General features: G+C 39.0%; 104 protein-coding genes, 2 tRNA genes and 1 pseudogene (1 of these 107 running past the window's edge). 50 read left to right on the top strand and 57 right to left on the bottom strand.

Annotation, left to right across the window (positions count from 1 at the left end; translation table 11 throughout):
* Together ABS768_RS09285 and ABS768_RS09280 are read left to right on the top strand one after the other, a co-directional pair.
* Positions 1-404, top strand: the 3' portion of a protein-coding gene (locus ABS768_RS09285; RefSeq protein WP_408074696.1) for an RNA polymerase sigma factor. The gene continues 145 nt to the left of window position 1, outside the view; only the last 404 of its 549 coding nucleotides appear in the window; its start codon lies beyond the left edge, outside the window; the stop codon is at positions 402-404.
* The gene (locus ABS768_RS09280) at positions 401-2,203 is read left to right on the top strand and encodes a porin family protein (RefSeq protein ID WP_408074695.1); all 1,803 of its coding nucleotides are present in this window, start codon (positions 401-403) and stop codon (positions 2,201-2,203) included. Before ABS768_RS09285 ends, ABS768_RS09280 begins: the two co-directional genes overlap by 4 nt.
* Here the strand turns inward: ABS768_RS09280 and ABS768_RS09275 are convergent.
* Both ABS768_RS09275 and ABS768_RS09270 read right to left on the bottom strand, forming a co-directional pair.
* Positions 2,200-3,336: a lycopene cyclase family protein gene (locus tag ABS768_RS09275; RefSeq protein WP_408074694.1), complete on the bottom strand. Its 1,137-nt coding sequence runs from the start codon at positions 3,334-3,336 to the stop codon at positions 2,200-2,202. The genes ABS768_RS09280 and ABS768_RS09275 overlap by 4 nt on opposite strands.
* A gap of 64 nt (positions 3,337-3,400) precedes the next feature.
* Positions 3,401-5,755: a TonB-dependent receptor gene (locus ABS768_RS09270; protein ID WP_408074693.1), complete on the bottom strand. Its 2,355-nt coding sequence runs from the start codon at positions 5,753-5,755 to the stop codon at positions 3,401-3,403.
* A gap of 87 nt (positions 5,756-5,842) precedes the next feature.
* Here ABS768_RS09270 and ABS768_RS09265 point away from each other — a divergent pair, with 87 nt between their 5' ends.
* The 4 genes from ABS768_RS09265 to ABS768_RS09250 all read left to right on the top strand — a co-directional run bounded on the left by ABS768_RS09265 (position 5,843) and on the right by ABS768_RS09250 (position 10,761).
* Positions 5,843-6,496, top strand: coding sequence for a metal-dependent transcriptional regulator (locus ABS768_RS09265; protein WP_408074692.1), 654 nt, complete (start codon positions 5,843-5,845; stop codon positions 6,494-6,496).
* 1 nt (position 6,497) lies between these two features.
* Entirely contained in the window at positions 6,498-8,384 is a 1,887-nt protein-coding gene (locus tag ABS768_RS09260) for an Nramp family divalent metal transporter (protein ID WP_408074691.1), read from the top strand.
* A 106-nt stretch (positions 8,385-8,490) separates the two neighbouring features.
* Entirely contained in the window at positions 8,491-9,906 is a 1,416-nt protein-coding gene (locus ABS768_RS09255; protein ID WP_408074690.1) for an aldehyde dehydrogenase family protein, read from the top strand.
* A gap of 60 nt (positions 9,907-9,966) precedes the next feature.
* A complete protein-coding gene (locus tag ABS768_RS09250) occupies positions 9,967-10,761 on the top strand; it encodes a helix-turn-helix domain-containing protein (protein WP_408074689.1) in 795 nt (264 codons plus the stop codon).
* On the opposite strand, the gene ABS768_RS09245 is transcribed toward ABS768_RS09250, so the two are convergent.
* The 5 genes from ABS768_RS09245 to ABS768_RS09225 are packed head-to-tail and all read right to left on the bottom strand — an operon-like array spanning position 10,758 to position 14,820.
* A complete protein-coding gene (locus ABS768_RS09245; protein WP_330442432.1) occupies positions 10,758-10,886 on the bottom strand; it encodes a FeoB-associated Cys-rich membrane protein in 129 nt (42 codons plus the stop codon). The genes ABS768_RS09250 and ABS768_RS09245 overlap by 4 nt on opposite strands.
* A gap of 2 nt (positions 10,887-10,888) precedes the next feature.
* Positions 10,889-11,725: a hypothetical protein gene (locus ABS768_RS09240; protein WP_408074688.1), complete on the bottom strand. Its 837-nt coding sequence runs from the start codon at positions 11,723-11,725 to the stop codon at positions 10,889-10,891.
* Positions 11,726-11,727: 2 nt separating this feature from the next.
* Entirely contained in the window at positions 11,728-13,833 is a 2,106-nt protein-coding gene (gene feoB / locus ABS768_RS09235; RefSeq protein ID WP_408074687.1) for a ferrous iron transport protein B, read from the bottom strand.
* Positions 13,833-14,072 (bottom strand): FeoA family protein, encoded by a 240-nt coding sequence (locus ABS768_RS09230; protein ID WP_035131503.1) that lies wholly within the window; start codon positions 14,070-14,072, stop codon positions 13,833-13,835. The genes feoB and ABS768_RS09230 overlap by 1 nt, the downstream gene beginning before the upstream one ends.
* A gap of 55 nt (positions 14,073-14,127) precedes the next feature.
* Positions 14,128-14,820, bottom strand: a complete 693-nt coding sequence (locus ABS768_RS09225) for an SCO family protein (RefSeq protein ID WP_408074686.1) — start codon at positions 14,818-14,820, stop codon at positions 14,128-14,130.
* A gap of 165 nt (positions 14,821-14,985) precedes the next feature.
* Here ABS768_RS09225 and ABS768_RS09220 point away from each other — a divergent pair, with 165 nt between their 5' ends.
* Complete coding sequence (locus ABS768_RS09220) at positions 14,986-17,037, top strand: M13 family metallopeptidase (protein ID WP_408074850.1); 2,052 nt, start codon at positions 14,986-14,988, stop codon at positions 17,035-17,037.
* A gap of 163 nt (positions 17,038-17,200) precedes the next feature.
* Positions 17,201-17,863 carry a response regulator gene (locus ABS768_RS09215; protein WP_408074685.1) on the top strand — a complete coding sequence of 221 codons (663 nt, stop codon included), beginning with the start codon at positions 17,201-17,203 and terminating at the stop codon, positions 17,861-17,863.
* A 181-nt stretch (positions 17,864-18,044) separates the two neighbouring features.
* Here ABS768_RS09215 and ABS768_RS09210 read toward each other — a convergent pair whose 3' ends face one another.
* Genes ABS768_RS09210 through ABS768_RS09200 form a run of 3 tightly spaced genes read right to left on the bottom strand, consistent with a single transcriptional unit; the run spans position 18,045 to position 20,763 of the window.
* Positions 18,045-18,833 carry an SDR family oxidoreductase gene (locus tag ABS768_RS09210; RefSeq protein WP_408074684.1) on the bottom strand — a complete coding sequence of 263 codons (789 nt, stop codon included), beginning with the start codon at positions 18,831-18,833 and terminating at the stop codon, positions 18,045-18,047.
* Positions 18,833-19,189, bottom strand: a complete 357-nt coding sequence (locus ABS768_RS09205; RefSeq protein ID WP_408074683.1) for a hypothetical protein — start codon at positions 19,187-19,189, stop codon at positions 18,833-18,835. The genes ABS768_RS09210 and ABS768_RS09205 overlap by 1 nt, the downstream gene beginning before the upstream one ends.
* Positions 19,190-19,194: 5 nt before the next feature.
* Entirely contained in the window at positions 19,195-20,763 is a 1,569-nt protein-coding gene (locus tag ABS768_RS09200) for a GNAT family N-acetyltransferase (protein WP_408074682.1), read from the bottom strand.
* Between the two features lie 163 nt (positions 20,764-20,926).
* Between ABS768_RS09200 and ABS768_RS09195 the strand changes: the two genes are divergently transcribed.
* Together ABS768_RS09195 and ABS768_RS09190 are read left to right on the top strand one after the other, a co-directional pair.
* Positions 20,927-21,256, top strand: a complete 330-nt coding sequence (locus ABS768_RS09195) for a single-stranded DNA-binding protein (RefSeq protein WP_408074681.1) — start codon at positions 20,927-20,929, stop codon at positions 21,254-21,256.
* A gap of 107 nt (positions 21,257-21,363) precedes the next feature.
* Positions 21,364-21,972 carry a hypothetical protein gene (locus tag ABS768_RS09190; protein ID WP_408074680.1) on the top strand — a complete coding sequence of 203 codons (609 nt, stop codon included), beginning with the start codon at positions 21,364-21,366 and terminating at the stop codon, positions 21,970-21,972.
* A 38-nt stretch (positions 21,973-22,010) separates the two neighbouring features.
* Here the strand turns inward: ABS768_RS09190 and ABS768_RS09185 are convergent, their stop codons facing one another.
* Positions 22,011-22,757 carry a helix-turn-helix domain-containing protein gene (locus ABS768_RS09185; protein ID WP_408074679.1) on the bottom strand — a complete coding sequence of 249 codons (747 nt, stop codon included), beginning with the start codon at positions 22,755-22,757 and terminating at the stop codon, positions 22,011-22,013.
* 196 nt (positions 22,758-22,953) lie between these two features.
* Here ABS768_RS09185 and ABS768_RS09180 point away from each other — a divergent pair, with 196 nt between their 5' ends.
* From ABS768_RS09180 to ABS768_RS09160, 5 genes are all read left to right on the top strand, one after another.
* Positions 22,954-23,349 (top strand): YbjN domain-containing protein, encoded by a 396-nt coding sequence (locus tag ABS768_RS09180; RefSeq protein ID WP_330442423.1) that lies wholly within the window; start codon positions 22,954-22,956, stop codon positions 23,347-23,349.
* A 4-nt stretch (positions 23,350-23,353) separates the two neighbouring features.
* Positions 23,354-24,070 carry a PspA/IM30 family protein gene (locus ABS768_RS09175; protein WP_330442422.1) on the top strand — a complete coding sequence of 239 codons (717 nt, stop codon included), beginning with the start codon at positions 23,354-23,356 and terminating at the stop codon, positions 24,068-24,070.
* Between the two features lie 13 nt (positions 24,071-24,083).
* Positions 24,084-24,737, top strand: coding sequence for a hypothetical protein (locus ABS768_RS09170; RefSeq protein WP_408074678.1), 654 nt, complete (start codon positions 24,084-24,086; stop codon positions 24,735-24,737).
* Positions 24,738-24,880: 143 nt separating this feature from the next.
* The gene (locus ABS768_RS09165; RefSeq protein ID WP_408074849.1) at positions 24,881-26,914 is read left to right on the top strand and encodes a flotillin family protein; all 2,034 of its coding nucleotides are present in this window, start codon (positions 24,881-24,883) and stop codon (positions 26,912-26,914) included.
* A gap of 121 nt (positions 26,915-27,035) precedes the next feature.
* Complete coding sequence (locus ABS768_RS09160) at positions 27,036-31,889, top strand: DNA repair ATPase (protein ID WP_408074677.1); 4,854 nt, start codon at positions 27,036-27,038, stop codon at positions 31,887-31,889.
* Between the two features lie 36 nt (positions 31,890-31,925).
* Here ABS768_RS09160 and ABS768_RS09155 read toward each other — a convergent pair whose 3' ends face one another.
* Together ABS768_RS09155 and ABS768_RS09150 are read right to left on the bottom strand one after the other, a co-directional pair.
* Positions 31,926-32,828: a histone deacetylase family protein gene (locus tag ABS768_RS09155; protein WP_408074676.1), complete on the bottom strand. Its 903-nt coding sequence runs from the start codon at positions 32,826-32,828 to the stop codon at positions 31,926-31,928.
* Positions 32,828-33,145 (bottom strand): hypothetical protein, encoded by a 318-nt coding sequence (locus ABS768_RS09150; protein ID WP_408074675.1) that lies wholly within the window; start codon positions 33,143-33,145, stop codon positions 32,828-32,830. The genes ABS768_RS09155 and ABS768_RS09150 overlap by 1 nt, the downstream gene beginning before the upstream one ends.
* A 227-nt stretch (positions 33,146-33,372) precedes the next feature.
* Here ABS768_RS09150 and ABS768_RS09145 point away from each other — a divergent pair, with 227 nt between their 5' ends.
* On the top strand, positions 33,373-34,002 hold the full coding sequence (locus ABS768_RS09145; RefSeq protein WP_408074674.1) for a nitroreductase family protein: 630 nt from the start codon (positions 33,373-33,375) through the stop codon (positions 34,000-34,002).
* Between the two features lie 169 nt (positions 34,003-34,171).
* Here ABS768_RS09145 and metG read toward each other — a convergent pair whose 3' ends face one another.
* Positions 34,172-36,307 (bottom strand): methionine--tRNA ligase, encoded by a 2,136-nt coding sequence (gene metG / locus ABS768_RS09140; RefSeq protein WP_408074673.1) that lies wholly within the window; start codon positions 36,305-36,307, stop codon positions 34,172-34,174.
* A 163-nt stretch (positions 36,308-36,470) separates the two neighbouring features.
* Between metG and ABS768_RS09135 the strand changes: the two genes are divergently transcribed.
* The 5 genes from ABS768_RS09135 (at position 36,471) to ABS768_RS09115 (ending at position 40,408) form a co-directional block, all read left to right on the top strand.
* On the top strand, positions 36,471-37,451 hold the full coding sequence (locus ABS768_RS09135; protein WP_408074672.1) for a S66 peptidase family protein: 981 nt from the start codon (positions 36,471-36,473) through the stop codon (positions 37,449-37,451).
* Positions 37,451-37,810 carry a YraN family protein gene (locus tag ABS768_RS09130; protein ID WP_408074671.1) on the top strand — a complete coding sequence of 120 codons (360 nt, stop codon included), beginning with the start codon at positions 37,451-37,453 and terminating at the stop codon, positions 37,808-37,810. Before ABS768_RS09135 ends, ABS768_RS09130 begins: the two co-directional genes overlap by 1 nt.
* 77 nt (positions 37,811-37,887) lie before the next feature.
* Entirely contained in the window at positions 37,888-38,550 is a 663-nt protein-coding gene (locus ABS768_RS09125) for an aspartate kinase (RefSeq protein WP_157484627.1), read from the top strand.
* Positions 38,551-38,676: 126 nt separating this feature from the next.
* Positions 38,677-39,237 (top strand): TetR/AcrR family transcriptional regulator, encoded by a 561-nt coding sequence (locus tag ABS768_RS09120; protein WP_408074670.1) that lies wholly within the window; start codon positions 38,677-38,679, stop codon positions 39,235-39,237.
* Between the two features lie 79 nt (positions 39,238-39,316).
* Positions 39,317-40,408, top strand: coding sequence for an MBL fold metallo-hydrolase (locus ABS768_RS09115; RefSeq protein ID WP_408074669.1), 1,092 nt, complete (start codon positions 39,317-39,319; stop codon positions 40,406-40,408).
* A 35-nt stretch (positions 40,409-40,443) separates the two neighbouring features.
* On the opposite strand, the gene mfd is transcribed toward ABS768_RS09115, so the two are convergent.
* The gene (mfd, locus tag ABS768_RS09110; protein ID WP_408074848.1) at positions 40,444-43,677 is read right to left on the bottom strand and encodes a transcription-repair coupling factor; all 3,234 of its coding nucleotides are present in this window, start codon (positions 43,675-43,677) and stop codon (positions 40,444-40,446) included.
* A 122-nt stretch (positions 43,678-43,799) separates the two neighbouring features.
* Positions 43,800-44,489, bottom strand: a complete 690-nt coding sequence (locus ABS768_RS09105) for a hypothetical protein (protein WP_408074668.1) — start codon at positions 44,487-44,489, stop codon at positions 43,800-43,802.
* A gap of 219 nt (positions 44,490-44,708) precedes the next feature.
* Between ABS768_RS09105 and ABS768_RS09100 the strand changes: the two genes are divergently transcribed.
* On the top strand, positions 44,709-45,656 hold the full coding sequence (locus tag ABS768_RS09100; RefSeq protein ID WP_408074667.1) for an L-threonine 3-dehydrogenase: 948 nt from the start codon (positions 44,709-44,711) through the stop codon (positions 45,654-45,656).
* A 139-nt stretch (positions 45,657-45,795) separates the two neighbouring features.
* Here ABS768_RS09100 and ABS768_RS09095 read toward each other — a convergent pair whose 3' ends face one another.
* Positions 45,796-46,317, bottom strand: a complete 522-nt coding sequence (locus ABS768_RS09095) for a nuclear transport factor 2 family protein (RefSeq protein ID WP_408074666.1) — start codon at positions 46,315-46,317, stop codon at positions 45,796-45,798.
* 30 nt (positions 46,318-46,347) lie between these two features.
* Here ABS768_RS09095 and ABS768_RS09090 point away from each other — a divergent pair, with 30 nt between their 5' ends.
* Positions 46,348-47,277 (top strand): hypothetical protein, encoded by a 930-nt coding sequence (locus tag ABS768_RS09090; RefSeq protein WP_408074665.1) that lies wholly within the window; start codon positions 46,348-46,350, stop codon positions 47,275-47,277.
* Here the strand turns inward: ABS768_RS09090 and mgtE are convergent.
* From mgtE to serS, 5 genes are all read right to left on the bottom strand, one after another.
* Positions 47,274-48,626 carry a magnesium transporter gene (gene mgtE, locus ABS768_RS09085; protein ID WP_408074664.1) on the bottom strand — a complete coding sequence of 451 codons (1,353 nt, stop codon included), beginning with the start codon at positions 48,624-48,626 and terminating at the stop codon, positions 47,274-47,276. The two genes, ABS768_RS09090 and mgtE, sit on opposite strands and share 4 nt — an antisense overlap.
* On the bottom strand, positions 48,616-49,395 hold the full coding sequence (gene rsmA / locus ABS768_RS09080; RefSeq protein WP_408074663.1) for a 16S rRNA (adenine(1518)-N(6)/adenine(1519)-N(6))-dimethyltransferase RsmA: 780 nt from the start codon (positions 49,393-49,395) through the stop codon (positions 48,616-48,618). Before rsmA ends, mgtE begins: the two co-directional genes overlap by 11 nt.
* Before the next feature lie 55 nt (positions 49,396-49,450).
* Positions 49,451-49,768: a DUF4286 family protein gene (locus ABS768_RS09075; protein ID WP_408074662.1), complete on the bottom strand. Its 318-nt coding sequence runs from the start codon at positions 49,766-49,768 to the stop codon at positions 49,451-49,453.
* Between the two features lie 68 nt (positions 49,769-49,836).
* Positions 49,837-51,615 carry a tetratricopeptide repeat protein gene (locus ABS768_RS09070; protein ID WP_408074661.1) on the bottom strand — a complete coding sequence of 593 codons (1,779 nt, stop codon included), beginning with the start codon at positions 51,613-51,615 and terminating at the stop codon, positions 49,837-49,839.
* An 82-nt stretch (positions 51,616-51,697) separates the two neighbouring features.
* A complete protein-coding gene (gene serS / locus ABS768_RS09065) occupies positions 51,698-52,969 on the bottom strand; it encodes a serine--tRNA ligase (RefSeq protein WP_408074660.1) in 1,272 nt (423 codons plus the stop codon).
* A gap of 143 nt (positions 52,970-53,112) precedes the next feature.
* Between serS and ABS768_RS09060 the strand changes: the two genes are divergently transcribed.
* A complete protein-coding gene (locus tag ABS768_RS09060; RefSeq protein WP_408074659.1) occupies positions 53,113-55,026 on the top strand; it encodes a M1 family aminopeptidase in 1,914 nt (637 codons plus the stop codon).
* 132 nt (positions 55,027-55,158) lie between these two features.
* Here the strand turns inward: ABS768_RS09060 and ABS768_RS09055 are convergent, their stop codons facing one another.
* From ABS768_RS09055 to ABS768_RS09035, 5 genes are all read right to left on the bottom strand, one after another.
* Positions 55,159-56,154, bottom strand: coding sequence for an aldo/keto reductase (locus tag ABS768_RS09055; protein WP_408074658.1), 996 nt, complete (start codon positions 56,152-56,154; stop codon positions 55,159-55,161).
* Between the two features lie 49 nt (positions 56,155-56,203).
* Positions 56,204-57,409: an MFS transporter gene (locus ABS768_RS09050; protein WP_408074657.1), complete on the bottom strand. Its 1,206-nt coding sequence runs from the start codon at positions 57,407-57,409 to the stop codon at positions 56,204-56,206.
* Positions 57,410-57,552: 143 nt separating this feature from the next.
* The gene (locus tag ABS768_RS09045; RefSeq protein WP_408074656.1) at positions 57,553-58,506 is read right to left on the bottom strand and encodes an aldo/keto reductase; all 954 of its coding nucleotides are present in this window, start codon (positions 58,504-58,506) and stop codon (positions 57,553-57,555) included.
* Between the two features lie 6 nt (positions 58,507-58,512).
* Positions 58,513-59,556, bottom strand: coding sequence for a Gfo/Idh/MocA family oxidoreductase (locus ABS768_RS09040; RefSeq protein ID WP_408074655.1), 1,044 nt, complete (start codon positions 59,554-59,556; stop codon positions 58,513-58,515).
* Between the two features lie 129 nt (positions 59,557-59,685).
* Entirely contained in the window at positions 59,686-60,762 is a 1,077-nt protein-coding gene (locus tag ABS768_RS09035; protein ID WP_408074654.1) for an NADH:flavin oxidoreductase/NADH oxidase, read from the bottom strand.
* Between the two features lie 221 nt (positions 60,763-60,983).
* Here ABS768_RS09035 and rseP point away from each other — a divergent pair, with 221 nt between their 5' ends.
* Both rseP and ABS768_RS09025 read left to right on the top strand, forming a co-directional pair.
* Positions 60,984-62,327: an RIP metalloprotease RseP gene (rseP, locus tag ABS768_RS09030; RefSeq protein ID WP_408074653.1), complete on the top strand. Its 1,344-nt coding sequence runs from the start codon at positions 60,984-60,986 to the stop codon at positions 62,325-62,327.
* 162 nt (positions 62,328-62,489) lie between these two features.
* Positions 62,490-62,563: transfer RNA gene (locus ABS768_RS09025), tRNA-Asn, on the top strand.
* A gap of 57 nt (positions 62,564-62,620) precedes the next feature.
* On the opposite strand, the gene ABS768_RS09020 is transcribed toward ABS768_RS09025, so the two are convergent.
* Positions 62,621-63,202, bottom strand: coding sequence for a uracil-DNA glycosylase family protein (locus ABS768_RS09020; protein ID WP_408074652.1), 582 nt, complete (start codon positions 63,200-63,202; stop codon positions 62,621-62,623).
* A gap of 106 nt (positions 63,203-63,308) precedes the next feature.
* On the opposite strand from ABS768_RS09020, the gene ABS768_RS09015 reads away from it, so the two are divergent.
* From ABS768_RS09015 to ABS768_RS09000, 4 genes are all read left to right on the top strand, one after another.
* Positions 63,309-63,380, top strand: a tRNA-Arg gene (locus tag ABS768_RS09015).
* A 132-nt stretch (positions 63,381-63,512) separates the two neighbouring features.
* Positions 63,513-64,124 carry a hypothetical protein gene (locus ABS768_RS09010; RefSeq protein ID WP_408074651.1) on the top strand — a complete coding sequence of 204 codons (612 nt, stop codon included), beginning with the start codon at positions 63,513-63,515 and terminating at the stop codon, positions 64,122-64,124.
* A 24-nt stretch (positions 64,125-64,148) separates the two neighbouring features.
* Positions 64,149-64,613, top strand: a complete 465-nt coding sequence (locus tag ABS768_RS09005; protein WP_408074650.1) for a hypothetical protein — start codon at positions 64,149-64,151, stop codon at positions 64,611-64,613.
* A 6-nt stretch (positions 64,614-64,619) separates the two neighbouring features.
* Positions 64,620-65,657, top strand: a complete 1,038-nt coding sequence (locus ABS768_RS09000; protein WP_408074649.1) for a hypothetical protein — start codon at positions 64,620-64,622, stop codon at positions 65,655-65,657.
* A 13-nt stretch (positions 65,658-65,670) separates the two neighbouring features.
* Here ABS768_RS09000 and ABS768_RS08995 read toward each other — a convergent pair whose 3' ends face one another.
* From ABS768_RS08995 to ABS768_RS08985, 3 genes are all read right to left on the bottom strand, one after another.
* Positions 65,671-66,021, bottom strand: a complete 351-nt coding sequence (locus ABS768_RS08995) for a hypothetical protein (protein ID WP_408074648.1) — start codon at positions 66,019-66,021, stop codon at positions 65,671-65,673.
* A gap of 59 nt (positions 66,022-66,080) precedes the next feature.
* The gene (locus ABS768_RS08990; RefSeq protein WP_408074647.1) at positions 66,081-67,133 is read right to left on the bottom strand and encodes a glycosyltransferase family 9 protein; all 1,053 of its coding nucleotides are present in this window, start codon (positions 67,131-67,133) and stop codon (positions 66,081-66,083) included.
* Positions 67,134-67,544: 411 nt separating this feature from the next.
* The gene (locus ABS768_RS08985) at positions 67,545-68,036 is read right to left on the bottom strand and encodes a DinB family protein (protein ID WP_408074646.1); all 492 of its coding nucleotides are present in this window, start codon (positions 68,034-68,036) and stop codon (positions 67,545-67,547) included.
* A 95-nt stretch (positions 68,037-68,131) separates the two neighbouring features.
* Between ABS768_RS08985 and ABS768_RS08980 the strand changes: the two genes are divergently transcribed.
* Positions 68,132-68,596, top strand: a complete 465-nt coding sequence (locus ABS768_RS08980; protein ID WP_408074645.1) for an OsmC family protein — start codon at positions 68,132-68,134, stop codon at positions 68,594-68,596.
* 203 nt (positions 68,597-68,799) lie between these two features.
* Here the strand turns inward: ABS768_RS08980 and ABS768_RS08975 are convergent, their stop codons facing one another.
* From ABS768_RS08975 to ABS768_RS08960, 4 genes are all read right to left on the bottom strand, one after another.
* Complete coding sequence (locus ABS768_RS08975; protein ID WP_408074644.1) at positions 68,800-69,015, bottom strand: hypothetical protein; 216 nt, start codon at positions 69,013-69,015, stop codon at positions 68,800-68,802.
* Positions 69,016-69,173: 158 nt separating this feature from the next.
* The gene (locus ABS768_RS08970) at positions 69,174-69,461 is read right to left on the bottom strand and encodes a hypothetical protein (RefSeq protein ID WP_408074643.1); all 288 of its coding nucleotides are present in this window, start codon (positions 69,459-69,461) and stop codon (positions 69,174-69,176) included.
* Between the two features lie 98 nt (positions 69,462-69,559).
* The gene (locus ABS768_RS08965) at positions 69,560-70,153 is read right to left on the bottom strand and encodes a Crp/Fnr family transcriptional regulator (protein WP_408074642.1); all 594 of its coding nucleotides are present in this window, start codon (positions 70,151-70,153) and stop codon (positions 69,560-69,562) included.
* 62 nt (positions 70,154-70,215) lie between these two features.
* Entirely contained in the window at positions 70,216-71,628 is a 1,413-nt protein-coding gene (locus ABS768_RS08960) for a dicarboxylate/amino acid:cation symporter (protein ID WP_408074641.1), read from the bottom strand.
* A 616-nt stretch (positions 71,629-72,244) separates the two neighbouring features.
* Here ABS768_RS08960 and ABS768_RS08955 point away from each other — a divergent pair.
* Complete coding sequence (locus tag ABS768_RS08955) at positions 72,245-73,726, top strand: tetratricopeptide repeat protein (RefSeq protein WP_408074640.1); 1,482 nt, start codon at positions 72,245-72,247, stop codon at positions 73,724-73,726.
* On the opposite strand, the gene ABS768_RS08950 is transcribed toward ABS768_RS08955, so the two are convergent.
* Positions 73,723-73,941, bottom strand: coding sequence for a hypothetical protein (locus ABS768_RS08950; protein WP_408074639.1), 219 nt, complete (start codon positions 73,939-73,941; stop codon positions 73,723-73,725). The genes ABS768_RS08955 and ABS768_RS08950 overlap by 4 nt on opposite strands.
* A 176-nt stretch (positions 73,942-74,117) precedes the next feature.
* Between ABS768_RS08950 and ABS768_RS08945 the strand changes: the two genes are divergently transcribed.
* Entirely contained in the window at positions 74,118-74,528 is a 411-nt protein-coding gene (locus tag ABS768_RS08945) for a hypothetical protein (protein WP_408074637.1), read from the top strand.
* Between the two features lie 50 nt (positions 74,529-74,578).
* On the opposite strand, the gene ABS768_RS08940 is transcribed toward ABS768_RS08945, so the two are convergent.
* Complete coding sequence (locus tag ABS768_RS08940; RefSeq protein WP_408074635.1) at positions 74,579-76,561, bottom strand: DUF2075 domain-containing protein; 1,983 nt, start codon at positions 76,559-76,561, stop codon at positions 74,579-74,581.
* The gene (locus ABS768_RS08935) at positions 76,554-76,760 is read right to left on the bottom strand and encodes a helix-turn-helix domain-containing protein (protein ID WP_157483491.1); all 207 of its coding nucleotides are present in this window, start codon (positions 76,758-76,760) and stop codon (positions 76,554-76,556) included. Before ABS768_RS08935 ends, ABS768_RS08940 begins: the two co-directional genes overlap by 8 nt.
* An 84-nt stretch (positions 76,761-76,844) precedes the next feature.
* Between ABS768_RS08935 and ABS768_RS08930 the strand changes: the two genes are divergently transcribed.
* The 4 genes and pseudogenes from ABS768_RS08930 to ABS768_RS08915 all read left to right on the top strand — a co-directional run bounded on the left by ABS768_RS08930 (position 76,845) and on the right by ABS768_RS08915 (position 79,918).
* A complete protein-coding gene (locus tag ABS768_RS08930; RefSeq protein WP_408074633.1) occupies positions 76,845-77,054 on the top strand; it encodes a hypothetical protein in 210 nt (69 codons plus the stop codon).
* 104 nt (positions 77,055-77,158) lie between these two features.
* On the top strand, positions 77,159-78,508 hold the full coding sequence (locus ABS768_RS08925; RefSeq protein WP_408074847.1) for an ammonium transporter: 1,350 nt from the start codon (positions 77,159-77,161) through the stop codon (positions 78,506-78,508).
* A 45-nt stretch (positions 78,509-78,553) separates the two neighbouring features.
* Positions 78,554-79,522: pseudogene (locus ABS768_RS08920) on the top strand (2-hydroxyacid dehydrogenase); the annotation flags it as partial.
* Positions 79,502-79,918 (top strand): VOC family protein, encoded by a 417-nt coding sequence (locus tag ABS768_RS08915; protein WP_408074846.1) that lies wholly within the window; start codon positions 79,502-79,504, stop codon positions 79,916-79,918. The pseudogene ABS768_RS08920 and the gene ABS768_RS08915, both read left to right, overlap by 21 nt.
* Positions 79,919-79,947: 29 nt before the next feature.
* Here ABS768_RS08915 and ABS768_RS08910 read toward each other — a convergent pair whose 3' ends face one another.
* Positions 79,948-81,771: a GNAT family N-acyltransferase gene (locus ABS768_RS08910; protein WP_408074631.1), complete on the bottom strand. Its 1,824-nt coding sequence runs from the start codon at positions 81,769-81,771 to the stop codon at positions 79,948-79,950.
* Positions 81,772-81,962: 191 nt separating this feature from the next.
* On the opposite strand from ABS768_RS08910, the gene ABS768_RS08905 reads away from it, so the two are divergent.
* A complete protein-coding gene (locus ABS768_RS08905) occupies positions 81,963-82,724 on the top strand; it encodes an exodeoxyribonuclease III (RefSeq protein ID WP_035131374.1) in 762 nt (253 codons plus the stop codon).
* A 35-nt stretch (positions 82,725-82,759) separates the two neighbouring features.
* The gene (locus ABS768_RS08900; RefSeq protein ID WP_408074629.1) at positions 82,760-83,722 is read left to right on the top strand and encodes an OmpA family protein; all 963 of its coding nucleotides are present in this window, start codon (positions 82,760-82,762) and stop codon (positions 83,720-83,722) included.
* 75 nt (positions 83,723-83,797) lie between these two features.
* On the opposite strand, the gene ABS768_RS08895 is transcribed toward ABS768_RS08900, so the two are convergent.
* The 8 genes from ABS768_RS08895 to panC form a co-directional block, all read right to left on the bottom strand.
* Positions 83,798-85,168, bottom strand: coding sequence for a PQQ-dependent sugar dehydrogenase (locus ABS768_RS08895; RefSeq protein WP_408074628.1), 1,371 nt, complete (start codon positions 85,166-85,168; stop codon positions 83,798-83,800).
* A 71-nt stretch (positions 85,169-85,239) separates the two neighbouring features.
* A complete protein-coding gene (locus tag ABS768_RS08890) occupies positions 85,240-86,874 on the bottom strand; it encodes a DUF4139 domain-containing protein (RefSeq protein ID WP_408074626.1) in 1,635 nt (544 codons plus the stop codon).
* Positions 86,875-86,937: 63 nt separating this feature from the next.
* Positions 86,938-88,929, bottom strand: a complete 1,992-nt coding sequence (locus tag ABS768_RS08885) for a transglycosylase domain-containing protein (protein ID WP_408074625.1) — start codon at positions 88,927-88,929, stop codon at positions 86,938-86,940.
* A gap of 11 nt (positions 88,930-88,940) precedes the next feature.
* A complete protein-coding gene (radA, locus tag ABS768_RS08880) occupies positions 88,941-90,302 on the bottom strand; it encodes a DNA repair protein RadA (RefSeq protein ID WP_035131364.1) in 1,362 nt (453 codons plus the stop codon).
* A 5-nt stretch (positions 90,303-90,307) separates the two neighbouring features.
* Entirely contained in the window at positions 90,308-91,444 is a 1,137-nt protein-coding gene (locus ABS768_RS08875) for an alpha/beta hydrolase (RefSeq protein ID WP_408074623.1), read from the bottom strand.
* A 41-nt stretch (positions 91,445-91,485) separates the two neighbouring features.
* Entirely contained in the window at positions 91,486-92,445 is a 960-nt protein-coding gene (locus tag ABS768_RS08870; RefSeq protein ID WP_408074621.1) for a lysylphosphatidylglycerol synthase transmembrane domain-containing protein, read from the bottom strand.
* A 1-nt stretch (position 92,446) separates the two neighbouring features.
* Positions 92,447-92,797 carry an aspartate 1-decarboxylase gene (gene panD, locus ABS768_RS08865; RefSeq protein ID WP_035131358.1) on the bottom strand — a complete coding sequence of 117 codons (351 nt, stop codon included), beginning with the start codon at positions 92,795-92,797 and terminating at the stop codon, positions 92,447-92,449.
* A 13-nt stretch (positions 92,798-92,810) separates the two neighbouring features.
* On the bottom strand, positions 92,811-93,656 hold the full coding sequence (panC, locus tag ABS768_RS08860) for a pantoate--beta-alanine ligase (RefSeq protein ID WP_408074620.1): 846 nt from the start codon (positions 93,654-93,656) through the stop codon (positions 92,811-92,813).
* 109 nt (positions 93,657-93,765) lie between these two features.
* On the opposite strand from panC, the gene ABS768_RS08855 reads away from it, so the two are divergent.
* The 6 genes from ABS768_RS08855 to ABS768_RS08830 all read left to right on the top strand — a co-directional run bounded on the left by ABS768_RS08855 (position 93,766) and on the right by ABS768_RS08830 (position 100,930).
* A complete protein-coding gene (locus tag ABS768_RS08855; protein ID WP_408074618.1) occupies positions 93,766-94,572 on the top strand; it encodes a glycogen/starch synthase in 807 nt (268 codons plus the stop codon).
* Positions 94,573-94,594: 22 nt separating this feature from the next.
* Complete coding sequence (locus ABS768_RS08850; RefSeq protein WP_408074617.1) at positions 94,595-96,220, top strand: DUF4270 domain-containing protein; 1,626 nt, start codon at positions 94,595-94,597, stop codon at positions 96,218-96,220.
* Positions 96,221-96,237: 17 nt separating this feature from the next.
* A complete protein-coding gene (glmS, locus tag ABS768_RS08845; RefSeq protein ID WP_408074616.1) occupies positions 96,238-98,085 on the top strand; it encodes a glutamine--fructose-6-phosphate transaminase (isomerizing) in 1,848 nt (615 codons plus the stop codon).
* A gap of 339 nt (positions 98,086-98,424) precedes the next feature.
* A complete protein-coding gene (atpD, locus tag ABS768_RS08840) occupies positions 98,425-99,936 on the top strand; it encodes a F0F1 ATP synthase subunit beta (protein WP_408074614.1) in 1,512 nt (503 codons plus the stop codon).
* Positions 99,937-100,020: 84 nt separating this feature from the next.
* On the top strand, positions 100,021-100,305 hold the full coding sequence (locus ABS768_RS08835) for a F0F1 ATP synthase subunit epsilon (protein ID WP_035131348.1): 285 nt from the start codon (positions 100,021-100,023) through the stop codon (positions 100,303-100,305).
* Between the two features lie 70 nt (positions 100,306-100,375).
* Positions 100,376-100,930 (top strand): hypothetical protein, encoded by a 555-nt coding sequence (locus tag ABS768_RS08830; RefSeq protein ID WP_408074612.1) that lies wholly within the window; start codon positions 100,376-100,378, stop codon positions 100,928-100,930.
* A gap of 2 nt (positions 100,931-100,932) precedes the next feature.
* Here ABS768_RS08830 and ABS768_RS08825 read toward each other — a convergent pair whose 3' ends face one another.
* From ABS768_RS08825 to ABS768_RS08805, 5 genes are read right to left on the bottom strand one after another with little or no spacing between them, the layout of a single operon-like run.
* On the bottom strand, positions 100,933-101,253 hold the full coding sequence (locus ABS768_RS08825; protein WP_408074611.1) for a hypothetical protein: 321 nt from the start codon (positions 101,251-101,253) through the stop codon (positions 100,933-100,935).
* The gene (locus ABS768_RS08820; RefSeq protein WP_408074609.1) at positions 101,253-101,474 is read right to left on the bottom strand and encodes a helix-turn-helix domain-containing protein; all 222 of its coding nucleotides are present in this window, start codon (positions 101,472-101,474) and stop codon (positions 101,253-101,255) included. The genes ABS768_RS08825 and ABS768_RS08820 overlap by 1 nt, the downstream gene beginning before the upstream one ends.
* 4 nt (positions 101,475-101,478) lie before the next feature.
* Positions 101,479-102,021: a hypothetical protein gene (locus tag ABS768_RS08815; RefSeq protein ID WP_408074608.1), complete on the bottom strand. Its 543-nt coding sequence runs from the start codon at positions 102,019-102,021 to the stop codon at positions 101,479-101,481.
* A gap of 10 nt (positions 102,022-102,031) precedes the next feature.
* Positions 102,032-102,538, bottom strand: a complete 507-nt coding sequence (locus ABS768_RS08810; RefSeq protein WP_408074606.1) for a DUF2975 domain-containing protein — start codon at positions 102,536-102,538, stop codon at positions 102,032-102,034.
* A gap of 8 nt (positions 102,539-102,546) precedes the next feature.
* Entirely contained in the window at positions 102,547-103,047 is a 501-nt protein-coding gene (locus ABS768_RS08805; protein WP_408074605.1) for a DUF2975 domain-containing protein, read from the bottom strand.
* A 126-nt stretch (positions 103,048-103,173) separates the two neighbouring features.
* Here ABS768_RS08805 and ABS768_RS08800 point away from each other — a divergent pair, with 126 nt between their 5' ends.
* Positions 103,174-104,322 (top strand): aminotransferase class I/II-fold pyridoxal phosphate-dependent enzyme, encoded by a 1,149-nt coding sequence (locus ABS768_RS08800; RefSeq protein ID WP_408074604.1) that lies wholly within the window; start codon positions 103,174-103,176, stop codon positions 104,320-104,322.
* On the opposite strand, the gene ABS768_RS08795 is transcribed toward ABS768_RS08800, so the two are convergent.
* Positions 104,294-105,424 (bottom strand): AI-2E family transporter, encoded by a 1,131-nt coding sequence (locus ABS768_RS08795; protein WP_408074602.1) that lies wholly within the window; start codon positions 105,422-105,424, stop codon positions 104,294-104,296. The two genes, ABS768_RS08800 and ABS768_RS08795, sit on opposite strands and share 29 nt — an antisense overlap.
* A gap of 163 nt (positions 105,425-105,587) precedes the next feature.
* Here ABS768_RS08795 and ABS768_RS08790 point away from each other — a divergent pair, with 163 nt between their 5' ends.
* From ABS768_RS08790 to ABS768_RS08775, 4 genes are all read left to right on the top strand, one after another.
* On the top strand, positions 105,588-106,001 hold the full coding sequence (locus tag ABS768_RS08790) for a putative signal transducing protein (RefSeq protein WP_408074601.1): 414 nt from the start codon (positions 105,588-105,590) through the stop codon (positions 105,999-106,001).
* Complete coding sequence (gene bioD / locus ABS768_RS08785; protein WP_408074599.1) at positions 105,998-106,615, top strand: dethiobiotin synthase; 618 nt, start codon at positions 105,998-106,000, stop codon at positions 106,613-106,615. Before ABS768_RS08790 ends, bioD begins: the two co-directional genes overlap by 4 nt.
* Before the next feature lies 1 nt (position 106,616).
* Positions 106,617-107,909 carry an adenosylmethionine--8-amino-7-oxononanoate transaminase gene (gene bioA / locus ABS768_RS08780; protein WP_408074598.1) on the top strand — a complete coding sequence of 431 codons (1,293 nt, stop codon included), beginning with the start codon at positions 106,617-106,619 and terminating at the stop codon, positions 107,907-107,909.
* A 90-nt stretch (positions 107,910-107,999) separates the two neighbouring features.
* Complete coding sequence (locus tag ABS768_RS08775; protein ID WP_408074596.1) at positions 108,000-109,160, top strand: beta-ketoacyl synthase N-terminal-like domain-containing protein; 1,161 nt, start codon at positions 108,000-108,002, stop codon at positions 109,158-109,160.
* A gap of 804 nt (positions 109,161-109,964) precedes the next feature.
* On the opposite strand, the gene ABS768_RS08770 is transcribed toward ABS768_RS08775, so the two are convergent.
* From ABS768_RS08770 to ABS768_RS08755, 4 genes are all read right to left on the bottom strand, one after another.
* Positions 109,965-111,806, bottom strand: coding sequence for a tetratricopeptide repeat protein (locus tag ABS768_RS08770; RefSeq protein WP_408074595.1), 1,842 nt, complete (start codon positions 111,804-111,806; stop codon positions 109,965-109,967).
* A gap of 95 nt (positions 111,807-111,901) precedes the next feature.
* Positions 111,902-112,369 carry a regulatory protein RecX gene (locus tag ABS768_RS08765; RefSeq protein WP_408074594.1) on the bottom strand — a complete coding sequence of 156 codons (468 nt, stop codon included), beginning with the start codon at positions 112,367-112,369 and terminating at the stop codon, positions 111,902-111,904.
* A gap of 69 nt (positions 112,370-112,438) precedes the next feature.
* Complete coding sequence (locus tag ABS768_RS08760) at positions 112,439-113,311, bottom strand: cupin-like domain-containing protein (RefSeq protein WP_408074592.1); 873 nt, start codon at positions 113,309-113,311, stop codon at positions 112,439-112,441.
* A gap of 154 nt (positions 113,312-113,465) precedes the next feature.
* Positions 113,466-115,343: OmpA family protein (locus ABS768_RS08755; protein WP_408074590.1), on the bottom strand; the 1,878-nt coding region annotated here is incomplete at its 5' end.

Genomic DNA, 115,343 nt, shown 5'->3' with positions numbered 1-115,343 from the left:
ACGGGTTCCTGCTTATATTCAGAAAGATTGGCCAATACCGCTTTCAGGGCTCATTTGAGGGATGGGCAAAAAGGGTAATGGTAAACAACGTTCTTCAAAAATACAGGACAGAAGGTGTTGTAGAACTGGTTAACGAAAACATTCCTGACGAGGAAGACAGCCTGGAGATTGAAGATGATTCGGTATCCATGGATTTTCTCCTTTCAATTATACAGCAGCTGCCCGACAGGTACAGGATGGTTTTTAACCTATATGTGACAGACGGTTTTTCGCATAAGGAAATAGCAGAGATGCTCAGTATAACAGTGGGGACCTCTAAATCAAACCTTGCCAGGGCAAGAATAATATTGAAGGAAAAAATTGAAGCTCACAAGAGCGGGACTAAAGCACAGTCGGCAAAATGAGTGAAAAGAAACACATAGACAGATTATTTCAGGAGAAGTTTAAGGACTTTGAGGTAGCTCCGCCCGACGAGCTATGGGGAAAAATTGAAGCCGAACTTCAGCCTGAGAAAAAGAAAAGAAGAGTTATACCTATCTGGTTCAGGCTGGGCGGTGTTGCCGCAGCCTTAATAATAGGTATGCTGCTTACGCTTCCGTTATTTACCGGAGGGGATAAGGATGGTAATGGTATTGATACCAACACCAACAAGGTTGTATTGGATGGTGCCAAACAAAACAAACAGGATAAAAACGGTAACAGTATAATGCCTGCTACTGATGCCGAAAATGCCGTGGTTACCTCAAGTGATGATGCGCCAGATAATACTACTGTAAACCAGAGCGGGCAAAATGGTTTTAACTCTCAAAACGATACGGCTGCCGAGCAGCAGGGTGGTAACGTTTCAAATACTACCAATAATAACAATAGCCATAATAATGCTGTTGCCTATGATAATAACACAGTAAACAGGGCTGGTAATAAAACAGACTCTGAAGCAAATACGAATAATGTAGGGAATACTACTAAGAGAAATACGGTTATTGTAGAGAACGGTATGCCTGTTCAGCAGGAAGCTAACCGTGCCGTTGCACAACAAGACAATAGTAGTGGTGCAGGTAATATAGAAGGTATTTCTCCTTCAAATCAAGAGAGAAATAACAGTAACCAGGCCATTACTAGCGGAATTATTACTAAGGATAATGATACAGGAGTTGCCGCCAATAATCAGGAGCAAAATAAGCAAAGGGCAAAAGGTGCCGTATCGGGTAACGATGCTAACGGGAATACTATTGGCGAAGAAAATAATCTTATAAATACCCAACAGGGTGAAGATTTACTGAATAATCAGATAAATGCACAAAACAGCGAGTTGGCAGATGCTACTGATGAAACCGATACAACTGCAGTTGCTGCCGAAATGGAAAATGAACTGGATAAAATTCTTCGCGAACAACAGGAAGGTAAAGATGAGGATGAGGCTATAGCCGATGCCGTTAAAAACTACAAGTGGAATGTTAAACCGCAGGTAGCACCATTGTTCTATAACTCCATGTCTCAGGGTTCGCCTATCGATGCGCAGTTTGCCTCAAACAGTAAAAACTATGATGCCGATATGAGTTATGGTGTGGGTATTGACTATGCTATTACCGACAGGCTTTCGGTACGTTCGGGGATTAATACGGTAAACCTTAGCTATGCTACAAATGATGTAGCCTATTATGCTTCTATGGATGGAAGTACTAATAATATTGCTTCAGCAGGAAGGGCTGCTAACATTGTGGTACAAAGTCAAAATATAGCGCCTAATAACGGAGATGTACAGGGTGTTATTGCCAGTGGTCCGGGTGCGGGCACATCAATTACATTTGCATCTAATATTTTCTCTAACCAAAGTTTTGAAGGGCAAATGGTACAGAAAATGGGTTATATAGAGGTGCCGCTTGAAATGTCATACAAACTATTGAAAAGCAAGTTTGGGATTAACCTAATAGGCGGATTCAGTACGCTTTTTCTTAATGATAATAACGTGAGTGTTATATCCAATCAGGGATATAGTACCGAGGTGGGTGAGGCGAGTAACGTAAACAGTGTAAACTTTAGTACAAACTTAGGGGTAGGATTCAAGTATAATTTCTGGAATTCGTTTGAGGCCAGCTTTGAACCAACATTTAAATATCAGGTAAATACCTTTAGCGGAAGCTCGGGTAACTTCAAGCCTTATTTTATAGGGCTGTACTCGGGTATCAGCTTTAAATTTTAAAATATATTTCTCAGGAGAGCCTTTACAAAAAGGCTCTTCGGGCATGTAGCAATTACCTTTAGGTCTTCACTAAGGGAGGTTTCTTCATCCAGAAACTTAAATATAAGCGAGGCTTTTCCTTTTTTAAACATAGCCGAAAATATACTACTTCCTTTTTCATTGCTACGGTACAGTATATCCAGTAACAGTAAATCGTAAAACCAAAAGCGGTTCTTTTTATAGAATTTCCTGAAATCGGTTTCTTTTTCCAGAAAGGTAATTAGTTCCTCTGTTTTCTTATCGGTATTTTTAAAGGTATAGCCCGTACTGGCTTTGGTCCATCCTCCTGCACTGCCTATATTCAGTATGTTTTTAGTATTGTTTTTCCAAAACGGATAAGACGTCATAGGGATACAGCCTTTTTCGGTTTCGGTAATTTCATAATCTGTAATCCCAAGGTTGGTAAGGTATTCTTTTATAACACTGTCATATTCCTCCTCCGGTAAAAGATGTTCAGAGAACAGAGTATATTCCAGTAAAGCTGTGGTAGGGGAGTTAGGCAGTACATACATAAACCTGGTGTTACCCTTTTGCGGAATACTAAAATCCATAAACGTTGCTTTACTGTCGTCAAAAAAAGGAGTTTTGGTTTTTATAAACCAGCCTTTAAAATGTTGCTGTAAAACAGGATATTTTCCTTTTGCTGCGGTTTCAGGTCTGTAAATACTATTAAACAGTTTATTACAGGTGTAGTTTTCTGTTTCGGTATTTACCTGTACATGGCTATCGTGATCGGTAAAGTCAATAACCTTTTGCTGTACAATAGTTATGTTGTTGTGATTAGCTAGTTTAGAAAATATATGGCTGTAAAAGTCAATCCCTTTTACCATTTTGTATTTATAACTCCCGAAATCCAATTCCTTTTTAAAATCATTGCCATGAAACCAGGCACTGTCCCAATGCTTGCTTACAATGGTGTCCCACTTGCCGTTTCCGTTTTCCCAAAAGCACCAGGTGCGGTCGTTTTGCTGTTTGCTGCTACTGTCTAAAAGCAAAATGGGTTTATCGGTCAGCTTTCCTGCCTGTGCCATTTTATAAACAGTCATGAGGGCAGAAAGTCCGCTTCCGGTAAAAATGTAATGGTAATGTTTCATAAATAGGCTTATCAGGATAAAAGTATAAATTTATCCTGATAAGCCCTGAATGTTATTGGGGGAATTATAAAAGGTTAGTTCCTATTTTAAGGCCAACAAATATGGTTCTTGGTCTACCCGGACCATAAATGTAACTGGCATCACGGTTAGCGCCAAGATCAAAGTCCTTTTGGTAGGAATTAAATATGTTTTGTATACCTGCACTGGCCTGTAACTGGAAACCGTCCTGTAAATCAAACGTATAGGAGCTTTTCCAGCTTACCTCAAGGAACCCTTTTGATTTGTACAGTTCGTCATTGGCAATATATCCGGCATAGTGGGGTACATACATACTTCCGGTATATACAGTAGTAAGATTGTTTTGAAACTGTTTTACAGGGGCATAAGTGGCAATCATGTTACCGTAAAAGTTCGGTGAGCGGAAGAAGTTCTTATTGGTATTATTAGCCGTATCACTCCAGTCTACCGCTTTTTCATACATGGCCTTTTGAATAGTTGCTCCTGCCTGAAACTGCCATTGTTCATGCGAAGCCAATTTTCCTTCTAAATTAATACCATATACATTTGCGGCGGCACCATTTCGTTTTTCCCAAATGGTTTCCTCTATTTGTTCCAGTATAAAAGGATTGTTCAGTCGGGTATAGAATACCTCAAACGTGGCACCTGCTTCAAGATGTTCGGTAACTTTGCTCCAGTCAAGAGAGGTAAGGAAGCTGTGTGATGTTTCCGATTTTAGACCATCTGACAGTCGAATAAGGCTTACTTCACCTGCAGCGATACGGGCGTGAATGTCTTCTGAGAAAACCTGCGGAGCTCTGAAACCTTTTGCATAACTGGTACGCCATTGCAGATTCTTTTTAACATCATATAGTATGTTTACACGCGGATTTATAATCACATCTTCCTGAGCTGCATTATGAAAATCGGCACGCAAACCTCCCAGTAGCTTCAGTCTTTTGTTCACCTGCCATTCTTCCTGAGCATAAATACCAAGTATGTTTAACTGTTGGTCTACAAAAGCATTATATCCCGGTTTACGGTCGGTCATGTGTTCGCTTTTATATTCTGCGCCTGTGGTAAAAGTACCTCTTCCGCCTAAAAAGCCGGGTTGGGTATGTATCCACTGTCCTCCTGTGATATAAGTGGTTACCTGAGTATTTCCAAAACCACGAATACTTTCCTCATAATCGATATTCCCAAATGCATTGTCTACCCTTCCGCCATAAAAGTTTTCGTTTTTTGATTGCTGTGCATTCGCATACAGGGAAAAGCTATTGTCAAGGTTGTCGTTGGTAAACTCATAAGTTAACCCACCACCTGTCATTTTGGAACGTATCTGTTCTGTAATGTCCGACTGAAAAGGCTGCAGGTCTAACTCATTACCCCCGCGCCTAAACTCATTAATGGTATGGAAATCTATGGTAAGTTTACGGCGGTTTAGGTAACGGTGAAAGGCCTTAAAGCCGAAAGTTCGGTTTTCCATTCGGGTAATTTCGGTAAAGCCGTCATCGTTGGCATCATACGGGTTTCTGTCACGCATCATCCCGAAAAACTGAAGACCAAGCGTAAGGTCTTCATTAAGCACGGTTCCGTTAAGGGATAGTGCTTTGTCGGGTTCTTTACCGTCTATAAGTCCGAAGTGGCTGTTTACTTCAAAATTATTTTCTACAGGGTCTTTGGTTATAATGTTTATGGTACCTGCAATAGCGTTAGAGCCATATAGTGCCGAACCACCACCACGTACTACCTCAATACGTTCAATCATATTGGTAGGAATCTGGTCCAATCCATAAATACCGTTAAGTGCCGAAAATACAGGGCGGCTATCCAGTAATATCTGCGAATAGGCTCCGTCCAGTCCGTTCATTCGAACCTGGCTGAAACCACAGTTCTGGCAATTGGTTTCCATGCGTAGCCCCGGCTGGAAATTCAATCCTTCCGAAAGGCTTATTGATTCGGTTTTCTGAAGTATGGCCGAATTGGTAACCGTAACAATTACGGGAGCTTCCTGTCGTCTTTGCTGGGTACGGCTTGCGGTAATTACCACCTGATCAAGATTAAGGGACGAGTTTTCCATCTCCACATCAAGTACGGTGTCGCTATTGCTTTTTATACTAATGTTTCTTTCTTTGGTTTTATACCCTACAGATGATACTATAATGGTATAACTCCCCTGAGGCAGCTTTATGCTGTATTTTCCGTTCTCATCGGCAGAGATGCCATAGCCGGTTTCCTTTACATGTATACTGGCAAAAGGCAGGGGATTTCCTTTTTCTGTTACTTGTCCCTTAATGGTACCTGTTTGCTGTGTTCTTGCAATAGGAGTGTTAACCTTATCTTCAGGTAAAGCGCTGGCTTCTTCCTGAGCCCAGGAAAAAAAACAGGATAATATTAAAGAAGAGTAAATTATTTTTTTCATTTGACAAATTATATTTTTAGACAAAACTAAAAATGTTTTTCAACATAACAAATTAATTATTTATATTTGTTTAATAATTAACTTATAATGACATATTCTGAAGAAAACTACCTTAAGGTTATTTACCATTTATCTATTGGGAATAATAAGGGTATTACTACCAATGCTATAGCTAATGAAATGGAAAGTAAGCCGTCTTCTGTAACCGATATGGTGAAGAAGCTTGCCGAAAAAGAGCTGGTAGCCTATAAGAAGTACCAGGGTGTTTCGCTAACTGACAAGGGAAGGCAGCATGCCATGATGATTGTAAGAAAACACAGGCTATGGGAAGTGTTCCTAGTGGAGAAGCTTGACTTTTCGTGGGACGAAGTGCATGATGTGGCGGAACAGCTGGAGCACATAAAATCAGAGAAACTTATTGATAAGCTTGACGAATTTCTGGACTTCCCAACGGAAGATCCGCATGGTGACCCTATACCCGACCGTAATGGTAAGATTGCAAAAATGGAAAAACAGCTGTTAAGTGAAACCAACCTTAATACTAAAGTGATTTGTGTAGGGGTTAAAGACAGTTCTTCTTCTTTCCTTCAATATCTGGACAAGCAGCAAATAGCATTGGGATCGGCTATAGAGATTGTATCCCGCGAACATTTTGACCAGTCACTTAGCTTAAAAGTAGACGATAAACCGCTTAGTGTTTCTAATAAAATTGCGGCTAACCTGTTTGTAAAACCTTTGTAGTATGACAAAAAACAGCCATTCCCTTGAGGAAGTACATGAGTCGGTAAATATTGTACAGAATACTTCTGTTTGGAAAAAGATACTTGCCTTTTTTGGCCCGGCTTATATGATAAGTGTAGGATATATGGATCCGGGTAACTGGGCGACCGATATTGCCGGAGGTAGCCAGTTTGGTTACAAGCTGCTTTGGGTACTGCTTATGTCAAACATCATGGCACTGCTTTTACAAAGCCTTAGTGCCAGGCTGGGAATTGTTAGCCGTAGGGATTTGGCACAGGCATCAAGGGAAACCTATCCTAAAGGAGTCAATTATATATTATACGGACTTGCAGAAATTGCCATAGCCGCCTGTGACCTTGCCGAGGTGTTGGGTATGGCTATAGGTTTACAGCTATTGTTTGATATTCCGTTATTATGGGGGGTAAGCATCACTATGCTGGATACCTTTTTATTACTCTTCCTTTTAAATAAAGGAATCAAAAAAATGGAAGCGTTCATTATAGCACTTATAGGTATTATAGGTTTTTCTTTTTTAGCAGAGATGTTTTTTGCCAAGCCCGAAATGGGTGAGGTAGTGAAGGGGCTTGTGCCTTCCATTCCTAACAGTGCTGCATTGTATATTGCCATTGGTATTATAGGGGCAACGGTTATGCCACATAACCTGTATCTGCATTCGTCACTGGTACAAACCAGAAAGTTTGACCGGTCGTTTAAAGGGATAAAACAGGCGCTCCGTTATAATTTTGTTGACTCGCTTATAGCACTTAACCTGGCATTTTTTGTAAATGCTGCCATACTTATACTAGCCGCTGCCACCTTTTTTAATAGTGGAATGTATGAGGTAGCCGATATTCAGGATGCACACCAGTTGCTTGCCCCTTTACTGGGAACCGAATGGGCCTCGGTACTTTTTGCGCTGGCACTTATTGCTGCCGGTCAGAGTTCTACCATTACCGGTACACTTGCCGGACAGATTGTAATGGAAGGTTACCTGAGTTTAAGGATACAGCCATGGGTTAGGCGTATTGTTACCCGCCTGCTGGCTATAGTACCCGCTTTTATTGCCATAGTATATTTGGGAGAAGAGGCAACAGGAGAACTGCTATTGCTTAGTCAGGTAATATTAAGCCTCCAGCTTGGGTTTGCCGTTATACCGCTTATCCATTTTGTGAGTGATAAAAAGAAAATGAACGAGTTTGCCATAGGTACGCTTACCAAAATAGCTTCGTGGGTAATTGCTTTAGTAATTGTAGGGCTTAATGCAAAGCTGGTTTATGATGAGATAGGGTCTTGGGTACAGTCGTCAGAAAATCCTGTCTATATATGGTTATTTGTGGTGCCGCTTGCCGTAGGAGCTGCCATATTATTACTGTATATTATTTTCAGGCCTTTAATCCATAAAAAAGATAAGCACGAAAAACTGGTTCCGCATATTGATGAAATTATCGTTAATGATGAAAATGGAGTTAAGGAATATAAGAATATTGCACTGGCACTTGATTTCTCCAGAACCGATACCCGTGCCATATCCAGCGCACTGCAAATGGGCGGTAGGGATGCCGAATATACCCTTATACATATAGTGGAAACTGTTGGGGCTATGATGTATGGTGACCAAACACATGACTATGAAACTTCAAGCGATAAGGATTACCTTAAAGCCTACAAAAAAAGCCTTGAGGAAAAAGGCTATAAGGTTAAAACCGAACTGAGCTTTGGTAGCCCTAAACGACAAATACCGGCTATTATCAATATGGAAGGTGCGCATTATGACATTCTTATATTGGGAGCCCACGGGCACAACTGGCTTAAAGATATCATATTTGGTACTACTGTAGATGCTGTGAGGCATAAGGTTAAAATTCCGGTACTTATTATTAAAGACTAAAGAGCTTAGATTAAATTTTTCATGTGGACTTTTTAGCAAAGTTAACTTGGGCTTTTCAACAAAGTGAAAAGTTAAAAACCAATGCAACTTTGTAAAAAATTAAGACATGAAAACAATAGACACCATTTATGTAAACGGAGCGTTTGTAAAACCGCACGGTACAGAAGTTTTCGATTTAATTAACCCTACCGATAATCAACTTATCGGTAAAGTTACCTTAGGTAACGAGACAGATACCGATGCTGCCATTACCGCAGCTAAGGCAGCTTTTAAAACCTTTTCCCAAACTTCAAAAGAGCAGCGCATTGCTTACCTGCAACAACTGCATGATGTGGTAAAAAACCGTGAAGCAGAATTTATTGAGGTAATGGTTAAGGAGTATGGAGGCACACTTCATTTTTGTACCATGAGTGTACAAAATGCCCTTTCGGGATTTACCTCGGCTATTGAGGTGCTCAAAACGTTTGAGTTCCAAAAAATGGTAGGTAAATCAAAAGTAATGTTACAGCCGCTTGGTGTGGTGGGTATTATTACCCCGTGGAATGCCAGTAATGGTTTTATTTGCAGCAAGCTTGCCATGACTATTGCATCCGGGAGTACTGCGGTTATAAAACCGAGTGAGATGAGCGCACAGCAAACTCAGCTTTTATTAGAATGTTTTCATGAGGCAGGGCTGCCAAACGGAGTGTTCAATGTAGTGAATGGCCGTGGTGATGTGGTAGGTGCTACTATTGTAAATCATAGGGATGTAGCAAAAATATCTTTTACGGGATCTACAGCAGTGGGTAAATTTATTGCCCGTAGTGCGGTAGATACCATGAAGCGAGTTACGCTTGAACTGGGAGGAAAATCGCCTAATATCTTACTGGATGATGTCAATATGGACGATGCTATACCTATGGCTGTTTCGGCGGCCTATATGAACAGCGGTCAGGCATGTATAGCAGGAACCCGACTATTGGTGCCTGAAAGCAGACTGGAAGAAGTAAAAGAACTGCTTATAGAAACTGTTGAGCAGGTAAAGGTGGGTAATCCTGCCAGTTCCGATACGGTTGTGGGACCTATGGTTAGCCAAAAGCAGTATGAAAGAGTACAAAAATACATTGAACTTGGACTGGAGGAAGGTGCCGAATTACTTATAGGCGGCCCCGGAAAACCTGAAGGACTGGAAGCCGGTAACTTTGTAAAGCCGACTGTGTTTGTAAATGTAAACAACAACATGCGTATAGCAAGAGAAGAGATTTTTGGTCCGGTACTATCGGTAATAACCTATAAAACCGAGGAAGAGGCTATCGAAATCGCTAATGATACCGATTATGGACTGCAGGCGTATGTGAATTCTGCCAATGTGCTGAGGGCTAAAAAAGTGGCTTCTCAAATTGTGGCAGGAAGGGTACTGATAAACGGACTTTATCATGACCCGATGGCTCCGTTTGGCGGATTTAAACAATCAGGTATAGGAAGGGAAATGGGCGTTTACGGACTGGAAGAGTATGTAGAGCCAAAAACAATTTTAGTATAATATTTTAACCGCAAAAAGCAGTAGTTTTTTCACTGCTGCTTTTTGCGTATTTTTAATATCATGGAAAAAGAAGTATCACCATCCATAAAATTTTCCTGCTATTTTACCGAAAGCAGGCAGGGTGAGCATTTTATAGGGAATCATGCCCTTGGGTTTATAGTATCGGGTAATACCACGTTTAACGACGGTAATAATTCTGTTACACTGGGGCCGGGGCAATTGTATTTTTGCCGAAGAAACCATTTACTTAAATATGTAAAAATACCCGAAACAGGAGGTGTGTTCCGTTCCATATCGGTAATGTTCACTCAGGAAATGCTAAGGGAGTTTAGCCTTAAATACGGTTATGTGAGTGGGGGCAGGAGGCCCGAATCGCCATATCAGCTTTTACAAAGCGATTCCATGCTGGCCAACTATATGGTTTCTCTGTTGGAATATGAATCGGTTTTAACACAGCCGGGTTCGCCGCTGCTATCTGTAAAACAGGAAGAGGCTATCTTACTATTGCTTAAACTTAATCCCGAACTTAAGGATGTACTGTTTGATTTTTCTGATCCGGGAAAAATAGACCTTGGTGCATTTATGGAACAAAACTACCACTTCAATGTTGGGATTAACCGATTTGCCTATTTAACCGGGAGGAGCCTTTCGGGCTTTAAAAGGGATTTTGAAAAAACATTCAACGTCTCTCCGGGTAAATGGCTGTTGCAAAGAAGGCTCAAAGAGGCCTATTACCTGCTTACTGAGAAGAAAATGACAGTGTCTGATATATACCCTGAACTTGGGTTTGAAGATATGTCGCATTTTTCCTATGCCTTTAAAAAGAAGTACGGAATGGCTCCGTCTAAAATTTAATGGCAACCACAATCGTCACTGCCGCAGCTGCCTGATTTTTTTTTCTTTTTAAAAAAGAATTTCTTTACCAAAAAGGCTGCTGCCCCGGCAACGAGTATATATACTATTATATCCTGTATATTCATAACTACAAATAAATGCCCCCGCCTATGGTTGCAAAATTATAATTGGGTGAAGCAATATCAAGATGCTCAAAGCCTACGCTTATAAAGTAGTTTTTACGGTGAAACCGCCCTTCAATCTCGTAGGCGTGTACCGGCTTGTCGTTAATAAACGACCATTTGGCTCCTGCCAGGAAACTTACATTATTTTTACTGAAGTACTCGGCGTTGGCGCCAAATGAAAAACCGAACTTGTTTACATCATTGGCTATGTATGAGGCTCCTATTGTCCATCCTAAATTAAAACGTCTTAAACGTATCCTGTCATATCCCAAATTAAAATAGAACAGCGAAAGGTTGTCTGACGTGTTTTCCTGAAATTCAAACAACTGGTAATAGTCGGCTTTCATATAAAGGTACTGAAAAGGTCTCAATTTTGCCTCCAGATGATTGCCAAACAGGTTACCGTTGTTGTAAAGAAACTTGTCTTTAAGGTCGAACCTGAAATTATTTATGTTTCCGTTATCATGCACTTTGGCATTAAAATAGTTACCGTGTTCCGGCAGATAGTACGGATATTCTGTTTGTTCAAAGTGTAAATGATTTTCAATGCCATAATGCCCTATAACAGCTATACCTGCAGTGAAGGCAACAGCTTTTCCTATAAGCCCTAAAAACAGAAAACCAATTCCTTCGTCTCCTGAGGACGACGAAGAGGAGCTTGTTGTTTTTTGCTGCCCGGCACCGGTATTAGAATCTTTCTTTTCGTTTAATTCGCTCTTTGATTTGTTCAGTTTGTCTTGGGAGTATCCTCCCGAAACGATTAGTAAGGTGCAGCAAAATGCTAAGATTATTTTTTTCATCGTTATTTTAAAAGCTGGTAGGCTACTAACGATACTATATAGGCAAAGGTACTCATGCCAAACAGTTGTATTAGGGGCCATTTCCAGGAGTTGGTTTCTTTTTTTGTTATTGCCAGTGTACTGATGCACTGCATGGCAAAAGCATAGAACAATAGCAATGATACTCCTGTGGCAAAATTAAATACCTTATCCCCTGTTGCCGGATTAATCTCGGCATCCATTCGCTGCTTAATAGTAGCTTCATCATCACTGCTGCTTCCTATATTATATATGGTTGCAAGTGTGCCTACAAACACTTCTCTTGCAGCAAAAGATGATACAATAGCTATGCCAATTTTCCAATCGTAACCCAAAGGTCTTATAACAGGTTCAATAGTTTGACCTATTATACCTATATAAGAGTTTTCTAACTGATAAGCAGCGACTTCGTTATCAATCTCATCTTGGGAAAGATTCATGTATTGGGGCTGCTGTGTTATATGAGCTTCGGCATTTTTAAAGTTGTCGCCCGGTCCGTGTGAACCTAAAAACCATATTATTATAGATAGCGCAAGTATAATTTTACCGGCACCAAATACAAATGCTTTTGTTTTTTCTATAACGTTAATGGCAACATTTTTAAACAAAGGCATTTTATAGTTAGGCATTTCGGCAACAAAAAAGCTTTTATGTCTTGTTTTAAGTATTTTGTTAAGAAGATAGGCAGAAAGTATAGCTCCGCCAAAACCTAAAAGATATAACAGCATAAGGGTTAAGCCCTGTAGGTTAAAAAAGCCCATTGCCATACGATTAGGTATAATAAGCGAAATAAGTATAGTATATACAGGCAGCCTTGCCGAACAGGTGGTGAACGGAGTAACCAGTATGGTAATAAGCCTTTCGCGCCAGTTCTCTATATTTCTTGCTGCCATAATAGCCGGGATAGCACAGGCTGTACCCGATATTAACGGAACAATACTTTTTCCGCTAAGGCCAAAGCGTTTCATTATCTTATCCATAAGGAATACCACACGGCTCATGTAACCGCTTTCTTCCAGTAATGATATAAACAGGAACAGGAAAGCAATTTGCGGAATGAAAATTACCACACCGCCTATACCCGGTACAATACCGTTTGCAATAAGTTCTGTAAGCTTACCGGACGGTAACGATTTTGAAGCCCATGAGCTAAGTTTGGTAAAACTTTCATCAATAAAATCCATTGGGATGGCAGACCATGCGAAAATGGACTGGAATATAAGCATAAGGATACAGAAGAAAATAATATACCCAAATATTTTATGTGTAAGGAGCCTGTCCAGTTTTGCCCTAAGGTCTTTTGCCTTAGAGGAGTCAACTGTAAGTCCACTTTTTAGCACATCGTTTATAAACTGGTAGCGCTTAATGGTCTCCTTTTGCTGAAGCCTTTTAAGTTCTGACTTGGTTTTGGTAAACGAGCTGTTTTGTATTTCGTTTCTTTCCAGTGCGCCAAAGTTCACATCCTGCGTAATAACCAGCCATAGTTTGTACAGTAACTGGTTTGGGAAAGCATTCCTTAGTTTATTGAAATATTCAGGATCTATGCTCGATGCGTTAAGGCACGGTTCTGTAGAAAGGTTTTTATAGTCCAGTATGAGTTCCTTAAGTGCATCAATACCAATTCCTTTACGCGAACTAACGAGTGCTATTTTGGTGTTAAGATGCTCTTCAAGGTAGGTGATATCAATGCTAATTCCTTTGCGGTCCATCCTGTCGGCCATATTAACCACCAGTATGGTAGGGATTTCAAGGTCTTTAATTTGGGTAAACAGCAGCAGGTTACGTTTTAGGTTTTCCACATCGGTTACCACTACGGCTACATCGGGGAAATCCTTGTCGTTACGGTTAAGCAGCAGTTCTATAACAACATTCTCGTCTATAGAGCTTGCATTAAGGCTGTAAGTTCCGGGTAAATCTATAACGGTACCTTTAATGTTTCCGGGTAATTTTACATACCCCTGCTTTCGCTCAACAGTAATACCCGGGTAGTTACCTACCTGCTGGTTAAGTCCTGTGAGTTGATTGAAAACAGAAGTTTTTCCGGTATTGGGATTACCAATTAAAGCTATCTTTATAGAAGGGGCTGCCATTAAATAGTATCAGTTATTATTTCGACATCAATTTCTTCGGCAGTTTCCATGCGTATTGCCACATGGCTGTCGTTTACGTTGATGTAGATTGGATCGCCCAAAGGGGCAATTTGTAAAAGCTCTACAACATTGCCGGGAAGGCATCCCATTTCAAGTAACTTTAACGGGATGGCATCGATATTAAAATCGGTTATAATGGCCTTTTGTCCTTTTTTTAGCCCTGCAAGTGAAGTTTTCAAAGCTTATTTAGAATAAATTAAGACTGCAAAATTATGAATTAATATTCAAATAGCCTCACTTTTCGTGCTCACAAAGCCAATTAATATCTTCTAGCAGTTGTTTTACGTTTTTCTCACCCGGAACATCCTCATCCAGATTGGTTCCGTTATAAAATCCGCGAATCCGTCCTTCCTGGTCCACCAGTATGAAGTTTTCGGTATGCACCATATCATACAGTTCGCTGGAAGTAGTTGTTTTTACTGCTAAATACGATTTTCGGGCTATATAGTAAATATCTTTTTTATTACCCGTAACCAGGTTCCATTTGGCATCTATTACCCCTTTCTTTTCGGCATAGGCTTTAAGTACGGGTACGCTGTCTATATCAGGAGTTACCGAGTGTGACAGTAACATCACTTTTGGATTATCTTTAATTTTATCCTGAAGCCATACCATATTGTCTGTCATAATAGGGCAAATGGTAGGGCATGTGGTGAAAAAGAAATCGGCTACATATATTTTTCCCTTATAATCGTTTTTGGTTATGGTGTCGCCGTTTTGGTTTGCAAAGGCAAAATCGGCAATTTTATGATTACGAGCCACATACTGTATGGTGGTGTCTACCAGTTCGGGATTTACGTCAGACGGGCTGTAAACCTTTAATGTTTTTACAGGTTTTAGCGCACTGTAAAAAAGGGAAAGTATAATGGCGGAAAGTATGAAGAATACAATGAAAAAAATCCTGTATTTTTTAAAGAATGAAAGCATGTTTGGGTAATTTTTTTGCAAATTTACAAAACGGGGCGCGATTGTTGCCCTTTTATTAATAGTTATGCATTGTTAAAGTGTCGAAAACGATATATTTAACACGTTTATGCTATGCTATTTATGTTAACTTTATATTTTTGTAACCGAAGGTTTAAACTTTAAATGATGAAATTAAACAGAAATGTAAAAATCGCTACAGCAGCCCTATTTTTAGGAACAGCGGTTTGTAACGCTCAAAAATCAGACAGTCATGGTATTAACCTTTCTTATATGGATAAGAAAGTAAGTCCGGCAGATGATTTTTTCAGATATGTTAACGGAACCTGGATTGACCAGACCGAGATTCCCGGAAACAAAACCCGTTGGGGTAGTTTTGATGAGCTTAGGGAAAATACTAATAATGACGCTCTTGAGATTTTAAAGTCAGCGGCAGCAGACAGAAGCCTGAAGGCCGATACCGATGAAGGTAAAGCAGCACGACTTTACAGGACTATTATGGACACGGTTACCCGTAACAGAATGGGTACCGAGCCTTTAAAACCATACCTAAGAAGAATAGATCAGGTTAAAAATGTACACGATCTTCAGCAATTGCTTAGCGATATGGAGCCGGAAGGCGGAATGGGCTTTTTTGGTATAGGTGTAGGTGCCGATGCTAAAGACAGTAACAAGAATACACTTTACCTTGGTACAGGTTCACTTGGTTTACCGGACAGGGACTATTATGTGTCTGACGATGCCGATTCAAAAGAGAAAAGAGCCAAGTATGAGGAGCACATTGCCAGAATGCTTAAGTATATTGGCTACAACGATAAGCAGGCTAAAAAAGCAGCGGCTAATATTCTTGCCTTTGAAACTGCTATGGCAGAACCAAGACTGGACAGGGTTGAGCGCCGTGACAGCAGAAAGACCTACAACCCAATGGCAATTGAAGACCTGCAAAAGCTTACTCCAATAATCAGATGGGATAAATTCCTTAAAGATACTGGTATAGGTGATGTAGATACTATTGTAGTGTCTCAGCCAAGATATATGAAAGCTTTACAGACAATTTTAGCTAAAGGTGATGTGGATACATGGAAAGATTACCTGAAGTGGACGCTTCTAAACAAGTCTACTGGTTATCTTACTACAGAGATTGAAACTGCTAACTGGGAGTTTTACAGCAAAACATTAAGAGGTGCCCTTAAAGAGGAAACCCGCGATAAAAATGCACTTCAAACCATTAATGGTACAGTTGGTGAGGCTTTGGGTAAACTATATGTTGCTAAAAAGTTCCCTGCTGAGGCTAAGGAAAAAGCAGAGAGCATGATTAAAAATGTTATGCTTGCTTATGAGAACCGTATTAATAACCTTCCGTGGATGGCAAAAAGCACAAGGCAAAATGCCATTGAAAAACTAAGAAGGCTAAAAGTAAAAATTGGTTATCCGGATGAATGGAAAGACTACTCTGAACTTACCCTTAAAGGGCCGGAAGAGGGTGGTACTTTCTTCTCTAACATGAAGGCTGTTGCCCGTTGGAGATTTGAGCAGGATAAAAAAGACCTTAAGAGGCCGGTAGATAAAAATGAGTGGCACATGGCCCCTCAAATTGTAAATGCTTACTTTAACCCGGCATACAACGAGATTGTTTTCCCTGCGGGTATATTACAACCGCCGTTTTATGATTATAAAGCTGATGAGGCTGTTAACTATGGTGGTATTGGTGCCGTAATTGGTCACGAAATTTCTCATGGTTTTGATGATAGCGGTTCACGTTATAATGCAGACGGTAACCTTGTTAACTGGTGGAGCGATGAAGACCTTGAGAAATTTACAGGTCTTGGAGGTGCACTTGCCGATCAGTACAGTCAGCTACAACCACTACCGGGTATTTATGTAGACGGTAAATTTACCCTTGGTGAAAACATTGGTGACCTTGGAGGTGTAAATGCTGCTTACGATGGTTTACAGTTATACCTTAAAGAGCATGGTAACCCCGGTCTTATAGACGGATACACACCAGAACAGCGTTTCTTTATCTCATGGGCAACTATATGGAGAACAAAAATGAGAGATGAAGCGATTAAAAATCAGGTAAAAACCGATCCTCACTCTCCGGGTATGTACAGAGCTTATGTGCCATTGCAAAATATTGATGCTTTTTATAAAGCATTTGATATTAAGCCAGGCGACGGTATGTATGTTGAGCCGGATAAACGTGTTAAGATTTGGTAGTATAAAATCTACAAATTGCATATAAATAAAAACCCTACGGATTCCCGTAGGGTTTTGTTTTTCAGATAAAAACATAACTATGTGTTAATTGCGGGTTTCCCGTAACGCCGTTAGTTATTTAACATTTAATTTTGTTTGACCTGAAAATAAAGATATAGCCGTATTGAAAAATTCCTTACACGTTCTTGCTATTGATGATCATGTGGTAGTCCTGGAAGGGTACCTTTCCATATTTAAGAATCTTGAGATAGCGCAGCCCCACAGGTTGAAATTTACTAAAGCAACTGACTGTAAAACAGGATATGAAGCAATAGTAAACCAAACCGACCCCTTTGACGTCGCTGTTATTGATTACAGCATTCCTAATTTTCCCGATAAAAAACTTTTTTCGGGAGAGGATATTGCCATGCTTGTACGAAACCGGATGCCTAAGTGCAAAATAATTATGATGACCATGCATAAAGAAATGGATCTCATGGAAAGGATATTGCACAAAGTGAGGCCTGAAGGTTTTATAAATAAAAGCGATTGCAGTACTGATGAACTTATTGATGGTTTTAACAAGGTGATGAAAAACGAAATTTATCACTCAAAAACCGTTAGTGATCATATTAAACGCGTAGAAAAAGGCATAGTGTTTGATGCTACAGATCTGAAAATTATTCAGCTACTTTCTAAAGGGATTAAAAATAAAAACCTTGAGAAGTATATACCGCTATCTTCCAGTGCGATAGAGAAGAGAAAGTATAAGTTAAAGCGTGCCCTGGATATAAAGGGCGACGATGAAGATCTTATAAATACTGCGAGAAAACTAGGCTACATATAGGTAGGAGTAATTGCCATTTCTGATTTGTTATAAAAAGATTATTCCTGTTAAAATATGTTAAAATGAGGAAAACCTTACAATCGGATTTTCCTTAAGCCGTTTCTATATCTAAATTAACCATCACCTTACTTTAATTTATTAGTTCACCGCACAAACATGTAATTGTTTGTGCGGTTATTTTTTATAGGCTGTAGCCTAAAACCGTTTTTATTTTTTGTGACGATATTATTTTTCCTGCAGTATTATTGTCTTCCATAAATTCGGGCAAAGGGAGTTGCATTTCCTGCGCTTTTTGAGTGTAGTACTCCTTTCGTGTAGGGTGTTGGGATAAGGCTGCGTTGAAAACTTCTCCCCAGGCATTTTTGTTTATAACTGCCTCTATAACCCCTATACAGTTTTTGCGGTCTATTAAATTTATAGGCGCATTAGGCTGTTGTAGGTTTTGTTTACCGGCTAAATGGTATACTGGGTGTCTCTCTCCTCCATATAACCCTGCAAAACGTAATGAGGTTGTTTTAAACTTTGTGTTTGATGCAAGGATTTTTTCGGTCTCCAATAATTGTTTACCCGATTCGGTATCAGGAAACGGAGGCGTATTTTCGGTAACGATGCCGTCATTTTTTTGTCCGTAAACAGATATGGAGCTTACAAACAAAACTTTACTTACCACCGCCTGTTCTATATAAGGAATAAGCTGTTCTATTTTTTGGATAAAACTTTCGCTTTCTTCCTTTCTTAGTTTTGGCGGAATATCTATAATTAAAATATCACTTTTATTAAGGAATTGAGCGACTTCTCCATTTACCGACGTTGAGGTTAGAGAAATTAAATAAGGCTGTATCCCTTTACTTTTTAATAACTCCAGTTTTTCGGGCGATGTAACCGATCCTTTAACGGTAAATCCTTTTTCTATAAATGATTCGGCAAGTGGTAGCCCTAGCCACCCACAGCCTAATAATGAGATCTGCATTATTGTGAAATGTCTTTTTTAACCAGTATATAATAATCGTTTTCAAGCGGCATGTATCCCTGTTCGTAAACAAAATAATAGGTATTGCCGTTTTTGGTTTGCAGCAGGCTAGTAAAATAATCAAAGTCAAAGCCCTTTGATAAAAGCTTTGACTTTGTTGTTTTGGTTTTACCCTCTACATTAATACCTGCAAGTATACGGTAGTTTTTGCGCAAACGGTTATTAATGTTGCGCATATAATTATTGCTGTCTTTGTTTATTTTGTTATTGTAGGAATTACGGCAGGCATCGCTGCAAAACTTTTTATCTTCACGACCTACAATAATATCTCCGCACTCAGGACAGGTTCTGGACATTGCATTTATTTTTTGGTTGATGTGTTATCGGTAGGAGCCGGTTTGGTGATATTTACCTTCTTAATCTTATATAAATCATCTCTTCGGTCTTTTAAAATACGAACGCTACCATACTCGTGCAGCTCTTTTAAGAGGTTAAGGTCAACGTCTACGATAAGAGTCATCTCGGTATTTGGTGTTGTTTCGGCTTTTACCCCGTTTGAAGGAAAGGCAAAGTCAGATGGTGTAAACACAGCAGTTTGCGCATACTGAATATCCATATTATTTACACCCGGCAGGTTACCCACACATCCGGCAATAGCTACATAACATTCGTTTTCAATAGCCCTGGCCTGTGCACAGTGTTTTACTCTGGTGTAACCGTTTTGGGTATCGGTCAGGAAAGGCACAAACAGTATATCCATACCTTCGTCAGAAAGTAGTCGGGACAATTCGGGGAACTCCACATCATAGCATATCATTATGCCTATTTTACCACAATCGGTGTCAAAAGTTTTTATTTCGTTGCCGCCCTTCATACCCCAGTAATGTACTTCATTTGGCGTAATATGTATTTTGGCATACATCTCACTACTACCATCTCTTTTACAAAGGAAACCTACATTATACAGGTTACCATCCTCAAACATAGGCATGCTTCCGGTAATGATATTTATATTGTAAGAGATGGCCATTTCCTGAAAGCGTTTTTTGATAGGCTCACAATAGCGGGCAATTTCCCTAATAGCATCAGCTTCACTAAGGTGGTTAAAGTCAGCCATAAGCGGAGCAACAAACAGTTCGGGGAACAGGGCAAAATCACTACCGTAGCCCGATACTGCATCGATAAAAAACTCTGCCTGCTCAAACAGGGCTTCCAGATTAGCCAGAGGACGCATTTGCCATTGTACCAACCCAAGACGGATAACACTCTTTACGGTGTTAATAAGCTTAGGGCTTTTGTCGTAATAAATGTTGTTCCACTCCATTAGTACAGCATATTCCTGCGAACTCTTATCACCTTCCAGATAGTTGCGCATTACGCGAATAACGTGGAAGTCGTTACTCAGCTGAAAGGAAAGTACAGGGTCATGCAGTTCTTTCAGGCGTACCTTATCTATATATTCCTTGGGGGTAAGGTCTTTGGAGTGTTCGTTATAGTTTGGAATTCTTCCTGCAAATATTATCGATTTAAGGTTTAACTGTTCACACAGTTCCTTACGGGCATCATACAAACGCCTGCCTAATCGAAGTCCGCGATATTCAGGGTGTATAAATACATCTATACCATAAAGTACCTCTCCGTCATAGTCGTGTGTTTTGAACGACGAGTTGCCGGTAATCTTATCATAAGTATGTGTTGAGGTTGCCTTTTTATAATCGACAATAAGTGAAAGGGCCGATCCTACCACTTTGCCGTCTACCAAAATAACAAGTTGGCCTTCGGGGAAAATCTTTAATAGTTTTTCTATATCCTTTTCTGTCCAGTAAGGTTCTTCCATGTCGTTGTAGGCATGCTGCATGGAAATTTTTAACTGTTTGTAATCCTCAATCTTAAGGTTGCGCAATTCAACCTTATTTATCTCAATCTGCATAAATATTTGGTTTTAAGTAAATATACGACAAAAAGCCATTTACAAACGTTTACAAATAGTTATAACCGACAGTAAATAGTTAAAAACCGGTTAAAGTTTTAAGGCTGCCACATCTTTGCACTGTACAGTTAAAATAACAATAACATTAAAAACAGTAAACGCCATGAATGCATTAAAAAACAAAGTACAGCTAATAGGTAATGCAGGTAACGACCCTGAGATTAAAATTTTTGAAGCGGGTAAGAAGTTAGCACGGTTGATTATTGCTACAAACGAGACCTATTATAATGACAAAGGAGAAAAGAAAACCGATACTCAATGGCATACTGTAACTGCCTGGGGTAAGACCGCCGAGATTATAGAGAAATATGTAAAGAAAGGGAAAGAGGTAGCTATAGAAGGTAAACTCACGCATAGGAGTTATAATGACCGTAACGGGGATATAAGGTATATAACCGAGGTTATAGTAAGCGATGTGTTGTTTTTTAAATAGGTAAAAATACCAATTTATTGGTATTTGTTACTTTTTTAAAGCAGACTATTTTTGGTTAAAATGTTGTTTTTTAATGTTTTAACAAGTCTAACCAAAAAATTATTATTATGGCAAAATTAGAAATTGTTGTACCAAAAGTACACTGTATTAAAAGAACAGATCTTTTTTTTAAAGATGAGGTTTTTTTAGTAGTTATTGTAACTGCAGGAAACCGTCAGGATTTGACAAATGATGTAAGTGCTCCAAAAATAGTATTTACCGGTATTACTCCACTTCTTAAGTTAAAAAAGGGAGAAATGAAGGTTTTTGATTTGGGGGAAGAATGGAAGGCAGATTTAGGTGACGCTGAAGCGTATTCGGTTTTATTTGGGTTGTATGAACATGACGGAGGTGATTTATATGATGCTATGCAGACTGAAATTACGCAGATTACAGAACCTGAAGGATTTAATTTTAATGATTTGATTAAAGAAATCTGGGAGAAAATAAAGCAAAATCTTGAAGATGGTGTTTCTATGGGGGATTTTTTATCAGCTTTAGTTATTACGGCAAGAGGTGTTTTTAAACACATAATGAAAGATGACCTTATAGGTAGTGATATTTTCTCGGCTCATATTTCAGATGACGACGCAACTTTCATAAGAGATTTTAGAGATATGAGGGGTGGAGGCTCTAAATATGATATGCAGTTCCAGGTAAAACTTACCGAATTATAATTTTCAATAGAAGGCGCTTTGAATAAGCGCCTTTTTTATTACCAGGGTTTTTGTCTTAATGAGGCTATAGTGCTTTCTAACTGTTGCAGTCGCTGTTCCAGTGCATTGTCCCCGCTGTGCATGGTGTATCGGAAAACATGTACTACCCTCCAGGCAGCTTTAATATCTCCTGTACTTATTAGTGCAGGTTCAACACCGGGGTGGTTTGCAGTTAGCATTACCGTATTGTTATTGTAGGTAAGTTTCCTAAAGTAAATTTGGTTGTTAGCAATAATTACACTTAACTCACCTGCAAGGGTTGCTAATTCGGTTAGCGAAACAGTTACACCTATTATAGTATCTTTTGGAAAAAAACCATTAGATCCGCCGCTCATGGTAAGATCATCTATTACAAAAGCCATCTTATCCTTGCCCGAAACATGGGGTAGTTTTATAGTTGGTAATTCCTCATTGCTAATATTATTAGCAAAACTATCCAAAAAGTGCTGCTTTACATCTTCGGTTACACAAGGCACGCCATCAAATCCGTCATTACTGTAAGAAGATTCTGTTGTTATAGCCTCGTTAAAGCGTAATAAGCGGTTTACAGTTAGCTCTTTTGTTAGCAATTCATCTAACCCAATGCTAAAATAATTAGCAATTTTTACAGCTGTATCAATTTTAGGATTACTTCGTCCTTCTTCGTAAGCTCCAAGCGTAGCACGCTTTAAATCAAAGATATCCGCGAATTCCTGCTGACTCATATTCCTTACACTTCGTATCTTTTTTAGGTTCTTTCCAAACATACTAAAAATATTTTTGCTAATTTTATTTGCAAATTGTGTTAATTGTTGTAAATTTGTACTAACAATATTAGCAAATGTAATAAATAATGCTAATATGGTGAGCATGTTAAGTTAAAAAGTTGTAAAAAACATTTGCACTTAACTTGCTTAAAAAAGTAAAAACAACGAGTTTTATAAATTATTTAATACCTGTAAGATGAAAGATTATTTTGGAGTGGTAAAAAATTACCTGAATGAGCTTCAGCTGGAAATAAAATACGAGAATGCTAAAGATGGTGTTTTTGTAGTGAACAGCGAGCAGGATGGTATTGTTAACCTTATTATATGTGTAGCGCATCCTATCGTTATTTTTGAGCAGTTTTTGTTTGAGGTAAAGCCCGATGCTGTTAATGTATTTAAGGAGCTGCTTCAAAAAAACCGCGATATTATTCATGGGGCTTTTGTTCTTGATGATACAGGTCGAAAAGTAATTTTCAGAGACTCACTTCAGCTCGAGAATTTAGATCAAAATGAGTTTGAGGCAACATTAAATTCGCTCAGCCTGCTGTTGAGTGAGTATTCGGAACAGATTATAAACTTTTCAAAAAATTAAAGCTATGAAATTTCTAAGAAGATTATTTAAAATTGGGCAGGCCGAAGTGCATCACACGATTGACAATATGGAAGATCCTATAAAAATGACCGAGCAGGGAATCAGGGATATGAAAGAGGATCTTGATAAAAGTCTGGAAGCACTGGCTCAGGTTAAGGCTATGAGCATTCGTGCCAAAAATGAAGTGGAACAATACGGCAATACAGCCGAAGATTATACCGAGAAAGCCATGCTTATTTTAAAGAAGGCACAAAAAGGGGAAATGGATGCGACTGAGGCCGACAGGCTGGCTACCGAAGCGCTGGTTAAAAAAGAAGAGGCGCTGGGCCACCAGAAAAGAGCCGAAGGTGATAAGGAGAAGTTTGACCAGAATGTGGTGCAAATGGAGGGTAATGTGCAAACCATTAAGCACAATATAAGTAAGTGGGAAAACGAACTTAAAATATTGCGTTCAAGGGTTAAGGTGGCAGATGCTACTAAGAGCCTGAACAAGCAAATGGCAAAAATAGACAGCAACGGTACCATATCACTGCTGGAGCGTATGAAGGAAAAAGTGAATCAGGAAGAGGCACTTGCCGAAGCTTATGGTGATATTGCCAATGCATCTAAATCTGTAGACGATGAAATTAACAGGGCTGTTGATGTTAAAAAAACAAAAGCCACCAGTGAGCTCGAAAAGTTAAAAGAGCAGATGGGTTTAGGCAACAGTCCGCAAGAGTAGTAAATAAAAAACAATGAAGGAATTAATAGAAATTTCTTTTTCACCTGTCAATGCGTTTTTCTCCATTATGTCTATCGTAATGGTACTGTACTGGCTATTGGTTATCATAGCAGGACTGGATCCTGATTTGTTTAGCGTTGATTTTGACGCGGCAGATATTGATGCTGATTTTGACAGTGATGTTACCGGGAGTGAAAACGCGGCAGAAGGCAGCGGATTTATGAGGGTGCTGGAGTATTTTAATTTTGACGAACTCCCGCTCATGTTCATATTTACCATCATCTTTTTTTCCATGTGGTTTATAGGGGTTAACGTTACCTATTATCTTGGAGTAGAAAGTATATGGCTGGGAGTACTGCTGCTTATCCCAAATTTTATACTCAGCCTTTTTATTGTGAAAATTTTAAGCAAGCCCCTTGGCTACCTATACAAGCAGGTAAACCATAAAGGTGAGCCCGAGATAGATTTTTTAGGGAGAAGATGCAGTGTTGTATCTGCCATAGCACACGATAAAATAGGCCAGGTGGAACTGACGGTAAACGGAGATCCCATAAAAATTTATGCTAAAAGCAATACTGAAGAAAAACTAATAGCAGGACAGCAGGCGGTTATAGTGGGAGAAAGTGAAGACAGGAAATTTTACCTCGTTGAAAAATTCGAATATTAAAAACTAACCAACCATGTTATCAGTTATCTTTCAATTTATTGCGGCCGTTACGGCTGTGATACGAACCATTATTGAATATATTTTTTAACCAATTATTATAACCAATTAAAATTAAAATGGCAGGAAATGCATTACTCATTGGTATGATTGCCGGAATCATAGTATTCATCGGCGCTTTAGTATGGATAATATCCATGTATAAAAAAATCATACAGGGCAAGGTACTGGTACGAACCGGTGCCGGAGGAACTAAAGTATTCTACAATGCCGGACTGGTAGTTCCGGTACTTCACAAAATGGAGATTATGGATATCTCCGTTAAAAAGCTTGATGTGGAACGTACAGGAGCAAACGGGCTTATTTGTAAAGATAATGTGCGTGCAGACATTAAAGTTACATTCTTTATAAAAATCAACAAATCTACTGCCGATATTATTAATGTGGCACAAACCATTGGTTGTGAAAGAGCGTCAGAGATTGATGTACTTAGAAACCTGTTTGATGCCAAGTTTTCGGAAGCATTAAAAACTGTAGGTAAGAAATTTGATTTTGTTGAACTGTATGAGGCGCGAAGTGAATTCCGTGAGGAGATTATCTCTATTATCGGTACCGACCTTAACGGATACATACTTGATGACTGTGCTATTGATGATTTGGAACAAACACCAATAAGCCATCTTAAAGCAGATAACATCCTTGATTCTGAAGGTATTAAGAAAATTACAGAGCTTACTGCGGCACAAAATATTAAGTCAAACCTTATCAGAAGGGATGAGGAAAAAACTATCCGTAAGCAGGACGTAGAAGCGCGTGAGGCTATCCTTGCGTTAGATCGTCAGCTGGCAGAGAAGGAAGAGCAGCAAAAACGTGAAATTGCAAACATCAAAGCCCGTGAAGAGGCAGAGATTGCTAAAGTAGCCGAAGAAGAAAAACTTAAGTCTGAAACAGCAAGAATTGCTACTGCCGAAAAAGTTCAGGTGGCTGAAGAAAACAAAGACAGGCTTGTAATTGTAGCAGCTAAAAACAAAGAGCGTACTGCGGCTGTAGAAACCGAAAGGGTTGAAAAAGACCGTGCGCTGGAGCAAACCGAAAGGGAACGTATCGTTACGCTTGCTCAAATTGAGAAAGACAAAGCAGTTGAGGTAGAGCGTAAAAACATACAAAATGTTATCCGCGACAGGGTTGTACTTGAAAAAGGTGTGGTTCAGGAACAGGAAAACATGAAGGATATCGAAGCTTTCAAAGAGGCAGACAGAAGGAAAAAAGTGGCTGTTACTCTTGCTGAGAAAGAGAGTGAAGAGATGTATATTAAACGTCTTAAAGCTGCAGAGGCAGAGAAAGAGGCTGCTAAACAAAAAGCAGAAGAGATTAATATCGAAGCTGCTGCTAAAATGGCTGCCAGTGAGAAAGAGGCTGAGGCAAGAAAAATACTGGCAGATGCTAAAGCTAAGGAAGATGCTACTTTAGGATTGTCTGAAGCTCAGGTAATGCATGCTAAGGCTGACGCTAGTGAAAGACAGGGTATTGTTGATGCGGTTATTATCGAGAAAAAAGCCCTTGCTGAAGCTGCCGGTATTAAAGCGAAAGCTGAAGCCGAAAAACAACTTGGTGTTGCTGAGGCTGATGTAATTAAAGAGAAAGCTCTTGCAGAAGCAAGCGGTATTGAAGAGAAAGCAGAAGCGATGAAGAAACTTGACGGTGTAGGTAAAGAGCACGAAGAGTTCAAACTACGCCTTAACAAAGAACTTCAGGTAGACCTGGCTCATATAAACATCCAGAAAGATATTGCCGATGCACAGGCTAATGTGATTGGTGAAGCGCTTAAGGCTGCTAAAATTGATATTGTGGGTGGTGAGACTATGTTCTTCGAGCAAATTGTTGGACAAATCACTAAGGCTAAAGGATTTGACAGGCTTGTAAACCACTCTGAAAACATTACCGAGATTAAAGATGCGGTACTGGGCGAAGGAGGCGAAGGCAGTGAGAATCTTTTAGAGAGAATAAAAGGTTTTGCAGATAAATACGGAATCACGTCTGAGGATATTAAAAACCTTACCGTAGCCGGATTACTTATGGAACTGCAAAAACGCAGTAACGACGAAGGTGAGCAGGGCTTGTTCTCTAAGCTTATGGATATGGCTAAAAATCTTGGCCTGTCTAACAAAAAACTAGAATAAGTTTTATTTGATTTTTTATATTTTTTTCCCGCACAGCTTGCCACTGTGCGGGGATTAACCCTTCTTTTTCAAAGGCATTGCGCCCCGGCGCAGTACTTAACTTATTAAAACTAAACCAACCATGAGTACACTGGAAGGCGGTACATATGAAATTATACGCAGCCGTCTTGAAACCCAAAAAAACGACCTTTTGGGCAGGCTGCACAAACTTAATGAGGCACGAAAAGAGGTTTTTGGCAGCATAGAAACCAAACTTATAGCCAACAACAGGATTATTACCGATAACAGCTGTATCCCCAGTGATATAGTGACCATAGGTGATAAATGTATTTTTGGCTACAATGTGCACTTTGGGCTGCGCACTGATATTAAGACCGAAGATGTATTCAGTATCTATTCTTATCAGGATGGGGAATTTGTTAAGCAGGGGCTTGACCTTATTGCAGACGAGACTTTCCTTACCGATTTTTTTAACCTGTACAAATACTACAGGGATACTGAGTTCCGTAAGTTCTTTATAACAGGAAACTACCTGCACATGGTTTTCCAGATAAGTGACAGGATAAGTGATGTAAAAACTTTTAAATGGCTAATTAAAGACAATAGCCTGGTCTATCAGGATAACAGGAGCGATCATGAGTATCGTTTTCCAAGGCAGCACGATTTTAACTGGCAGGAAACCACCCGCGATATGCATAGATACGGCAAGCACCCGCACGTGTCCATACTGGACAGGATGTTTGTGGAAACTGTGGGCGGAACGCTAACCATAAAAATTGAAGATAATACTGCTACGGGTAAAGGGATTTATGACGAAGAAGTTATCCATCCTGACCAAACATTAGACGACGGAATCTACAAGTTTGCCGATTTGGGTAATCTTGTCACCTTACAGATTAAGCCGTTTCAGGAGGAGGCCAGGTTTTTTATCTATAATCATAAACTGCAGGAGGTTAGAAAGGTAGATAGCCTCGCTACATCGGCAATACTTTTGCCCGATGAGCACGGTGTCATTTTCTCTAACGGATATTACCTGCAAACAGGCGAGTATAAAATTTTTGAGAACAGTTTGGAAAACCTGCTGTTTCAGGAAAGGATAGCCTCGCCAAACGGAGAAGATTTCCTGTATGTGTTTTATGAGGAGAAATACGGGCAGTATGTATTAATGTCCTATAACCTAATTACACAACAGGTAAACACCCCTATAATATGCAACGGTTTTACGCTGTTGGAAAATGGGGAGCTGTGCTACTTTAAGGCTTCGGAAGAGCAAACCAAAAACCACCTTATACAAATTTGGCAAACGCCTTTTGTAAAGGGAGATATTATGCCTTCCCAGCACAAGGACAGTTATATATACAAAATAGGAAATAAGGATATCGTTAAGGCAATGGCCGACTGCCAGTCTATTATCACCCTGCTTAATAAGGATGATGATTATGACGGGTTGTATGCCGACCTTACCAGGCTTTCGCGAAACATTCTGGATACCTATTACTGGATTACATCAAAAGAGACCTTTGAGCTAAACCTGCCGCTTAACGAAATACGCAATACGGCAAATGCAGCGATAGACGAGTTTGAAAAGGTAGTCCAGCTAAGGCAAAATGCGCAAAAGCTTACAGATGAGCTGAAGCAGAAAGCACAAACGTTATTTGAAAAAATAAAGAGTTCGCCGCTTGATGACATAGATGTTTTTGTGGAAGATCTTGCCGGGTTACGCACCCTTCGTGGGGAGGTAATAAGCCTGAGGGAAGTGCGCTATACCGATGCCGACTTTATAACTAAGCTGGAAGAGGAGATAGTAGAGCAAACCGAGGTGATTTCGCAAAACTGTGTACAGTTCCTAATGGATGAGAAAGCGCTTGTACCTTACCACAAGCGTGTAGAGGAAAGACAGGGAGAACTGGAAGGCATCGCTACGGTTATCGAAGCGCGAAAACTGGAAGATGAGGTAAACGGTATTACTGCCGATTTGGAAATGCTCATAGACATAGTGTCTAACCTAAAAATTGAGGATACCTCTCAGTCAACCCAGATTATTAATACCATATCCCTGATTTTTGCCACTCTTAACAGGTTAAAGGCAGAGATAAAGAACAAGATATCTTCTTTGGGAGGCAAGGAGGCTAAGGCCGATTTTGCTGCCCAGATTAAACTGATTGACCAGAGTATTGTTAATGCACTGGACAGGGCAGATACTCCGGAGAAAACAGAGGAACTGCTTAATAAGATATCGGTTCAGCTGGAGGATTTGGAAGCACGTTTTGCCGATTATGAGGAGTTTACCGAATCGATAATCGAAAAAAGAGAAGAGGTTTATGCTGCTTTTGAAGCCAAAAAGAACGGCCTTACCGAGGCCCGAAATAAAAAGGCTGTTGCAATAGAGAATGCTTCACAGCGTATTCTTAAAAATGTGGCAGCAAAGGCACTTACGTTTAATTCGGTTGAGGACATAAACGGGTATTTTGCTTCCGACCTGATGATTGCCAAACTTCGTGATTTGGTAAAACAACTGGTGGAACTGGAAGATACAGGGAAGGCCGAGGCGATTGAAACCGAGCTGAAGTCGGCTCGTGAGGACGCTCTTCGCAAGCTTAAGGACAGACAGGAACTGTATGAGGACGGAGATAATATTATCCGTTTCGGTAACCACAGGTTTGCGGTAAATAAACAACCTCTGGATCTTACCATAGTTTACAGGAACGGCAGGCTGAATTATCACCTAACGGGAACCGATTTCTATCAGGAACTGAAAAGCGAGAGCCTGCTTTCATCACAAAAATACTGGGATCAGGAACTGGTTTCAGAGAACGATAATATTTACAGAGGTGCTTACCTGGCGTATAAAATATTCAGGAATTATAATCCTGAAAAGCTAAACGACTTTACCGATGAGCAACTGGCAAAACTGGTTAGTGATGAAACCTCTAAAAACTATACCGAAGGTTATGTAAAAGGGGTTCACGATGCCGATGCCACTAAGCTTTTAAAGGTACTGGTAACTAAGCACCATACATTGGGACTGTTACGTTACAGCCCGGTGGTTAGGGCTTATACACAATTCTTCTGGTACAGTTTGCCCGAAGAGCAACGCAATAAGCTAAACAGTAAAATAAAGGCTGCGGGAGGGGTTTTAAGTATTTTCCCAAACAGTACAGAGTTTGATTATATAGTTGAAGAACTTACGCAGGAAATAGAAAAATTCCTCGCTAAGGGAACCTTAAACAATGCCGGCAGTACAGATGCATATACCATTGCCGGTTACCTGTTTGAGGAACTTAAAAATGATGATGCCTTCAGTATAAGTCATAAAGCTTCGCAACTGGCTGATAGCTTTATAAAAATGCTGGAAAATAAGGGTGCCGCTGTGGCTTTTCGACATAATATTGAAAATGCCCCCGATACCGAAGCCGCTATACAGTTGGCAACCCAATGGGTGTCGTCGTTCCTGAGTCAGACAGGACAGCAGGACAGTAACGAATACATTTTTGAGGTAGCAGCATTACTGTTATACAGGCATGAACTTGCTGAGAAAAAGGTGAGCATTGAGCCCGATGAGAATATTACAGGCTTTGCAGGTTCTCATAATACGATAACCGATGGGGTTTACAAATTTCATTACCATCGTTTTACCGAACTTATGGAAAGGCATTTTACTGTTGATGTCCCTGCATTTGAGGCTTTCAGGGCAGAACGACATAGGCTTACCCAGCAGCTTAAAACCGATTTGAGGCTTAATGAGTTTATGCCAAAAGTATTGACCTCGTTTGTACGTAACAAACTTATCGATCAGGTGTATCTTCCGCTATTTGGTGATAACCTTGCCAAGCAGTTGGGTAGTGCAGGTGAGAACCGCCGTACCGATCGTTCGGGTATGCTTTTGCTGGTATCACCGCCGGGGTATGGTAAAACAACCCTTATGGAATACCTGGCAAACAGGCTGGGGCTGGTATTTATGAAAATAAACGGACCTGCCATAGGTCATGAGGTAACATCGGTAGACCCTTCGTCGGCAAATAATGCCGCAGCGAGGGAAGAGCTTAAAAAACTGAACCTTGCTTTGGAAATGGGGAATAACGTGATGCTATATCTGGACGATATTCAGCATTGCAGTCCTGAGTTCCTGCAAAAGTTTATTTCGCTTGCCGATAGTACCCGTAAGATTGAAGGTGTGTATAACGGACAGCCTAAAACGTATGACATGAAGGCCAAGAAATTCTGTGTGGTAATGGCGGGTAACCCGTATACCGAAACAGGAGAGAAGTTCCGCATACCGGATATGCTTGCTAACCGTGCCGATATTTACAACTTGGGTGATGTAATTGGCAATACAGCCCAACTGTTTGAGATGAGCCTTATAGAAAATGCGCTTACCTCAAACCCTGTACTGGCACAACTGGCCTCAAAAAATATGGACGACCTGTATCCGCTTATCACAATGGCCGAAACCGGTCAGCGTGACGGCTTGGAGCTAAAGGGTAACCATACTAAGCAGGATATTGAGACTTACATCTCATTGTTGGATAAAGTGATTAAGGTACGCAGGGTAGTGCTTAAGGCTAATTCGGCCTATATAGCATCGGCGGCGATGGAAGATGCCTACCGAACCGAACCGCCTTTCAGGTTACAGGGATCGTACCGTGATATGAACAAACTGGTAGGGAAAATTGTGCCTGTAATGAATGATGCCGAGATAGATACTTTACTTTTATCGCATTATCAAAACGAAACACAAACACTTACCAGTGCAGCAGAGGCAAACCTGTTAAAGTTTAAGGAAATGACAGGTATGTTGAACGAAGAAGATAAAGAGCGATGGGCTTCCATTAAGGAAACCTTCGTTAAAAATAACAAGCTGAAAGGCTTTGGTGACAAGAATGAGATGGCGCAGATGCTTTCGCAGGTAATGGAATTTACCGAGCATATAGAAGGTATAAAAGAAATACTGCGCCAGGGGCTGAGGGAGAAATAGCTATGAAAGAAGAAGCGGGGCAATTGCCCCGCTTTTTTATACATATATATGCCTTGCTGTTCTGTAGGTATTGGCATGTGCCTCAATAATAATTTTAATATCGGGGCTGTAACCGCCACCCATACTGCATTGTACAGGTATATTCAGTTTGTGGCACAGTGAAAGTACATACTCATCACGTTGCCTGCATCCGTCAATGGTACAACCTAATTTTCCCAACTTGTCCGAAGCCAATATATCTACCCCACTCAGGTAAAAAATAAAATCGGGCTTTTCGGTATCAATCAATTTCGGGAGTGTTTCCTCAAGTATAGAAAGGTATTTGCTATCTCCTGTATTATCTGGTAAGGCAATGTCAAGATCTGACGTTTCCTTTTTAAACGGATAGTTGCTTTTGCCATGTACGGAGAAGGTAAATATATCACTGTTACTTTCAAATATCTCGGCAGTACCGTTACCCTGATGCACATCCAGATCTACTATCAGTACCTTTTTTGCCAGTTTGTTATTAATGAGGTATTGTGCACCTATCGCCTGGTCGTTAAGCAAACAAAAAGCTTCACCCCTGTCGCTGTAGGCGTGGTGTGTGCCTCCGGCAATATTAAAGGCAATACCGTGTTCCATAGCCCTGTGGCAACCCCAAATAGTACCTTCGGCAATGCGTAGTTCCCTTTCTACCAGTTCTGCCGAAAGCGGAAAACCTATCTTTCTAACCGCACGGGGGTCGAGTGTAAGGTTTACCAGCTCGTCCACATATTCCTTTTTATGTACGGCAAGTATGTGTTGCATATCCGGCAGGGAAGGCGAATAGAAATCACTTTGTACAGCCGTACCTTCATGCAAAAGCTGTTGTGGCAGCAGTTCATACTTTATCATGGGAAAGCGGTGGCCTTCCGGTAACGGGTGTTTGTAAATAGGGTGGTAAGCTATGGGTAACATTAATAAAAAGAGAACATTTTCCAGAGTAAAAAAATAGCCAGCAGCGCCGCAAAGGTTGCCCCAATTATTTTAGCAAAATTGGTTCTGGCCGAACGAATAAAATAAAGTGAGGCAAAAATAAGCAATATCATTGGGAATAGTACAAGTCCCTGAGTGTTTCTGATAGTGTCAGGATAATACCTCATGTAAGCCGAACACATTTCGGGTTCGGTTTCATAGGTGTTGGCTACATTAACCCATAAAAAGATGTCTGCCAAAACGAAGATAATACAAAGCAGTGCGATAAAGGTTAGGAATTTTTTGGTGTTACTGCTCATAACGGTTTGAATTTAAATAATCTGCCTATATAAAGTTAGGTAATTTATTTTGCTTTAGGAGTTTATTTGTTGTGGTTTTGCCGTAATAATCAGTCGGTTGGTTAAATAAAGCTAACTTTATGGCACATTCCTATATATCGTTGTATTTTTGCAGGGAAAATGAGAAGACAGGCGTTTGTGTTTTACAACTGTAAAAAAGAGCCCTGCACTCGCAAAAACAATATATTATGGAATTTTTAGAACATTTAAACTGGAGATATGCTACCAAAGCCATGAGTGGCGAAAAAATAGCAGATGACAAAATAGAAAGGATTTTAGAAGCGGTAAGGCTTGCACCAACTTCCAGCGGACTGCAGCCTTTTGAGGTACTTGTGGTAAAGGGCGAAGAGCTTAAAAACAAGATCATGCCTGTAGCCAATAATCAAACCGTAATAAGAGACTGCTCGCACCTTTTGATATTTGCAGCATGGGATAATTATACCGAAGAACGCATTACAGAAACCTTTAAGAGTATGTATGCTGTGCGTGGTTTTAGCGAAAAATGGGATGAGTACCGTCAGTTTTTAATCAAGTCGTATGTAAACCGTCCGGCTGAGGTTAATTTTAACCATGCGGCACACCAGGCATATATCGCTTTTAGTTTTGCTATTGCAGCGGCGGCTACCGAAAAGGTGGATGCGACCCCTATTGAAGGTTTTAATCCTGAAGCGTTAGACGAACTTTTAGGTTTAGATAAGCAGGGCTTTAAAAGCGTACTGTTACTGCCTTTAGGTTACCGTGATGAGGAAAAAGACTGGTTGCTTACCATGAAAAAAGCCAGAAAGAGTAAAGAAGAACTGATTAAGGAATTAGATTAATCATAAAAGTAAAGGCTCCCGATTGGGAGCCTTTTTATTTTGTTGTCATTCTTACGGATGGAGGAATCTATTTAGAGATTTGCTTTGCCAGTCCGGCTTTTTTGCATCGTGTTTCGACTCCACTTCGTTACGTTCAAAACGACAGGATATTATAGTTTTTCAGTACAGATTAACTAATCATTTCACCATTGTTTACACCATCGGCATCCGGGTTAATGAAAACCAGTTTGCCATCTGTGTTTTCAGTCATTAGTATCATGCCCTGGCTCTCCACACCACGCAGTTTACGAGGAGCAAGGTTAACAAGTACGCTAACACGTTTACCGATAACATCTTCCGGTTTAAAGCTTTCGGCAATACCCGAAACAATAGTACGTACATCAATACCCGTATCAACCTTTAATACTAAAAGCTTATTGGCTTTCGGCATTTTTTTGGCTTCAAGAATAGTACCCGTACGGATGTCCATTTTGGCGAAATCTTCAAAGGTGATAGTTTCCTTTTGAGGCTCGGCTTTTTTATTAGCAGCATTGTTAGCTGTTTTTGTAGCCTCAAGTTTATCTACCTGTTTTTGTATTTCTTCATCTTCAATTTTAGCGAACAACAGTTCTGCCTGTCCTATCTGGTGGTTAGCAGGGATAAGCTCATGCTTGACAGCGATGTCATTCCATGAAAGTTTATGAGACGATCTTTCAGCATCATTAAAGCTCAGGGTTTCGTCAACAATTCCCATAGTCTGTACAGCATGAGGAACGTCATCTAACTTAAGGATGTCTTTAAGTTTAGCTGCTGTAAACGGCAGGAACGGCTCAGAAAGTACCGATAGGGCTGCGGCGATTTGCAGTGCCACATACATTTGTGTTTTTACTCTTTCCGGATTTTCCTTAACCATTTTCCAAGGTTCCTCATCGGCCAGATATTTGTTACCAAGGCGGGCAAGGTTCATCAGTTCGCCAAGGGCTTCCCTAAAGCGGTAGCGCTCTATAGAGCTTGCTATAACTGCAGGGTAGGCACGCATTTCGGTAAGTGTCGCCTCATCTACATCGGTAAACTCGTTTGGAGTAGGTATAACCCCGTTGTAATACTTGTTGGTAAGTACAACTACACGGTTAATAAAGTTACCAAAAATGGCAACCAGCTCATTATTGTTTCTTGCCTGGAAATCTTTCCAGGTAAAGTCGTTGTCTTTTGTCTCAGGAGCGTTAGATGTGAGTGCATAGCGTAGTACATCCTGCTTGCCCGGGAAATCTTCAAGGTACTCATGTAGCCATACTGCCCAGTTTTTAGAAGTAGACAGTTTGTTGCCCTCAAGGTTAAGGAACTCGTTTGCCGGTACGTTGTCAGGCAGTATGTACGATCCTTCAGCTTTAAGCATAGCAGGGAAAATCACACAGTGGAAAACAATATTATCCTTTCCTATAAAGTGTACCAGTTTAGTATCGTTACTTTTCCAGTAAGGTTGCCAGTCTTTACCTTCACGCTGAGCCCACTCTTTTGTAGAAGAGATATAACCAATAGGCGCATCAAACCAAACGTAAAGTACTTTACCTTCGGCACCTTCTACAGGTACAGGGATACCCCAGTCAAGATCACGGGTTACCGCACGTGGTTTAAGTCCGTCATCCAGCCATGATTTTACCTGACCGAATACATTAGGTTTCCAGTCGTTTTTATGACCTTCCAGTATCCACTCCCTTAAAAAGGCATCATACTGATCCAGCGGAAGGAACCAGTGTTTGGTTTCTTTTAAAACCGGTTTAGATCCGGTTATGGTCGATTTTGGGTTAATAAGATCGGTAGCGTTAAGTGACGAACCACATTTTTCGCACTGGTCACCATAAGCCTCCTCGTTGCCACATTTAGGACAGGTACCCGTTACAAAACGGTCGGCCAGGAACTGGTGTGCTTCCTCATCATAAAGCTGCTCGGTCACTTCCTCAATAAATTTACCCTCATCATACAGCTTTTTGAAAAATTCACTGGCTGTTTCATGGTGTACTTTTGCAGAGGTACGCGAATAGTTGTCAAAAGAGATTCCAAAATCCTCAAAAGACTGTTTGATAATATTATGGTACTTATCAATTACCTGCTGTGGGGTAATGCCTTCTTTTTTAGCTTTCATAGATATGGCTACACCATGCTCATCACTTCCGCATATAAAAGCCACGTCTTTACCCTGTAACCTCAGGAAACGCGAATAAATATCAGAAGGAACATAAACACCCGCCAGGTGGCCTATGTGTATAGGACCATTGGTATAAGGCAATGCTGCCGTAACAGTATATCTTTTTGGATCTTGTAACATCTCGAAAATTTAAATTGAAACGCAAAAGTACGAATAATTAGCGTTATTTTTTCTACCTTATTATAGTAATGCTGCCCTGCTTAATTTTGTATAATTGTTAAGAATTGAGATCGGGCTTAGTCCATATTTTTCGTTAAGTTTGTTTAACTGAAAAAATAAACGAATGCAAAGGAGAATCACGTTTTTAAAAGCCGTTTTAGTTTTAACAGTAATACAGTTCACATCCCAAATACAAGCACAAAACCTTATGAAAATTCCGCCATATCTTACTAAACGAGATACTGTGGCTATTGTTGCCACTGCCCGTAAAATTGAAGCACAGCACCTACAACCGGCCATAGATTTGCTTAAAAGCTGGGGGCTTAACGTGGTGCTGGGTAAAACCATTGGTAAGGAAAACAATCAGTTAGCCGGGGCCGACTGGCAACGTGCAACCGATTTTCAGGAGATGATAGATAACCCGTCCATAAAAGCGGTATGGTGTGCTAAAGGAGGTTACGGTACCGTGAGGATGATAGACAGGGTAAAATTTGACAACTTCAAAAAACACCCTAAATGGATTATAGGGTTTAGTGATGCTACCGTACTGCATAGCCACATCAATACTATGGATATAGCTACCATACACGGTATTATGTGTGTAAGTACACTATATGCTACCAGTGAGGCTAAGGAAACCCTTCGCAAAGCATTGTTTGGAGAAAAGCTGGAATATAATATTGAGCCGCATGAGTTCAACAAACCGGGCAAAGCTACAGGAGAGCTCGTTGGGGGGAATCTATCGGTGCTGTATAGTATTGTGGGATCAGAATCGGAAGTGGATTATAAAGGTAAGATTCTTTTTATTGAAGACCTTGATGAATACCTGTACCATATAGACCGAATGATGATGAATCTGAAACGTAACGGTTATTTTAAAAATGTAAAAGGGATTATTATAGGTGGTATGACCAAAATGAATGATAACGACATCCCGTGGGGGCATGATGCTCTCGAAATTATTAGGGATATTACTAAAGACTACGATATTCCTATCTGTTTCAATTTCCCTGCCGGGCATATGAAAGATAACAGGGCGCTTGTTATGGGTAAGGAAATTACCCTTGAGGTAACTGCCAAAGGCACTAAAGTGGTGTTTGAATAATGGCTGAGCATAACGACCTTGGCAAACAGGGAGAAGAGCTTGCAGCCGACTTTTTACGGAAAAACGGCTATGATATACTGGAAACCAACTGGGTGTATCAAAAGGCCGAAATTGATATTATTGCCCGTAAAGCCGATACCCTGGCTGTTGTGGAAGTAAAAACAAGATCGAGCCTCGATTTTGGGCTTCCGCAGGATTTTGTGACCCCAAAAAAGATAAAATTACTAGTAAAAGCTGTAGATGAATATGTTACGGTTAACGACCTTGATGTAGAGATACGTTTTGATATAATATCGATTTATAACAAAAATGGAGATTTTGTTATAGAACATATAGTTGACGCTTTTTTTTATTTTTAGTTGTTAAATATTTAACAATTATTTTTATTTTTTATATTTGTTACGGGAAAAGACTTTACGTAACAACCATTTAAGCTATGAAAACTATTTCTTCTGTAGTGGAACACTACATCAAGACCAAGCCCTTTTTATTAAGTGCTTTGTCACAAGGGATTATTAACCTTACTTCCCTTGCAAGAACCATGATGCCGGAACTTGAACAGGAGATAGGGAAAGATGTAAAACAGGGAGCCGTTGTAATGTCCCTTAAACGACTTTCTGAAGACCTTGATTTCAGGGTGAATCACAAAATTGTAAAAGTACTGCGATCTATTGGCGAGATTACGGTAAGATCATCTCTGACTGATTATACTTTTGCTATTTCCGACACGATTTTAAACAAACAGGCCGATTTGATTTCAAATATCAATTCGTTCCCTGAGGTTTTCTATACCTCTTCAAGAGGTGTAAACGAAACTAATATCGTGGTAAGTTCATCCATCAATCACATCGTCGAGAAACTTTTTGTCGACGAAAAACAAATTGAACGTACCGATAACCTGGCCTCTATTACTGTAAAACTTCCAAAGGATAATATTTCTACTCCGGGGGTTTATTACTACATTTTCCAGAGACTGGCGTGGGAGGGTATTATCATTAACGAGGTAATTTCAACTTCTTATGAGTTTACCATACTGGTAAGCGAGCAGGAGGTAGATGTTGCTTTTAAGGTTATTAAAGACCTAAAGAATCTAAGCTAATCAAAGTAAAAACGATTATTGCAAAATATTACTTTCAATAAACCCTTTCTTTTTTAGAAGGGGTTTATTGTTTTATTGAAAAATTAGATATACTTTTGTAGAGTGATTAGTCGGTCAGTGTAAAAAATGGATAAACAGGAAATCATATTAACTACAGCTTTAAGGCTTTTTGTGCAAAACGGGTTCCATGCAACCCCTACCAGCAAAATAGCTAAGGAGGCCGGTGTGGCAAATGGTACGCTGTTTCATTATTATAAGACCAAAGAAGATCTTATCGTTTCGCTTTATCTCTATATAAAATCGAAGATGGGGGCTTATATAGAAGAGCATGTTAAGCCCGATACTGATGCCAAAACCTATTTTAAAGGACAGTTTAAAGCTGTACTGGAGTGGTCTATGGAAAACAGGGATGAGTTTTATTACACTCAGTTGTTTACCAATTCGCCGTTTGCAGCATTATTGTCGCCCGAAGAGGTAAAGAAGTCATTAAAAAAGAGTTGCGACCAGATACAGGAGGCTATTGATGCCGGAGTGATAAAGGCGCGTGATGTCGACTTTATCTACACTATTATGGGGAGTCATATTTTCGGGCTGTATACCTACCTTATCAAAAATAATTTCAGCAAAGCAAAACAACAACAGGTAATACAGGAGAGTTTGGATATGCTTTGGGGTATGTTGGCGTAAAAAAAATTTGAATATAAATTAGAGTGAGTAGTCAATCTATATAATGAGAAGAATTAAAAAAATAATTAAAAGAATATTTATGTCAATACTAATTGTCATAGCGTTGCTGGTAGTGGCAACAGCTATTTTTATGCAGCAGCCACAGTTTGGTAAACAGCCGGCAGGGGCAAGGCTGGAAAGGATTAAACAGTCACCCAATTATAGGGACGGCAAATTCCAGAATCTTAGCCATACACCTGATTTGGCCGAAGGTACCAGCTATTACACTGTATTTAAGGAATTTTTCTTTGGGAAAAAGGAACGTAATAAACCAAAGGACAGCATCCCTACCAAGAAAGAAGACCTGTTGTATTTAGATCCTAAGGAAAATGTACTGGTGTGGTTTGGACATTCATCCTACTTTATGCAGGCAGACGGTAAGACCATATTGGTAGACCCTGTATTTAGCGGAAGTGTATCACCGGTTAGTTTTACTAATAAGGCATACCCTGGGAGTGATGCCTATACGGTAGATGACCTGCCCGAAATAGATGTGCTTTTTATAAGTCATGATCATTGGGATCATCTGGATTATGAAACCATTTTACAACTGAAACCTAAAGTGAAAAAAGTGGTAACGGGATTAGGAACGGCACAGCATCTTGAATACTGGGGGTATGATACTGCCATTATTGAGGAAAAGGATTGGGGTGAGCATGTGGATTTAGGAGATGGGTTTACGGTAGATGTTACTCCGGCAAGACATTTTTCGGGTAGAGGCTTTGGCAGGAATAAGGCACTTTGGGTTTCGTTTGTATTTAAAACGCCAACCATGAAACTGTTTTTGGGAGGTGATTCGGGATACGACTATTTCTTTAAGGAGATAGGTGATAAGTATGGGCCTTTTGATCTTGCCATACTGGAATGTGGGCAATACAACGAATACTGGAAATACATACACATGATGCCCGAGCAGGTAGCACAGGCAGCAATCGATTTGAAGACTGAAAGGTTAATGCCGGTACACTGGTCAAAATTCTCGCTGGCGCTGCATGCCTGGGACGAATCTATTAAAACGGTAACCGAAGCTGCAGCAGAAAAGAACCTGCCGTTACTAACACCTATGATTGGTGAAAAGGTAAATATTATAGGGGAACCTGTTAAAGAAGAATGGTGGAATACTATAGAGTAATAAAAAAGCACTGATACAATCAGTGCTTTTTTATTTTATTCAAAAACCATATCAAGAAGCTCCTTGGCTTTCTTCACTGATTTTACATTATCAAAAGTAATAAGTAGTCGCAGTCCGTTTTTGGTTTGTTTTTCCTTCATACGGATAAGCGACGGATTTTTTTGTACAAACTGAAGTACCTTATGGAAATTGCCCGACTGGTAAAAAGCCGATTGTTGATCTGATACGAAGTAACCAAGCATTTTCCCCTGTTTAAGTAACAGTTTTTCAATACCCATTTTTGTAGCGACCCATTTAATACGCATACTGGTAAGCAGTGCCTCTGCCTGTTTTGGCAATGCCCCGAAACGGTCAATTAACTTCTGTTCAAAAGCTACCAGTTCTTCCTCATTTTTAATATTACCCAGTTCGTTATAAAGGTTAAGCCTTTCGGTAATGTTATTTACATACTCGTCAGGGAACAGCAGTTCGAAGTCGGTATCAATCTGTATGTCTTTTACATATTCTTTTTCGGTAGTGCCTTCCACTTCCTCATACAGGTCCTTAAACTCATTTTCTTTAAGTTCCTCTATGGCTTCGTTCATAATTTTCTGGTAGGTTTCAAAACCTATCTCGTTTATAAATCCGCTTTGCTCACCACCCAGTAGGTCTCCCGCGCCACGAATCTCAAGGTCTTTCATGGCAATGTTAAACCCACTGCCTAAATCGCTAAACTGTTCCAGCGCCTGTATACGCTTACGGGCATCTTCAGTCATGGCAGAATAAGGAGGCGTGATAAAGTAGCAAAATGCCTTTTTATTACTTCGCCCTACACGCCCGCGCATTTGGTGCAGATCGGAAAGTCCGAAGTTATTCGCATTGTTTATAAAAATGGTATTGGCATTAGGTACGTCAAGTCCGCTCTCAATAATGGTAGTAGCTACCAGTACATCAAAATCACCATCCATAAAGGCAAGCATAAGCTCTTCCAGTTTTTTACCTTCCATTTGGCCATGGCCTACACCTACTTTGGCTCCCGGTACAAGACGTTGTATCATTCCGGCAACCTCCTTAATATTCTCAATACGGTTGTTTATAAAGTATACCTGTCCGCCACGCTGTATCTCATACGAAATAGCATCGCGTATAATTTCCTCATTAAAACCTACCACCTGTGTTTCTATAGGGTAACGGTTAGGAGGGGGCGTAGTGATTACAGATAAGTCCCTTGCTGCCATCAGTGAGAACTGAAGCGTTCTTGGAATAGGGGTAGCTGTTAGGGTTAGGGTATCTACGTTTTGGGCAATAGTTTTAAGCTTGTCCTTAACATTAACACCAAATTTTTGTTCCTCATCTACGATTAAAAGCCCAAGGTTTTTAAATACCACATTTTTATTGGTAAGCTGATGCGTTCCTATAATAATGTCCAGTTTGCCGTCGGCAAGGTCTTTAAGCGTTTCGCTTTTTTGTTTTGCTGTACGGAAACGGTTAATGTAGTTTATGGAAACAGGCATGTCCTTTAAACGTTCGCGAAATGTTTTATAATGCTGAAAAGCCAGTATGGTAGTAGGTACCAGTATGGCAACCTGCTTACCGTTGTCTACCGCCTTAAAAGCTGCACGTATGGCAACCTCTGTTTTACCAAAGCCCACATCACCACACACAAGGCGGTCCATTGGGCGTTCACTTTCCATATCGGCTTTTACATCACGGGTTGCCGTAATTTGATCGGGAGTATCCTCATAAATGAAAGATGATTCCAGTTCGGCCTGCAGGTAACTGTCGGGAGCATATTGGAAACCTTTTTCCAGTCTGCGCTTTGCATACAGTTTTATAAGATTAAAGGCAATATGCTTAACCCTGGCTTTGGTTTTTTGTTTAAGGGTTTTCCATGCGCTCGATCCCAGTTTGTAAATTTTGGGAGGTGTACCGTCTTTTCCGTTGTACTTGGATATTTTGTGCAGCGAGTGGATGCTTACATATACTATGTCGTTATCGGCATATACCAGCTTGATGGCTTCCTGTGTTTTGCCCTCTACCTGTATTTTCTGTAATCCGCCAAACTTACCAATACCGTGGTCAATATGGGTAACATAATCACCTACTGATAATGAGTTAAGCTCTTTAAGCGTAATAGTTTGTTTTTTGGAATACCCGTTCTTGATATTGAACTTATGGTAACGTTCAAATATCTGGTGATCGGTATAACAAACCAGTTGGTTTTCCTCGTCTATAAACCCTTCGTAAATAGGGAATACAATGGTTTTATATTGCTTACGGATATCTTCATGATTTGCTTCGTCAAGGCTTTCAAAAATATCATGAAAACGTTTGGCCTGCGATTCGCTTGAGCAAAACAGGTAGTTTTTATATCCGTTAGTATGATTGTCGTTAAGGTTGTTAAGCAGTAGGTCAAACTGTTTGTTAAACGACGGCTGTGGCTGAATGTAAAACTCAAAGGTTTTTTGGGTTTTAAATATCGGTTTGGAGCCCATCTCGGCAACCGTAAAATCCAAAGCCTTTTTTATGAACGACTGCTGGTTAAGGAAAAGTTCTTCGGGTGAAGCGTGCTTAATATCCTTGCTTAGTTTTTCGAAGGCATCGCCCGCCTTGTTGAACAGGTTGTCCAGCTGGCTTAAAAGTCCTTCGGTATTTTGTATAAAGAGTACGGTTTTTTCGTTTATGTAGTCTAAAAAGCTTTCGCGGCTTTCCTGCATAAACTTGTTTTCCATGTTAGGGATAACCGTTATTTTTTTCTGCTTTTCGAGAGACAGCTGCGTTTCCACATCAAAGGTACGTATACTGTCTACCTCATTACCAAAGAATTCTATACGGTAAGGGTTATCGTTAGAGAACGAGAACACGTCTACAATACCACCACGAACGGAGAATTCTCCAGGTTCGGTTACAAAATCCACACGGCGAAACTCATATTCAAACAATACCTCATTTATAAAATCTATAGATACCTGATCGCCCACAGCCACCTTAAGGGTATTCTTATCTAAGTCCTTACGGGTAACTACCTTTTCAAAAAGTGCTTCTGAGTACGAAACAATAACAGCCGGTTTTTTACGTGAGTTGATTCGGTTAAGTACCTCGGCCCTTAGCAGTACATTGGCATTATCAGTTTCTTCTATCTGGTATGGCCTGCGATAGGAACCCGGGTAAAACAACACATCATCTGTACCTATAAGCTGTTCCAGATCGTTAAGGTAATAGGCAGCCTCTTCCTTATCTTTTAGTATAAGCAGGAACGGAAGCTGGGTTTGCCTGAATAATGGGGCCATAACAAATGACAGGGACGAACCCACAAGCCCTTTTATATGCAGTTTGTTTTCACGCTGCTGCAGGCTTTCACTAATTTGTTTTACTTTGGCCGACTGGCTGTATTTTTCTAAAATTTCCGGTTTCAATTTTCTGATTTCGGTTTTAGGTCTCTTTTAATGGGAGATACGGGTTTTAAAAACTGTGGGTTTTGAGGTTTTATCTGTAGTTTTTGTTTGGCGTCTTTTCCGTCGGGTATCATATCCGGATTCGCCATACGAATGGTATCTAAAGCTTTAAGTAAATCTTCTTCGCCTTTCTCTTTCGGGATTTCACTTAGTTTTACCAGTTCATCCAGCTGATTTTGCAGAGAGATGGTTTCTTTAGTAATCTCACTAATAGCACTAATAATTTTATCCTTTTGTACCACATCAAGATTAATGTAAGTGTAAAGGGTTCTTATTTTGGTTACCACTACCATAATACGGCTTCTTACCTGTGGCTTGTCAAAAAATGCAGGTATGTTCTTGTTTAAGTCATCAGCTTTTTCGGCTATGGTTTTTACCTTATTTCGGTATGCGGTTAGCGAACCTGTAGGTTTATCGGCAAGTTCACTTTTAAAACTGTGCCACTCGTTCCAGCCTTCCAGTTTGGCTTTTACACGTGGTGTTACTTTTGGGACATCAAACTTCCAGTTTTCACTTATAACCTTTAAAATGGCTTCACTCTGTTCTTTAGCCCTTAGTGCTTCGGCTTCCCTTATTTTTTCGTCGTCTTTGCAGGACAATACTAGGGAAGTAAAGCAAAATAATATAATAAGTTTTAAATACTTCATAGCGTTTTTATTGCAAAGCAAATTTACAAATGTTAGGCCAATATGCCTGCGTGCCCATAAAATAATTAGTATGAAATAAAAACAGGCTTCATTTTAAGGATATGGCAATAAGGTTAATAAGTAAATCACAATCTTTAAAAAAATTGTTTTATATAGCAGGTAAATAAATGGATTTGATAATGCTAAAACGTTATCTTTGCAGCCACTAAACTTAAAATTATGGGTGCTATTCTAATTATTGGAGCCTGTGGGCAAATTGGGACAGAATTAACCAAAAAGCTAAGAAGTATTTACGGTACAGATAATGTAATCGCTTCAGATGTAAGAAAAACAGATCCTGAGTTTGTTGAATCAGGGCCGTTTGAAGTAGTAAATGCCTTGGATTTTAATCAGATTGAAGAGGTTATTGAGAAATACAATGTGACTGATGTTTACCTGATGGCTGCACTACTATCGGCTACTGCCGAGAAAAACCCTGCCTTTGCATGGGATTTGAACATGAACTCACTTTTCCACGTGCTTAACTTAGCCAAAGCCGGGAAAATCGAAAAAATATTCTGGCCTTCAAGTATCGCTGTGTTCGGGCCTACAACGCCTAAACAAAATACACCACAGTATACTGTAATGGAGCCTTCTACCGTATATGGTATCTCTAAACAATCAGGTGAAAGGTGGTGCGAGTACTACCACAACTTATATGGTGTGGATGTGAGAAGCATCCGTTACCCGGGGCTTATAAGCTGGTCTACATTACCTGGTGGCGGTACTACTGATTATGCGGTTGATATTTACCACAAGGCACTGGAAAACGGCACATACAACTGTTTTCTTAGTGAGGAAACAAGACTGCCAATGATGTATATGGATGATGCTATTCGTGCTACTGTAGAGATTATGCAGGCACCTGCCGAGAATATCAAAATACGTTCTTCATACAACCTTTCGGCAATGGATTTCACCCCGAAAGAGATTACAGAATCGATTAAGAAACACATGCCGGATTTCACCATCTCTTATGAACCTGACTTCCGCCAGAAGATAGCCGACAGCTGGCCGCAAAGTATTGACGACAGCAGTGCAAGAGAGGACTGGAACTGGAAACATGAGTTTGACCTTGATGCTATGACAACAGATATGTTAGAGCATTTAAGTGCCAAAGCAGAATAATAAAAGAAGCCCCAATAATTCGGGGCTTTTTTATTTCCATGTCGACTGAAATGTAGTGAAATGGACAAATCTGGTTATAAATAGCTGATATTTCTCACTTCGCTATACTGCGTATCGAAATGACAGAATATTGGAGTAGTTACTTTTTCTCTTTCAGTTTCTGGATATAAGCATCTTCATATTTTGCCTTTAAAGGGATTACTTCACTGGTAACTTCGTTAGGTATGGTCATGGAAAGTACATAGTGTTTTATTTTCCATTCACCTCCCTGTTTTTCCAGTACACCCGATCCCCGGCAGCCTTTCATCCAGGTGTCAAGCAGTTCATCAAACCAAGCAGTTTTACCATTTTTACTGAAATAAATATTTCGTTCAAGAGCTTTAAAGTCCCAGGCACGTCCTTTGTCAAAGTAAGGTTTAGAAAAAGCGGCAAAGGCTTTTTTGTCCCAGTTTTCGGTAGCATCGGTACCTATGTATATGCCATCGTCGGCTATCTTGTCAAAGTATCCGTTATAGTCGGCTTCAGCAGCTGCAGCATGCCAGTCGTTTAGTAATTGGTTAATAACAGCTTTTTCCTTTTTAGGGTTTATGGAGGTATGTTTGGGTATAAGTAGTGTTGTTCCTATGGATAATACAGAAAGCAACAGAAATAATTTTTTCATAAATACGTTTTAAGTAAAAATAGTAATTAAATGAGACACCTTTACCTTTTACTGCTTTTTAGTTATGCAGCCTGTTTTTCTCAAAAGGCAAAAATTATTGCTTACAGGCTTCTTGTCGAAGATGATGATGGACCCTGCTCAGTAAAGATATATGTAGAGGAATACAGGAAGTTAGGTTTTAAAGGGTTTTCATGGTATGTAATGGCGGAATCTGATGATGAAAAACTTGCAGAAAGATTACTTTCATTAAAAAAGGAAGCTAAGGAGTGGAGTGGAGTGCCACATGGTTGTGGCAATAACTATGGCGTTATAGGAGCAGGGGGTATGATCCATAATATGATTGTGGTAGAGAAGGAAGAGTTTAGGGATACTCTTTTTACAACAGCTGATAATAATCGTATTGTTTTTCCTGAAATGACAAAAGCTTATATAGATGAAAAAGGAGTGTTTAAAGAATCACTTACAGGAATTATAAAAGAATTTTTTGAATTTGATTTTACCAAGGATATTGAAGGGATGAGGATGATTGATTTTCCAAGTGAGAACCCTGACATAGTTTTGTTTAAAAGTAAAAACCTCAAAGGTTTTACTAAAGATAAATTTGAAAAACAATTTGGAAAACTAACCCTTGTTGATAAAGTGAATAACTATGGCAGGAAGGAGTTTGTGTACAGCTTAAACGGAGACATCTATACTTTTGAAGATGATGTTAGGCTGATTAGTGTTGAGGTAAATAACCCTGATTCAGGATGGGGAATAGATGGCTTATCCATAGGCAGTAAACAGGAGCTTTTTTTAGAAAAGTACCCTGAATCAATGTCGTTTAATGTTATTAGTTCAAAGAAATTTGAAGACTACAAAAAGGAACAGTTACACTGGCTTCGTTTTAACGAGAGCGAAGGTTCTATAGGTTACTGGATTAAAGATGGTGTACTAAATCGATTTGTAATACACTATTAAAACCCTAATATCAGTTTGGCAATGGTAAAGTAAATAAGGATACCGCAAATATCGTTACTGGTGGTAATAAACGGACCCGTAGCCAAAGCAGGGTCAATACCTACTCTGTTAAGGAAAATAGGTATAAAGGTGCCTATAAGTGAAGCAATGATAATAACCGAAACCAACGATACACTTACCGTTAGTCCAAGTTCGTAGCTAACACCTAAAATGATATGGCTCCCGGCAATAAGGATAATAGCCAGTAACGAACCGTTTAAAAGGCTTAAAAGGATTTCTTTAATAAGCCTTCTCCACAATGATCCGCTAATACTGTTGTTTGCTAAACCCTGTACAATAATCGCAGAGGATTGTACGCCAACATTACCTGCCATTGCGGCAATAAGCGGGGTGAAAAAGAAAAGTTCCCTATGGTTGTCCATAGCGCCACTAAAAGTGTTTAGCAGTCTTACACTAATAAAACCACCCAAAAGAGCTAAAACAAGCCATGGCAGTCTCGCGCGGGTAAGTTCGATTATGCTGTCATCGGCCTCTACGTCTTGCGAGATACCTGCTGCCAGCTGATAATCCTTGTCGGCCTCTTCCTTAATAACGTCTACGATGTCATCAATGGTAATGCGGCCCACGAGCCTGCCAAGCTCATCTACAACCGGAATCGCTTCCAGGTCATATTTTTGCATTATACGTGCTACCTCCACATCTGGGGTATCCACTTTTACAAAATCCACTTTAGGGATATATACTTCTCTAATAGGGGTTTTGGTAGAGGTGGTAAGCAGGTCTTTAAGAGATAATCGCCCTTTTAGTCTGTTCTCATCGTCTACCACATAAATGGAGTGTACACGCTGTACATTTACAGCCTGTTCTCTCATTTCCTTTACACAGGTAAGTACGTTCCAGTTTTCATTAACCTTTACAAGCTCCTTACCCATCAAACCACCGGCACTGTCTTCATCATAGCGCAAAAGGTCAACAATGTCTTTTGCGTGCTCTACGTCTACAAGTTCAGAGATTACCTCTTCCTTACGGTCCTGAGGCAGTTCGGCAATAATATCGGCAGCGTCATCGGTACTAAGTTCGTCAAGCTCTTCGGCAATTTCTTTTGACGAAAGCTCACGAAGGATTTTCTCCCTTACTTCCTCATCAATTTCCAGAAGTATCTCGGCCGTCTTTTCGCTGTCAAGTATGTGGAAAATATAAATAGCGCCGGAGTCGTCCAGCTCGCCCATAATTTCGGCGATATCAGCATAGTGAATATCCTCAAGGAGATCCTGTAATTCCTTTTCACGGTTTTCACTTATTAATTGCTCTATCTGAGCAATAAAATCCCTGCTGATTTTAAACTCCATTAGCCGCTATTTTTTTTGTTAGTTCAATAAAGTCCTCCGTAGACAGTTGCTCCGGACGAAGGCCAAAGATACTATCTTCCTTTAAATTATCAGAAAGATTGAATGTTTTTAAACTGTTACGAAGTGTTTTTCTGCGCTGGTTAAAGGCGGTTTTCACTACATTAAAAAACAATTTCTCGTTTACAGGCAGTTTATAATTTTCCTTTCTCTTTAAACGCAGTACCCCTGACTTTACCTTTGGAGGTGGGCTAAATACGTTTTCAGATACGGTGAACAGGTATTCGGCCTCATAAAAAGCTTGTGTTAGCACCGATAGGATTCCGTAGGTCTTGCTGCCTTTTTTCTCACAAACACGCTCGGCAACCTCCTTTTGGAACATCCCTGCAAACTCAGGAATACGGTCGCGCATTTCAAGTGCACGGAAAACAATTTGAGACGAAATGTTATACGGGAAATTCCCTATTATGGCAAAAGGTTCATCGCCAAAAACCTTGGTAATGTCATACCTTAAAAAATCTTCAGATATGATTTTGCCATGTAGCTTAAAGTAATGTGCATTAAGATATTCAACCGATTCATTATCAATCTCAATAACATAGGTGTCTATGGGTTTTTCCAAAAGGTATTTGGTAAGTACCCCCATACCGGGACCTATTTCCAGTATTTTTTTATACCCTTCCAGTGTTAGGGCATCGGCTATGTTCTTAGCAATATTTTCGTCTGTAAGGAAATGCTGCCCAAGGTGTTTTTTGGCTCTAACTTTATCCATCTTCATTTATATATGAGCCTGCAAGCTGTACAGGCTACAGGCAGCGGGTTGTTTATTAACGTTTAAACTCGTGCAGTAATTCAAGTTCGGTTCTAAAGGCAAGCATTTTGTCGCCAAAAAGTCTCATACCTTCTTCCCTAAACTTAGGTGCATCTTCCTGATAGTATCTTTCCAGCATTTCTTTACTCTCTGTAAAGTACTGTATGGAGTAGGTAGTACCACCCATTTCCTCAACAATCATTACCCTTACCATTTTAGCTTCGGTAAACTTTCCGGTAGCCAGTATTTCAGGAATGTGCTTGTCCTTCATCCAGTTAACCCACTGGTCGTGAACAGAGTCGTCTATATTTATTGTTACGTTGTATATTATCATGAAATGTAAGTTTGGTGATTTATTATTCCCGTTATTAGGGATAATCAATGCAAAGGTACAATTATTAACTAACTATTTGCATCACCGCGAAGGAGCCTGTATTGTTTACGGGCCTCAACAAAGTGAATACTGTCTTCGTGATTAAAAATGACCTTTTCATACAAAGGCATTGCTTTTTCGGGGTCTTCCAGTATTTTGTTGTATATCTCAGCCGAATAGAACAGGGCTTCGTCAATATAAATTCCTTCGGCATAATTGTCTATTATCTGTTTGTAGTACTGCAGGGCAAGGTCATACTGTTTTAAATCTTCATACATACGGCCTATACGCAAAAGGGTAACATCCTGTATACTTTCGGTTTTATCGTTTGCCAGTATATCTTTAAATCCGTCAAGGGCTTCCTGTTTTTTATTTTGGTACAGCTTATAGTCGGCCTTTGCAAATTTCTTTAAAGCCGTTTGGGTACTGTCTTCAACTGTATTGTCTATAATCAGCAGGTAAAGCTCAAGCGCATCGTTTGCAATAAGCTGTGATGACGAAGATTTTAAAACTTTAAGCTGTTTTTGAGCCCATTCAAAATCTCCTTTAAAATAACTGGCTTTTGCAACCTTAAGGCTCGCTTCGTGTGCTACCTCATCGTTTTTAAGTTCGTCTTCAATCTGGGCATAATAAATAATTGCCTGGTTAAATTTCTCATCCAGCAATAGTATATCAGCCAGTTTCATTTTTACTTCAGCCTTTTGATAACGGTTAAGCCCTATTTCCAGTGCCTGATTAAGCGTTGCTATACCGGTATTACTTTCTTTAAGGTAGAAAGCCTCAAAGTCAGCTTTGAGTATTTGCAGGTCAATGGTGTTTGGACCGCTGCCATATTGTTCCAACAGATCGTTTATACGTTGTTTAATAGCTGTAAAATCACTTTCGTTAGCGTCTTTAATATCAGCAGATATCAGGTATTGATGTGCATAGAGCTGCACCGAAGCAACATCACTGTTTTCAAGAATGTAAGTGAAAATTTCCCTCGCTGTTTCCGTTTCGTTTTCTTCGGCAGCAAGCCTTGCCAGTGTAATAATGCTACTAAAGGTGTTTGGATCACGCCTGTAAATGGCTTTTTGCTGAATGAATGCTTTGCCATAATCTTTTTGCTGAACATAGTACCAGCTTAGAAATTCGTTCCAGAAAATATCCTGATTTTTTTGTGTATTTACCAACAGTGCTTTGCGAAGCGCATCGTTAAAAGACTCCTGAGCATCCTGTATCATGAACCTTGAAAGCTGATTTTTTACAATAGGCAGGTTATGCGGATTGTTATAGGCGAAACTAAGCAGTTTTTCGATCATCAAATCCATATTGCCCAGTTGTCCCTGTAATACTGCCGTTTGGTAATCAAAGTTCATGCTTTTGTTTATGGCTGTAGCAGTTTCATAAGCCTTAATAGCCTTTTCAGGCAAAATTTTCTGCTCAAAGTTTTGGGCTACTGCATATACGTTTGTGGCATTTTCATTGATTGAATTAATCGCTTTTTCGTAATTACTTTCGGCTTTTTCAGTGTTGCCCTGTAACTGATAGTTATACCCCAGCTCTACATACAAAAATGGTCTTTTTGTTTTTTCCAGCCTTTCGATAATCAGTTCCTCAGCCTTATTATATTGTTGCATTTGCTGATAGCAGGCTACGGTTTTTTGAAGAAAAAAGGTATTACCCGGATGTGAAGCCTCCAAATCCTGGTATATAAGCAGGGCTTTTTCAAACTCGCCTCTCTCAAAATAGTTTTGAGCCAGCTGTTCGTTTTGGGCAAATACCGCAACCGACCATATAAGGACTATAAAGGCAAATACTTTTTTCATAAGCCAATTTGTTTTTTATTACAAAAAACGCGGGTAATACCTGTTTTAGCATTACCCGCGTTTTGGTATAGTAACAAATTTACTAATTAATTATATCAAAACCGGTGTACGGACGTAAAACTTCCGGTACTACAATACCTTCCGGAGTCTGGTAGTTTTCAAGTATACCAGCCAGTACCCTTGGTAATGCCAGTGAGCTTCCGTTTAAGGTGTGTGCCAGTTGGTTTTTACCGTCTTTATCACGGAAACGAAGCTTAAGCCTGTTTGCCTGGAAGGTCTCGAAGTTAGAAACCGAACTGATTTCCAACCAGCGGTCCTGTGCAGTTGAGAACACCTCAAAGTCATAAGTAAGTGCTGCAGTGAAGCCCATATCGCCACCGCATAGGCGTAATATTCTGTATGGAAGTTTTAGTTCCTGTAAAAGCATTTTTACGTGTTCTACCATTCCGTCAAGAGCAGCATAACTGTTATCAGGGTGTTCTACCCTTACAATTTCTACCTTGTCAAACTGGTGTAAACGGTTAAGTCCGCGCACGTGTGCACCATACGATCCTGCTTCTCTCCTAAAACACGGAGTGTAAGCCGTACAAAGCACAGGCAGTTCATTTTCCTGAACAATAACATCTCTAAAGAAGTTGGTTACAGGAACCTCAGCCGTAGGGATAAGGTACATATCGTCCATACCTACATGGTACATTTGCCCTTCTTTATCCGGTAGCTGCCCAGTACCATAACCCGAAGCCTCGTTAACAAGGTGAGGCACCTGGTATTCTTTATAGCCTGCTTCTGTATTTTTGTCTAAGAAATAGGTAATAAGCGCACGCTGTAGCCTTGCACCCTTGCCTTTGTATACAGGGAAACCTGCCCCGGCAATTTTAGTACCCAGTTCAAAATCAATAATGTCATATTTTTTTGCCAGTTCCCAGTGTGGTAATGCACCTTCAAAAAGGGCAGGGATATCACCTTCACTGTAAACCTCTTCGTTATCATCGGCTGTTTTTCCTGCCGGAACAATATCTGCCGGAATATTAGGTATTTTGTAAAGCAGTTGCTGTAACTCTTCAGACACTCTGTTAAGTTCGTCACCAAGATCTTTACTCTGCTCCTTTAACTGCCCCGTTTTTTCTTTTAAAAGCATGGCTTTTTCCTTTTCGCCTGCTTTCATCAGTCCACCAATATCTTTTGACAGCTTATTGGATTCGGATAAAACAGTGTCAAGCTCCACCTGTGTGGATCTTCTTTTCTCGTCAAGGGCAATTACTTCGTCTACCATTTCGGTAGCATCTAAACCTCTTTTGCCCAAAGCCTCAATTACTTTCTCTCTGTTTTCTCTAATAAATACTGTCTGTAACATGGATATGGTTTTTAATAAAGTGAGCAAATTTAATGAATTGTTTTAATTATTGCTTGTGGTTTACTAAAGTTTAAAAGTTTACTTTTTATTATTAACGCTTTAGAAAACAGCAATTTCTGTTTACTTTTGGAAAAATTGCCGTAATGAAACAAAATATACTTGCCCTTTTGTGTGCTTTTGCGCTTTATACAGGCTATGCACAGGAGACCGATATACAAACACAGCAGATAGCTGAAGCCGAAATGAAATCGGCCTTTCAGCTTAAGGATCTTACCACAAATCCCAATACTGCCAATTATGATATTACTTACCATATGCTGCAATTTGAGGTAGATCCTGCCGAGTTTTATATCTCGGGGGTTGTTACTACAAATTATACCGCCCTGGAAGATATGACCTCCATAACGTTTGATCTTACCAGTCAGCTAAACGTAACATCGGTAACAAGCGGAGAGGATAATCTCACGTATACCCAAAGCGGTAACGAACTGGTAATAACACTGGCGCAACAGTTAAATCAGGGGGAAGAGGGTATGGTTACCGTAACCTATTCGGGAACACCGTCTACACAGGAACAGGCTTTTAACCTGGCTACACACAACGGTATTCCTGTTATGAGTACGCTTTCCGAGCCTTATGGAGCGAAAGACTGGTGGCCATGCAAGCAGGATTTAAATGATAAGATAGACAGCATTGATGTTTATATAACTTCACCACAGGAATACACCAGTGTGTCTAACGGGGTAGAGCAGTCACAGGAACTGGACGGCGAAGGCAATAAAACAACCCATTTTAAACATGAGTATCCTATACCGGCTTACCTTATAGCCATAGCGGTTACCGAATATAGTGTATACACGCAACAGGCAGGTACGGCTCCTAATACGTTCCCTATAGTAAATTATATTTACCCTGAAAATTATGAAGCTTCACTGGATCCGCTGGCAGCAACCCTGCCTATAATGGATTTGTATGAAAGCCTTTTTGGGACTTATCCTTTCGCTAACGAAAAGTACGGGCATGCCCAGTGTAATATAAACGGAGGGATGGAGCATACAACGGTTTCTTTTATGGGGAATTTTGACAGGAATCTTGTAGCGCACGAACTGGGACATCAGTGGTTTGGTGATAAGGTAACCTGCGGTACATGGAGTGATATATGGCTTAACGAAGGTTTTGCAACCTACCTTTCGGGTTTGGTAATAGAAAATCTTGACGGTAATTATAATTTTATAAACTGGAAGGCCCAAAGGATTATCAGTATCACATCAGCGCCCGATGGGACTGTTTACGTTCCGGAAGCGGAGTTGAATAGTGTAGGACGTATTTTTAGCAGCAGGCTTAGCTATAATAAAGGGGCCATGGTAGTGCATATGCTTCGCTACATTATGGGTGATGAAGATTTTTATCAGGGACTACGAAACTATCTTAACGATGAAAACCTGGCTTTTGGATATGCTACTACTCCCGATTTACAGGCGCACCTTGAAGCGGTATCGGGGATGGATCTTACAGGGTTTTTTAACGATTGGATATACAGTCAGGGATACCCTATTTATGATGTAACTACTCAGGATATAGGAGGTGGACAGGTACAGATTACCATTAATCAGGATCAAACCGGATCGATGGTAGATTTCTTTGAAATGCCTGTAAAAATAAGATTGCTTAGTGCCGATGGTGAAACATTTGATGTAAAACTGAATCATACCTTTAGCGGACAACAGTTTGTGGTAGATGCTCCTTTTACAGTGGCAGGATTTGAGTTTGACCCGGAGAGGGATATTATTTGTTCTAATAGTACCAGCCTTGCCACAGCTCAGTTTAAACTTTCTCAGGTAAAGCTGTTCCCTAATCCGGTTAAGGAGGAGCTACAGATTACACTGCCTCAAAACGCCATAGTGCAAAAAGCAGTGTTTTATAATGCTTTAGGACAAAAGGAGTTTGAAACAGGGCCGCAAACAAAATGGAATGTGTCTCAGTTACCATCGGGTATTCATTTTATTAGCCTGATTACAAACGGGGGTAAAACAACCCTTAAATTCATAAAGGAATAAAAAGATGAGACATAACTGTCATTCTGAACGTAACGTAGCGAAGTGAAGAATCTCTTACAGTTATTACCGGAGATTCTCTCAGTCGTCAAAATGACCAGGAGGTATAAAAAAAGAGGCTCAAGGCCTCTTTTTTTATTTTATCAGTTCAAGCTTGTTAAGCTCGGTCTTAATAAAGTCTATTTCTTCTTTTGAAAGTTTTACATTAATCGCTTTTGCATTTTGAACCGATTGCTCTGCATTCCTAGCTCCTGCAAGAGCGATGGTTATGCCCGGCTGTTGTATAGTCCAGCGAAGTACCAGTTGCGATAGTGTTGCATTTTTATCTCTGGCTAAAGGTCGTAGCTTGTCTAAAAATTCGGCAGTACGCTTGAGGTTTTCATCTTTAAAAAAATACAGGTTGGCACGGTGGTCGCCTTCCTCAAATTTATGTCCCGGTTGCATTTTTCCGGTTAGGAGTCCGCGTTCCAACGGGCTGTATGCTATTATAGATTTACCCGACTCAATGGTGTAAGGGATAAGCTCTCTTTCAATGTCACGTTTTACCATGCTGTATGGTACCTGGTCTGATACTATGTTTACATACTTATCAGCCTCCTGTACCTGTGCTGCATTGTAATTGCATACTCCGGCATAGCGTACTTTACCTTCTTTAGTGAGTTGTGCCACGGCCTCCATACTTTCCTGAATAGGAGTAGTGCTGTCCGGCCAGTGTATCTGGTACAGGTCAATATAGTCGGTTTTTAATCGTTTAAGGCTGTCTTCGCATTCTTTAATGATACTTTCTTTACCTGCATATTTGTATATATCGATATCCTGACCCATGTTGTTTTTGCTTTTCATGGCAAAATCACCTTTCGCAAGGTCCCAGCGCATACCGTATTTTGTAATGATCTCTACTTTATCGCGTGAAATGGCCTGAATAGCTTCGGCAACAATCTCTTCGCTGTCGCCCTGCCCGTAAATGGGTGCAGTATCTATAGAGGTTACACCTTCATTATATGAAGCCTGAATTGCGTGGATGGCATCTTTACGTTCGGTGCCACCCCACATCCATCCTCCGGCAGCCCATGCCCCAAAGGTTATTGCAGATAGTTTTAAGTCTGTATTTCCTATTTTTCTGTATTCCATTTTAGCTGAATGTTTTTAATTGTTATGTAAACAGTAAACCGATAGTGCTTTATCGAATAAACAAATCACTTACCGATTTGATGCGGCTTACCATTATGGTAATGATAAACCCAAAGATACCAATTATCGCAAAAGATAATTTAAGCCCCCATGCCTCGGCTATATAACCAATAACCGGAGGCCCAAGCATAAAGCCTAAAAAGCTGATGCTCGAAACCATTGTAAGTGCTATACTGGGGGCGATACCCTCAGTTCTTCCCGCCAGGCTATACACACTTGGTACTACTGTAGATACACCAATACCTACAAGCATAAAGGCAAGTGCGGCAGTTACGACATAGGGTAGCATCACGGCACTAAATAACCCAAGAGATATAAGGCATCCGCTAACCTGTAAAACTTTTTTGCGCCCGAATTTTTGTACCACCCAGTCGCCCAAAAAGCGTCCGCTTGCCATCATAAGCATAAATGAGGTGTAGCCCAGTACCACCAGTTTTTCGGGAGCTTTAACCACATCTTTAAAATATACACCGCTCCAGTCAAACATTATACCCTCACTAAGCATGCAGCAAAAACCAATAATTCCCAGCCATAACAGGGCAGGGTTTATTTTGGGTAGTCCTTTTTTCTTTTTCTCTGCGGTTGGTTTGTTTTTTACCCTCACTAAGTATTTATAGTTCGTCGCTATTACAACCAGCAGTAGTGCCGAAACTATAGCAAAGTGCAGTAGCGGACTCAAATTAAGGGCTGTCATACCAAGGCTGATAACCGCTCCGGTAAATCCTGCAATACTCCACGCTCCGTGAAACGACGACATAATAGCACGTTTGTACAGGCTTTCGGCATAAATACCCTGAGTGTTTATGGAAATATTGGTAAGGTTACTAAATACCCCAAAGAAGAAAAGTGCCAGTAGCAAGTGGTCACGCTGAGTTGCAAGCCCTAGAGTAACAAGGCTTATAACATAAAGGCTAAGCCCCGCAACAGAGGTTTTATGACTACCGTATTTTGTTGCCAGAGTCCCCGAAAAAGGCATGATGAATAACTGCCCGAAAGGGATGGCAAATAGTACCGTACCCAAATCGCCCTCGGAAAGGTTGAGCATACTTTTAATATCGGGAATACGGCTTGCCCATGTGGCAAAACACAATCCCATGGCAAAATAGTATAATGATACGGCCCACCTAACCCTGTTGAGGTAATAGAACTTTATATCACTGTAGTGCTTTTTGTATTGCAGTGCACCTGTTGCCATAGTATTGCGACTTTACTTTAGGTTGTGAATGAATTGTATATAAGGGGAATAGCCTGTTTTTGTAACGGACTTTTTTTACAGGTTAAAAGTAAAAACTTACTTTGGTTTTTAATTATACAATTTTATCATAATGTTGTGGCATATTAATGCCATGCACTTTCCTGAGTAAGGAAATCCAATTGCTCTTGCGTTATGGACAAATCAGGAGCCTTGGTAATGCTTTCCAACTGCTTTAGGCTTGTAGCACTAACAATAGGGGCGGTTACCGAGGGACGATGGATAAGCCATGCCAGAGCTACGGTTGCCTGAGAGGTGTTAAGTTCGGCAGCAACCTTGTCCAGAGCGGCAAGTATTTTCTGTCCTCTTGCATCAAGGTATTTTGCTACGCCGCTTCCACGCTGACTTTTACTCAAGTCGGCTTCGCTACGGTATTTTCCGGTAAGGAAGCCACTGGCCAGCGAATAATAGTTTATTACTCCAAGATTGTGCTGTAAGCATACCTCTTCCAGACTTTCCTCAAAAACTTCGCGTTCATAAAGGTTGTAATGCGGCTGAAAGGTTATGTAGGCAGGTAATTTCTGTTCAAAGGAAATACGCATGGAAGCCTGTAATCTTTCGGTTGAAAGATTTGATGCTCCTATAAAACGAACTTTGCCTTCTTTTATAAGTTGGTCGTAAGCCTCAAGGGTTTCCTCAATTGGCGTAGTAGGGTCGTCCCAATGGGTTTGGTATAGGTCTATATAATCAGTTTGTAATCTTTTAAGGGAATCTTCGGCAGCCTTTATGATATATTTTTTAGAAAGGTCCTTTTTACCGCTGCCCATATCGCTACCTACTTTTGTAGCAATGATTACCTTATTGCGGTTGTTGTTCTTTTTAAGCCAGTTGCCTATTATTGTCTCCGATTCCCCTCCCTGGTTCCCTTCGGCCCAGCGTGAATAGACATCGGCAGTATCTATAAAATTGAACCCCGATCCTATAAAGGCATCAAGTATCTCAAACGAAGTTTTTTCATCTATAGTCCATCCAAACACGTTTCCACCAAATGTTATGGGGTAAACCTGCAGGTCAGACTTTCCTAATTGTCTTTTTTGCATTGTTATTTATTTTAGTTGGATTACTTTTTTCTCTTTACTACTTAATATGGCGGCATCAATAATTTTCATTACCCGGAGAGCCTCATCGGCGGTAACCGGTTCGGGCTTATCTTCGGTAATAGAGTGGTAAAGCGCATCAAACAGCCCGTAGTAATTACCGGGGCGAGTAGGGATGTGTCCGCGGAATACTTCGCCGTTCTTTTCGGTATGCAGTATTCCTGCCTTTTCTTCGGGTTCTATGCCCCAGCCTTCCAGTGTTGGTTTTTGGCCTGTTCGTAATACATCTTCCTGTATGTCGCCACGGCTTTTCAAGAAAGAACCTTTAGTACCATGAACTGCGTAAGACGGAACGGCTTCCCTAAAAAAGAATCCGGCTCTTATTTTTACTCTTTTGTCAGGATAATATAACAGGATGTCTATGAGGTCGTCAACAAGCGAATTCTCTCTGGTTGTTCGTATATCGGCAAAAACTGAATCGGGATAACCGAAAAGGTGTACTGCCTGATCGATAATGTGAGGTCCAAGATCTTTAAGCACACCGGCACCTGCATTTTGGGTTTCCTTATGGGTTTTAGGACTAAGGTTAGGATTGTAACGGTCAAAACGAAATTCGGCTTCCACAATATCCCCTAACAGGTTTTCGTCTACCACTTCCTTTACAGTTTTAAAATCACTGTCCCAGCGTCGGTTTTGGTATACGCAAAGTTTCAGTCCTTTTGCTTTTGCAAGGTCACGAAGTGCTTCGGCTTCGGCAGCGTTTGTGGTAAATGCTTTTTCCACAAGGGCGTGTTTGCCGGCTTCCAGTACTTTTTTGGTATACTCGTAATGGGTCTCCACCGGGGTATTAACCACTACTAAATCGACATCATCCTTTAAAAGCTCCTCCAGAGAGGCATAGCTTTTTACATTAGGGTAATCCTGTTGTATAAGTTTTTTGCTGCGTTCCCATGATCCGGTAAGTTCAAAGCGCGGATGCAGCTCCAAAAAAGGAGCATGGAACACTTTGCCCGACAATCCATAGGAAAGTAGGGCAGCTTTTATTTTTTGCATAATAATTATTAATAGATGTTGCTTTCATATTGTTCTTTTCTCCTGAAACAAAAGAACCAAAAAATTAATGCGGAAAACTTTATTGGTATGCATGAGAAACACGTAACAACAAGGAAGATAAACTAAAAGTTAATCTTCCAGTTGTGCTCTTTCATATTGTTTAGGCCATATAATATCGGCCTTTAGTTCATGTGCAAAATTAAGACCTATGTTTGGGTCTCTAAGTGATTCTCTGGCAAAAAACACCAGATCGGCCTGTTCTTTATACAATACTTCTTCTGCCTGATGTGCATTAGTAATAAGCCCTACTGCTCCTGTAAGTATACCTACCTCTTTTTTAATCCTTTCGGCTATTGGGACCTGGTATCCCGGTGTTACGGGAATTTTTTGATGATGTACCGCTCCGCCTGAAGAACAATCTACAACATCAATGCCTTTTTCCTTTAGGATTTTAGCCAGTGTGACCGATTCGTCTATGTCCCAGCCACCCGGAGCCCAGTCGGTCCCTGAAATTCTTACAAATAAAGGCAGATCGTTAGGCCATTCGGTTTTAACAGCTTCCAGTATCTCCAGTAGCAGGCGTATGCGGTTTTCAAAGCTTCCGCCATATTCATCAGTCCTGTTATTGCAAAGCGGCGAAAGGAACTGATGGATAAGATAACCGTGTGCTGCATGTATTTCGAGAACTTTATAGCAGGCCTTATGTGCACGGCGTGCGGCATCCTTAAAATCCTGAACCACCTTTTGTATATCTTGTTTTGTCATTTCTTTTGGCGGATGCGGATTGTTGTCGTAATAAGGGATAGCACTTGGAGCAAGGGTTTGCCATCCGTTTTCGGCTTCGGTAAGCATTCGCCTTTCCTGCCATGGTGGGGAGGTGCTTGCTTTCCTTCCGGCATGTGCGAGCTGTATGCCCGGCACAGCGTTTTCGGTTAGGATGAACGATGTGATTTGTTTTAATTTTTCGATATGTTCGTCACTCCATATACCTAAATCCTCGGGTGTAATACGTCCTTCGGGCGAAACAGCTGTGGCTTCCTGTATTATAAGCCCTGCACCGCCTATGGCACGTGAGCCAAGGTGTACAAGATGCCAGTCGTTTGCAAAACCGTTATGGGCCGAATACTGGCACATGGGCGAAATTACAATTCGGTTTTTTAGTATAATGCTTTTTATCTGTAGTAACGAAAACAGTTTTGAGGTCATAGTAATATGGTTTTAAAATGAACAAAAAAGGTGTTTTTTGCATTCATCCGGAGGTGTCGGATTTTATATTATCTGTAAAGTTACCTTACAAAAACCGAAGTTAAAACAGTATTTGGCATTATTAACAAACATTTAAATGGTTTATACAATAAAATTAAATGACCGATAGTAATCAGAAAACACTATTTTTGTGCGTTAACAGAGTTATCTAAAATTAAGAAATGGAAGTAGTAATAAAACTCTCTCAGTTTTTATTGAGTTTATCGTTATTAATTGTATTGCATGAGCTAGGGCACTTTATCCCTGCTAAATTGTTTAAGACCAAAGTTGAAAAGTTCTATCTTTTCTTTGATATAAAATATTCGCTATTCAAAAAGAAAATAGGGGAGACAGTTTACGGTATCGGGTGGCTGCCTTTAGGCGGTTATGTGAAAATTGCCGGAATGATAGATGAGACCATGGATAAAGAGCAGATGGCTGAACCGCCAAAGCCATGGGAGTTTCGTTCAAAGCCGGCATGGCAACGCCTTATTATTATGCTTGGGGGTGTAACGGTAAACTTTATTCTTGCCATCATTATATACATAGGTATGGCTTATGTATATGGTGAAACTTATATTGCTAACAGCGAGGTAAAAGACGGGGTTGCCGTTGTAAATCCGGTTGCGGAAGATTTAGGTTTTAAAGACGGAGATAAAATACTTAAACTTGACGGGAAAGAGGTTGAGAAGTTTAATGATGTTGCTTATGACGTGCTTTTTGCCAAAACAGTTACTATTGAGAGAAACGGTAATGTTCAGGATATTAATTTGCCAATTGACCTTATTGATAAACTGATGGATGGAGAAAAAGCTCCGTTAGTATCATTAAGATACCCGTTTGTTGTGGCTAAGCTTGATGATTCTTCTGTTAATAAGGATGTTTTAAAGAAAGGAGATGTTATTCTTTCTATTAACGGACAGGAAACAAAATATGCAGATGAGGTAGTTGCTATTGCAGAAAGCAATAAAGGAAAAACATTTGATGCGGTTGTTTTTAGGGATGAAAAAGAAGTACCGGTGAAAATAGGCTTTAATGAAGAAGGTAAACTTGGTGTCTTGAGGAGTTCTTTAAGCCTTAGTAACCTTGAAAAACTGGGGTATTATAAAATAAGTCAGGAAAAGTATGGTTTCTTTGAGTCGGTTCCTGCCGGTTTGAAAAGAAGCAAAGATGAGCTTAGTAAATACTTTACCCAACTTAAGGCTATATTTACGCCAAGCACGGGGGCTTACAAGGGTGTAGGAGGGTTTTATGCCATATTTGATATTTTTCCTAATACATGGAGCTGGGAAGCATTTTGGACTATTACCGCATTGTTATCAATTATGCTTGGGGTAATGAATTTATTACCTATCCCGGCACTTGATGGTGGGCATGTAATGTTTTTATTATATGAAATGATTACGGGCCGTAAACCGGGGGATAAATTCATGGAATATGCCCAAATTACTGGCTTTGTTATACTTATATCGCTTGTGTTACTGGTAAACGGTAATGATATTTTTAAGCTGATAATGGGCAAGTAAAATTTTTCAAATTTTTTTCATGAATTTGTTTGCGAAAATTAAAAATGGTTATATATTTGCACCGCAATAAAGGCAACAATATTAGCAAACACAAGTTCTTAGAAAGATTAAGTAATAGCTGAAGAAATTGAAAATACAGCACTACTTTTAAAATATACAGTTTCCTCCTTAGCTCAGTTGGTTAGAGCATCTGACTGTTAATCAGAGGGTCCTTGGTTCGAGCCCAAGAGGGGGAGCTACAAAAGCCAGTCATTAAGACTGGCTTTTTTGTTTTATAGCGGTTTCTATTTTCATTAATCGCTGCGTTGTATAACCTTTTGGGCTATTATTTGTAACTGCGGTACAATTTCCTGCTCAAACCAAGGGTTTTTCTTTTGCCATATCTTGTTTCTGGGTGAAGGATGTACCAAGGGTAGGTAATGTGGTAAAAACTCGCTGTAAGCCTTTACAGTATTGGTAAGAGTAGGCTTTATTTTATTGCCTAAATAGTACTTTTGGGCATATTGTCCTATTAGTAATATAAGCTTCGGGTTTTTTATTGCTTCCAGTAGTTTTTTATGCCACAACGGGGCACATTCGGGTCTTGGAGGTAAATCACCCGATTTTCCTTTGCCTGGATAGCAAAATCCCATTGGGATGAGGGCAAACAGCTCCGGATTGTAAAATTGTTCCTTAGTAACATTCAGCCATCTTCGCAATTCATTTCCACTTTGATCGTCCCATGGTATGCCTGAGTTTTGAACTTTAAGCCCCGGTGCCTGTCCAATAATAATTATTTTAGAATCAGCATGAGCCTGTACAATCGGTTTTGGCGGAAAGGGCAGGTGCTCTTTACATTGTGTGCAATGTTGTATTTGGGACAAAAGTTCGTTCATAGTTAATGGCTTTTAGCATAAAGTTAAAAAAATAACTATTGTATGCACGGGATGAATTTGTTTGGCTAACAACTAAAAACTTTCTATTTTTGCACCTCTAATATCAGGCCTCGTAGTTCAACGGATAGAATGGGAGTTTCCTAAACTTTTGATACAGGTTCGATTCCTGTCGAGGCTACAAAACCCGCTTATGTAAATAAGCGGGTTTTTTGTTTATATTAGTTGTTTTGCAAGGTAAATGTAACATACAGTATGTTCTTCGCTGTTGGAGAACTATATAAATCAATCAAAATTTTAAAATGAGATTATCATGAAAGCTATATGGTTTGTTCTTATTTTTATGCTATGCGGAAATTGCTATGCGCAGGAAGTTAATAAAGTAAGTGTTGATACTGTGAAGGTAAAAGGATATGTCGTTATTTACACTAATGAGAAAAATGATATGGGAGATACTTCATTTTGGTATTTTTTCGTAAAATTAAATGATATGGAAGAAGGCTTTAATACAGCCTTTAATAGAGGAAAAGAATTAGTGAGTTCGGGAGAATTTTTTTTTATTTCCCCACTAATCTCTGATGATATTAATAACTCCTTACTTAATAATATTATAAAGAACGATTTAAAAATTGATAATTTAAAATTACAGGACCCAAAAATTAATCCCAGAAAGTTTTATAATGATAATAATGTTGTTTATAATTTTAAGGGAACTAATAGATATTTTAAACTCTATTATGTAGATGGAATTTTTATAAAGATCAACTCTCCAAGAAAATTTAGGTTAATGTTTTCTACTCATTTTCAATTGAGGTATATGAGTGATTTAGTAGATTATTATAATCTTTATTTCCTCATTGATACAAGGGTTGTAGGTTATGATATTCATTGTAATGATCCTGATTTAATTTTACATAAAGGGTAACTATACAAACGAAATACAATTAAAATGGGAATATTCAACAAGTTATTAGGAGGTAAAAAGAAAAACAATTCTTTAAACACAAATCATCAGGAGCTTAGGCAAGAGTATAATGTAATGACGAATATTTCGTTATATACATCTCCCAAATATGAAAATAAGAAAATATATGAGTTTGTGGAAAACGGAATTTATCTCGATATGAATGATGAAGATGATACCGTTTACCGCATGTGTATTTCTTATAAATTGGAAGATACCGCCGATAATAATAACCAATATCCGTTAGAAGATATATTAGATAAGTATAGTTTATATGTGTCTGATTTTTTGGAGTCGGAAAACGATTTAAACTCTGTTGTCTTTAAGTTGGAGTTAGGTGGCGAGCTTGACGATATTAAAAAAGCTCAGGAGATATTGGGTAAAAAGGTCTATAATCAGGATGTTTTAGATAACGAAGGAGAAATAAGGGTTACTTTGGTAATTAAATAAACCGCTATGCACAAAACACAGTTATACCTATTCCTGTTTTTTACGCTGTTATCCTGTAAAGAGGAAAAAGAGTTACCCTGTAAAGAAGAGAAAGGGTTTACAATAAAAAGTGATACTATTGAACTGAATATAAAAGGGAGATCTATATATCCATTAAAATATAAGGGTATTTATTATTCTGATTTTATAGAGGTTAAAGATGAACCAACTTTTATCCCCAAAGGAACCTTTTGTGTTTTTAATAAAAAAGGTAAAATACTTAGTAAGGCTAAGCTTATTGGTTATGGCACATGGAACACCGGAATTTATGTTCAAAACGACAGTATAGTGTTTAAAGAAAAACCCCTTATGCCAGATGCTGTTTCATATTATTGGGATAAGAGTAAAGAGGCCTGGTTAAAAACCAAAGTTACAGATGACGGTGTTTTTGAGGATGATAACTTCTATGTGTATGCCTTGGATTATGGTGAGTGGGGTGCCGCAACCATATTTAAGGATAAAAAAACCGGAATTGAATATGATGCCAATATATTGCTTCCAAGAGTTTATAATGTAAACGGAGCGTACTATTTAGTAACCTATACTCAGGTTGTAAAAGTGACCGACCCCCGTAAGTTAAATAAAGTAAAAGAAGGTTTTTATTATAACAAAATAAAAAAAGACGGACTCAGGGTGTTTGACAATGGAGAGCTGGGAAGGTCATTGAAGGGAGTGGAAACCGTTTATAAATCAGGGGAAGAGGCTTATTATTATAATGATTTTCCTGAAGAGTATATTGCTCATGCTTTTGTTTACCATGATGAACTTTTCCTGATAATGGTAAAAGGTAATACAATGTATATAGCGAGGATAAATAATGGTACTTTAGAAAAGGTTAAGGAGTTTAAAGAAGGGATTGTTATTGGTCATAATAACCCATACAGAAACGCTTACCTTAATGAAGGGGTGGGGTTTTATTTAAAAGAAGGTGAAAATTTTAAAACAGGTATACTGGAAATTAAATGCAATACAATATATCTTCATTATATAAAAACGAAAGAATAGATATAAACAAATTCTACCATTCTCTCCATTCTTCCGTGATGTCTTCATCACGGGTATTATAGCCTTTTAAATGTCCGGCTATAATAATAATTTCAGCAATTTGTTCTCTCTCTTCGGTTTCAATAAGTTCTTCGTCACAGCTTGTGTTCAGCTTATTGAGTTTTAATACAACATTTTTTACAATAGTAATACCTTGATCCCTGTTCTCTGATTGAGATAAGTCGGCTAAAAAACTATTAAGTAATGTAATACAATTACTTACATCTTTCTTAGTATAACCAGTTTCTCCAGGTTCAATGAATGTTATCATTCCGGTTTCCAGACTCTCTAATAATGCCTTGATTTCTGGATTTCTGTTAAGCATATTGACTGTATTGTTTTTATTACTGCCGAAGCCGAATAGTTTACGTAGAAACATAAAAATTATGCTTTTAAGGCTTTATTTATACTTTCTATCCAGCTGTCCATAGTTGTATCGTTGGTATTTATGGATTCGCTGCCTTTATTGTAAGGCCCGTATGTAGCAGGGTTAGTATAGGAAAACAGCCCTATCGTTGGGACAAGCGAAGCCGCTGCCAAGTGCATCATGCCACTATCGGCACCTATAAACACCTCACAGGTTGCCATTACACCGCCTATTTCCCTTATTTCCTTACTGTAGTAGGTTGGGGCTTTAAAATCAATTTGCGATACATTCTCTACTGGCAGTATCTCAATAATATTGTAGTCATTGGCATATTCGGACTGCAGTCTCTCATAAAACGGATTCCACCATTCCGGTTTGTAGCATTTGTCTCCGGTGGCAAAAGTAAATATGGCAATGGTTTTTTTATCGTTCTTTACAATGTCTTTCACAATTTGCTTACCCTGTTCAAGCTCCTTGTCGCTTAGTCTAAGGTTTAACGGCGGTACTGGCTTATCGTTTTTCTCATAGCCCAGTTTGCTTAAAAAGTACCTAAAGTTATAAACCGGATACTTTGCCATATGGTTACTGTCAAGATACATTTCCTTTATCTTGTCACTAACATCTCCAAAGTGCTTGAACTTAGCAGTGGCAAATTTGGTAGACAGCCTTCCTGATGAAGAGGAGTTAACCACATTTATCACCATGTCATAGCGTTTCTTTTTAACCGAAAGCCATGCAAGCGAATAGTTAATGAGCTCCTTAAAAGGTTTGCCCGGCAGTTTTATAATACGGTCTACGTTACTGTAGTTTTCAAAAAGTATAGGTGCAAGTCCGCCTCTTACAAAAATATCAATCTTACAATCCGGAAAGGCCTCGTTTACTTCCTGTAAAAGCGGAGTTATAAGCAATAGGTTACCCAGTCTTTTGTTTGGACGTATAATCAGTATCCGTCTAATTTCAGGTTTTTCCTTTAGCTTAAAATCCTTCTCCAGATTTGTAACACCAATATTACGAGTAAGGCTACGCATTATATTTCTCCTTACAACATTTACTTTTTTTAGGCCACCCATGGTTATTCTAAGATTATATTCATTTGGTAAGGGCATAAATAGTTAAAAAAAATGAGAATACGTACACATTTATTTAATATTTATCCATTCTTAAGGATTGCATTATTAAAACACTATTTGATTAATGTTATAGACACTTAATAATAACAGGTTAAATTTAAAACAATCCGTTATAAAATTTCCTTATGATGCCATAAAGGGAATCACTGAAAAGCTATGTATAGCAGTGGTGTATACATTTATTTTTGTTGCATAAAATATTGACAAAATATATTAGTGTTATAAGGAAGCAAAGATATCATTGTCTTATTAAAAAGATGATGTTTAAATTGGGTATTTAAAACGAAAAGGGACACCATGTGGTATCCCTTTTTCTTTGTTGATTGATTTGATGATGATTGTACTCCGATATTAGAAACGTTCCCAAAAGAACGGAGGTGTAATGCCTAAGGCTCTTAAATAAACATATCCCTGTCCCCTGTGGTGTACTTCGTTGTCTATCCAGTAAAGCATTGAGGAGTAGATGGTGTTTTCATAAGTTCCGAATGATTTAATAGGCTGTTCAAAGTCCAGGCTAAGTAATTTTTCCCACTCCTGATCAATGTAAGCTGTGGTTTTATCCCAAAATTCCAATAACTGCTGTTTGGTGGTTATCGTTTTTTCGGTGGTGAAGTAAGGAAGCTCCTCTATGTTTCTCCATGTTCCTGTGGTTACCCCTTCCACACCATAATAGGCAATACTCACTACTTCAAGCATTATTTCGCCAAAAGTCCTCATGCCTCCTATACTGTAACTAAAAAGCTCTTCTTCCGGGAAAGCTTCAATAGCTTTTCTGGTAAGACTGCGGTGTCCTTTCCAGTGATTTAAAAACTGTTCTGCTGTTAGTACTGATACTGTTGTCATAACTGATGATTTTTTGATTATGAAGCAAAATTATTATGGGTTAGTGACAACCCTATGTCAGTAGTGAATTGAAAATTTAGTTTTAATTTAGGAGTATGAAAACACATCATTATTCTACACAATTGCGATGGACGGGAAACAAGGGGTTGGGTACAAAAAGTTACACTTCCTATACCCGTGATTATGCTATACAAACAGAAGGAAAACCGGTTATTTCAGGTTCGTCAGATCCGGCTTTTAGAGGAGACAGGTCCAGATATAACCCTGAGGAAATGCTTTTGGCTTCCCTTTCATCCTGCCATATGTTATGGTACCTGCACCTTTGTTCGGAAGCCGGAGTTATAGTAACAGATTATTATGACACTGCCAGTGGGGAAATGGAGGAAACCCCAAACGGATCGGGTAGATTTACAAAGGTTATATTGAGTCCCGTGGTTACGGTACAGGAAGCGAGTATGCTGGATAAGGCAAACGAGCTACATCAAAAAGCTAATGAGATGTGTTTTATTGCCAACTCCTGTAACTTCCCGGTGTTGCATGAGCCGGAAAGTAGAGTATAATGCTGTCTCAAAAATGTCATTCTGAATGTAACGTAGTGAAATGAAGAATCTCAAACAGAGTTGACACAGATTTTCCTTTCGTTAAAATGACAAAAAATAACTGGTAATCATTTTTGAGACAGCCTTGTTATTTTAAATAATAAAAAGATTAAGCAGCGCTATAGCGGTACTTACAGTTATAGTAGCAATAAGCATATTAAATACTACTTTAGGCTTTTGCTGAGCCAGTACGCTACCGTTAAACCCCATACAGAAAATGTTATAAAGAATAGCTGTACCATTTGTGCCAAACTGGTACCGTTTTGCAATACCAGCATCGCTGCTGCCGATCCCAAACAACTTTGAAATAGTATACCAAGGGTATTAAAACCGATGAATCCCCTTTTATAGTTTTCCAGATATTTTTGATATGTTTTCATGACTAAAACCTTTTAACGTTTGTTATACCAAAATTACTTTTGGAGTTGCTTTCGGTTTTATGACCTGAATCATAATCAAAAAATAAAGGGCTGCCTTTTTACAGGCAACCCTCTAACATTAAAACAAACGTTGTGTTAGGTTTTAGTATGGAAATTGATTAGAGTATAAAAACGTTTAGTAAGATGAGGGCAAGGTTTAGTATTACAGTAGTGATAAGCAGGTTAAACACTACTTTAGGTTTTTGCTGGGCCAAAACGCTTCCGTTAAATCCGGAACAGAATATGGTTATAAAAAACAGCTGAATCATTTGTGCCGGTGTATTACCGTTTTGAAGTACAAACATAGCAGCGATACCACCTAAACAGCTTTGGGCTAAAATGGCCAAAGTATTAAAGCCCATAAATCCTTTTGTGTAATTGTCTAGAAATTTATCATAAGTGTTCATACCAGTAATGTTTTAAATTTATAGTACAAATTTAAGGTGCTGATATCCTTTGTTTTATGATAAATATCATGTTCGGTAAATTATTATTACCGTATACTTTATCTAAATATTTTTCGCTCGTTAATATTTAACTCGCCCTGCTTTTCAAGTGATTTTATGGCTCTTATAACCGTTTCAACCCTTAGCCCGGTAAGGTCGGCTATCTGTTGGCGTGTTAGGGTAACTTTATATTGCCCTTCTTCGTTCTCATGAATAACGTTTTTGAAATAGTCTATAAGGGTTATTATACGGTGTTCTGCATCCTGAGAGGATATCTCTGAAGCCATTACGGCCTTATAGTACAGTCTTTGTGCAAAGTTAACCGTCATTGCTACATTGGTTTCGGGACGGGAGTGCAATAGTTTAAGAAAAGTTTCTTTAGGCAGCGCATAAAGGGAAGTATCGCTTGTGGCTACTGCTCCTGCGGGATAAGGCCTGTCTAGAAAAAGCGGAGGTTCCCCAAAACAGTTTCCGTCATTAAACAGTCCCTGTATGAATTCCTTACCTTCCTCATTATAGTTATTCATTTTAATTTCCCCGTTTATAATCTGGTAATAGTACTTAGGGAGATCCCCCTGACTAAAAATAGCTTCCCCTTTTTTAAAGCGCAGCTTACGGGCGCCAAACTCCAGTAGTATATCTTCTTCTATCATAGAATAGGTAGTAAGTATATAAATGTAATAAATAAAAAGCCGCACATTGTGCGGCTTTTTATTTATTTGTTATCGTCGTTATGACTTTCGTAAAGTTCGGTTTTAAATACCTCCTGAGCTTCAAGGGTAGGGTCAAACTCACCTTCCCATTTGGCAATTACTGCCGAAGCCAAACAGTTACCCACCACATTTATAGAAGTACGTGCCATATCCATAAGCTCATCAATACCCAGTATAATGAATATAGGCCATACAGGCAGGTTAAACGATGCTGCTGTACCCATAAGTATTACCAGTGATGCCCTAGGTATACCCGCAACACCTTTACTGGTTACCATTAGGGTAAATACCATAATAAGCTGTTCGCCAAAACTAAGGCCTATACCTGCAGCCTGTGCTACAAATATACTGGCCAGGGAGAGGTAAAGGGTTGTTCCGTCAAGGTTAAAACTGTAACCCATAGGCATTACAAACGAAACAATTTTACGCGGAACTCCTATGCTTTCCATCGCCTCCATTGCGCGTGGTAAAGCAGCCTCAGAACTTGTTGTGGCAAATGCGATGGAAACCGGCTCGCCAATTGCTTTTATAAATTGTTTAAGCGGTAATTTTATTATAAGTGCTATAGGTACAAATACAATTAGTACAAATACCAGTAGGGCTCCATATAGGGTTAACAAGAGTTTTAGTAGCGGAATAAGTACGCTGAGTCCCATGTGACCTACAGTGTATGCCATAGCTGCACCTACACCTATAGGCGCAAAGTACATTACTATATTGGTGAATTTAAACATTACCTCACTAAGGCTTTGGGTAAAGTCAACCATTACTTTGCGTTTCTTTTCCGGAACCATAATCAGGGCAATACCAAAAATCACACTAAATACCACTATTTGAAGTACTTCACCTTCGGCCATTGATTTTGCTATGTTTTCAGGAAAAATATGTAGTATTATTTCCTGCCATCCTTTAGGTTCGGCTGCCTGAATGGTTTCTGTTACGTCGGTTGGCTGAATAATACCTTCCCCGGCTTTAGTTATGTTTATTGCTGCTAAGCCTATAAATAGGGCTAATGTTGTAACAATTTCAAAGTACAGGAGTGATTTCCAGCCCATACGGCCTACCTGTTTTATATTACTGTGCCCCGCAATACCATAAACAAGGGTAGCAAAAATAAGCGGACCAACAATTGTTTTGATAAGCTTCAGGAAAATCTTGCTTAAAACCTGTAGTCCCTGTCCGGCTTCAGGCCATTGGTGTCCAACTGCTGCACCTATAACAAGACATACCAGTATCCATGTAGTAAGACTACGCTTTTTAATAGCAAAAAGTGTAAGTCCGAAAACCGATGCCCATATAAAGAATTGTGTAACCGCATGAGGTATTGCATCCGTAAAAAAATAGTTCACGGCAAACACAATTGAGGTTAGTGAAATTATAATAAAGGCAAAATAATTAATGTACTTTGAATTCATATGATGATTTTGTGCTGTAACGTTCTCTTAAATAGATAAAAAATTACATAATGATTATTAATGCGCGGTAAAAATAACTGAAAAATAACTTTTTTGCCTAATAAACCTCATTCTTTTCAATAAAAGAAACCATGAGGATGTTGTCAACACCTATGTCAACATAATTTTTTGTCACTTATATGGTACTTATTGTTACATTTGCATACCCAAAATTTACAACCAATCCCTATAGGATTTTTTGCGCTATTTTTTTAAGGATGAACTAGCTAAACTCGCACTTTCATAGTGGTAGTGATTACAGTGCGATGTTTTTTCAGACCTTACGGCTTGCCGTAAGGTCTTTTTATTTCCTATTTTTTCAAAGCCTTACTGATTTTGTTTTTATTTCTATTTCTAGATGTGTGAAGTATTCGTTTTTTGCTGCTTTTCTATACCCGAAAAAGTGTGACATTTTAAATAATCTGTTACTTACAAAGATGTAAAGTACTTTCGTCAGTAGATTTCATGGGTTTATGGTAAAAGAGACCAAAAAGCTCATTAGCAAATTGTTGACTTTTGATTTGATTAGTCGGTAATAAGATTTACATTTGACCCCAGCTATTAAAGAAAAGCATTTATGAAAAATTACGTTAGGGGAATACTACTCCTGATGCTCTTTTTTATTTCATGTAAACCAGACACCAGCAAAACCCCTGATTTACCCGACGAAGTTGTCAATAAAAGCATATCGTTAACCGATTTGGGTAACGATCAGTGGCGCATGGGTAATTATGAAGAAGCCCTGAAGTATTTTACCGAAGCCTATCAGCATGTTAAACAAACCGGCGATGAAGCACATATGGCCAACCTGCTTAATAGTTTAGGGTTAATATACTGGCGCCTTGAAAACAATGAGGCTGCAATGGAATGTTATAACGAGTCGGCACAACTGGCAAAAAAGCTTAATTTGCCTCAGCTGCTGGGTTTAACCTATACTAACAGGGCACTTATCTTAAAGGAGAAACGTATTTTTAATGAGGCGTTTGAGTTTAATAATAAGGCAATAGATATATTTAAGGAGCTAGATGATCATAGGGACTTAGCTCTAGCCTACAATAATCAGGGGCAGATATACCGCTACGGAGATCAGCTTGAAGCAGCCTTAAAATACTACAACATATCACTGCAAGAATGTCTTGATAATCATTACACCGAAGGTACGGCCACGGCTTACCAAAACATGGGAGTAGTATATGCCTTAAAAGGGAACAAAGCAAAAGCGTTTGAAAATGCCCGAAAATGCCTTAAGCTCAGCTTAGAGCTTAACAGCAAGGTACGTATAAGCGAAGCCTATATGGAACTATCCCGTAATCACGAACGTTTTAACAGGCCCGATTCGGCTTTGTATTATTACAAGAAATATTATGAAGGGCAGCGTGAAATACTGGAGTCCAATCAAAAGGAACAGTTGTTACGCTATCAGGCAGGGCTGGGGGTTGAGGTTAAAAACCTGAGAATTCAAAACCTGCAAAATGAAAAGAAAATTGCCAGAAACCGACTGTATTTTATAGGGTTTGGTGTATTTATAGTATTATTGCTTATCGCCTTTTTCGTTTACAGATACCTGTCCCAAATACGCTTTAAAAAGAGTCAGCTGGAATTGGATTTGTACAATTCCCAACGGATGATAGATGTAAAGGAAAGGGAGCTTAAAACCTATATACTGGACCTTTCTAAAAAGAATGCCATTATAAATGAATTGAAGGAAGAGAAAGAAAATGAGATTCTGATTGTTAACGAAGAGGTAAGCGAGGAGGAGGTAGCCCAACTGCTGGAACAAAAAATACTTACCGATGACGACTGGGATAAATTCAGGCTGCGTTTCAATTCCATTTACCCTGATTTCTTTTCTAGGATAAAAGACAGCCGGATAAATCTTACCGAAGCCGAGATACGCATTATGGTATTAATGCGCCTGGAGCTAAACGGAAAAGACATGGCAAGTATACTGGGCATTTCGCCACAAAGTGTGAGGGTGTGCAAAATGCGCCTTAAAAAGAAACTGCTCAGGGAAAATTATAAATCGGTTGAAGACTTCCTGCTGTACCTTATTAACTAACCCTCCAGTTCGGGGTGTTCCATAAGATAGTCCTGCAACATGGTTTCCAGTGTTTGGTAATATTTGGAAAGGCTGTTTGAGTCTACCTCGGGGTGTTCCAGTGCCGGAAGCGTTTCCTGTACCTCTCCCAAATAGTTTGACAACTGCGGATATTTCTCCTGAATGAGCACCGTTATCTTAAAAATTTTCTCGGTTATTTCTTTTTTTGTTTCCATAAGCGAGGGATTAAACTATAAAATTACTAAAAAATAAAGTCTTGTTTTTCAGTGTTTTGCAAAATTTTTTAAATAAAAATTATATGCACGCCTACTTTTAGGCACGGTTGTTGGCTTTGCAGTTACAAAACCGCGCTGTTTTTTTGTTTTGAGAAACAGCCCTAAACTCAATAATTATGAAGACACTTAGAATTTTACTCGTTGGACTATTTTTGATGATAGGAGCACTTGCAAAAGCCCAGGTATCTGTAAGTGTAAACATGAACATTGGTACTCCGACACCAGCGCCTGCAGTATGGGTACCGGCTACACATGTGGAAGCAAGGTATTATTATATGCCCGAAATTAATGTGTATTATGACATAAATGCAAGAAATTATCTATATGTAAGAAACGGGGCTTGGGTACGCACGGCTTATGTACCGGTAGCTTACAGAAACTATGATTTTCACCGTTGCCAGAAAGTGGTGGTAAAGAATTACTACGGAAGAACTCCTTACAATTACTATAAACCTTATAAAGTTAAAAAGGTTAAACATGCAAAACACTACCATAAACACCCTCGCAGAAGAGTAGCCAGATACTAATACATACACTACATACTTTATAAAATGAGAACCGGCATAAGCCGGTTTTTTTATATTTCTTCTATACCTATGCTCTTAAAGAAGTCGTAAGTCCCGTCGTACATATAGCAAGGGCGTGTATTATCCTCTCTATTTCCATAAGGAATATATATAATCATGCCTTGTCTAGCACGTGTCAATAATACCCTATATGAATTGATTAGGTAATTTATATTTGTTGGATCTATTATATTTTGCCACTTAGAGCCTTTAAAATTTCTATAGTTCCACTTATTATTCTTATAGTAAAAGTTTCCATCCCAAGCTAAACAAGTCCAGTCAAGTTCAAGCCCTTGAATGTCAAATTGAGTAGCTACTTCTTCTAGGAAGTGTGAGGAGCGAATATCATTTTCATCATTAAGAAACCAAATAGGCGCATCAATCTTAGCTTTAACATTTAAGCCAAAAGGGCGAAGTCTAATTGCACCAGATGAAGCTATTATGCCAATTCTCTCTGAACCGTTTGCTTGACTCTTTAACCATTTCTTCGCGGTTTTTAAATCACGTGTAATTTTAATTGGATAATGTTCTTTTATTGAGGTTGTGTATATATCTTTTGCTTTTGAAGTGTTATTATCAATTATCTCATGTATAAAACTGGATAATTGAGCACTTCTAAAGGATCTAAGAGATACTGAAAGATGCAATTCATCTTTTTTAATAGCATCTCTTTTGTTTAGAATATTTAATATGGAAAAATCTTTTATATAATCTTTGTCTTCAATTATTTTAGAAGAATAAAATATTTTCCATTCAGGGAAAAAGTCAGAGAAAGGTCTAATCCATTCTTCAAGACCAGCTTCTCCAGTATTTATTTCTTGTCCTCCACCAATTAGACAAACTATAGTGCACCAATCTTCATGTCTATCCATAACTTCAATAAGAAACTCTGGTTCTGATTTTTCAAAATCATCTCTTCCCTTATTTCTTTTCATGAATTTTGAAGCTTGTTCTTTTGTCCATGCTCTCTGCGCCTCATCAAATATTGTTACTTTTTCTATAGGAGCTTTTTCATCTTTTAGCGAAGCATCTCTAAAATGATGAATGTTTTGGATAAATGATTTAACCTGAGATGTGGCTTGTCCTTTAGTTATAGGTTTATTATTTTCTTTTGCTGTTTTAACTTTGTCTCTAGCTAAAGCTTCTCGAAGCACATCTACTAGCGGGCCATTGCCAGATAAAAAAACAGCATGTTCTTCTTCTTCGTAATTAGACCTTAAGTTGGCTATATTTAATCCAGCTAAAGTTTTACCTGCGCCAGGCACGCCGGTTACAAAGCAGATAGATTTTTGATTATTCTTTTTTGAATAATCAATTATGTTAGAAATACATTTAGAGGTTAATGTTAGATTTTCCTCTTGAGCACCGCTTCGAGATATTTCCTTTACACTATGGTTTTTATATAAAGCTGTTGCTGCTTCAATTATTGTAGGTGTAGGTTTGTAGCTTGAATTTTCCCATTTTAATATGTCTATTTTTTCAGAAGCATTATTGAAATGTTTTAATGTAAGCTCTATTGTTTCTTTTAAATCTTCTGTGTTAGAAAATATTACATCATATAGATTATCAGTTTTTCTTATAAATGAATTTTGATAAGATATAGCATTGTCAGCAACTAAAAGAGGTATAATTATTTTATTGTGGCTTCCTTCATGAAAATGATTCATGTCCAGGGCATAATCAAATGCTTGGTCTTTGGCGTATTTATCGAAATTATATGCTCCTATTTTAAATTCAATAATAAAAATGCAGTTATCAATAATAACTATATTGTCAACTCTTTTACCCATTCTTGGAATTGAGAACTCAAAATAAATTTGTCCAGTAAGATTTTGAAGAGTGTTTTTAAGAATTAGGATTTGCTTTTTCCAAGCATTTTTTTGTTGGATTTCCTGTCTGTTCAAGTCATATTGATCGACTATTTTGCCTAAAATACTTTCTGAGCTTTCTTGAAGAAAATTTGAAATTGAAGATTTATAATATGCTCTATTCATCAAATAAATCTTTAATTTTTACATTAAGGGCATTTGCCAGTCTTTCCACAATTTCAATAGAAACATTTCTTTCGCCTTTTTCTATTGAGGGTAAATATGTTCTATCAATCTCGGCAAGGTGGGCGAGTTTTTCTTGAGATAAGCCTCTTTCTTTTCTTAACTCTTTAATTTTTAAACCAAACTTTTTCTTAATGTCCATATTAACAAAAGTTGGAAAATGTAGACTTTAAAACAACGGAGTATTGTCGGGGTTTTCTATCTTTAATAAAATTTAAATTATACTATGGACTGGAATTTTATTGAAGAAAACTATCCAAATTACTATTCATGTGATTTGATTTTGTTGTCTGATATTTTGAGAAGAAAAGTAGAAGGCGAACAAATATCCAACACTAACAAAAAACTAATTTCCGATTGGGACGTTAAAAAAGTACTGACTAATTTAGAAGAAGAAATCTTTTTGAAAGCATTATTTAGTAAATCAAAAAAATAAAGGATAAAACTTAAGCTGTTTTTGAAATACCCTCAAAAATATAAACTGTAATGATTAAAAAACTATATTTTTATATCTTTAACCCTGTAATTTTAAGGGGTGTTATGGAGAAAAAATTAGAAAAACGCTGGATTGTTGCTTTTTTTATTACTGCTGCGGTTGCTATAACCGGATTGTTTTGGGAGCATGCCTCTCCTACCGAAACAACTTCACAATTTAACAGTACCGATACCATAGTACCTGCCGATGTGGCTTGGTTGCTTACGGCTTCGTGCCTTGTATTGCTTATGACACCGGGGTTAGCCTTCTTTTACGGGGGGATGGTAGGGAAAAAGAATGTAATCTCTACTATGCTTAAAAGCTTTATCTGTCTTGGGGTAATAAGTCTGTTATGGGTAGCGGTAGGATTCAGCCTTTCTTTTGGAGAGTCTATAGGTATAACTATCAACGGAGTGAAATATGGTATTATAGGTAACCCAACCGATTTTGCCTTTTTTGATTTTGTAGACGAACACCCGCATGCGCAAATGGCATCAACCATTCCGTTTATCCTGTTTGCCCTTTTTCAAATGAAATTTGCCGTTATCACTCCGGCAATCATTACGGGGTCGTTGGCAGAGCGTATCCGTTTTATATCATTCCTTTTATTTATATGTCTTTTCTGCCTGTTTATCTATACACCGTTGTGCCACATGGTTTGGCATCCTAACGGACTCTTGGGGGCTTACTTTGGCGTGAAAGATTTTGCCGGAGGTACCGTGGTACACATGAGTGCCGGTTTTGCTGCCATAGCAGGGGTACTGGTATTGGGTAAACGTAAAAATGTAGAACACATACCTACTAATATACCTTTTGTACTTCTTGGCACAGGGATGCTTTGGTTTGGCTGGTTCGGTTTTAATGCCGGGTCGGCACTGGCAGCAAATCATACTGCAGCCATGGCATTTGCTACTACAACCATTGCTTCGGCTTCGGCTATGCTTACCTGGGCCTTTTTTGACAGGCTTAACGGAAGGAAGGTTTCGGCACTGGGGTGTTGTATAGGCGCCGTTGTAGGGCTTGTAGCTATTACACCTGCTGCGGGCTTTGTGTCTATTCCTAAAAGTATATTCTTCGGTTTTGCTGCTGCTATAGTGTCTAACATAATGGTACACTGGAAACAGCTAAAAAAAATAGACGATACCCTTGATGTTTTTGCCTGCCACGGTGTGGGCGGTATTATGGGTATGATACTTACGGCTATTTTTGCCGAGGGTGAAAACGCAAGCTTACTTCATGGCGGATGGGGTGTTTTTGCGCACCACATGATAGCCTTAGTGCTTGTAGCCCTTTTCTCTTTCTTTGGGGCATTGCTGTTATATAAATTCACCAACCTGTTTATTCCGCTTCGTGTTTCGGAAGAATCAGAACAATTGGGTCTGGATCTTTCGCAGCATAACGAAACGCTTTCATAAATATGTAATAAACTTTGGTAACTTTGTGTCACAAATACAAGTGACATGACTTTAAATGCCAAAAACGTAAAGGTTTTACATATAGACAGCAACAATCCTGTTTTATGGGATCAGTTGGAACAGTCAGGATTTGAAAATCACGCCGACTACAAATCGACCAAAGAGGAAATAGAGGCTAAAATCCATGAATATAACGGTATTGTTATACGTAGCCGTTTTGATATCGACAAGACTTTTCTTGATAAGGCAACAAACCTTCAGTTCATAGCCCGTGTGGGGGCAGGGCTGGAGAGTATTGACTGTGACTATGCTGAGGCTAAAGGTGTAAATCTTATTGCTGCTCCCGAAGGGAACCGTAACGCAGTAGGGGAGCAGGCTCTGGGTATGCTGTTGTCGTTATTCAATAACCTTAACCGTGCCGATAGGGAAATACGTTCGGGTAAATGGATAAGGGAAGGTAACCGTGGTCAAGAGCTTGACGGGAAAACGGTAGGTATTATCGGTTATGGTAATATGGGTAAATCGTTTGCCAAAAAACTACGTGGTTTTGATGTTGAGGTATTGTGCTACGATATAAAACCAATGGTGGGCGATGCGAATGCTAAACAGGTTTCGCTACAAGAGTTACAGGAGAAAGCAGATGTACTTAGCCTGCACACGCCCTGGACTCCCGAAACTAACAAAATGGTGAATGCCGACTTTATTAATGCTTTTGCCAAGCCATTTTGGCTAATAAACACAGCGCGTGGAAAAAGTGTTGTGACTAACGATTTAGCCGATGCCATAGAGAGCGGAAAAATTTCAGGTGCTGCACTGGATGTACTGGAATACGAAAAATCTTCATTTGAACATTTATTTACAGATGATAATATATCTGAAGCTTTTCAGTATCTGTTGAATTCAGACAGAGTGCTGTTATCTCCGCATATTGCCGGATGGACTTTTGAAAGCCACGAACGACTGGCGCAGGTTATTGTAGATAAGATTAAAGCGCTGTATTTCGGGGAAACAGAAGCCAATGAGCCGGAGAAACGTGTTACAGGAGTAGGAGGGTTTTTCTTTAAAAGTGAAGATCCGTCTAAGCTTAAAGACTGGTATAAAAAACACTTAGGACTTAATACAGATGACTATGGTTGTACTTTTTGGTGGATGGACGACAAGGGAAATAAGGCATCTACACAATGGTCGCCTTTTGCAGCCGACACCAAATACTTTGAGCCTTCGCAAAAACAGTTTATGCAAAACTTTAGAGTGCATAATCTGGATGGTTTGCTGGTTAAACTAAAAGAGGAAGGTGTAGCCCTTGTTGGAGAACCCGAGGCGTATGATTATGGCAAGTTTGCCTGGATATTAGACCCTGAAGGGAATAAAATTGAATTATGGGAACCTGTAGATAAGGCATTCCTGTAATAAAAAAGCCTTCCAAACGGAAGGCTTTTTTATTGTTCTTCTTTTTCGGAAAGTTTACGTTCCAGTTCGGCCTGAAACTCTTCCATTACCGGTTTTACGGTACTTTCCGGCAAATCGGCTATCCTTATGTACATTAATCCGTCAATAGCGTTATTAAACAACGGATCTACGTTAAAGGCAATAACCTTAGCGTTTTGCTTAATGTATTTTTTAATAAGAACCGGAAGCCTAAGGTTGTTAGGTTCCACTTCTTCTATAATCTTGTCAAACTTATTAAGGTCTGATTCGGTTTCGTTGAAAACAAAATCCTTATCGGCATCCTTAAGTTTTACTTTGTATTCTTTTTTCGGGTGGATGTATTGGGCAATGTATGGATCGTAATAGTGCGACTTCATAAACTCAATCATCAGTGATTTTGAGAACTCAGAGAACTGGTTACTAATACTTACCCCACCTATAAGGTACTTGTGTTCAGGGTATCTTAATGTGGTGTGTACAATACCTTTCCATAACAGGAATAAAGGCATTGGTTTTTGCTGGTATTCCTTAATGATAAATGCCCTGCCCATTTCAATGGATTTTGACATCATATCATACAGTTCCGGTTCAAAACGGAAAAGATCGTGCAGATAAAAACCATCTATACCGTATTTGGTATAAATCTCGGTACCCAGCCCCATACGGTAAGCCCCGGCAATGCATTTGGCGTCCTCGTCCCAAAGGAACATATGGTGGTAATACTTATCATATTTGTCAAGGTCAAGCGATTCGTTAGTCCCTTCGCCTACTTCCCTAAATGTAATTTCCCTAAGTCGGCCTATTTCATGCAGTATGTTCGGGATTTTATCTGCCGAAACAAAAAACACTTCATAGTTTTTGCTTTGTAAAAGGCGATAATCCCCTTTTCTTAAAAGCTTTATTTCCGAAAGTATTTGGGAATGGTTAGCCGGACCTGCAATTTCTTTAGGGCTTCTTGGTATTTTAATATTAAGGCTCGAAGTAAGGTTGGAAGCATCTATAAGCTTAGTGCCTTTTTCAAATGGGTTTGCAAGCATATAGGTTTTTCGTCTTAAAAATTCTGAGTAAGCCTCAACAGTTTCATGTTCCTTTTGTTCGGCAACCGATATAGGTTTACCTATTCTTACTTTTATAACTCTGTCTTTTTGTGTAAGCAGTTCGCTTGGCAGTTTTGCCGTACGCATGGTATCGCTTATTTTAGACAGCCAGTAAAACAGCCTGCTATTTTTAGCATGGAAGTAAATAGGTATAACCGGAACCTGTGCCTTTTTAATAAGCTTAATGGCTCCTTCTTCCCATGGTTTGTCTACAAGAAGTCTTCCGTCTTTGTAGGTAGAAACCTCCCCGGCAGGGAAAATTCCCAAGGGCATTTCATCGCTTAAATGTCTTAAGGCATCTTTAATTCCTGCAACGCTCGATTTTGCATCCTTATGGTTTTCAAAAGGATTAACCGGCATTACAAACGGCTTTAGTGGCTCAATGCGGTGAAGCAAAAAGTTAGCAATAATTTTAAAGTTAGGGTCTTTTTCAACCATAAGCTTTAAAAGAAGTATGCCATCTATACCTCCCAGCGGATGATTTGATATGGTTATGTAAGGTCCCTGTTTAGGGATACGTTTTAAGTCTTCTTCAGGAATTTCAAACTTAATCTGGAATTCGTTTAATATAGAGTTAAGGAACTCAACACCCTCAAGATGTTTGTTCCTATCGTATATTTTGTTTAGGGTTGATATCTTTAGAACTTTCATTAGCAACCAGCCTGAAAAGGTTCCAAAAACCCCGTATTTATCGGCTTTAATTGCTTTTGCAACTTCTTTAGAGGTAACTAAGCTCATTTACATTAGTGTTACTGCAAGAAACAAAGATAACAATTCTGAACAAACGGTGGGGGCGATTATTGTTTTTAAGGCAGTAAAAGGTGAGTTTTTTTGTAGTTTTCTGAAAACAAGTCGGTTATAATGTATTGTTGCACAAATTGTTATATTCATCCTTTTTTGGTTATTTTTGAACCAAATAAAAAGGGAAAATGAGGATTATTTCATACAACGTAAATGGTATCAGGGCAGCATTTACAAAAGGGTTTATGGAGTGGTTAACACAGGCCAACCCCGATATTATATGCCTGCAGGAAACAAAAGCAACTCACGATCAGGTAGACGTACAGCAAATTGAAGCTGCCGGATATCCTTATCACTATTGGTTTTCGGCTCAGAAAAAAGGATATAGCGGAGTAGCAATATTCTCCAAGCACAAGCCAAATAACGTGGTTTATGGTACGGGAATTGATTATATGGATTTTGAAGGGCGTAATATAAGACTTGATTTTGATACGTTCTCGGTAATGAGCCTTTACCTGCCATCCGGAACTAATATTGACAGGCTGGAGCACAAGTTCCAATACATGAGGGATTTTCACGATTATGTGGATAACCTGAAAAAAGAAATCCCTAACCTTATTATATGTGGTGATTATAATATATGTCACGAAGCGATAGATATTCACGATCCGGTGCGAAATGCAAAAGTATCGGGTTTCCTTCCGGAGGAAAGAGCCTGGCTGGATGCCTTTATCAAAAATGGGTTTATAGATACGTTCCGTCATTTTAATAAGGAACCACACAATTACAGTTGGTGGAGCTACAGGGCTAATGCCCGTAACAACAACAAAGGGTGGCGTATAGATTATGCCATGGCTACCGAACCAATGCGTGAAAGGCTTACAAGGGCTGTTATTTTGCCCGAGGCTAAACACAGCGACCACTGCCCTATAGTAGTGGAATTTGAATAAGAACCTAATTAATTACTAAATACACGAATACACAAATGGTAAAGCAAATTACTGCAGGTATACTTTTAATGGCACTTACTACATCGTGTGTGTCATCAAAGGTTTATAAGGATCTGGAAAATAAATATGCCGATCTTAAAAAAGAAAACCGTGCCCTGGCCGATGAAAATTCAACACTGGCTCAGGAGAAAAACAACCTTGATCTTCAGTCGAAAGATTTACAGTCTCAACTGGATAAGGCTAAAGAGGAAAGAGATAAACTTGCTGCCGATTATGCTGCAACAAAAAACAGCCTTGACAACCTTAAGGCATCATACAGTGCATTAGAGAAAAACAGTAGTGCTGCGCTTGACAGTAATATGAAAAAGAACAGGGAGCTTTTAGCCGAACTTGAGGCTAAGGAAAAAGCCCTCGCTGCCGAGCAGGAAAGATTAAACAAACTGAAAAGCGACCTACAGGAACGTTCACAACGTGTAGACGAGCTTGAAGGTATGATTGCTGCTCAGGAAGAAGGTTTAAGAGCGCTTAAAGAAACCCTTTCAAGAGCACTTAATGGTTTTGAAGGTAAAGGTCTTACTGTAGAGCACAAAAACGGAAAGGTATATGTGTCTATGGAGAATAAACTGTTATTCAATTCAGGTAGCTGGACAGTAGGTACTGAAGGAAAAAGGGCAGTAACCGAAGTGGCTAAAGTACTGGCTGCTAACCCGGATATTACCGTACTTATTGAAGGGCATACTGATAATGTTCCTTATAACGGATCAGGACAGATTGCCAATAACTGGGATCTTTCTACCAAACGTGCTACAGCTATTGTAAACATTATTCGTGAGAATAAAAGTGTAGACCCTAAAAACCTAACTGCAGCCGGTAGGGGAGAATTTGCTCCTGTTGCTGATAACGATTCGGCAGAAGGAAGATCTAAAAACAGGAGGATAGAAATTATCCTTACGCCAAAACTGGATGAAATTTCAAAAATGCTTAACGATATAGAGTAAGCAGTTTTTATACAGAAACAAAAAGCCCGGAAGCAAATACTTCCGGGCTTTTTTAATCAAGGTTAGTCGTGTACTTTATTTTACTGCCAGCTTATAGTTGTATTTTGAACCGTTAGCATCAGTAAGGGCTAAAATGTATAAGCCGTTTGAAAGTCCTGAAATATCAAGACTGTTCAGTTCAGTATTTTCCAGCGGTTTGTTTAAAAGCACTTTTCCGCTTGTATCATATATGTGAGCTCTTTGTAAAGGGGTATTCACAGTATTGTTTTTTATAAACAGGTTTTGTGAAGCCGGGTTAGGGTAAACGGCAAACAGATTGCTGTTAACATCTTCCAGCCCAAGGTTGGCATCTTTTATATGGTATATAATACCGCTCATCCCTGTAATGTATAGCTCACCGTTTGCATCTTCGCCAAATGTGGTAAAGTTGCTTCCGCCTACGGTTTGAACCTCTTCTATGTTTGCTTCGGTATCTATAGAGCTTACCACGTTAGAACAGTAGTCGGCATAGAAATACATTCCCTGCATACCCGGATACATAGTCCCCCTATATACATATCCCCCTGTTATGGAACAGCCTCCTGTTTCATTGTGGGTATATTGGGCATAAGGCATAACGGTTCCGGTAATTCCGCCACATTCACTCATGTCATATTCGTCACTGCCTTCATAACAACGCCATCCGTAGTTAAGCCCTGCCGAAGTCCCGTCAACTTTGTTTATTTCCTCAATCGCATTTTGACCCACATCGGCAATCCATAAATCACCAGTAGCCGAGTCAAACGAAAATTTCCACGGGTTACGTAATCCGTAAGCCCAAATCTCCTCTACATTGCTTGTTCCTGCAAAAGGATTATCTCCCGGTATGTCGTACGAACCGTCGTCCTGAACATCTATACGAAGCAGTTTCCCTAAATAACTTTCCAGGTTTTGGGCATTGTTATTAGGGTCACCACCGCTACCGCCATCACCCATAGCAATGTACAGGTAACCATCCGGGCCAAATTGTAGGCAACCACCATTATGGTTACTAAACGGCTGTGGTACATTTATCATCATTATTTCACTATCCGGGTCGGCAGCATTCTCGTCGGTATCGCTTACAGTAAAGCGGGAAATAACCGTTGTACCGTCGCCATTGGTATAGTTTACATAAAAATACCCGTTAGTGGCATAATCAGGGTGAAAAGCCAGCCCTAATAGTCCGCGCTCCCCTCCGGTAGAGATAAGGTCACTTATATCCAGAAAGGTAGTAGCATCGGGACTTGTATCGTCAATGAAACGGATAAGCCCTCCCTGTTCGACTATAAAGATGCGGTCGTCTCCGGCATTGGTTATTACTACCGGCGAACTAAACCCTGTGGCATACATTTCCAGTTCGGGTTGCGCCTGTGCAAAGGCAGCACCTGTACAGAGGCAAACAACAAAAGTAAATAGTGTTTTCATAGCTAAATTGTATTGGTTGTTTTTTAAAAGTAATAATAAATTAACAATACAACAAGCTGGTTAACATAACCTTATAGGTTATAAATGGGTTTGTCTTTCGGGTAGCGTACTTTATAGCTTATACGAAGTTTCTTACTCTCTCCCGGTTTTAACTTCAGTTCCCAGGTTAAAACTCCGGTTTCCTTATTTATTTTGGCACCATCACTTTCCAGTAATTCTACCTGAATATCTTTATCGGTACTAATAGGGTATTGGTCCTTTAGCATAAGTGATACAGTTTCTTTTTTGTTATTTTTTACGGTTAGGTCGTAAGTAAAGGTTTGCTCTTTGTAAGATGACAGGAATTTAGATCCCGACTTATCGGCCACTTTTTCTCTTTTAACCGATACCTTTTTGTCACGACCCATGCTTAATCTTAGAGTGTCACTGGTACTGTTTGGGTCTATGTATGTTTTTCCGGCATACATACCTTCAAAAATAATATTGGCTTCACCGCTTAATAGGTTGTATTTGGAATAGTCTTCTATTTCGGCAAGCAGGAAAGCTTCTTTCTCCAGTTTTGGAACCGAATAATGCCTGTATGAAGCAGGTAGTTTTATTTCCTTAAGGGTTACACTGTGCTTTTTACCGTTGCTTAAAATATCATAAGGCACATCAATATCAAACGAAACCGTAAGCTGGTTTTCTGTTATGGCTACATATTCATCTAGTGAAGATTCTCTTTTGTATATACTATCAGCAGCTCCCGGAGCACCTCTACCCGATGAAATTTGTAACTCCTCTACCTGTCCCTGTAAGCTATTCATTACAGAAACATCCCCGCTACGGTAATTACGAAGATCATTAAATCTAAGAAACCACGCGCTTAGTATAGGGGCCTCATTGTTTTGGTTAGGCTGTCCGCTTGATAAGGTAAGTTTTATTTTTTTCCAGTCAACTCCGGTTTGTTGTGTTACCTGTGCCTTATACATCATGTTAATAGGTTCAGATATACTTTCGGTTCTAAGGTCATAAAAGGGAGACCATGTGGCACTTGGTGTAAGGTAGCTTATGGAAAGAGGAACGTTACCTGCCGTTTCATTCATTACCTGTAGTACCAGTTTACCCTGCGAATCATTTTCTGTTTTACTGGTATTTACCTCCAGTTTTCGGTTAAGGCGGGTAATGTTTTCAGCGATTTTTTTCTCCTGTGTCAATAATGTATTTATGGTATTGGCAGTTTCGGTTCTTTTGGCTTTATAATAGTCTACCATTTTCATAAGCTCGGCTACACTTAGTCCTGAATCCTGACCGTATACCTGATTGTTCTTGTCCAGTAATTCCAGTATCTTTTCTTCAGATGTTTTGGCATTTATGATCCTTCTAAATTCTTGAGTTAAAAGGGTAATACTGTCGCGCACCTGTTTTACCTGCGGAGAGGTTTCATCTGGGGTGTACTCTGAAATATAATTTCGGGTAAACTGTACCGAAAGTACCGTAAGGGTAGATGGTGCGCCAATTTGAACCGTACTCTCATTAAGGTAATCGGCTACGTTTTTAATAACTATCTCACTTGTACCTGCCGGAAGTTTTACGTTTGCTGTATGGGTAAGTTCGGCGCCGTTAAAATATACGGTAGCCGATTTTGCTTCGGCATTCGTAAATACAGGTTTTTGTGCCAGCATTACATTGCCGGCCAATAATAAAATAATCAGAAGTGCTCTCATAACAATTTAATTTGCATTTATTGTTATAGAGCATAAAAACGGGCCTAAGGTTGGGAGAGTGTATTAATTATCTCCTCCAAATAGTTTTTTAAAGAATCCTTTTGTCTCGGTAGTGTCAATTTCCGGTACTGCTTCCTCCCTAATTTTAAGCCACTCCCTTGCAGGGCCGTTAACATCTATCTGTCCGGTTTGACCTATGGTATCATTCGCCTGAATCACACCACGGTTTACCATTAGTTTCTTGATGTAGTTGTCATGAGTTACGGCAAAATCCCTTAGTTCGCCCCTGTCGTTAAAGCGCCACATGAACTTTTTAGGCCTCGGGATTATACTTGCCAGATAAACCGATTCGTCCAGTGACAGGGCCAGTGGTGGCTTTTGGAAATAGTATTGTGCTGCTTCGCCTACGCCATATACATTAGGGCCCCATTCAATAATGTTGAGGTATACCTCAAACATCCTTTCTTTACTGGCAATGCGATTGTTTTCCAGTATATATACCAGCAGGATTTCTTCCAGTTTTCGTGAAAGTGTCTTTTCGCGGGTAAGGAAAACGTTTTTAACCAACTGCATGCTTATGGTACTGGCACCACGGGCAAATTTTTTGGTTTGTATGTTTTTTACAATACTTTGTTTAAACGCCTCATTAATAAAGCCTCTGTGATGGAAAAACGAAGGATCTTCGCTTGTCAATACAGCATTTTTAAGGAAACCTGGGATATGTTCATACGGTGTATAGTTAGGGTTATCGGGACCCACAACTATAGGACGTTGTTTAACACCGTTATCTACTGCCCTGTATACAAAAGAGGTGTTTAGTTTACCCAAATCGGCCTCCCCGTATTTTTTGATTTTAAAGCCTTCTTTTTTCAGGCTGCTGTCAAAAACTATATCATCGGGTTTATTTTTGTTATACATAAAGTGGAGCTGATAGCTGAAGTTACCATCGGCTTCCATGCCTTCAAAATGGGTAAACAGTCCGTTAGGAAGGGAGTTGATAAACTCCTGTGCTTTCATGTTAGGAATTGTTGCCTTTAACTGGTAAACGGTATCTTTCTTTATGCTGTAACGAACAAACGGCTGTATTTTTATTTTGTTGAGCTGCATGGCAGAGGTGCTGTCCAGTTCTATAAAATCAGGTCCGAAAAGAAAATGGTAGTCAAAACGGGCACTGTTTATTACTACATCTTTTTTGGAAATTTTGGGATGATTTACCATAAAATTGCCAATAGAAGCAAAACCGTCTACCCTGAACTCGTCACCGCTAAGGTTTATATTCTCTACATTTACCCTGATGGAATCAAAGCCTGATTTAAGTCCGAAACGCTCGTCAAGGTAAGGGACAATAATCCTGCCTTTGTCTGAGTTGTAAAATTTCAGGTCGGCCTGCCTGTTCCTTGGATCGGCAAAACCTTTTACTTCCCAGTTTTGCGAAAGGCTGTCGGTCTCCACTGCCATAAACGATTCCAGCTGCTCGTTAGCTAATCTGAGTTGTTTCAGGTTGAGGTTTACCCTGCGTCCGTTGTCATTAACGGTAAGAGTAAGGTTTTCCAGCTGCATATCGGTAGGGATAAGGTTTAGTAGCTTATGTAACAGTTTGTATGCTTTACGGGCATAATCAGGGCCTTCACTTTTAATTTTTGATACCGCTCCCTTTTTGCGGTGCAGGAACGATTCAAAGTTTTTCCCTTTTTCGTTTTGGATTAGCTGGATGTAACCGTTTTTCATTTCAAGCATGCCTAGTTGTACTTCGCCTGCTAAAAGACGGGACAGGTTAATGCTTGTTTTTACGGTTTCTATTTTCAGTAGTGTATCACCCTGTTTGGGTTTTAATGATACATTACTGACTTCAATACCCGACAGCCCTTTAAAAGAGGCATTGCCAACAGTAAACGTGCTGTTGTATTCGGTATTCATTTTGGCTATGGTCTTATCTATAGCCTTATTTAAAAATGTATTGCGAAAGGCAAAAAAGCCTATAATTAAAAGTACCAGAAGTGCGGCAACTATTTTAAGGGTGAGTATAGCTGCTTTTTTAGGATTGATTTTTTGCATAGTGTATCCTGTTACCCGAATAAATGGCCTGCTACATCTTCTATCTTAGAGACCAGTTTTATTTCTATAAGGGTGTTTTTAAGTGAAATCTTATTGTACTTAGATACAAAAATAGTGGAAAATCCTAATTTTTCTGCTTCTAAAATGCGCTGTTCCACACGGTTAACAGGGCGTATTTCTCCCGAAAGTCCTATTTCTCCCGCAAAACAAAAGTCTTTTCCTACAGGTATATCTTCGTTAGAAGATAGTATGGCTGCTACTACGGCAAGGTCAATAGCAGGGTCGTCTACATTAATGCCACCGGTAATGTTTAGGAAAACATCTTTTGCTGCCAGCCTGAATCCGGCTCTTTTTTCCAGTACGGCGAGAACCATGTTAAGCCTTTTGGCATTATATCCTGTAGTGCTTCGTTGCGGAGTACCATATACGGCAGAACTTACCAGTGCCTGTATCTCTACCATAAGTGGGCGCATGCCTTCCATAGTGGTGGCTATTGCCGTGCCACTAAGCTCTTCTTCCTTGTGGGATATTAATATTTCCGATGGGTTTGCGACTTCTCTAAGTCCTGTTCCAAGCATCTCGTAAATACCCAGTTCGGCTGTAGAACCAAATCGGTTTTTAAGGGAGCGCAGTATACGGTATACATGGTTACGGTCGCCTTCAAACTGAAGTACGGTATCTACCATGTGTTCCAGTATTTTTGGTCCGGCAATACTACCATCTTTGGTAATGTGTCCTATAAGTATAACCGGTACATTTGTCTCTTTGGCAAACTTAATAAGTTCGGCAGTAGTTTCCCTTATCTGTGAGATACTTCCGGCTGATGATTCTATGAAATCAGTATGCAGTGTCTGGATAGAGTCGATTATAACCACCTCGGGTTCAATAGCTGCTATCTGTTTGAAAATGTTCTGGGTTTTGGTTTCGGTAAGGATAAAACAATTGTCTGCCGAGGGGGTAATCCTTTCGGCACGCATTTTTATCTGTTTCTGACTTTCCTCACCCGATACGTAAAGTGTTTTGTAGGGAAGGCGAAGCGATATCTGTAAAAGCAGCGTACTTTTACCTATGCCGGGTTCACCGCCTAAAAGGGTAAGTGAACCGGGTACCAGGCCACCGCCCAGTACACGGTTCAATTCTCCGTCGCCCGTATTAAGGCGAATTTCCTGAGAAGAGTCTATTTCATTTATGCGTAATGGCTTTGCAGCTCTTTTAACTTCGGGAGACGATGGTTTCCATGCCTGTTTTTCCTCCTTCTGGATTACTTCTTCAACAATGGTGTTCCATTCCCTGCACGAATTGCACTGTCCCTGCCATTTAGAGTACTGGGTGCCGCAATTCTGACAAAAAAAAGCTGTTTTTAACTTAGCCATAAATATTACATCTCACTTTTTAAACTCTCTGCTTTTTCAAGCATATAATCTTTTGTTATTCCGCCTATTTCCTCAAAGTTAAAACTGTTATTGTATACTTTGATGGCTTTTTTAATGTTGCCTGTATATTCGTAATACAATGCTTCATAATATTCGCCTATTATGGTTTTAGGGTAGTTTTTTCTTGCTACGTTTGCCAGATCTTTAAATTCTCCAAAGGCGCCATTTTTCATAATAGCCGCTTCAATGGCTTTAAAGTCGTTAAGGCGTACGGTCATTTTTACACCAAGATCCCTTTCAATCATCTCATACTTGTCTTCAAGGTACTCAACATAACCGGAAGTTTGTGCGGCCAGTTTTTGGAACTCATCTGAAGTGATAGGCTGGTATGAAGAGAAAATATGATACAATGCACTTGGAATGGCATTTGGTACTAATGAGTAATGAGATTCACCAATGAACTCGTCAAAAAGGTAACGGAACTTGGTTTCGGTTACTGCCTTAATGTTTTCGTCCATTGCTTTTATTTTATTTTTCAGTCGGCCTACATCGCCATCGGCTGTAGCCAGATAGTAAAAAATAGGTTTGTCTATAGCCTTGAATCTTGCAGGTATACGGGTTTCCATTTCTGCAGGCAGTACCGGGCTCATCATGATATAGGCATTAAAAAGCGGATTATCCTTATACAGGAAGAAGTTGGCAAATCCGGCAGTAACGTCGTGACCAGCTATAATTTTAAACGGAGATACTCTGTATTTTTTTTCCATCATAGGTACAACTTCACGTCCTATAAAATCAAAGAATTTTTCTCCTTTTTCCTGCGGTAGTCCACTCTCGCTTTCCCATTCGCAGTCCCTATCTCTGTCGGGTTGGCTAATGCCTACTATTATAACTTCAGGAAGGTCATCCCAGTAGGAAGTATACGATAGTACTCCGGCAAAAGGATCTAAAAGGTAGTCGCCATCGAGTAATACAAGTAATGGGTATTTTTTGTCTTTGTTGCTTTCGTACGAGTTTGGTAGTTTTATGGTTACCAGTCTGTTTTCGTTTAAAGCTTCAGATGTGATTTCTTCAGTGGTAAGCTGCTGTGCGTAGGTATTGCAAAAAGCAAAAATCAGCAACAGTAAGGTAATTTTTTTCATTGCTTTTGGTCGGTTTTTAGTTGAAGGTGGAAAGATAGCGATTATTTGCTTTTTTGAAGTAAAGGCAATAATAAAAATGACAGGCCGCCAAGTAAAATAATAAGGCCTGTTTGCGATCCCCAAACAATCCAACCAAAGGCAGTTCCGGCAGTAAAAGGTATGCCGTAAACGGTAAGTGTTTTGCCTATAACAACCGGGAACCAGCCTGTTCCGCCGTTAGTGAAAGTAATAACCAGGCTGCCTACTACAAAGGCAGTAGCTACCGACCCGAAAGAAAGATTTGCCGTTTCCGGAAGGGCATAAATGGTTATGTAAAACATAAGCACATAAGAGAACCATATGTAAACCGAAAGTAACAGAAAGGGCCATTTGTTAGGCATCTTAAAAACGCTGAGAGCCCCTTCAATAAGTCCTGATACTTTTGTTTTGAGTTTTTGTACCCAGCTTAGTTTTGAGTATATGAAAAACAGGATGGAGCCTAAAAACAATGCTCCGGCTATAATCCCGTAAATAAGTAATTTTTTAAAAGGTACATCGGCAAGATGTTCTTTTACAACATCAAACTGTAAAAATGCAGTGGCGCTTAGTACTATAATAAGCAGGAAAAGGTCTATTATCCTTTCCGAGATTATGGTGCCCAGGCCTTTGTCAAAAGGTACATCGGCATATCGTTTTAAAACAATAGCGCGACTTACTTCTCCGCTGCGCGGAACAATCATGTTCATGAGGTAGGTAATACTAACAGCACCAAATTTTACAGGAAAAGGCGCGGTGTAGCCTATATGTGCCAGGGTGTATTTCCAGCGGTAGGCCCTGGCCCAAAATCCGGTCAAGCCCACAAGGAGTGATATACCCACATACAGGTAATTGGCTGTTTTAAAGCTGTTTTTTACATCTTCTACCTCCTGTGGGGTAAACTGCCTGAATGTGTATATAACTAAAAAAACTCCCAACAAAAGTGGGAGTAGTATACTTAATATTCTGCTTAACTTTTTTTTCAAATTATGTTAGCGAGTTGTCTGTCTCATTCGGAAAAACAATAGAAGGCTTAAATGTTTTAGCCTCTTCAAACTCAAAGATACCATAAGAGATAATTATGATAATATCTCCCTTTTGTACTTTTCTGGCAGCCGGACCGTTGAGTGTTATTTCTCCGCTGTTCCTGTTTCCTTTTATCACATAAGTTTCAAGTCTTTCACCATTGTTAATGTTAACTATAGAAACTTTTTCACCTTCAATAATGTTTGCAGCTTCCATTAACGCTTCGTCAATGGTTATACTGCCTATGTAATTTAAATCGGCTCCAGTCACCGTAACGCGGTGAATCTTGGATTTTACAACTTGAATTTGCATGGCGCAAAGGTAATCAATTTAATGAAATATTGTCTATTAGGCGAATATTACTTAAAAAAACAGCAATAAAGGCACGGTATTTTTTGTTTTCCTTAATGGTAGCAGGTAGCAGAGTATCTTCTTCTGCTACTTCAAAATACTCCATTTCAAACTCAGGGTGTGCCTTGAAAATGTTATTTACATATTCGGTAATGTACTCAACGGGATGATTATCAAATAATTGCCTTGCCTCGGTTAAGGTTTTGTAAATTAATGCTGCCTTGGTTTTATCTTCATCGCTAAGTCGCTGGTTGCGTGAGCTCATTGCCAGTCCGTTTTCTTCCCTTAGTATAGGGCATCCTACAACATTTACCGGCATATTATTTTTTTCTACCATCTTCTTAACGATTTGAAGCTGCTGGAAATCCTTTTCGCCAAAGTAGGCATTATCCGGCTCTACTATTTCAAACAGTTTTTTTACTATGGTACCCACGCCGTCAAAATGACCCGGCCTGAAACGTCCTTCCATTTGATTTTCCAGTCCGTCGAAAGAAAAGTTTGCCGATGTTATGTTGTCATCATACATTTCCTTAACGCTGGGTGCAAAAACAATAATATTCTCATTTACCGTTTTAATCTTATCGACATCTGTTTCCAGGGTACGCGGATATTTTTCCAGATCTTCGGGATTATTAAACTGGGTTGGGTTAACAAAAATACTGATAACAGTATGGCTGTTATGCTTTACAGATTCCTTTAAAAGGGAGAGGTGGCCGTTGTGCAGGGCTCCCATGGTAGGTACAAAACCAACGCCCGAGTTAGTTTCCCTAAGCTTGGCTAACTGTGCTTTTAAATCGGTTTTGTTGTTGAAAATGAGCATTAATTTGTAATTAAAATTGGAGGCAAAATTAATATTTTAGTGATAAAATGCATAAAATTGTTTAATTTTGCGTGTTTTTTATACCCAATTCTAAAATCTAATATTTACAATGGAGGATAAGAGGATATTATATGTATCATCTGAAGTAGTACCTTATTTGGCTGAAAATGAAGTTTCTTTAATGTCGTATGATGTGCCAAAAATGATAAACGACCAAGGCGGGCAAATCAGAATTTTTATGCCTCGTTACGGTAATATAAACGAAAGAAGGCATCAGTTACATGAGGTTATTCGCCTGTCAGGTATGAACCTGGTGGTGAATGATATGGATATGCCGCTTATCATTAAGGTCGCTTCAATACCAAAAGAGAGGATTCAGGTTTATTTCATTGATAACGACGAGTACTTTAAAAGAAAAGCAACTTTTGCCGATGAAGACGGAACACTTTATCCGGATAACGACGAAAGGTCTATTTTCTTTGCAAAAGGAGTGGTGGAAACAGTTAAGAAATTAAACTGGGTTCCTGATATTATTCATGTTCATGGCTGGATGGCTGCTATGTTGCCTATCTATATGAAACATTTTTACAAAGATGAAGCACTTTTTGCTGATACAAAAATCGTTACTTCGGTATATGGGCAGTCTTTTGATGGTACGCTGGATAACGAAATGATTAAAAAGGTAGTCTTTGATGATGTTCCTGAAAGTGACATAAAGCATCTTGCCGAACCAAGTTATGAAAATATACTTAAAGCATCCATAGCGCATTCTGACGCCGTTATCATAGCTTCAGAAAATGTTTCTGATGATATGGTTAAGTTTGTAGAGGCTTCAGGAAAACCTTTCCTGCCGTATGTTCCTAAAGATAAATTTGCAGAGGAGTATACTAATTTCTATAAAAATCAGGTTTTATAGAAAAACATTTTAAAAAAATTCTATGAAAAGCCGAATACTAAATAAACTTGCTGTTGCTTTGGGTACTGTTGCTCTTGTAAGCGTAATAGCTTGTGATTATGAATATAACGAGGTAGGTTCTGATATCATTCAGGATGACGTACATCACAATGGTATTGAAAAGTATGTTGCTAATGCTGTCGCTTTTGATAAGCCTACAGGATCAGTGCAAACTAATAATATGCCTATAAATTCGCTGGGGGTATATGATAGTCCTGTGTTTGGTAAAACCATCTCCCGTTTTGTGACTCAGGTTGCACTTGCCAGTGAAAACCCAACGCTAACCAATCCGGTAATAGATACAGTGTACTTGTATGTGCCATATTTCAGTAATCTTGAAAGTACAGATACTGATGGTGAGAGCACTTATACTCTGGATTCGATTTTCGGTGGTGAAAATAGCAAGATAAAACTGAATATTTTTGAAAACGGATATTACCTTAGAAGTACTGATCCGGGATCTGAAGACGGAATTCAGAAATATTACTCAGATGACCGTTCACTTATCGATGCTTATAAGGGTTCTGTTCTGTTGAACAATAGTGCAAATACTGATGAGAACGATCAGTTCTTCTTCAATGATGCTGAAATTGACAGAAAAGTAACGCTTGAAGACGGAAGTGAGAAACTTGTTGAACGATTTAAACCGGGTATGTATCTTCAGCTTAATAAGGATTTCTTTACTGAGAAGATGTTTAATGCTCCAGAAGGAAGCCTTGTTAATAACAATGTTTTTAAGGATTATTTTAGGGGACTCTATTTTGATGTGGAGCAGGTAGGTGATGACAGTGCAATGGGTATGATGGATTTTACAGATGGTAAAATAGTTATACTTTATACCGATACAAAGCTTGATACTAACGGAGATCCTGTTCTTGATGACGAGGGTAATGTGGAAACTACAAGCAAAACTATTACTCTTAACTTAACTGGTAATACCGTTAATCTGTTCGATAATACATATAACGATACTTTTACCTCGGCTATAGGCTCTTCAGACGAAGTAGAGGGTGATGAGCGTTTGTATGTTAAGGGCGGTGAAGGTTCGTTAGCGTTTATTAATATCCTGGACCAAGTGGATCTTGATTTCCTTAAGCCCGACCCTGTAACAGGTGAAAGGGTGCTTATAAATGAGGCGAATCTTACTTTTTACATAGATAAAGCAGCTATGACTAATGCAGTTGAGCCAAACAGATTGTATCTTTATGATGTGAAAAACAAAAGACCTTTGTATGATTATTATGTGGATCAAACCACAAATTCATCTAATCCTAAATACAGCCGTTATATTTATGGCGGGATTCTTGAGTATGATGATGATGGTGAAGGACTACGTTATAAAGTTCGTATTACAGACCACGTAAATAATATAGTTAACAAAGATTCTACAAACGTAGTTATTGGACTTGCCGTGACAGAATCTATTAGTCAGATTTCGAACGCAGCATTAAGGACTCCGTTTACAATAGGGACGACCGAAGTGAAGTCTACTCCGTTATCATCGGTAATCAGTCCGATGGGAACGGTGCTTTACGGAAGTAAAGCAGGGGCTAATGTTCCTGAGGATAAAAGACTTAAGCTAGAAATTTATTATACCAAACCAAATTAACCAAATTATTAAGAATTATGTGTGGAATTGTTGGTTATATAGGACACAAAGAAGCATATCCAATTATTATTAAAGGTCTTAAGAGACTTGAATACAGAGGGTATGACAGTGCCGGGGTGGTTCTTTATGATGGGAACGACCTTAAACTTTCCAAAACAAAAGGTAAAGTTTCAGATTTAGAAGAGAGAGCAAAACAGGAGGGGACATCTGCCGGTACTATTGGTATGGGGCATACAAGATGGGCTACTCACGGTGTGCCAAACGATGTGAACTCGCATCCGCACTTTTCTAATTCAGGTGAGCTTGTAATAATACACAATGGTATTATTGAGAATTATGAGCCTTTAAAAAAAGAACTTATTAAAAGAGGGTATAATTTTAAATCAGATACTGATACCGAGGTGTTAGTTAACCTGATTGAAGATGTACAGAAAAAAGATAACCTTAAACTGGGTAAAGCTGTTCAGGTGGCTTTAAATCAGGTGGTAGGTGCTTATGCTATTGTGGTTTTTGATAAAAAGAAACCAAATGAGCTTGTTGCTGCCCGTTTGGGTAGCCCGCTGGCAATTGGTGTGGGTGAAGATGAGTTCTTCATTGCATCAGATGCTTCTCCTTTTATTGAATATACTTCAAATGCCATATATCTTGAAGATGAGGAAATGGCAGTGATAAGGCTTGGAAAAGAGCTTAAAATAAGAAAAATTAAGGATGATTCATTAGTGGATCCTTACATTCAGGAATTACAAATGAACCTTGAGCAAATAGAGAAAAACGGTTACGATCACTTTATGCTTAAGGAAATTTATGAGCAGCCTAATGTAATTAAGGATACTTACAGAGGTAGGCTTCATACAGATACCGGTATGATTAAAATGGCCGGTGTTGAAGATAACCTTCAAAAATTCCTTAATGCAAACAGGATACTTATAGTAGCCTGTGGTACCTCATGGCATGCTGGTTTAGTGGCTGAATATATTTTTGAGGAGTTTGCGCGTATACCGGTAGAGGTAGAGTATGCTTCTGAGTTTAGGTACAGAAATCCGATAATAAACAAGGATGATGTTGTTATAGCAATATCCCAGTCGGGTGAAACTGCTGATACCCTTGCGGCTATTAAAATGGCAAAAGAGAACGGTGCATTTGTATTTGGGGTTTGTAATGTGGTAGGTTCGTCTATTTCGAGAGAGACACATGCGGGAGCTTATACTCACGCGGGTCCTGAAATCGGGGTAGCTTCTACAAAAGCATTTACTACACAAATTACGGTGTTAACCCTTATTGCTTTACGTTTGGCAAATGCTAAAGGTACGCTTACAAAATCAGACTACTTTAGATATCTTCAGGAAATGGAGCTTATTCCGCAAAAAGTGGAAGAAGCACTTCAAACCAACGATGTTGCTCAAAAAGTGGCAGCTGCCTATAAAGATGCTTCAAACTGCCTTTACTTAGGTAGGGGGTATAACTTCCCTGTGGCGCTTGAGGGGGCTTTAAAGCTTAAAGAGATATCGTATATCCATGCAGAAGGTTATCCTGCGGCTGAGATGAAGCACGGGCCTATCGCTCTTATTGATGAGCAAATGCCTGTTGTTGTTGTAGCACCAAAGCAGGAGCACTATGATAAGATTGTAAGTAACATACAGGAAATTAAATCGCGTAGCGGAAAAATTATCGCTGTAGTTACAAAAGGAGATACTCAGGTGAAGGATTTAGCAGATCATGTTATTGAAATTCCGGAAGTTTCTGATGCGCTTTCGCCACTGGTAACCACAATACCTTTACAGTTGCTTTCTTACCATATTGCGGTAATGAGGGGTTGTAATGTGGATCAGCCAAGAAATCTGGCAAAATCGGTTACGGTAGAGTAATCTTAATAATAAAAGAACTGAAAAGCCGCTAAGATTTTCTTAGCGGCTTTCTTTTTACTTAAAATATATTTGTTTGCTTTATAAAAGCCTGTAAAATCAGTTAAAGCAGGTTTATTGCTGATTTTGAAAATGTATGCATAAGTATTTTTTCTTTTTGAAATTCATAAATGAAACCGTGTATATAGTGATAAATACAGTGTATTTTTAATAATCAGGCTTTTTGTTGCAAAAAATGCAAAAAATAAATTGGATATTTTGTTTGGAAAAAACTATCTTTGCGCTCGAAAAAAAGAGGTTTTTTCAGGAAACGTAAATAGCTGTTAAATAAATATATAAGCAATGTCTAAAGGAATAGGAAAAGTTGCACAGATTATCGGGCCGGTTGTAGATGTGGTGTTTAACACCCAAAACGCTGAGCTTCCAAAAATTTATGATTCATTAGAAATCACTAAAAAAGATGGTTCAAAACTGGTACTGGAGGTACAGTCTCACGTAGGTGAGGATACTGTTCGTACTATTTCCATGGACTCTACTGACGGATTAAGCAGAGGGCAGGAAGTTGTTGCAACAGGAAACCCTATCCAGATGCCTGTTGGCGGAGACGTTTACGGACGTTTATTTAATGTTGTTGGAGACGCTATCGATGGTCTTGGTGATTTGCCTAAAGAGGGTGAGAATGGTTTACCTATTCACCGTCAGGCACCTAAATTTGAGGATCTGTCAACTTCATCAGAAGTTTTATTTACCGGTATTAAAGTAATTGACCTTATTGAGCCTTATGCAAAAGGTGGTAAAATTGGTCTTTTCGGTGGTGCTGGTGTAGGTAAAACGGTACTTATTCAGGAGTTGATTAACAATATTGCAAAAGGTCACGGTGGTCTTTCAGTATTCGCAGGAGTAGGTGAAAGAACGCGTGAAGGTAATGACCTTCTTCGTGAGATGCTTGAGTCTGGTATTATCAAATACGGTGACGATTTCATGCACTCAATGGAGAATGGTGGTTGGGACCTTTCTAAAGTAGATAAAGCAGGTATGAGACAGTCTAAGGCTACATTCGTATTCGGACAGATGAATGAGCCACCTGGAGCACGTGCACGTGTTGCGCTTTCAGGTCTTACAATTGCTGAGTACTTCCGTGACGGAGCAGGTGACGGACAGGGGAAAGACGTACTTTTCTTCGTAGATAACATCTTCCGTTTTACTCAGGCTGGTTCTGAGGTATCTGCACTTCTTGGTCGTATGCCATCTGCGGTAGGTTATCAGCCAACTCTAGCTACAGAGATGGGTGCTATGCAGGAGCGTATTACTTCGACTAAAAAAGGATCTATTACTTCAGTACAGGCGGTATATGTACCTGCGGATGACTTAACTGACCCGGCACCGGCTACAACTTTCGCCCACCTTGATGCTACAACAGTACTTTCACGTAAAATTGCTGAGCTTGGTATCTACCCGGCGGTAGACCCTCTTGATTCTACTTCAAGAATCCTTACTCCGCAAATTTTAGGTGATGAGCATTACAACTGTGCACAAAGAGTAAAATATATTCTTCAGAAATATAAAGAACTTCAGGATATTATTGCTATCCTTGGTATGGAAGAGCTTAGTGAAGATGATAAACTTTCAGTATCACGCGCTCGTCGTGTTCAACGTTTCCTTTCTCAGCCATTCCACGTAGCAGAGCAGTTTACAGGTATCCCTGGGGTATTAGTAAGTATTAAAGATACAATCAAAGGATTTAACATGATTATGGATGGTGAACTGGATCACCTACCGGAAGCTGCCTTCAACCTTAAAGGTACCATCGAAGATGTAATCGAGGCAGGTCAGAAAATGTTAAGCGAGGCATAATAAAAAGTTCGGGGTTTCGGGTTTGCAGTTCATGGTTTATCCGTTAACGCTAAGCACGTAACCCTAAACTCAAAACTTTAAACTATGTTATTAGAAATAGTATCACCGGAAGGCCACTTATTTAAAGGAGAAGTTACATCAGTAACTGTACCGGGAGTAAATGGTGAATTCCAGATGTTAAACCACCACGCTAATATCGTATCGATACTTGCAGCTGGTGACATAAAAGTCGAAGTTTCTGATTTTAAGAGTAACAACTCTTTTGGCGGAAAGTTTGTAAAGTCAGACAAAGACCAGAAATTCCTTCTGTCTGTAAATTCCGGTACGCTGGAAATGAAAGATAACAAGGTGATTATCTTAGTTGACTAAATCTTGATTATTTTTAGATATAAATTGAAAGCCCTGTAGTATTACAGGGCTTTTTTATTATACTTGTTTTATGGAGAAAACTTTAGATAATGTTATTATAAGTGAGGGCAGGCGTCCGTTTTGGCAAACCATTATTGCAGCCCTTTTTTATACGGTAACAGCTGGGCTTTTGCTTATGGCTGTTATTGCCTTCTTTTTAGAGTTAAGTATGGAAACGCTTAAAGGTATTATAGGGATTGTTTCACTTTCTATAGTTACGTTTGCTTATGCTCTTAAATTCTCAGCGATTAATAATGTTTATTTTGATCTTGAAAACAGGAAATATAAAAAAGAGATTGTTGTAGGTCCTTTTAAAACCGGTAAATGGATTGAATTGCCTGAAATTGACTATATATCGGTATTCAGGCAAGGATGGTCTAAAGATAGTGATGGCGACGGACGTACCGATAGCAGTGGCTATGTTTATGATGTAAATGTATGGCACAATACCTCAAAACATTTTACTATATATTCAAACGGTTATCCAGAAGCTTCTTTAGAAATGGGTCGTCAGTTAGCTGTGAAACTCAATACTGATTTGCTTGATGCCACAGACCCGTTTAATAAGGAATGGGTTGATTTGTAGTTTCATGAAATTACTGCTACTACATGTATTGCTAATAGTGTAAGGCCTATTACATGTGTCCGCATCATTTTTTTATTCTCCTTAAGCCATCCAAAAAATATAAACAGGGTATGTGTTGCAAAATAAAACAATCCTGTGAACATGGTCCATATAAACATATCAAAGCCTTTCCATGCGGCTTTTCCGTTATAGACAAAATGTTCATCAATCCAGAGATATCCGTAAAACGCATACATGCTAATAAACACTGTAGCGTATAAAGGAAACCGTTTTGGTGATATCACGGTTGTTAATATTGGTATAAGAAATAGCAGATATATCATTAGTTACTGTCGTTTTTATCTTCTATAAACTCCATAATGTCTCCGGGCTGGCAATCCAGCTCCTTGCAGATAGCCTCCAGTGTACTGAAACGAATCGCCTTAGCCTTTCCCGTTTTAAGTATGGAAAGGTTAGCTGTTGTTATGCCTATTTTGTCGGCGAGCTCGTTAGAGCGCATTTTTCGCTTTGCCAGCATAACGTCTAAGTTGATGATAATAGGCATAGGCTTATATTGTTAGTTCGTTTTCTTCCTGTATAAACTCTCCTTTTTCTGCCATATAAGCCATAATATAAAGCAGTTTTCCGGTAAGGTATAGTCCTAAAAAAGGTAAAATTTGTTTGAATAAAAAAGGCACATCAAAGTGTAATACCAGTGCGGTACAACTATATAGTACAAATTTTGCCTTGGCGAAAGTGATTACCGCAGTACCGGCTTTTTTAAAGTCTTCCCCCTGGTCATTATAAAACATTTTACCGCTTTTTATCTTAATCATGCATTTGTAAAAACGTTTAATACCATATATGAGGTAAGTCAGAAAGCTACCATATAATACAGCAAAAATACCTGCTAGCTGTGTTTCTTCGCTTATGGTATATTCAGGCAGGTTAAAGGTTTGGTTTAAAAAGTCGTGAGCAAGTTCACGGTTGTTTTTTATGATTATAAATATTCCCATCCCAATGTTATAAACAGCCATTATAGCCGCTATAGCCAGTAGTATTCTTAATGCGGTAATAATGACATTTATGTGGTTCATTATATAGTTTTTCATAGTAATTGTTTTAAACGGTTAGGTCATTTTCTTCTTTTTGTTGTTTTGCCATAAGGAAAACGTCGCTAAGTACTATAAAAAAGAAACCAAGGCCCAGTGTGAATAAAGAAGTGTTAAAGCCCAGGCTTACACTTGCTTTGCCCTGTAAAAGGGAAAAATATACTGTAGGTAATATGCCTATTATCCAGCTTAATATTATGGCTTTTCCCGTTTGGTTAAAGGAAATAATTACCACCTCGTCAAAAAAGCGTTTCTTTTTAAAACTTTCCAATACCTTTTTAAACAGGTATACCGCGTAAACCAGTAACACATAAGATATGTATACAGCAAGCAGGGCTATTATCAGTTCTGCACCTTTAATGTTGGCAAACTTATCTCCGTCACCGTTAAGGGAAAACGGAATCCTGTCGGGCATTATGGCTGTCATTAAAATAAATGGAAGGCCAAATATTGCCGGTATTATTGTTAAGGCAAATACTATATTGATGATTGTTTTTAGTACTAAAAGTCGTTTCATGGTATTTATTATATCGTTAATTCGTTTTCCTGTTTAATGGTAACACCTGATTTAATTATATCGCCTACTACAAAAATTCCAATAGCTATAATCAGTGTAGCGATATGACTATTGCTCTTAAAAAGGAAATTTAAAGAGTCTATATCAGGAAAACCATTTTTAAAAGAGTTATTAATAATAACAAAAATTATGTTTAAACCTATTCCTGCAAGGCTGTATACTAAGAGTAAAATTCCGCTATATTTTAGATATTTTACACTTTTGGGATTAAAGAAATTATGTTTGATAAAAGAGCCTATTGAAATTTGGAGGCAAATTATCGAAGAGAGAAATAGTATTCCTTTTAGCGCTGGAGCATATAGAAAATAGAAAATATCGAGTTTTAGTGAGTTTATAAATCGATTGTGTTGTAGTGAGGAGTAATATAGGTATATATTAAGTGCTATTCCTAGCGCGGTTATGAGAATAAGGCCTTTAAGTATCCAGTTTAATATTTTTATTTTGCTCATTGTAGGTAAAGTTGATTGGTTTGTTTGATGCAAATATATATAAATTATCGAAAAACAATAATTAATATTTTAAAAACAATATTTTTTTGAAATAAACTGCTGAATAATCTTCCGTATTTTTGAGATATGGAAAAACTACCAAAATCCTTACAACTCAAGTTACAGCAACGAAAAGAGGCTAATGCTTTACGTACTTTAACCGAAGCTCACGGTCTGGTAGATTTTTCTTCAAACGATTATCTGGGTTTCTCACAATCTGAGGGAATTTTCCAACAAGCACATCAATACCTGCTTTCTGCTAATGTGGTTAGCAATGGGGCTACAGGCTCGAGGCTGATAAGCGGTAACCATTCACTGTATAAAGATACCGAGGCTTTTATAGCCAAATTTCATAATAGTCCTTCGGCATTAGTGTTCAATTCGGGTTATGATGCTAATGTGGGGTTCTTTTCTTCAGTTCCGCAAAAGGATGACGTGGTATTGTATGACGAATATATTCATGCTTCCATAAGGGATGGGTTAAGACTTAGTAATGCCAAATCATTTAAGTTTCGTCATAACGATCCCTGTCATATAGAAAACCTTATAGGCAGGCACAAACGTGGAGAAGCCGAGGTGTATATAGTGACCGAATCGGTTTTCTCAATGGATGGCGACTGTCCTGACTTTGAAAAGTTTTTGGCTGTTGCCGAAAAGTATGGTTGTAGGTTGGTAATTGATGAGGCTCATGCACTGGGTGTTTTTGGTAACAGGGGTGAAGGTCTTATACAGCAACTAGGTTATGAAAGCAGGGTTTTTGCCCGTATCATGACTTTTGGCAAAGGGCTTGGCTGTCATGGTGCAGCGGTATTGGGGCCAGATGGTTTAAGTGAGTATCTTTTAAACTTTGCGCGTAGTTTTATTTACACTACGGCTTTGCCGCCACACTCACTGGCGGTTATTTATACAGCTTACCAATATCTTGAAAAAAACAGGGAAGCTCAAAATCAGTTAAAACAAAATATAGCCTTCTTTGCCCAGGAAATAAACAGGCTTGGTTTAGCTAAACTGTTTATACCAAGTGATTCGGCTATACATTGTGCTATAGTTTCGGGTAACGATAAGGTTAAAAATATGGCATTGTCACTGCAGCAGGCGGGGTATAACGTAAAGCATATACTGTCGCCCACTGTACCACAGGGACAGGAACGACTAAGGTTCTGCCTGCATAGTTATACCACGCATCAGGAAATAATGCAGGTACTTACTAAGCTCCGGGAGCTTCTTCATCTGTAACGGTTTCCTGTTTCTTACGCTTTTTTCTCGTTCGTTTTTTAAACCAATTGTTGTCTTCCTCGCCAAACAGGTAGGCGTAGGGCATGGTGTCTTCATGCATTTCAAAAAGTTTTTTCAGTATGGCAATGCTCGGGATTATGATAATCATCCCTACAACGCCCCAAATAGCTCCGCCAATTAGTAGTCCCAAAAAGGTAATAAGAGCATTAAGGTTAACATTGCTTCCGGTGATTTTTGGGGTTAGGAAAGCACCTTCCAACATTTGAATAAATGTGAATGATACCAGTATGGCAGCGGGGTAAAAAAAGCTGTCTTTGGTTATTAAGGAAAATAATAAGGGCAGTGTTACCCCTATCCAAGGTCCCAAATAAGGGATGATATTAAGTATCCCTGCCAGTACCCCAAAAAATATGGCATGTTCAATACCAAGGGCAAATAATACCGCAGTGTTAGCAATGGCGAGTATAACCATTACCTTGCCTGCCCCCGATATGTAGGCATACACAATTTTTCTTATTGATGTTAGTTTTTCAAGTAGTTCGTCACTGTCTGATTTCCTGAAAACCTTGGCTACAAAAACTGCAAGGTGATCCCTGTATATCAGCAGGAAGAAAATATAAACAGGCAGTAGTATTATATCGCCCAGCATACTAATAGTAGACCACAGGATTTGGGTGGGTGGCGCTTCTTCAGTCTGTACCATCTCAACAGCTTTTTTAATCTCAAAACCATTTCGCATACCCAGGTCTACCCCCATGTGTTTATCAAACCAGGCATTTGCCTCTATTACAAAGTTATTTACCTTATCGTAGAGGTCTCCCCCTAAATCGTTAGCAAAACCACTTACCTGACTGTAGATAAATAATAATAGGCCTGATATTACAAAAATGAATATCAGCAGGCATATGGCAGCACTTATAGATCGTGGCACTTTTCGGCGTTCCAGCCAGTTGCACGATGAAGTAAGCAACATGGCAATATAGCCTGATATAACCAGCGGAACTAATATCGGCTTAGCCATTACCATAAAGAATATGATAATTATAATAAGCAACGATATATAAACAGACTTTATGTAAGCCGGTATTTTAGCAGTGTTCATATAGGTGAAAACGTGTTAAATTAGGTAGGATATTGTCAAAATTAACTAATATAATAGCGCTGTATTGGTAATGTTTTATTAAAATTACTGTTGTATTTTAGTTAAAACCCTTAAAAAAACGAACTGGCTCGGCGGTGGTATGCTTATTTAATAAATTTGTGATATGGAAAACACCTTTGTAAAAGTTGCATCGTTTCAGTATTCATCTGAAGCGATGATTATTAAAGGGAGGCTGGAAGCCGAAGGTATTGAGGTTTTTATGAAAGATAACAATACCATTGATACAGATCCGTTGGTGAGTAATGCCATAGGTGGGGTAAAGCTATTAGTGCGTCTTGGAGATAAAGAAAGGGCTACAGAAGTTTTACAGGACGTTAGCCGTTATTCGCTTGATGACAAAGGTAAGCCTTTAACCTGCCCAAAGTGCAGCAATCATGAAATTGAACTGGGCACTACTATTAAGGATATAAAATCGCTTTTTGCATTCCTTTTCACTTTTATAGCTGTGGTACTTCCGTTTTACACGAAATACAAATACCGCTGTAACAATTGCGGAAATGAATTTAATTTAGAATGAAACTATTTGTAACCGGTATTGGTACCGATGTGGGGAAAACCATTGCATCTGCCATAATAACCGAATCCCTTGAAGCCGACTACTGGAAGCCTGTACAGGCCGGTGATTTAGACAATTCAGACAGTCATAAAATTGAACGCTATTTAACCAATAACAAAACGGTTATACACCCTAATAGCTATACACTTAATACACCTGCTAGTCCACACCTTGCTGCTCAGATAGACGGTATTACTATTGATTTGGAAAAGATTAAAGAGCCCGCTACCAAAAAACATTTGGTTATTGAAGGTGCCGGGGGGTTACTTGTCCCTTTAAATGATAACGATTCTATTGTAGATTTGATTCAGCCTGATTATAAGGTAATCATAGTGTCAAGACATTACCTAGGGAGTATTAATCATACCCTTTTAACCCTTGAGGTTTTAAAAAGCAGGGGGATAGAGGTCGCCGGAATTATTTTTAACGGAACCGAAGTGCCTTCTACAGAAGAAGTGGTACTTAAACGTACCGGTATAAAAATGATAGGTCGTATTGAGGATGAACCTTACTTTGATAAAAACGTTGTGCTGCAATATGCCGACGATTTTAGGGAAAACCTGAAAAATTTATAACATGAGCATTCAAAATACAAAGGGGCTTACAGAGCGCGACAGCAAACACCTGTGGCACCCTTATACACAACATAAAACCGCTGCAAAACCTATAGGAATTGTAAAAGGCGAAGGAGCCCTTTTGTGGGACGAAAACGGAAAAGAATATATAGATGCTATTGCTTCATGGTGGGTTAATCCTTATGGGCATAGCAATAAGCATGTTGCCGATGCCATTTATAAACAGCTAACATCTTTGGAGCATGTACTGTTTGGTGGTTTTACACACGAACCTGCGGTTGTGCTTTCGGAAAAACTGGTAGAAATACTGCCGAGTAGTCAGAAAAAGATGTTTTTTTCAGATAACGGATCGACAGCTGTGGAAGTAGCTATTAAAGTAGCGCTTCAGTATTATTTCAATAAAGGCGAAAAACGAATCAAGATACTGGCTTTTGAAGAAGCCTTTCACGGTGATACCTTTGCAGCTATGGCGGCAAGTGGTATTTCTTTTTTTACCGAAGCTTTTAAGGGTTCACTTGTAGAGGTGGTTCGGGTTCCTGTACCTGTAAAAGGAGAGGAAGAAAAGAGCCTGGCTAGAATAAAGGAACTTGCGGCTACGGGTGAATATGCGGCATTTATATTTGAGCCATTGGTTCAGGGGGCTGCAGGTATGGTGATGTATGAGCCACAAGCCCTGGACAACCTGATTAAAGTGTGTAAAGAACACGGGGTATTCACCATTGCTGACGAGGTGATGACAGGCTTTGGTAAAACAGGGAAAATATTCGCCTGTGATTATCTTACTGTTGAGCCCGATATGATGTGCCTTTCCAAAGCACTTACTGCCGGTACTATACCTATGGCAATAACTACTTTTACCGAGGAACTTTTTGAAGGTTTTTATGATGACGATATAAACAAGGCTTTATTTCACGGTCATACCTTTACGGCTAACCCAACCGGGTGTGCTGCAGCACTTGCCGGACTGGAACTGTTGCTTACAGATGAGATGAAAGCAAACCTTGTCCGTATTAATGTGAGCCACCGTAATTTTATAGCTGAGATTGAAAAACACCCGAGGGTTATCAATGCCCGGGTGCTTGGTGTTATAATGGCTTTTGAGATTAAGCGTGATGGTAATGAGAGTTACTACGGAGACTTTAGGAATAAGCTCTACAATTTCTTTATTGAAAACGGAGTGATACTTAGACCTGTAGGAAATATTATCTATATACTTCCGCCCTATATAATAAGTAACGAATTACTGGCTAAGGTATATAATGTTGTGAAACAGGCAATAGATGAAATAGTTTAAATGCTTAAGTACAGGTAAAATATATAAACCGGGGTTAATCCTCGGTTTTTTTTATTGTTTGCCTTACTTTTGCAGGCAAATTCTATTATTTTGGCAACACCCGTTTCCATAACTTCCATAGCTTCCCTTTCACCGTTAGGCGATACTGCCCAACAGGTATGGGAAAATTATCTGCAAAAAAGCACTAAAATCCAATATACCCAAATAGGCGGAAAGAGTGTTCCGGCAGCAAAACTTACCGATGAACTTAATGAAAAGATAGCTCAACTGGCCGAGTCAGACCTTAAATACAGGAATCTTGATAAGTCGGTACTGTTTGCTATACTGGCATCGAGGATTGCTTCAAAAGATGCAGGATGGAAGCAGGGAGATGTTTTCGGGATTAATATAGGCTCTTCAAGAGGAGCCACCGAATTATTCGAGAATCACTATAAGGAATTTCTTGAAACGGGTAAAGCTGGGGTTCAGGCTTCACCATCTACCACTTTAGGGAATATCTCATCGTGGGTAGCACACGACCTTAAAAGTACCGGCCCCGATATTTCACATTCCATTACCTGTTCTACAGCCCTGCACGCGCTTCTTAATGGCGTGGCATGGATAAGAGGCGGTATGTCTGATAAGTTTATGGTAGGAGGGAGCGAAGCGCCGCTTACGCCTTTTACTATTGCCCAAATGCAGGCCATGAAAATATATTCTACCCAAAAAGGGGAATATCCCTGCCATGCACTTGATATGGAGAAAGAGGTGAATACTATGGTGCTTGGTGAAGGTGCTGCAATTGCATGCCTTGAGGCAGGTAAAAAAGAAAATGCTCTTGCCTATGTTGAAGGTATAGGATACTCTACAGAGATTTTAAAACACAGTGTTTCCATATCTACTGATGCCGATTGTTTACAGAAGTCTATGCTTATGGCTATAGAGGGTATTGATAAAAGTGAAATTGATGCCGTTGTAATGCATGCGCCGGGAACCATTAAGGGTGATCTTTCTGAACTTAATGCCATAACGAAACTCTTTGGGGATGAGCTACCATTAATTACTACTAATAAATGGAAAATAGGGCATACATTTGGTGCTTCGGGGTTATTAAGCCTTGAGCTTGCCGTGATGATGCTTAACAAACAACAGTTTATAAATGTCCCTTTTACTAAAGATGTTCCTTTTGTTCAGGATAAAAAACTTAAAAAGATATTGGTGAACGCAGTAGGCTTTGGCGGTAATGCGGTTAGTATATTGGTGTCTAAATAAAAAAAGAAACCCCATACTAAGTAGGGGGTTCCTTGCATCCAACTAAAAAATTACTAAACATTACGGGACTAAGAACCCATAATATGCTTTAAAAACTAACCATTTACTTTTTAGTTAGTGGTAGTTGTTTTATATAACCTCTTGTAATTAAAATTCAATTTGTTAAACACAAATAATAAATAATTATTTAGCATTTAAATCGGGGCAAATATACTGATATATAATTATTTATGGTTATAGGTATGAATTTTTGTTTATATTTTAATTAACAAGTATTTTATTTATAATGTAAATACTAATATGCAGGAAACATTGTATAATAAGCAGAAAATAGTGAAAAATGCAAGATAAATAATAGCTTCTTATTTTAATTTTTTGAGAAGTTTTCTATGTTTTTCGTCATAATTTATAGGGAGTTAGGGGCTACTTGTATTAGAGGTGATATCCTACAAAAATAACACCAATGATTACAGGGGGCGTTGCAATCACCGGTGTTGGATTTTTTTAACATAAAATACGGGGGCATGTATTTTATATCATAGGTGTAAAATAGCACCAGTTATTTAGTAATATAAAGCAGGAAATTTTAAAGAACTATTATTTTACCAAACTACACTCGTCGGATTTATTAATCATTTTGTCGAGTTGTATATTACAAATTTAAGAATTAGATACTGGTTTTTAACATAATTTTAATAGACAAAATATAGACAAGAGTATTTTTTTAAATATTTAATTAATTGTTTTTCAAATATTTATGTTTGTCTATATTTTAAATAGTAACAGATATAAGTAAAAAGACGTCTAAATTTCCATAATCACCTTTTCAAAGTCCACATCTTCCTGAATATTCATTTTTTTCTTGATTCTGTATTTTTTGGTAATCACACTTTCATGTGAAATTTGTAGTAGGGATGCGATTTCCTTATTGGTTAAATTCAGTTTTAAAAGGGAACAGAACTCCAAATCGTTTTTCGTGAGATTATCAAACTTCTCTGCAAGTGAATGATTAAAATTAGGGTGTACCTTATTGAAACGGGTTTCAAACTGTTTCCAGTAATCTTTTTGTTTGGTTAATACCTGAAGTTCTTTTCTTACATCGTTTACACTTGTAATTTCATTGCGAAGGCATTTATTGATAATTTCGTTTATACTGTCCTGAATGTTAGCCATCCTAAGGGCGCTTGATGTAAGCTCTCTTTGTTTTTCAGTAATACGTTCTTTTTGGGCAGCATAAATTTCTCTGTCATACTGGCTTTGTTTTTCCAGTAGATTCTTTTCGGCAGCAATAGTTCTAAGAGCTTCTTTTTGTAGTCGGTTTTTAAGTTTGGCCGATCTTAGTATGGTAAGTATTAATATGATAACAATAAGGCTTCCTATAATACTAAGCCAGATTATAATCTTGTTTTTTGTAATTTTTTCTTCAAGTGCTTTGTTGCTGTTAGCCAGGGCTATGTTCTTTTCACGCTGTATTTCATTTTGGAGCTTACCCTGTATTTCATTTAAGGCATTTTCCTTATCCATCTCAGCGATAGAATCTTTAAGGATAATGGTTTCGGTATAATTGTCGGTTGCCTTTTTGTAACTACCGGTAAATTTATAAGTGTCTGCCATCGCCTGTAAGAAATACATTTTGTCTTCCAGATTAATGTTCTTATAGGCATCACTCTCTTTAACCTGGTCTATAACAACTAATGATTTTTTATATTTTTTATTACGGTTAAGATGATTTATATACTCAAGACCTATTCTTATAATATATGGCGAATTTGAGGCGCTAAGGTTTTCCATAGCATATTCGTATGAGGCAAGAGCCTGAGCTTCATTTCCTTCACGTGCTTCTATATGTCCTATTTTAGAATAGGCTACGCCAAGTACTGCTATGTCTTGGTATTCCTTAAGCCATTTAATACTTAAGTTCAGGTTTTCTTTGGCCTCATCCAGCTTATCAAGCTGTATAAGGCTTTCGGCTTTGTTTAGATAAGTGTACGATAGGTTCTTATTATCACCTCTTTTCTTAAATCCGGCAATGCAATCATCATACAGGTCTATAGCAAACTCATAATTGCCCTGTAGCATATAAATATTAGCCAGCTTTTGCTTTATAGGGTACACTTCAGAGTCATCTTTCATGTTCTTGAGAACATCTATTGCTTTAAGAAGACTGTTAATAGCTTTTTGGTTTTCAAATTTCTGGACATAGTTTGAGGCTAGCTCGCCATAAACAATAGCCAGTGTTTTTTCGGTTTGTTTACCTGATTCAAGGACTTTATTTAACTGTTTTATTGATTTATCAAGCTCGCCTAAGTTTCTGTAGCATATGGCTATATTACAAAATGACCTTACCTGTTTGTCAGGGTAATTCTTGTTGTATTCGGCAGCTTTTTTAAAATAGATTATACCCGAATCAAATTTGTTGAGCATGAGGTCTCGTATACCATACAAGTGGTACAAATCGCCAAAAATAGTATCATGGGCTTTAATCCTTTCGGCTTCCTGCATACCTTTTTTAAGGTATACAATAGCACTGTCAGGTTTGGTAAACATGAGTTGTCTACCTTTGGTATTCAGTTCTTTGAAGTTAAACTCTTGTCCGTAACAAAAGGCCGCAATAAGCAGAGTGGCCAAAAGAATTCTTGTTCTCATAGCACTAGGGGAATTTTTACGTTAACATATATTTGTGGGGACTGCTAAGGTACTAAATTTTATTTAACATTTTATTAAGATAATTTAAATTGTGATTAGACTGCCAGTTCATTTAGCTTATCATAAATCAAATTACTCTCAAAACCCTTACGCATCAGGAAATCAAAAAGTTTCTTTTTTTTCTTTTGGATGTTAGTTTCCCTAATGTTATTCCATTGTTTTTCAGCAAGGGAATGAAAAGTTTCAAGGTATTCTCCATCAGGGATTTCTTTTAGGGCTGCCTCAAGGTTAAAGCGTGTAATATCCCTGAGTTTAAGTTCGTTTTTTATACGGATGCGCCCCCAGTTTTTAATCCTGAATTTCCCTCTGGCAAAGCTTTTGGCAAAGCGTTCCTCATTAAGGAAATTATGCTCTATAAGATGTGCAATAATAACATCACACGCCTGCGAAATCATATTCATGCTCTTTAGTTTTTGTAAAACCTCTGCATGGCAGCGATCTTGGTAGGCACAGTATTGCTCCAGTTTTCGTTTGGCTTCTTCAACAGTATAGGTTTTGTGCATAAATAAAGAATGAGGCTAGTGTTTAAAGGTAAAAAATAATCCCATTCTTGCCGAACGGGATTACTATTTTTATGCTGGTATATTAAGCTTTTTGTGTGTTCGCTTAACAGCTTGTTCGTTTTTGTAATCAATCCAGGCCTGCCCTTTGTATCGTCGCATAAAGTTATCATAATGCCTCATTACAAATATGTTGTAAACAGCTTTAGACAGGTTGCTTATTTTTCTAGGCAATGCCCTTAGGCTCATGGAAAATCCCGGAGTTACATATTTCATATAATGCCAGTAACCCTCCGGCATATACAACATTTCTCCGTGTTCAAGGTTTGCTACCAGTCCCTTAGCGTGTTTTAATGCGGGCCATTTTTCAAGATCAGGATTGTCAAAATCGATATCTTCCCTTGAAATTAATGAGTGCGGCACTTTGTACAGGTAAGGGGTTTGATTTGGAGCAAAAAGAATACATCTTTTTTTACCATGAAAATGGAAGTGCAGTATATTAGAATAATCAATATCGTAATGGATAAACACTTTTGAGTTCTCTCCGCCAAAAAACAGCATTGGTAACTGCTTTATAAGTTTTAAGCCTAAATCAGGCCATTTAAAGTCTTTTTGAAGCGAAGGGACTTCCTTCATTAGGTTATATAGGAATATACGATAGTTTGTTGGTTTTGACTGAAGGAGGTCTATATATTCAGACATTTTCATTTCGGCATGTGCTTCATTAAATCCGTCTTCATGAGAAACCGGACGATCGTCATACAGTGGTACAGTCTTATCTCCGGCTAAATCCTTAATATAATTCAGTCTCCATTTTTCGTAAGCGGGCCAATCCTGAGTTAATTGTTCAATTACTACAGGTTTTTGCTTTTTTACGTAGTTATTGTAAAAATCTTCTTTAGAGATAGTTTTTACACGTTCTATTTCAGTTAGGTGTAAAGGCATAAATAATGCTGAAGTTAAATGCAGGGCAAAATTACTAAAGCGTTATCAAAATGTAAAATATAGCTGTGCAAATAATTTATAAAAAAAAGGTTAAATATTGAAAAAGCAGTCACTTAGGACTGCTTTTTTTAACCTTCTGTTACATTATAACGGCTTATCTTTTTATTATAACAAACTCGTTACGTCTGTTCTTAGCGTGCTCTTCTTCAGTACAGTTGTCACCACATTTTACTTTAGGCATGGTTTCTCCATAACCTTTTCCGGTTATTCTTTCTCTGGATATACCCTGTGACACAACATACTGCATTACAGATTTTGCTCTTTGTTCAGATAACTTCATATTGTACTCATCACTACCTCGGCTATCGGTGTGTGCCTGTGCTTCGATAACCATTTCCGGGTATGACTTCATTACATCTACAAGTTTATTTAGTTCAAAGGCTGCCTGAGGTGTAATGTTACTTTTGTCATACTCAAAATAAATACTGTTTAGTACTACCCTGTCGCCTACAATAAGGTCATCCAGTGGTTCAAGATCGGCCATAACGACAACTTCGCCACCATGTTTTTTCTCAGCCGGGAAGTTGTCGGTCTTGTAGCCCTCAATTGACGCTTGTACTGTGTAATCAGTGTCACAGTCTACACTGTAGGTAACCTTACCGTTTGCATCGGCTGTTCTGGTTTCGATTACATTATTTCTGTCGTCAAGTATAGCTACTTTTCCTGCCGGAATAATTTTTCCGGTTTTTTTGTCCCTAACGGTAACTATAACCTCCACACCACAAATAGGAGTAGCCATGTAAAGGTTATCTGTCCCTAAACGGTTACTGGCAAAAAAACCAACGTTTTGTGAAGCATTATAGGTAAATGAGAAGTCATCTTTAGGGGTGTTAATAGGATACCCCAGATTAATAGCTTCGCCATCACCGTTCAAGTCTATCATATACACGTCATAACCACCAAAGCCTTTGCGTCCTTCTGAAGAGAAGAAAAGTTTGTTGTCTGACGTTATATAAGGGAAGCTTTCTCTTCCTTCTGTATTTACTTTTGGGCCCAGATTTTCCGGTTTTCCATATGAGTTAAGACCTTTAATGTCTACTTTCCAGATGTCGGTTTCGCCCATAGAGCCTGTTCTGTTTGAAGAGAAATAGAGGGTTTTACCATCGGCGCTAACAGATGGGTTGGCAGATGACCAACGCTTGTCGTTAAGAGGTAGAGCCTCTACGTTGCCCCATTTTCCGTTTACTTTAGTAGCCTTAAAGATGTAAAGTAATCCGGTTTGCTGACCGTTGTCTTTCTCAAATTTTCCTTCTTTAAAACTTTCGCTGGCAAAATACATTGTGTTACCGTCGGCAGTTATAGTTGCAGGACCGTCGTGCCATTTACTGTTTATCTCAGTAACCGGTTCTGGGCTGCTAAATTTACCGTCTCCCTGATAGGTAGCTACATATAAATCCAGATATGGCTCTTCATTACGGCCATATTTTCTGCGAACGGTGTTACGTGTACTGGTAAAGTAAAAAGACTTATCGTCGTTTAGTACAGCGCCAAAATCAGTATATTTTTTATCGCTGATATTCAGATACTGCTCATCAAAAAGCTTGGTTTGGCTTTTTAGTTTAGGCAGGTAATCAGGGTCTTTCATGAATATGATTGCTCTTTGATCTTTAGGAGCCATTTTAGCAAAAGTGAGCATTTGTGCATTAGCTTCCTCATACTTGCCTTCTGCTTTTAGCATTTGCGCATAGTGATAATAAATCTCAGAGTCCTGCTTTGATTTAACAGCTTTCTCATACCATTTAATAGCTTCCTTGCTGTTAAACATGTTGTAGTAGCTCTCGGCAAGCTGCCTGTAAACATAAGGATCTTTTTTATTGGTCAGCTTCATGTATTCGTCGGCAGCGTCAATGTATTCAAAACGGTTGAATAGTTTATCTGCTTTTTCTGTGTCTTTATTTTGTGCCATGGCAAACTGCGCTGCAAGCATAAAACTTAAACTGATATATAGGTTCTTCATCTTTCGTGGTCGCTT

The organism is Flavobacterium rhizophilum (genome assembly GCF_046000485.1).
GTDB lineage: Bacteria > Bacteroidota > Bacteroidia > Flavobacteriales > Flavobacteriaceae > Flavobacterium > Flavobacterium rhizophilum.
The sequence above is the reverse complement of the archived record's forward strand: the minus strand, read 5'-3'. Positions and strand labels throughout refer to the sequence as shown.

What these genes read in the sequence shown, in the direction of transcription:
- ABS768_RS09280 (WP_408074695.1), top strand. Translation starts at nt 401, where the DNA reads ATGAGTGAAAAGAAACACATAGACAGATTATTTCAGGAGAAGTTTAAG.
- ABS768_RS09275 (WP_408074694.1), bottom strand. Translation starts at nt 3,336, where the DNA reads ATGAAACATTACCATTACATTTTTACCGGAAGCGGACTTTCTGCCCTC.
- ABS768_RS09270 (WP_408074693.1), bottom strand. Translation starts at nt 5,755, where the DNA reads ATGAAAAAAATAATTTACTCTTCTTTAATATTATCCTGTTTTTTTTCC.
- ABS768_RS09265 (WP_408074692.1), top strand. Translation starts at nt 5,843, where the DNA reads ATGACATATTCTGAAGAAAACTACCTTAAGGTTATTTACCATTTATCT.
- ABS768_RS09260 (WP_408074691.1), top strand. Translation starts at nt 6,498, where the DNA reads ATGACAAAAAACAGCCATTCCCTTGAGGAAGTACATGAGTCGGTAAAT.
- ABS768_RS09255 (WP_408074690.1), top strand. Translation starts at nt 8,491, where the DNA reads ATGAAAACAATAGACACCATTTATGTAAACGGAGCGTTTGTAAAACCG.
- ABS768_RS09250 (WP_408074689.1), top strand. Translation starts at nt 9,967, where the DNA reads ATGGAAAAAGAAGTATCACCATCCATAAAATTTTCCTGCTATTTTACC.
- ABS768_RS09245 (WP_330442432.1), bottom strand. Translation starts at nt 10,886, where the DNA reads ATGAATATACAGGATATAATAGTATATATACTCGTTGCCGGGGCAGCA.
- ABS768_RS09240 (WP_408074688.1), bottom strand. Translation starts at nt 11,725, where the DNA reads ATGAAAAAAATAATCTTAGCATTTTGCTGCACCTTACTAATCGTTTCG.
- feoB (WP_408074687.1), bottom strand. Translation starts at nt 13,833, where the DNA reads ATGGCAGCCCCTTCTATAAAGATAGCTTTAATTGGTAATCCCAATACC.
- ABS768_RS09225 (WP_408074686.1), bottom strand. Translation starts at nt 14,820, where the DNA reads ATGCTTTCATTCTTTAAAAAATACAGGATTTTTTTCATTGTATTCTTC.
- ABS768_RS09220 (WP_408074850.1), top strand. Translation starts at nt 14,986, where the DNA reads ATGAAATTAAACAGAAATGTAAAAATCGCTACAGCAGCCCTATTTTTA.
- ABS768_RS09210 (WP_408074684.1), bottom strand. Translation starts at nt 18,833, where the DNA reads ATGCAGATCTCATTATTAGGCTGTGGGTGGCTAGGGCTACCACTTGCC.
- ABS768_RS09205 (WP_408074683.1), bottom strand. Translation starts at nt 19,189, where the DNA reads ATGTCCAGAACCTGTCCTGAGTGCGGAGATATTATTGTAGGTCGTGAA.
- ABS768_RS09200 (WP_408074682.1), bottom strand. Translation starts at nt 20,763, where the DNA reads ATGCAGATTGAGATAAATAAGGTTGAATTGCGCAACCTTAAGATTGAG.
- ABS768_RS09195 (WP_408074681.1), top strand. Translation starts at nt 20,927, where the DNA reads ATGAATGCATTAAAAAACAAAGTACAGCTAATAGGTAATGCAGGTAAC.
- ABS768_RS09190 (WP_408074680.1), top strand. Translation starts at nt 21,364, where the DNA reads ATGGCAAAATTAGAAATTGTTGTACCAAAAGTACACTGTATTAAAAGA.
- ABS768_RS09185 (WP_408074679.1), bottom strand. Translation starts at nt 22,757, where the DNA reads ATGTTTGGAAAGAACCTAAAAAAGATACGAAGTGTAAGGAATATGAGT.
- ABS768_RS09180 (WP_330442423.1), top strand. Translation starts at nt 22,954, where the DNA reads ATGAAAGATTATTTTGGAGTGGTAAAAAATTACCTGAATGAGCTTCAG.
- ABS768_RS09175 (WP_330442422.1), top strand. Translation starts at nt 23,354, where the DNA reads ATGAAATTTCTAAGAAGATTATTTAAAATTGGGCAGGCCGAAGTGCAT.
- ABS768_RS09170 (WP_408074678.1), top strand. Translation starts at nt 24,084, where the DNA reads ATGAAGGAATTAATAGAAATTTCTTTTTCACCTGTCAATGCGTTTTTC.
- ABS768_RS09165 (WP_408074849.1), top strand. Translation starts at nt 24,881, where the DNA reads ATGATTGCCGGAATCATAGTATTCATCGGCGCTTTAGTATGGATAATA.
- ABS768_RS09160 (WP_408074677.1), top strand. Translation starts at nt 27,036, where the DNA reads ATGAGTACACTGGAAGGCGGTACATATGAAATTATACGCAGCCGTCTT.
- ABS768_RS09155 (WP_408074676.1), bottom strand. Translation starts at nt 32,828, where the DNA reads ATGTTACCCATAGCTTACCACCCTATTTACAAACACCCGTTACCGGAA.
- ABS768_RS09150 (WP_408074675.1), bottom strand. Translation starts at nt 33,145, where the DNA reads ATGAGCAGTAACACCAAAAAATTCCTAACCTTTATCGCACTGCTTTGT.
- ABS768_RS09145 (WP_408074674.1), top strand. Translation starts at nt 33,373, where the DNA reads ATGGAATTTTTAGAACATTTAAACTGGAGATATGCTACCAAAGCCATG.
- metG (WP_408074673.1), bottom strand. Translation starts at nt 36,307, where the DNA reads ATGTTACAAGATCCAAAAAGATATACTGTTACGGCAGCATTGCCTTAT.
- ABS768_RS09135 (WP_408074672.1), top strand. Translation starts at nt 36,471, where the DNA reads ATGCAAAGGAGAATCACGTTTTTAAAAGCCGTTTTAGTTTTAACAGTA.
- ABS768_RS09130 (WP_408074671.1), top strand. Translation starts at nt 37,451, where the DNA reads ATGGCTGAGCATAACGACCTTGGCAAACAGGGAGAAGAGCTTGCAGCC.
- ABS768_RS09125 (WP_157484627.1), top strand. Translation starts at nt 37,888, where the DNA reads ATGAAAACTATTTCTTCTGTAGTGGAACACTACATCAAGACCAAGCCC.
- ABS768_RS09120 (WP_408074670.1), top strand. Translation starts at nt 38,677, where the DNA reads ATGGATAAACAGGAAATCATATTAACTACAGCTTTAAGGCTTTTTGTG.
- ABS768_RS09115 (WP_408074669.1), top strand. Translation starts at nt 39,317, where the DNA reads ATGTCAATACTAATTGTCATAGCGTTGCTGGTAGTGGCAACAGCTATT.
- mfd (WP_408074848.1), bottom strand. Translation starts at nt 43,677, where the DNA reads ATGGCCCCATTATTCAGGCAAACCCAGCTTCCGTTCCTGCTTATACTA.
- ABS768_RS09105 (WP_408074668.1), bottom strand. Translation starts at nt 44,489, where the DNA reads ATGAAGTATTTAAAACTTATTATATTATTTTGCTTTACTTCCCTAGTA.
- ABS768_RS09100 (WP_408074667.1), top strand. Translation starts at nt 44,709, where the DNA reads ATGGGTGCTATTCTAATTATTGGAGCCTGTGGGCAAATTGGGACAGAA.
- ABS768_RS09095 (WP_408074666.1), bottom strand. Translation starts at nt 46,317, where the DNA reads ATGAAAAAATTATTTCTGTTGCTTTCTGTATTATCCATAGGAACAACA.
- ABS768_RS09090 (WP_408074665.1), top strand. Translation starts at nt 46,348, where the DNA reads ATGAGACACCTTTACCTTTTACTGCTTTTTAGTTATGCAGCCTGTTTT.
- mgtE (WP_408074664.1), bottom strand. Translation starts at nt 48,626, where the DNA reads ATGGAGTTTAAAATCAGCAGGGATTTTATTGCTCAGATAGAGCAATTA.
- rsmA (WP_408074663.1), bottom strand. Translation starts at nt 49,395, where the DNA reads ATGGATAAAGTTAGAGCCAAAAAACACCTTGGGCAGCATTTCCTTACA.
- ABS768_RS09075 (WP_408074662.1), bottom strand. Translation starts at nt 49,768, where the DNA reads ATGATAATATACAACGTAACAATAAATATAGACGACTCTGTTCACGAC.
- ABS768_RS09070 (WP_408074661.1), bottom strand. Translation starts at nt 51,615, where the DNA reads ATGAAAAAAGTATTTGCCTTTATAGTCCTTATATGGTCGGTTGCGGTA.
- serS (WP_408074660.1), bottom strand. Translation starts at nt 52,969, where the DNA reads ATGTTACAGACAGTATTTATTAGAGAAAACAGAGAGAAAGTAATTGAG.
- ABS768_RS09060 (WP_408074659.1), top strand. Translation starts at nt 53,113, where the DNA reads ATGAAACAAAATATACTTGCCCTTTTGTGTGCTTTTGCGCTTTATACA.
- ABS768_RS09055 (WP_408074658.1), bottom strand. Translation starts at nt 56,154, where the DNA reads ATGGAATACAGAAAAATAGGAAATACAGACTTAAAACTATCTGCAATA.
- ABS768_RS09050 (WP_408074657.1), bottom strand. Translation starts at nt 57,409, where the DNA reads ATGGCAACAGGTGCACTGCAATACAAAAAGCACTACAGTGATATAAAG.
- ABS768_RS09045 (WP_408074656.1), bottom strand. Translation starts at nt 58,506, where the DNA reads ATGCAAAAAAGACAATTAGGAAAGTCTGACCTGCAGGTTTACCCCATA.
- ABS768_RS09040 (WP_408074655.1), bottom strand. Translation starts at nt 59,556, where the DNA reads ATGCAAAAAATAAAAGCTGCCCTACTTTCCTATGGATTGTCGGGCAAA.
- ABS768_RS09035 (WP_408074654.1), bottom strand. Translation starts at nt 60,762, where the DNA reads ATGACCTCAAAACTGTTTTCGTTACTACAGATAAAAAGCATTATACTA.
- rseP (WP_408074653.1), top strand. Translation starts at nt 60,984, where the DNA reads ATGGAAGTAGTAATAAAACTCTCTCAGTTTTTATTGAGTTTATCGTTA.
- ABS768_RS09020 (WP_408074652.1), bottom strand. Translation starts at nt 63,202, where the DNA reads ATGAACGAACTTTTGTCCCAAATACAACATTGCACACAATGTAAAGAG.
- ABS768_RS09010 (WP_408074651.1), top strand. Translation starts at nt 63,513, where the DNA reads ATGAAAGCTATATGGTTTGTTCTTATTTTTATGCTATGCGGAAATTGC.
- ABS768_RS09005 (WP_408074650.1), top strand. Translation starts at nt 64,149, where the DNA reads ATGGGAATATTCAACAAGTTATTAGGAGGTAAAAAGAAAAACAATTCT.
- ABS768_RS09000 (WP_408074649.1), top strand. Translation starts at nt 64,620, where the DNA reads ATGCACAAAACACAGTTATACCTATTCCTGTTTTTTACGCTGTTATCC.
- ABS768_RS08995 (WP_408074648.1), bottom strand. Translation starts at nt 66,021, where the DNA reads ATGCTTAACAGAAATCCAGAAATCAAGGCATTATTAGAGAGTCTGGAA.
- ABS768_RS08990 (WP_408074647.1), bottom strand. Translation starts at nt 67,133, where the DNA reads ATGGGTGGCCTAAAAAAAGTAAATGTTGTAAGGAGAAATATAATGCGT.
- ABS768_RS08985 (WP_408074646.1), bottom strand. Translation starts at nt 68,036, where the DNA reads ATGACAACAGTATCAGTACTAACAGCAGAACAGTTTTTAAATCACTGG.
- ABS768_RS08980 (WP_408074645.1), top strand. Translation starts at nt 68,132, where the DNA reads ATGAAAACACATCATTATTCTACACAATTGCGATGGACGGGAAACAAG.
- ABS768_RS08975 (WP_408074644.1), bottom strand. Translation starts at nt 69,015, where the DNA reads ATGAAAACATATCAAAAATATCTGGAAAACTATAAAAGGGGATTCATC.
- ABS768_RS08970 (WP_408074643.1), bottom strand. Translation starts at nt 69,461, where the DNA reads ATGAACACTTATGATAAATTTCTAGACAATTACACAAAAGGATTTATG.
- ABS768_RS08965 (WP_408074642.1), bottom strand. Translation starts at nt 70,153, where the DNA reads ATGATAGAAGAAGATATACTACTGGAGTTTGGCGCCCGTAAGCTGCGC.
- ABS768_RS08960 (WP_408074641.1), bottom strand. Translation starts at nt 71,628, where the DNA reads ATGAATTCAAAGTACATTAATTATTTTGCCTTTATTATAATTTCACTA.
- ABS768_RS08955 (WP_408074640.1), top strand. Translation starts at nt 72,245, where the DNA reads ATGAAAAATTACGTTAGGGGAATACTACTCCTGATGCTCTTTTTTATT.
- ABS768_RS08950 (WP_408074639.1), bottom strand. Translation starts at nt 73,941, where the DNA reads ATGGAAACAAAAAAAGAAATAACCGAGAAAATTTTTAAGATAACGGTG.
- ABS768_RS08945 (WP_408074637.1), top strand. Translation starts at nt 74,118, where the DNA reads ATGAAGACACTTAGAATTTTACTCGTTGGACTATTTTTGATGATAGGA.
- ABS768_RS08940 (WP_408074635.1), bottom strand. Translation starts at nt 76,561, where the DNA reads ATGAATAGAGCATATTATAAATCTTCAATTTCAAATTTTCTTCAAGAA.
- ABS768_RS08935 (WP_157483491.1), bottom strand. Translation starts at nt 76,760, where the DNA reads ATGGACATTAAGAAAAAGTTTGGTTTAAAAATTAAAGAGTTAAGAAAA.
- ABS768_RS08930 (WP_408074633.1), top strand. Translation starts at nt 76,845, where the DNA reads ATGGACTGGAATTTTATTGAAGAAAACTATCCAAATTACTATTCATGT.
- ABS768_RS08925 (WP_408074847.1), top strand. Translation starts at nt 77,159, where the DNA reads ATGGAGAAAAAATTAGAAAAACGCTGGATTGTTGCTTTTTTTATTACT.
- ABS768_RS08910 (WP_408074631.1), bottom strand. Translation starts at nt 81,771, where the DNA reads ATGAGCTTAGTTACCTCTAAAGAAGTTGCAAAAGCAATTAAAGCCGAT.
- ABS768_RS08905 (WP_035131374.1), top strand. Translation starts at nt 81,963, where the DNA reads ATGAGGATTATTTCATACAACGTAAATGGTATCAGGGCAGCATTTACA.
- ABS768_RS08900 (WP_408074629.1), top strand. Translation starts at nt 82,760, where the DNA reads ATGGTAAAGCAAATTACTGCAGGTATACTTTTAATGGCACTTACTACA.
- ABS768_RS08895 (WP_408074628.1), bottom strand. Translation starts at nt 85,168, where the DNA reads ATGAAAACACTATTTACTTTTGTTGTTTGCCTCTGTACAGGTGCTGCC.
- ABS768_RS08890 (WP_408074626.1), bottom strand. Translation starts at nt 86,874, where the DNA reads ATGAGAGCACTTCTGATTATTTTATTATTGGCCGGCAATGTAATGCTG.
- ABS768_RS08885 (WP_408074625.1), bottom strand. Translation starts at nt 88,929, where the DNA reads ATGCAAAAAATCAATCCTAAAAAAGCAGCTATACTCACCCTTAAAATA.
- radA (WP_035131364.1), bottom strand. Translation starts at nt 90,302, where the DNA reads ATGGCTAAGTTAAAAACAGCTTTTTTTTGTCAGAATTGCGGCACCCAG.
- ABS768_RS08875 (WP_408074623.1), bottom strand. Translation starts at nt 91,444, where the DNA reads ATGAAAAAAATTACCTTACTGTTGCTGATTTTTGCTTTTTGCAATACC.
- panD (WP_035131358.1), bottom strand. Translation starts at nt 92,797, where the DNA reads ATGCAAATTCAAGTTGTAAAATCCAAGATTCACCGCGTTACGGTGACT.
- panC (WP_408074620.1), bottom strand. Translation starts at nt 93,656, where the DNA reads ATGCTCATTTTCAACAACAAAACCGATTTAAAAGCACAGTTAGCCAAG.
- ABS768_RS08855 (WP_408074618.1), top strand. Translation starts at nt 93,766, where the DNA reads ATGGAGGATAAGAGGATATTATATGTATCATCTGAAGTAGTACCTTAT.
- ABS768_RS08850 (WP_408074617.1), top strand. Translation starts at nt 94,595, where the DNA reads ATGAAAAGCCGAATACTAAATAAACTTGCTGTTGCTTTGGGTACTGTT.
- glmS (WP_408074616.1), top strand. Translation starts at nt 96,238, where the DNA reads ATGTGTGGAATTGTTGGTTATATAGGACACAAAGAAGCATATCCAATT.
- atpD (WP_408074614.1), top strand. Translation starts at nt 98,425, where the DNA reads ATGTCTAAAGGAATAGGAAAAGTTGCACAGATTATCGGGCCGGTTGTA.
- ABS768_RS08835 (WP_035131348.1), top strand. Translation starts at nt 100,021, where the DNA reads ATGTTATTAGAAATAGTATCACCGGAAGGCCACTTATTTAAAGGAGAA.
- ABS768_RS08830 (WP_408074612.1), top strand. Translation starts at nt 100,376, where the DNA reads ATGGAGAAAACTTTAGATAATGTTATTATAAGTGAGGGCAGGCGTCCG.
- ABS768_RS08825 (WP_408074611.1), bottom strand. Translation starts at nt 101,253, where the DNA reads ATGATATATCTGCTATTTCTTATACCAATATTAACAACCGTGATATCA.
- ABS768_RS08820 (WP_408074609.1), bottom strand. Translation starts at nt 101,474, where the DNA reads ATGCCTATTATCATCAACTTAGACGTTATGCTGGCAAAGCGAAAAATG.
- ABS768_RS08815 (WP_408074608.1), bottom strand. Translation starts at nt 102,021, where the DNA reads ATGAAAAACTATATAATGAACCACATAAATGTCATTATTACCGCATTA.
- ABS768_RS08810 (WP_408074606.1), bottom strand. Translation starts at nt 102,538, where the DNA reads ATGAAACGACTTTTAGTACTAAAAACAATCATCAATATAGTATTTGCC.
- ABS768_RS08805 (WP_408074605.1), bottom strand. Translation starts at nt 103,047, where the DNA reads ATGAGCAAAATAAAAATATTAAACTGGATACTTAAAGGCCTTATTCTC.
- ABS768_RS08800 (WP_408074604.1), top strand. Translation starts at nt 103,174, where the DNA reads ATGGAAAAACTACCAAAATCCTTACAACTCAAGTTACAGCAACGAAAA.
- ABS768_RS08795 (WP_408074602.1), bottom strand. Translation starts at nt 105,424, where the DNA reads ATGAACACTGCTAAAATACCGGCTTACATAAAGTCTGTTTATATATCG.
- ABS768_RS08790 (WP_408074601.1), top strand. Translation starts at nt 105,588, where the DNA reads ATGGAAAACACCTTTGTAAAAGTTGCATCGTTTCAGTATTCATCTGAA.
- bioD (WP_408074599.1), top strand. Translation starts at nt 105,998, where the DNA reads ATGAAACTATTTGTAACCGGTATTGGTACCGATGTGGGGAAAACCATT.
- bioA (WP_408074598.1), top strand. Translation starts at nt 106,617, where the DNA reads ATGAGCATTCAAAATACAAAGGGGCTTACAGAGCGCGACAGCAAACAC.
- ABS768_RS08770 (WP_408074595.1), bottom strand. Translation starts at nt 111,806, where the DNA reads ATGAGAACAAGAATTCTTTTGGCCACTCTGCTTATTGCGGCCTTTTGT.
- ABS768_RS08765 (WP_408074594.1), bottom strand. Translation starts at nt 112,369, where the DNA reads ATGCACAAAACCTATACTGTTGAAGAAGCCAAACGAAAACTGGAGCAA.
- ABS768_RS08760 (WP_408074592.1), bottom strand. Translation starts at nt 113,311, where the DNA reads ATGCCTTTACACCTAACTGAAATAGAACGTGTAAAAACTATCTCTAAA.